The sequence below is a fragment of the Pseudomonas cavernae genome (assembly GCF_003595175.1).
In the GTDB taxonomy this organism is placed as follows: Bacteria; Pseudomonadota; Gammaproteobacteria; order Pseudomonadales; family Pseudomonadaceae; genus Aquipseudomonas; species Aquipseudomonas cavernae.
Map to the genome: position 1 here is coordinate 1,867,053 of NZ_CP032419.1, position 113,090 is coordinate 1,980,142.

At 65.0% G+C, this 113,090-nt stretch carries 103 protein-coding genes and 1 pseudogene (2 of these 104 cut by a window edge); 78 read left to right on the top strand and 26 right to left on the bottom strand.

Features of this window, described 5'->3' with window-relative positions; genetic code table 11:
* The 5 genes from D3880_RS08635 to pcaC all read left to right on the top strand — a co-directional run.
* Positions 1 to 527, top strand: partial view of a CoA-transferase subunit beta gene (locus tag D3880_RS08635; RefSeq protein ID WP_119893059.1) — the 3' portion only. 256 nt of this gene lie to the left of the window's left edge; 527 of the gene's 783 nt are visible here — the last part of the coding sequence; its start codon lies beyond the left edge, outside the window; its stop codon occupies positions 525 to 527.
* Positions 524 to 1,729 carry a 3-oxoadipyl-CoA thiolase gene (pcaF, locus tag D3880_RS08640; protein WP_119893060.1) on the top strand — a complete coding sequence of 402 codons (1,206 nt, stop codon included), beginning with the start codon at positions 524 to 526 and terminating at the stop codon, positions 1,727 to 1,729. The genes D3880_RS08635 and pcaF overlap by 4 nt, the downstream gene beginning before the upstream one ends.
* A 269-nt stretch (positions 1,730 to 1,998) precedes the next feature.
* Positions 1,999 to 3,309, top strand: a complete 1,311-nt coding sequence (locus D3880_RS08645) for a 3-carboxy-cis,cis-muconate cycloisomerase (protein WP_238474442.1) — start codon at positions 1,999 to 2,001, stop codon at positions 3,307 to 3,309.
* Between the two features lies 1 nt (position 3,310).
* Complete coding sequence (gene pcaD, locus D3880_RS08650; protein WP_119893062.1) at positions 3,311 to 4,099, top strand: 3-oxoadipate enol-lactonase; 789 nt, start codon at positions 3,311 to 3,313, stop codon at positions 4,097 to 4,099.
* 139 nt (positions 4,100 to 4,238) lie between these two features.
* Complete coding sequence (gene pcaC / locus D3880_RS08655) at positions 4,239 to 4,640, top strand: 4-carboxymuconolactone decarboxylase (protein ID WP_119893063.1); 402 nt, start codon at positions 4,239 to 4,241, stop codon at positions 4,638 to 4,640.
* 289 nt (positions 4,641 to 4,929) lie between these two features.
* On the opposite strand, the gene D3880_RS08660 is transcribed toward pcaC, so the two are convergent.
* Entirely contained in the window at positions 4,930 to 6,648 is a 1,719-nt protein-coding gene (locus D3880_RS08660) for an FAD-dependent oxidoreductase (RefSeq protein WP_119893064.1), read from the bottom strand.
* 258 nt (positions 6,649 to 6,906) lie between these two features.
* Positions 6,907 to 8,181 carry an OprD family porin gene (locus tag D3880_RS08665; protein WP_119893065.1) on the bottom strand — a complete coding sequence of 425 codons (1,275 nt, stop codon included), beginning with the start codon at positions 8,179 to 8,181 and terminating at the stop codon, positions 6,907 to 6,909.
* 546 nt (positions 8,182 to 8,727) lie between these two features.
* Between D3880_RS08665 and D3880_RS08670 the strand changes: the two genes are divergently transcribed.
* The 5 genes from D3880_RS08670 (at position 8,728) to D3880_RS08690 (ending at position 13,855) form a co-directional block, all read left to right on the top strand.
* Positions 8,728 to 9,504 (top strand): IclR family transcriptional regulator, encoded by a 777-nt coding sequence (locus D3880_RS08670; protein WP_119893066.1) that lies wholly within the window; start codon positions 8,728 to 8,730, stop codon positions 9,502 to 9,504.
* 315 nt (positions 9,505 to 9,819) lie between these two features.
* Positions 9,820 to 10,869: a Gfo/Idh/MocA family protein gene (locus D3880_RS08675; RefSeq protein WP_119893067.1), complete on the top strand. Its 1,050-nt coding sequence runs from the start codon at positions 9,820 to 9,822 to the stop codon at positions 10,867 to 10,869.
* Positions 10,870 to 11,108: 239 nt separating this feature from the next.
* Positions 11,109 to 11,924 carry a sugar phosphate isomerase/epimerase family protein gene (locus D3880_RS08680; protein ID WP_119895704.1) on the top strand — a complete coding sequence of 272 codons (816 nt, stop codon included), beginning with the start codon at positions 11,109 to 11,111 and terminating at the stop codon, positions 11,922 to 11,924.
* A gap of 354 nt (positions 11,925 to 12,278) precedes the next feature.
* On the top strand, positions 12,279 to 13,160 hold the full coding sequence (locus D3880_RS08685; protein WP_119893068.1) for a DMT family transporter: 882 nt from the start codon (positions 12,279 to 12,281) through the stop codon (positions 13,158 to 13,160).
* A gap of 353 nt (positions 13,161 to 13,513) precedes the next feature.
* Positions 13,514 to 13,855 carry an FKBP-type peptidyl-prolyl cis-trans isomerase gene (locus tag D3880_RS08690; protein WP_119893069.1) on the top strand — a complete coding sequence of 114 codons (342 nt, stop codon included), beginning with the start codon at positions 13,514 to 13,516 and terminating at the stop codon, positions 13,853 to 13,855.
* 155 nt (positions 13,856 to 14,010) lie between these two features.
* On the opposite strand, the gene D3880_RS08695 is transcribed toward D3880_RS08690, so the two are convergent.
* Positions 14,011 to 14,562, bottom strand: coding sequence for a hypothetical protein (locus D3880_RS08695; protein ID WP_119893070.1), 552 nt, complete (start codon positions 14,560 to 14,562; stop codon positions 14,011 to 14,013).
* Between the two features lie 500 nt (positions 14,563 to 15,062).
* Here D3880_RS08695 and D3880_RS08700 point away from each other — a divergent pair, with 500 nt between their 5' ends.
* The 6 genes from D3880_RS08700 to D3880_RS08725 all read left to right on the top strand — a co-directional run bounded on the left by D3880_RS08700 (position 15,063) and on the right by D3880_RS08725 (position 21,420).
* Positions 15,063 to 16,028 (top strand): class I SAM-dependent methyltransferase, encoded by a 966-nt coding sequence (locus tag D3880_RS08700; protein ID WP_119893071.1) that lies wholly within the window; start codon positions 15,063 to 15,065, stop codon positions 16,026 to 16,028.
* A 285-nt stretch (positions 16,029 to 16,313) separates the two neighbouring features.
* Positions 16,314 to 17,876: a DUF3300 domain-containing protein gene (locus tag D3880_RS08705; RefSeq protein ID WP_119893072.1), complete on the top strand. Its 1,563-nt coding sequence runs from the start codon at positions 16,314 to 16,316 to the stop codon at positions 17,874 to 17,876.
* 14 nt (positions 17,877 to 17,890) lie between these two features.
* A complete protein-coding gene (locus D3880_RS08710; protein WP_119893073.1) occupies positions 17,891 to 18,787 on the top strand; it encodes a DUF2950 domain-containing protein in 897 nt (298 codons plus the stop codon).
* A gap of 94 nt (positions 18,788 to 18,881) precedes the next feature.
* Positions 18,882 to 19,370: a GFA family protein gene (locus tag D3880_RS08715; RefSeq protein ID WP_119893074.1), complete on the top strand. Its 489-nt coding sequence runs from the start codon at positions 18,882 to 18,884 to the stop codon at positions 19,368 to 19,370.
* A gap of 311 nt (positions 19,371 to 19,681) precedes the next feature.
* Positions 19,682 to 20,515 carry a helix-turn-helix transcriptional regulator gene (locus D3880_RS08720; protein ID WP_119893075.1) on the top strand — a complete coding sequence of 278 codons (834 nt, stop codon included), beginning with the start codon at positions 19,682 to 19,684 and terminating at the stop codon, positions 20,513 to 20,515.
* Positions 20,516 to 20,748: 233 nt separating this feature from the next.
* Positions 20,749 to 21,420, top strand: a complete 672-nt coding sequence (locus D3880_RS08725; RefSeq protein ID WP_119893076.1) for a hypothetical protein — start codon at positions 20,749 to 20,751, stop codon at positions 21,418 to 21,420.
* Positions 21,421 to 22,043: 623 nt separating this feature from the next.
* Here the strand turns inward: D3880_RS08725 and D3880_RS08730 are convergent.
* From D3880_RS08730 to D3880_RS08745, 4 genes are all read right to left on the bottom strand, one after another.
* Positions 22,044 to 23,297: an alginate export family protein gene (locus D3880_RS08730; protein WP_119893077.1), complete on the bottom strand. Its 1,254-nt coding sequence runs from the start codon at positions 23,295 to 23,297 to the stop codon at positions 22,044 to 22,046.
* 632 nt (positions 23,298 to 23,929) lie between these two features.
* On the bottom strand, positions 23,930 to 24,721 hold the full coding sequence (locus tag D3880_RS08735; RefSeq protein WP_119893078.1) for an ABC transporter ATP-binding protein: 792 nt from the start codon (positions 24,719 to 24,721) through the stop codon (positions 23,930 to 23,932).
* A gap of 1 nt (position 24,722) precedes the next feature.
* Positions 24,723 to 25,586: a nitrate ABC transporter permease gene (ntrB, locus tag D3880_RS08740; protein WP_119893079.1), complete on the bottom strand. Its 864-nt coding sequence runs from the start codon at positions 25,584 to 25,586 to the stop codon at positions 24,723 to 24,725.
* Between the two features lie 15 nt (positions 25,587 to 25,601).
* Complete coding sequence (locus D3880_RS08745; protein ID WP_119893080.1) at positions 25,602 to 26,885, bottom strand: CmpA/NrtA family ABC transporter substrate-binding protein; 1,284 nt, start codon at positions 26,883 to 26,885, stop codon at positions 25,602 to 25,604.
* A gap of 557 nt (positions 26,886 to 27,442) precedes the next feature.
* Here D3880_RS08745 and D3880_RS08750 point away from each other — a divergent pair.
* Entirely contained in the window at positions 27,443 to 28,111 is a 669-nt protein-coding gene (locus D3880_RS08750) for a DUF2971 domain-containing protein (protein ID WP_162934965.1), read from the top strand.
* Positions 28,112 to 28,445: 334 nt separating this feature from the next.
* Here D3880_RS08750 and D3880_RS08755 read toward each other — a convergent pair whose 3' ends face one another.
* Positions 28,446 to 29,660, bottom strand: a complete 1,215-nt coding sequence (locus tag D3880_RS08755; protein WP_119893082.1) for a CmpA/NrtA family ABC transporter substrate-binding protein — start codon at positions 29,658 to 29,660, stop codon at positions 28,446 to 28,448.
* A 492-nt stretch (positions 29,661 to 30,152) separates the two neighbouring features.
* The gene (mdaB, locus tag D3880_RS08760; protein WP_119893083.1) at positions 30,153 to 30,743 is read right to left on the bottom strand and encodes an NADPH:quinone oxidoreductase MdaB; all 591 of its coding nucleotides are present in this window, start codon (positions 30,741 to 30,743) and stop codon (positions 30,153 to 30,155) included.
* Positions 30,744 to 30,909: 166 nt separating this feature from the next.
* On the opposite strand from mdaB, the gene D3880_RS08765 reads away from it, so the two are divergent.
* Positions 30,910 to 31,227, top strand: a complete 318-nt coding sequence (locus tag D3880_RS08765) for a putative quinol monooxygenase (protein WP_119893084.1) — start codon at positions 30,910 to 30,912, stop codon at positions 31,225 to 31,227.
* Between the two features lie 84 nt (positions 31,228 to 31,311).
* On the opposite strand, the gene merR is transcribed toward D3880_RS08765, so the two are convergent.
* Entirely contained in the window at positions 31,312 to 31,710 is a 399-nt protein-coding gene (merR, locus tag D3880_RS08770; protein ID WP_119893085.1) for an Hg(II)-responsive transcriptional regulator, read from the bottom strand.
* A 75-nt stretch (positions 31,711 to 31,785) separates the two neighbouring features.
* Between merR and D3880_RS08775 the strand changes: the two genes are divergently transcribed.
* From D3880_RS08775 to D3880_RS08785, 3 genes are read left to right on the top strand one after another with little or no spacing between them, the layout of a single operon-like run.
* On the top strand, positions 31,786 to 32,133 hold the full coding sequence (locus D3880_RS08775) for a mercuric transporter MerT family protein (RefSeq protein ID WP_119893086.1): 348 nt from the start codon (positions 31,786 to 31,788) through the stop codon (positions 32,131 to 32,133).
* A 12-nt stretch (positions 32,134 to 32,145) separates the two neighbouring features.
* Positions 32,146 to 32,421, top strand: a complete 276-nt coding sequence (gene merP, locus D3880_RS08780; RefSeq protein ID WP_119893087.1) for a mercury resistance system periplasmic binding protein MerP — start codon at positions 32,146 to 32,148, stop codon at positions 32,419 to 32,421.
* Between the two features lie 7 nt (positions 32,422 to 32,428).
* Positions 32,429 to 32,641 (top strand): GDCCVxC domain-containing (seleno)protein, encoded by a 213-nt coding sequence (locus tag D3880_RS08785; protein ID WP_119893088.1) that lies wholly within the window; start codon positions 32,429 to 32,431, stop codon positions 32,639 to 32,641.
* Between the two features lie 86 nt (positions 32,642 to 32,727).
* On the opposite strand, the gene D3880_RS08790 is transcribed toward D3880_RS08785, so the two are convergent.
* Positions 32,728 to 34,059: an MFS transporter gene (locus D3880_RS08790; protein WP_162934966.1), complete on the bottom strand. Its 1,332-nt coding sequence runs from the start codon at positions 34,057 to 34,059 to the stop codon at positions 32,728 to 32,730.
* Between the two features lie 715 nt (positions 34,060 to 34,774).
* Here D3880_RS08790 and quiC point away from each other — a divergent pair.
* From quiC to D3880_RS08805, 4 genes are all read left to right on the top strand, one after another.
* Complete coding sequence (gene quiC, locus D3880_RS08795; RefSeq protein WP_119893090.1) at positions 34,775 to 36,685, top strand: 3-dehydroshikimate dehydratase QuiC; 1,911 nt, start codon at positions 34,775 to 34,777, stop codon at positions 36,683 to 36,685.
* A 219-nt stretch (positions 36,686 to 36,904) separates the two neighbouring features.
* Positions 36,905 to 37,570, top strand: a complete 666-nt coding sequence (locus tag D3880_RS08800) for a TetR/AcrR family transcriptional regulator (protein WP_420800865.1) — start codon at positions 36,905 to 36,907, stop codon at positions 37,568 to 37,570.
* Between the two features lie 169 nt (positions 37,571 to 37,739).
* A complete protein-coding gene (locus D3880_RS23245; RefSeq protein ID WP_338014486.1) occupies positions 37,740 to 37,889 on the top strand; it encodes a PSPA7_2676 family Cys-rich small protein in 150 nt (49 codons plus the stop codon).
* Between the two features lie 178 nt (positions 37,890 to 38,067).
* Positions 38,068 to 38,580: an O-acetyl-ADP-ribose deacetylase gene (locus D3880_RS08805; protein WP_119893092.1), complete on the top strand. Its 513-nt coding sequence runs from the start codon at positions 38,068 to 38,070 to the stop codon at positions 38,578 to 38,580.
* On the opposite strand, the gene D3880_RS08810 is transcribed toward D3880_RS08805, so the two are convergent.
* The 4 genes and pseudogenes from D3880_RS08810 to D3880_RS08825 all read right to left on the bottom strand — a co-directional run bounded on the left by D3880_RS08810 (position 38,536) and on the right by D3880_RS08825 (position 43,323).
* On the bottom strand, positions 38,536 to 40,278 hold the full coding sequence (locus D3880_RS08810; protein ID WP_119893093.1) for an FAD-dependent oxidoreductase: 1,743 nt from the start codon (positions 40,276 to 40,278) through the stop codon (positions 38,536 to 38,538). The two genes, D3880_RS08805 and D3880_RS08810, sit on opposite strands and share 45 nt — an antisense overlap.
* Positions 40,279 to 40,467: 189 nt before the next feature.
* A complete protein-coding gene (locus D3880_RS08815; protein ID WP_119893094.1) occupies positions 40,468 to 40,788 on the bottom strand; it encodes an NIPSNAP family protein in 321 nt (106 codons plus the stop codon).
* A gap of 2 nt (positions 40,789 to 40,790) precedes the next feature.
* Positions 40,791 to 42,510 (bottom strand): annotated as a pseudogene (locus D3880_RS08820) (FAD-dependent oxidoreductase).
* A 3-nt stretch (positions 42,511 to 42,513) separates the two neighbouring features.
* On the bottom strand, positions 42,514 to 43,323 hold the full coding sequence (locus tag D3880_RS08825; protein ID WP_119893095.1) for a shikimate dehydrogenase family protein: 810 nt from the start codon (positions 43,321 to 43,323) through the stop codon (positions 42,514 to 42,516).
* A 215-nt stretch (positions 43,324 to 43,538) separates the two neighbouring features.
* On the opposite strand from D3880_RS08825, the gene D3880_RS08830 reads away from it, so the two are divergent.
* Together D3880_RS08830 and D3880_RS08835 are read left to right on the top strand one after the other, a co-directional pair.
* Entirely contained in the window at positions 43,539 to 44,246 is a 708-nt protein-coding gene (locus tag D3880_RS08830; RefSeq protein ID WP_420800866.1) for an IclR family transcriptional regulator domain-containing protein, read from the top strand.
* 168 nt (positions 44,247 to 44,414) lie between these two features.
* Positions 44,415 to 44,732 carry a TSUP family transporter gene (locus tag D3880_RS08835; RefSeq protein ID WP_420800850.1) on the top strand — a complete coding sequence of 106 codons (318 nt, stop codon included), beginning with the start codon at positions 44,415 to 44,417 and terminating at the stop codon, positions 44,730 to 44,732.
* Positions 44,733 to 44,936: 204 nt separating this feature from the next.
* Here D3880_RS08835 and D3880_RS08840 read toward each other — a convergent pair whose 3' ends face one another.
* Positions 44,937 to 45,791 carry a shikimate dehydrogenase gene (locus tag D3880_RS08840; protein ID WP_119893097.1) on the bottom strand — a complete coding sequence of 285 codons (855 nt, stop codon included), beginning with the start codon at positions 45,789 to 45,791 and terminating at the stop codon, positions 44,937 to 44,939.
* Positions 45,792 to 45,796: 5 nt separating this feature from the next.
* Complete coding sequence (aroQ, locus tag D3880_RS08845) at positions 45,797 to 46,237, bottom strand: type II 3-dehydroquinate dehydratase (protein ID WP_119893098.1); 441 nt, start codon at positions 46,235 to 46,237, stop codon at positions 45,797 to 45,799.
* A 701-nt stretch (positions 46,238 to 46,938) separates the two neighbouring features.
* On the opposite strand from aroQ, the gene D3880_RS08850 reads away from it, so the two are divergent.
* A complete protein-coding gene (locus tag D3880_RS08850) occupies positions 46,939 to 48,057 on the top strand; it encodes an AI-2E family transporter (RefSeq protein ID WP_119893099.1) in 1,119 nt (372 codons plus the stop codon).
* Positions 48,058 to 48,111: 54 nt separating this feature from the next.
* On the opposite strand, the gene D3880_RS08855 is transcribed toward D3880_RS08850, so the two are convergent.
* The 4 genes from D3880_RS08855 to D3880_RS08870 form a co-directional block, all read right to left on the bottom strand.
* Entirely contained in the window at positions 48,112 to 49,077 is a 966-nt protein-coding gene (locus tag D3880_RS08855; RefSeq protein WP_119893100.1) for a quinone oxidoreductase family protein, read from the bottom strand.
* Between the two features lie 54 nt (positions 49,078 to 49,131).
* Positions 49,132 to 49,539 (bottom strand): OsmC family protein, encoded by a 408-nt coding sequence (locus D3880_RS08860; protein WP_119893101.1) that lies wholly within the window; start codon positions 49,537 to 49,539, stop codon positions 49,132 to 49,134.
* Between the two features lie 168 nt (positions 49,540 to 49,707).
* The gene (gene gcvT / locus D3880_RS08865; protein ID WP_119893102.1) at positions 49,708 to 50,829 is read right to left on the bottom strand and encodes a glycine cleavage system aminomethyltransferase GcvT; all 1,122 of its coding nucleotides are present in this window, start codon (positions 50,827 to 50,829) and stop codon (positions 49,708 to 49,710) included.
* A gap of 282 nt (positions 50,830 to 51,111) precedes the next feature.
* The gene (locus D3880_RS08870) at positions 51,112 to 52,488 is read right to left on the bottom strand and encodes an L-serine ammonia-lyase (protein WP_119893103.1); all 1,377 of its coding nucleotides are present in this window, start codon (positions 52,486 to 52,488) and stop codon (positions 51,112 to 51,114) included.
* A 310-nt stretch (positions 52,489 to 52,798) separates the two neighbouring features.
* Between D3880_RS08870 and D3880_RS08875 the strand changes: the two genes are divergently transcribed.
* Positions 52,799 to 54,040 carry a glutamine synthetase family protein gene (locus D3880_RS08875; RefSeq protein ID WP_177412195.1) on the top strand — a complete coding sequence of 414 codons (1,242 nt, stop codon included), beginning with the start codon at positions 52,799 to 52,801 and terminating at the stop codon, positions 54,038 to 54,040.
* 309 nt (positions 54,041 to 54,349) lie between these two features.
* A complete protein-coding gene (locus tag D3880_RS08880) occupies positions 54,350 to 55,636 on the top strand; it encodes an MFS transporter (RefSeq protein ID WP_119893105.1) in 1,287 nt (428 codons plus the stop codon).
* A 162-nt stretch (positions 55,637 to 55,798) separates the two neighbouring features.
* On the opposite strand, the gene D3880_RS08885 is transcribed toward D3880_RS08880, so the two are convergent.
* From D3880_RS08885 to flgA, 4 genes are all read right to left on the bottom strand, one after another.
* On the bottom strand, positions 55,799 to 56,536 hold the full coding sequence (locus D3880_RS08885; RefSeq protein WP_119893106.1) for a flagellar brake protein: 738 nt from the start codon (positions 56,534 to 56,536) through the stop codon (positions 55,799 to 55,801).
* Positions 56,537 to 56,620: 84 nt separating this feature from the next.
* On the bottom strand, positions 56,621 to 57,091 hold the full coding sequence (locus D3880_RS08890) for a flagella synthesis protein FlgN (RefSeq protein ID WP_119893107.1): 471 nt from the start codon (positions 57,089 to 57,091) through the stop codon (positions 56,621 to 56,623).
* A 49-nt stretch (positions 57,092 to 57,140) separates the two neighbouring features.
* On the bottom strand, positions 57,141 to 57,479 hold the full coding sequence (gene flgM, locus D3880_RS08895) for a flagellar biosynthesis anti-sigma factor FlgM (protein WP_119893108.1): 339 nt from the start codon (positions 57,477 to 57,479) through the stop codon (positions 57,141 to 57,143).
* A 154-nt stretch (positions 57,480 to 57,633) separates the two neighbouring features.
* The gene (gene flgA / locus D3880_RS08900) at positions 57,634 to 58,395 is read right to left on the bottom strand and encodes a flagellar basal body P-ring formation chaperone FlgA (protein ID WP_119893109.1); all 762 of its coding nucleotides are present in this window, start codon (positions 58,393 to 58,395) and stop codon (positions 57,634 to 57,636) included.
* A 67-nt stretch (positions 58,396 to 58,462) separates the two neighbouring features.
* Here flgA and D3880_RS08905 point away from each other — a divergent pair, with 67 nt between their 5' ends.
* Both D3880_RS08905 and cheR read left to right on the top strand, forming a co-directional pair.
* Positions 58,463 to 59,395 carry a chemotaxis protein CheV gene (locus tag D3880_RS08905; protein ID WP_119893110.1) on the top strand — a complete coding sequence of 311 codons (933 nt, stop codon included), beginning with the start codon at positions 58,463 to 58,465 and terminating at the stop codon, positions 59,393 to 59,395.
* 23 nt (positions 59,396 to 59,418) lie between these two features.
* Complete coding sequence (cheR, locus tag D3880_RS08910; protein ID WP_420800851.1) at positions 59,419 to 60,267, top strand: protein-glutamate O-methyltransferase CheR; 849 nt, start codon at positions 59,419 to 59,421, stop codon at positions 60,265 to 60,267.
* 192 nt (positions 60,268 to 60,459) lie between these two features.
* On the opposite strand, the gene D3880_RS08915 is transcribed toward cheR, so the two are convergent.
* Positions 60,460 to 61,317 (bottom strand): helix-turn-helix domain-containing protein, encoded by an 858-nt coding sequence (locus D3880_RS08915; protein ID WP_119893111.1) that lies wholly within the window; start codon positions 61,315 to 61,317, stop codon positions 60,460 to 60,462.
* 149 nt (positions 61,318 to 61,466) lie between these two features.
* On the opposite strand from D3880_RS08915, the gene D3880_RS08920 reads away from it, so the two are divergent.
* From D3880_RS08920 to fliM, 46 genes are all read left to right on the top strand, one after another.
* Positions 61,467 to 62,876: an aminotransferase gene (locus D3880_RS08920; protein WP_119893112.1), complete on the top strand. Its 1,410-nt coding sequence runs from the start codon at positions 61,467 to 61,469 to the stop codon at positions 62,874 to 62,876.
* Positions 62,877 to 62,970: 94 nt separating this feature from the next.
* Complete coding sequence (locus tag D3880_RS08925; protein WP_119893113.1) at positions 62,971 to 64,368, top strand: APC family permease; 1,398 nt, start codon at positions 62,971 to 62,973, stop codon at positions 64,366 to 64,368.
* Positions 64,369 to 64,470: 102 nt separating this feature from the next.
* Entirely contained in the window at positions 64,471 to 65,118 is a 648-nt protein-coding gene (locus D3880_RS08930) for a TetR family transcriptional regulator C-terminal domain-containing protein (RefSeq protein WP_119893114.1), read from the top strand.
* Between the two features lie 111 nt (positions 65,119 to 65,229).
* Positions 65,230 to 65,946 (top strand): response regulator, encoded by a 717-nt coding sequence (locus D3880_RS08935; RefSeq protein ID WP_119893115.1) that lies wholly within the window; start codon positions 65,230 to 65,232, stop codon positions 65,944 to 65,946.
* 5 nt (positions 65,947 to 65,951) lie between these two features.
* Entirely contained in the window at positions 65,952 to 66,722 is a 771-nt protein-coding gene (locus tag D3880_RS08940; protein WP_119893116.1) for a substrate-binding periplasmic protein, read from the top strand.
* Positions 66,719 to 68,986, top strand: coding sequence for an ATP-binding protein (locus D3880_RS08945; RefSeq protein ID WP_119893117.1), 2,268 nt, complete (start codon positions 66,719 to 66,721; stop codon positions 68,984 to 68,986). Before D3880_RS08940 ends, D3880_RS08945 begins: the two co-directional genes overlap by 4 nt.
* Positions 68,987 to 69,203: 217 nt before the next feature.
* Positions 69,204 to 70,622: an amino acid permease gene (locus D3880_RS08950; protein ID WP_119893118.1), complete on the top strand. Its 1,419-nt coding sequence runs from the start codon at positions 69,204 to 69,206 to the stop codon at positions 70,620 to 70,622.
* A gap of 268 nt (positions 70,623 to 70,890) precedes the next feature.
* Entirely contained in the window at positions 70,891 to 71,682 is a 792-nt protein-coding gene (locus D3880_RS08955) for an enoyl-CoA hydratase/isomerase family protein (RefSeq protein ID WP_119893119.1), read from the top strand.
* 30 nt (positions 71,683 to 71,712) lie between these two features.
* Positions 71,713 to 72,873 carry an acyl-CoA dehydrogenase family protein gene (locus D3880_RS08960; protein WP_119893120.1) on the top strand — a complete coding sequence of 387 codons (1,161 nt, stop codon included), beginning with the start codon at positions 71,713 to 71,715 and terminating at the stop codon, positions 72,871 to 72,873.
* Positions 72,874 to 72,887: 14 nt separating this feature from the next.
* Positions 72,888 to 74,990 carry an acetate--CoA ligase family protein gene (locus tag D3880_RS08965; RefSeq protein WP_420800852.1) on the top strand — a complete coding sequence of 701 codons (2,103 nt, stop codon included), beginning with the start codon at positions 72,888 to 72,890 and terminating at the stop codon, positions 74,988 to 74,990.
* Between the two features lie 13 nt (positions 74,991 to 75,003).
* Complete coding sequence (locus D3880_RS08970) at positions 75,004 to 76,614, top strand: 5-guanidino-2-oxopentanoate decarboxylase (RefSeq protein ID WP_119893122.1); 1,611 nt, start codon at positions 75,004 to 75,006, stop codon at positions 76,612 to 76,614.
* Between the two features lie 21 nt (positions 76,615 to 76,635).
* Positions 76,636 to 77,826 (top strand): pyridoxal phosphate-dependent aminotransferase, encoded by a 1,191-nt coding sequence (locus tag D3880_RS08975; protein WP_119893123.1) that lies wholly within the window; start codon positions 76,636 to 76,638, stop codon positions 77,824 to 77,826.
* Positions 77,819 to 79,237, top strand: a complete 1,419-nt coding sequence (locus D3880_RS08980; protein ID WP_119893124.1) for an aldehyde dehydrogenase family protein — start codon at positions 77,819 to 77,821, stop codon at positions 79,235 to 79,237. The genes D3880_RS08975 and D3880_RS08980 overlap by 8 nt, the downstream gene beginning before the upstream one ends.
* Positions 79,238 to 79,272: 35 nt before the next feature.
* Entirely contained in the window at positions 79,273 to 79,983 is a 711-nt protein-coding gene (locus D3880_RS08985) for an NAD(P)H-dependent oxidoreductase (protein ID WP_119893125.1), read from the top strand.
* Positions 79,984 to 80,185: 202 nt separating this feature from the next.
* Entirely contained in the window at positions 80,186 to 80,593 is a 408-nt protein-coding gene (gene flgB, locus D3880_RS08990; protein WP_119893126.1) for a flagellar basal body rod protein FlgB, read from the top strand.
* Positions 80,594 to 80,607: 14 nt separating this feature from the next.
* A complete protein-coding gene (flgC, locus tag D3880_RS08995) occupies positions 80,608 to 81,057 on the top strand; it encodes a flagellar basal body rod protein FlgC (RefSeq protein ID WP_119893127.1) in 450 nt (149 codons plus the stop codon).
* An 18-nt stretch (positions 81,058 to 81,075) separates the two neighbouring features.
* Positions 81,076 to 81,753, top strand: coding sequence for a flagellar hook assembly protein FlgD (gene flgD / locus D3880_RS09000; RefSeq protein WP_119893128.1), 678 nt, complete (start codon positions 81,076 to 81,078; stop codon positions 81,751 to 81,753).
* 58 nt (positions 81,754 to 81,811) lie between these two features.
* Complete coding sequence (locus D3880_RS09005; RefSeq protein ID WP_119893129.1) at positions 81,812 to 83,221, top strand: flagellar hook protein FlgE; 1,410 nt, start codon at positions 81,812 to 81,814, stop codon at positions 83,219 to 83,221.
* Positions 83,222 to 83,574: 353 nt separating this feature from the next.
* Complete coding sequence (gene flgF, locus D3880_RS09010; protein WP_119893130.1) at positions 83,575 to 84,315, top strand: flagellar basal-body rod protein FlgF; 741 nt, start codon at positions 83,575 to 83,577, stop codon at positions 84,313 to 84,315.
* Between the two features lie 46 nt (positions 84,316 to 84,361).
* Entirely contained in the window at positions 84,362 to 85,147 is a 786-nt protein-coding gene (gene flgG, locus D3880_RS09015; RefSeq protein ID WP_119893131.1) for a flagellar basal-body rod protein FlgG, read from the top strand.
* Between the two features lie 110 nt (positions 85,148 to 85,257).
* Positions 85,258 to 85,950 (top strand): flagellar basal body L-ring protein FlgH, encoded by a 693-nt coding sequence (flgH, locus tag D3880_RS09020; RefSeq protein ID WP_119893132.1) that lies wholly within the window; start codon positions 85,258 to 85,260, stop codon positions 85,948 to 85,950.
* Positions 85,951 to 85,961: 11 nt separating this feature from the next.
* Positions 85,962 to 87,062 carry a flagellar basal body P-ring protein FlgI gene (locus D3880_RS09025; RefSeq protein WP_119893133.1) on the top strand — a complete coding sequence of 367 codons (1,101 nt, stop codon included), beginning with the start codon at positions 85,962 to 85,964 and terminating at the stop codon, positions 87,060 to 87,062.
* A 278-nt stretch (positions 87,063 to 87,340) separates the two neighbouring features.
* Entirely contained in the window at positions 87,341 to 88,507 is a 1,167-nt protein-coding gene (gene flgJ / locus D3880_RS09035) for a flagellar assembly peptidoglycan hydrolase FlgJ (RefSeq protein ID WP_119893134.1), read from the top strand.
* 12 nt (positions 88,508 to 88,519) lie between these two features.
* A complete protein-coding gene (gene flgK, locus D3880_RS09040) occupies positions 88,520 to 90,553 on the top strand; it encodes a flagellar hook-associated protein FlgK (RefSeq protein WP_119893135.1) in 2,034 nt (677 codons plus the stop codon).
* An 11-nt stretch (positions 90,554 to 90,564) separates the two neighbouring features.
* Entirely contained in the window at positions 90,565 to 91,863 is a 1,299-nt protein-coding gene (gene flgL, locus D3880_RS09045) for a flagellar hook-associated protein FlgL (protein ID WP_119893136.1), read from the top strand.
* A 363-nt stretch (positions 91,864 to 92,226) separates the two neighbouring features.
* Entirely contained in the window at positions 92,227 to 93,693 is a 1,467-nt protein-coding gene (locus tag D3880_RS09050) for a flagellin N-terminal helical domain-containing protein (RefSeq protein ID WP_119893137.1), read from the top strand.
* Between the two features lie 77 nt (positions 93,694 to 93,770).
* A complete protein-coding gene (locus D3880_RS09055; RefSeq protein ID WP_119893138.1) occupies positions 93,771 to 94,145 on the top strand; it encodes a flagellar protein FlaG in 375 nt (124 codons plus the stop codon).
* Between the two features lie 71 nt (positions 94,146 to 94,216).
* Complete coding sequence (gene fliD, locus D3880_RS09060; protein ID WP_119893139.1) at positions 94,217 to 95,638, top strand: flagellar filament capping protein FliD; 1,422 nt, start codon at positions 94,217 to 94,219, stop codon at positions 95,636 to 95,638.
* A gap of 6 nt (positions 95,639 to 95,644) precedes the next feature.
* Positions 95,645 to 96,040: a flagellar export chaperone FliS gene (gene fliS, locus D3880_RS09065; protein ID WP_119893140.1), complete on the top strand. Its 396-nt coding sequence runs from the start codon at positions 95,645 to 95,647 to the stop codon at positions 96,038 to 96,040.
* Between the two features lie 58 nt (positions 96,041 to 96,098).
* Positions 96,099 to 96,485 (top strand): flagellar export chaperone FliS, encoded by a 387-nt coding sequence (gene fliS, locus D3880_RS09070; RefSeq protein ID WP_119893141.1) that lies wholly within the window; start codon positions 96,099 to 96,101, stop codon positions 96,483 to 96,485.
* Positions 96,486 to 96,502: 17 nt separating this feature from the next.
* Positions 96,503 to 96,799 carry a flagellar protein FliT gene (locus D3880_RS09075; RefSeq protein ID WP_119893142.1) on the top strand — a complete coding sequence of 99 codons (297 nt, stop codon included), beginning with the start codon at positions 96,503 to 96,505 and terminating at the stop codon, positions 96,797 to 96,799.
* Positions 96,800 to 97,045: 246 nt separating this feature from the next.
* Positions 97,046 to 98,518 (top strand): sigma-54 dependent transcriptional regulator, encoded by a 1,473-nt coding sequence (locus tag D3880_RS09080; RefSeq protein WP_119893143.1) that lies wholly within the window; start codon positions 97,046 to 97,048, stop codon positions 98,516 to 98,518.
* Positions 98,519 to 98,719: 201 nt separating this feature from the next.
* Complete coding sequence (locus D3880_RS09085) at positions 98,720 to 99,928, top strand: sensor histidine kinase (RefSeq protein ID WP_119893144.1); 1,209 nt, start codon at positions 98,720 to 98,722, stop codon at positions 99,926 to 99,928.
* Positions 99,929 to 99,934: 6 nt separating this feature from the next.
* The gene (gene fleR / locus D3880_RS09090) at positions 99,935 to 101,341 is read left to right on the top strand and encodes a sigma-54-dependent response regulator transcription factor FleR (RefSeq protein ID WP_119895706.1); all 1,407 of its coding nucleotides are present in this window, start codon (positions 99,935 to 99,937) and stop codon (positions 101,339 to 101,341) included.
* Positions 101,342 to 101,551: 210 nt separating this feature from the next.
* Positions 101,552 to 101,881: a flagellar hook-basal body complex protein FliE gene (gene fliE, locus D3880_RS09095; RefSeq protein WP_119893145.1), complete on the top strand. Its 330-nt coding sequence runs from the start codon at positions 101,552 to 101,554 to the stop codon at positions 101,879 to 101,881.
* 14 nt (positions 101,882 to 101,895) lie between these two features.
* Entirely contained in the window at positions 101,896 to 103,692 is a 1,797-nt protein-coding gene (gene fliF / locus D3880_RS09100) for a flagellar basal-body MS-ring/collar protein FliF (protein ID WP_119893146.1), read from the top strand.
* Positions 103,685 to 104,701: a flagellar motor switch protein FliG gene (gene fliG, locus D3880_RS09105; protein WP_119893147.1), complete on the top strand. Its 1,017-nt coding sequence runs from the start codon at positions 103,685 to 103,687 to the stop codon at positions 104,699 to 104,701. Before fliF ends, fliG begins: the two co-directional genes overlap by 8 nt.
* A 175-nt stretch (positions 104,702 to 104,876) precedes the next feature.
* Positions 104,877 to 105,680 carry a flagellar assembly protein FliH gene (gene fliH, locus D3880_RS09110; protein ID WP_119893148.1) on the top strand — a complete coding sequence of 268 codons (804 nt, stop codon included), beginning with the start codon at positions 104,877 to 104,879 and terminating at the stop codon, positions 105,678 to 105,680.
* Positions 105,670 to 107,022 carry a flagellar protein export ATPase FliI gene (gene fliI / locus D3880_RS09115; RefSeq protein ID WP_119893149.1) on the top strand — a complete coding sequence of 451 codons (1,353 nt, stop codon included), beginning with the start codon at positions 105,670 to 105,672 and terminating at the stop codon, positions 107,020 to 107,022. The genes fliH and fliI overlap by 11 nt, the downstream gene beginning before the upstream one ends.
* 212 nt (positions 107,023 to 107,234) lie before the next feature.
* Complete coding sequence (fliJ, locus tag D3880_RS09120; protein WP_119893150.1) at positions 107,235 to 107,684, top strand: flagellar export protein FliJ; 450 nt, start codon at positions 107,235 to 107,237, stop codon at positions 107,682 to 107,684.
* 178 nt (positions 107,685 to 107,862) lie between these two features.
* The gene (locus D3880_RS09125) at positions 107,863 to 108,168 is read left to right on the top strand and encodes an STAS domain-containing protein (protein WP_119893151.1); all 306 of its coding nucleotides are present in this window, start codon (positions 107,863 to 107,865) and stop codon (positions 108,166 to 108,168) included.
* A gap of 4 nt (positions 108,169 to 108,172) precedes the next feature.
* On the top strand, positions 108,173 to 109,870 hold the full coding sequence (locus D3880_RS09130) for a fused response regulator/phosphatase (protein ID WP_119893152.1): 1,698 nt from the start codon (positions 108,173 to 108,175) through the stop codon (positions 109,868 to 109,870).
* Positions 109,871 to 109,900: 30 nt separating this feature from the next.
* Entirely contained in the window at positions 109,901 to 110,260 is a 360-nt protein-coding gene (locus D3880_RS09135; protein ID WP_119893153.1) for an Hpt domain-containing protein, read from the top strand.
* Between the two features lie 348 nt (positions 110,261 to 110,608).
* Positions 110,609 to 111,880: a flagellar hook-length control protein FliK gene (locus tag D3880_RS09140; protein ID WP_119893154.1), complete on the top strand. Its 1,272-nt coding sequence runs from the start codon at positions 110,609 to 110,611 to the stop codon at positions 111,878 to 111,880.
* A gap of 381 nt (positions 111,881 to 112,261) precedes the next feature.
* Entirely contained in the window at positions 112,262 to 112,786 is a 525-nt protein-coding gene (gene fliL / locus D3880_RS09145; RefSeq protein WP_119893155.1) for a flagellar basal body-associated protein FliL, read from the top strand.
* 16 nt (positions 112,787 to 112,802) lie between these two features.
* On the top strand, positions 112,803 to 113,090 hold the beginning of the coding sequence (gene fliM, locus D3880_RS09150; protein WP_119893156.1) for a flagellar motor switch protein FliM. It continues 687 nt past the right edge of the window; only the first 288 of its 975 coding nucleotides appear in the window; it begins with the start codon at positions 112,803 to 112,805; the stop codon falls past the right edge of the window.

Consider the following 113,090-nt stretch of genomic DNA (forward strand, 5'->3'; position numbering starts at 1 on the left):
GCTACTGGCTGCAGGGCGGGCGCATCGACGTTGGTTTCCTCGGCGCCGCGCAGGTCGACAAGTATGGCAACATCAACACCACCGTGATCGGCGACTACAACAAGCCGAAAGTGCGCCTGCCCGGCGCCGGCGGCGCCCCGGAGATCGCCGGTAGCGCCAAGCAGGTGCTGATCATCCTCAAGCAGTCGCACCGCACCTTCGTCGACAAGCTGGCCTTCATCACCTCGGTCGGCTTTGGGGAGGGCGGCGACCACCGCCAGCAGCTCGGCCTGCCGGGCGCCGGTCCGGTCGGCATCATCACCGACCTGTGCATCATGGAGCCGGAAGCCGGCACCCACGAATTCATCGTCACCGCGCTGCACCCGGGCGTGACCCGCGAGCAGGTGATCGAGAACACCGGCTGGGCGATACGTTTCGCCGAGCAAGTGGCGGTCACCGAAGCGCCGAACGAGACTGAGCTGACTGCGCTGCGCGCCCTGGAAGCACGTACTGCGGCCGCCCACGGCCAGCAAGGGGGTGAGGAATGAGCCGCGAGGTCTTTATCTGCGATGCGGTGCGCACGCCGATCGGTCGCCTCAACGGCGGCCTGGCCCCGGTGCGTGCCGACGACCTGGCGGCGATTCCGCTGCGCGCGTTGCTCGAGCGCAACCCGCAGGTCGACTGGAACGCGGTCGACGAAGTGTTCATGGGTTGCGCCAACCAGTCCGGTGAGGACAACCGCAACGTCGCGCGCATGGCGCTGCTGCTCGCCGGGCTGCCGGCCAGCGTGCCGGGCGTGACGCTGAATCGGCTCTGCGCTTCCGGCATGGAGGCGGTCGGCGCCGCCTTCCGCGCCATCACCAGCGGCGAGATGGAACTGGCCATCGCCGCCGGAGTGGAGTCGATGACCCGCGCGCCCTACGTGATGGGCAAGGCCGACAGCGCCTTCGGCCGCGCGCAGAAACTCGAAGACACCACCCTGGGCTGGCGCTTCATCAACCCGGCGATGAAGGAGCAGTACGGCGTCGACAGCATGCCGGTGACCGGCGACAACGTCGCCGAGGACTACGGCGTCAGCCGCGCCGACCAGGACGCCTTCGCCCTGCGCAGCCAGCAGCGTGCCGCCGCCGCCCAGGAGTCCGGTTACTTCGCCGAGGAAATCGTGCCGGTGCTGATCAAGACCAAGAAGGGCGAGACGCTGGTCGACACCGACGAGCACCCGCGCGCCGACACCACGGCCGAGGGCCTGGCCAGGCTCAAGCCGGTCAACGGCGAAGGCAAGACGGTCACCGCCGGCAACGCCTCGGGCCTCAACGACGGTGCCTCGGCGATGATCCTGGCGTCCGCCGAAGCGGTGCGCAAATACGGCCTCAAGCCGCGCGCCAAGGTGCTCGGCATGGCCAGCGGCGGCGTGCTGCCGCGGGTGATGGGCATCGGCCCGGTGCCGGCGGTGCGCAAGCTGCTGGCGCGGCTGAACCTGGCCATCGACGCCTTCGATGTGATCGAGTTGAACGAAGCCTTCGCCGCCCAGGGCCTGGCGGTGACCCGCGAGCTGGGCCTGGCGGACGACAGCGCCAAGGTCAACCCGAACGGCGGCGCCATCGCCCTCGGCCATCCGCTGGGCATGAGCGGCAATCGCCTGGTGCTGACCGCCGTGCACCAGCTGGAGAAGAGCGGTGGCCGCTACGGCCTGGCGACCATGTGCGTGGGCGTCGGCCAAGGTTTGGCATTGGCCATCGAGCGGGTCTAACCGACGCCTACGACGCTCCCTCGTAGGGTGGAAAACCGCGAAGCGTTTTCCACCGGATCGTAGGATGGGTTGAGCGCAGCGATACCCATCAATCCTTGGTGGGTTACGCCGCTTCGCGGCTAACCCACCCTACGGGACGTTCCGGGCTACGGTTCCTTGCTCGCCGGGCCAACGCGCCATACTGTCCCAACAACAGCCATCCGCTTTTGGAGCCCTGCTTGAACAGCCCGAGCAACCAACTCTTCGATGCCTACTTCACCCAGCCGGCCATGCGCGCGATCTTCTGCGACCGGGGCCGGGTGCAGGGCATGCTCGACTTCGAAGCCGCGCTGGCGCGTGCCGAGGCGCGGGTCGGGTTGATTCCGCAAGCCGCCGTGGCGCCCATCGCGGTCGCCTGCCAGGCCGAGCGCTACGACTTCGTCGCCCTGGCCCAGGCCATCGCCACGGCCGGCAACTCGGCGATTCCGCTGGTCAAGGCGCTGGGCCGGCAGGTGGCCGCACAGAGCGTCGAAGCCGAGCGCTACGTGCACCTCGGCGCCACCAGCCAGGACGCCATGGACAGCGGCCTGGTCCTGCAACTGCGCGCCGCCATCGCCTTGCTGGAACACGACCTCGCGCAACTCGCCGATGCCCTGGCCGTCCAGGCCGAGCGCCACGCCGACACCCCGCTGGCCGGACGCACCTGGCTGCAACACGCCACGCCGGTGACCCTGGGCATGAAGATCGCCGGCTGGCTCGGCGCCGTCACCCGTCACCGCCAGCGCCTGGCCGAACTCAAGCCGCGTCTGCTGTGCCTGCAATTCGGCGGCGCTTCCGGCAGCCTCGCCGCGCTCGGCGAACAGGCCTGGCCGGTGGCCGAGGCACTGGCCGCCGAACTGCAACTCAATCTGCCCGAGCAGCCCTGGCATACCCAGCGCGACCGCCTGGTGGAGTTTGCCGCGCTGCTGGGAATGCTCGCCGGCAGCCTCGGCAAGCTCGGCCGTGACCTCAGCCTGCTGATGCAGACCGAGGCCGGCGAGCTGTTCGAGCCGGCCGCGCCGGGCAAGGGCGGCTCCTCGACCATGCCGCACAAGCGCAACCCGGTCGGCGCCGCCGTGTTGATCGGCGCCGCCACCCGCGCGCCGGGGCTGGTGGCGACCATGCTCAGCGCCATGCCGCAGGAACACGAGCGCAGCCTCGGCCTCTGGCACGCCGAGTGGGAAACCCTGCCGGAGCTCTGCTGCCTGGTCTCCGGTGCACTGCAACAGACGCTGCTGCTGGTGCCGGGCCTGGAAGTGGATGCCGCGCGCATGCGCGCCAACCTCGACCTGACCCAGGGCCTGGTGCTGGCCGAGGCGGTGAGCATCGCCCTGGCCCAGCGCATCGGCCGCGACGCCGCGCACCACCTGGTCGAACACTGCTGCAAACAGGCGGTGCAGGAGGGCGCGCACCTGCGCCAGGTGCTCGGCGCGAATGCCGAAGTCAGCGCCGAACTGTCCGCCGTCGAACTGGATCGTCTGTTCGATCCGGCCCAATACCTGGGCCAGGCGCGCCGCTGGGTCGCGCGCGCCGTGGCCGAACACCATGCGTTAGGAGACTGAGATGCCTGCCGTAAAACTCGCCGATGGCGAACTGAACTATCAACTGGATGGCTCGGAGGCCGCGCCGGTACTGGTGCTGTCCAACTCCCTGGGCACCGACCTGCACATGTGGGACGCACAGATTGCCGCCTTCACCGAGCACTTCTGCGTGCTGCGCTACGACACCCGTGGCCACGGCCGCTCGCTGGTCAGCCCCGGCCCGTACAGCATCGACCAACTTGGTCGCGACGTGCTGGCCCTGCTCGACGCGCTGGACATCGAGCGGGCGCATTTCTGCGGCCTGTCCATGGGCGGCCTGATCGGCCAGTGGCTGGGCATCCATGCCGGCGCGCGCCTGGGCAAGCTGGTGCTGTGCAACACCGCGGCGAAGATCGCCGGCCCCGAGGTGTGGAACCCGCGCATCGACACCGTGCTGGCCGGCGGCGTGCAGGCCATGCACGACCTGCGCAACGCGTCGATCCTGCGCTGGTTCACTCCGGAATTCGCCGCGGCCGAGCCAACCCAGGTCGAGCCCATCGTCGAGATGCTCGCGCAGACCGCACCCGAAGGCTATGCGGCCAATTGCGCGGCGGTGCGCGATGCGGACTTCCGCGCGCAGCTGGGACTGATCGAGGCGCCGACCCTGGTGGTCTGCGGCAGCCAGGACCCGGTGACCACCCCGACCGATGGGCGCTTCCTGGCCGAGCACATTCGCGGCGCCGAATGGGTCGAGTTCCCCGCCGCGCACCTGTCCAACGTCGAGGCCGGCGAAGCGTTCAGCCGCCGCGTGCTGGACTTCCTGCGCGCCTGATCGCGAGGTAGGTTGGCGCTGAGCCTGCGAAGCCCAACATTTCCGGACGTTGGGCATCACTGCGTTCAGCGCCAACCTACGATCCTGCTTCCACATGTCTATTCCCGCGCCCGAAGGGCCGGCAGAGGAAACCCGAACGATGGACGAGAAAGACCGCTACGAAGCCGGCATGCAGGTACGCCGCGCGGTGCTCGGCGACGCCCATGTCGACCGCAGCCTGCAGAACCTCACGCCGTTCAACCAGGAATTCCAGGAAATGATCACCCGCCACGCCTGGGGTGACATCTGGACCCGTCCGGGCCTGCCGCGCCACACCCGCAGCCTGATCACCATCGCCATGCTGATCGGGATGAACCGCGAGGGCGAGCTGAAGCTGCACCTGCGCGCGGCGAAGAACAACGGCGTGAGCCGCGACGAGATCAAGGAAGTGCTGATGCAGAGCGCGATCTACTGCGGCATCCCGGCGGCCAACGCCAGCTTCCACCTGGCCGAAGAGGTGTGGAACGAGCTGGGCGTGGAGTCGCTGCAGCGGGAAGCCTGAGCAGGCACCGCGTAAAAAGAAACGCCGTCCGGAGCATGCCTCCGGGCGGCGTTTTGTTTTGGGATGATGGGTATCGCGTTGCGCGACCCATCCTGGAGCGGTTGGGATGGGGGCTCTTTGTAGGATGGGTGGAGCGCAGCGATACCCATGCAGGACGGTGATGGGTATCGCCGGCTCAACCCATCCTACGGACTTGTGGGAGAGGGCATTGGCAGCTCTCCCTCTCCCCAACCCTCTCCCGTAAACGGGAGAGGGGCCGGCCGGTGTAGCGGGAAAGGCCGAGAATTGCTCATTCGTAGTCCGTGGCCCCGGCGATATGGCGGGCGGCGACGTAGCCGAAGGTCAGTGCCGGGCCGAGGTTGATGCCGCCGGACGGGTAATGGCCGCCGAGCACGCTGGCCATGTCGGTGCCGGCCGCGTAGAGGCCGGTGATCGGCTGCTCGGCGGCGTCGAGCACGCGGGCGTGGCCATCGGTCTTCAGGCCGGCGAAGGTGCCGAAGCAGCCCGGCTGGACTTTGACGGCGTAGAACGGGCCGTGCTCGATAGGCGCGACGCAGGGATTCGGCCCCGGGTACAGCGGGTCGCCCTGCTTGCGGTTGAACGGCGTCGAACCGCGGCCGAACGCCGGGTCTTCGCCCTTGCGCGCATGTCGGTTGAACTCGGCCACGGTATTGGCCAGCGCCACCGGGTCTATGCCGCAGGCCAGCGCCAGCTGCTCGATGCTGGCGCCGCGCTTGAGGTAGCCGTTGCGCACGTGCGGCCCCACCGGCAGCGGCGCCGGGCGGGCGAAGCCGAGGCCGTAGCGGCGCTGGAAACGGTGGTCGCAGATCAGCCAGGAGCAGGCTTCCTGGTCTTCCGGCACCGCTTCGACCATGGCCGACACGTAGTCGTAGTAGCCGTGCGCCTCGTTGACGAAGCGCTTGCCGTTGGCCAGCACGCCGATGATCCCCGGCTTGCCGCGCTCGATGATGTGCGGGAAGTGGCCGAAGCTGCCATCGCGATGGGGCACCTTGGACACCGGCGCCCAGGCCACCGGCGATTTCAGCCCGGTGGCCACCTGGCCGCCGGCGGATTCGCCCAGGCGCAGGCCGTCGCCGGAGCAGGCCTGCGGCGGCAACGCCAGGTTGTCGCGGCCGGAGGCATCACGCGGGAACAGTTGCTGGCGCCGCACGGGGTCGTTGGGGAAGCCGCCGGCGGCGAGCACCACGGCCTTGGCGCGGATGCTCAGCTCGCCGTTGGGCGTGCCGACCAGCGCGCCGCGCACCTGGCCGTCCTCGATGAGCAGGCGCTTGGCCGGCGCCGATTCGAGCAATTGCACGCCGAGGTCGTCGGCCGACTTGGCCAGGCGGGCGACCAGCGCCACGCCGTTGACCAGGTGCATGGCCCGACCGTAGCGGGCCAGATGGTAGAGGTGGCTGAGGAAGCGCTTGCTGACATGCTTCAGCGCGCGCGGCGAGCGGGTCATGGCGAGGAACGCGGCGAGGTCGGCGCCGGCCATGATCGGCATGCCCATGAACGAGGTTTCGCGCATGGTCTTGCGCAGGCGCGGCAGCAGGGCGCCAACCTGGCGGGCGTCGTAGGGGGCGGCGATCACCTGATGGCCGCCGGTGGCTGCGCCGGGGGTGTCGCCGTGCATATCGGAAATGCCGTTGCCGTCGGCGAACTGCAGCGCGGTGTGCCTCTCGAAGAACGCTACCATGTGCGGGCAGGCTTCGAGGAAGGCGTCGACGCGTGCGGCATCGTAGTGCTCGCCCAGCTCGTTGCGCAGGTAAGTGCGCGGTTGCTCGATGTCCTCCTGGATGCCGGCGCGCTGCGCCAGCGGGTTGCGTGGTACCCAGGCCCAGCCGCCGGACCAGGCGGTGGCGCCGCCGATCACCGGCTCCTTTTCCACCACTATGACCTTCAGGCCATGCCAGGCGGCGGTTACGGCTGCAGAGAGGCCGGCCGCGCCCGAGCCGATCACCAGAACATCGCAATCGACCGTTTGTGTTGGTGCTTCCGCAGGCATTGGGCATCTCCCTAAAGGGTGTGGGTTGTCGCGCCTATGAGGGTTAAGTGGTGATTTGGAATATGGTTCCATATTCTAGGTTGGCGGGCGCAGCAGGCCAAGCTCTGGGTGATCCAAGCGGCTCAAATGGGGTAATAAGTGGTCGATAAACGGCCATCCAATCGTCAGCCTCCTGCCTAATGCGCAGACAAAAAAAGCCCGCCGGGGGAGGCGGGCAGAAGGGGCAACGAGTGCCTTGGAGAAATAAGGCAGGACGCTTCAGAGCAGCGAGAACGGGTAGCTGATGATCAGGCGGTTTTCGTCGAAGCTGTTGGTGCCACCCCAGTCGCGGCGCATGCTGGAGTTGCGCCACTTGAGGTTGAGGTTCTTCAGCGCGCCATTCTGGACGGTGTAGGCCAGTTCGCTCTCGCGGCCCCATTCCTCGCCGTCCTGGGTGCCGTTCTTGAACTGCGCATGGTCGCCGCTGATGTAGCGGTTCATCAGGGTCAGGCCGGGAATGCCGAGGCCGACGAAGTTGTAGTCGTGGCGCAATTGCCAGGAGCGCTCCTTGGCGTTGTCGTAGCTGGAGTTGTAACTGTCATTGGCCAGGGTGCCGCCGCTGGTGCCGTTGACGCGCATCCAGGCATCGTCGCCGCCGACCTTCTGCAGGCCGAGATAGAACACCTGATTGCCGGTCTTGGCCGAGAGCAGGGCGGACCAGGTCTGGTTGTCCAGCTCGCCGGCGCGTGCGCCGCCGTCATCCTTGCCGGTGAAGAAGCCGAGGTTGGCACCGAGGGTCCAGGCACCGAGCGGCTGGCTGTGGACCAGGTTGAGGAATTGCTGCTGGTAGACGTCTTCGAGCTGCGCGGTCCAGACCCCGACCAGGGTGCGCTTGTCGTTGAAGCTGTATTCGCCGCCGGCGAAGTTGAAGCGGTCGGAGGTGGCCGTCGGCACGCCGAACAGCGACATGTCGTCCATGCTCGCGTCGTTGCGCGGGCTATTGCCACGGAACTGGCCGCCGTAGAGGGTCAGGCCGGCGATCTCGTTGGCGGTGAGCTGGCCGCCGCGGAAGGTTTGCGGCAGCGAGCGGCCGTCGTCGGAGCGCAGGATCGGCAGCACCGGCATCCATTCGCCGACTTTCAGCTCGGTGGTGGAAAGCTTGGCCTTGGCCGCCACGCCGAGGCGGCCGAAGTCATCGGCCGGACGGCCATCGTCATGCACCGGCAGCAGCTGGGTGCCGGCGGTGCCGCGCCCGCCGTCGAGCTTGGCCGACCACAAGCCGAGCACATCGACGCCAAAGCCGACCGGGCCCTGGGTGAAGCCGGAACGGGCGTCGAGGATGAAGCTCTGGGTCCATTCCTCGGCTTTGCCCTGTTTGCTGGTGTCGACGAAGTTGCGGTTCAGATAGAAGTTGCGCGCCAGCACACTGGCCTTGGCGTCTTCGACAAAGCCGCTTGCCTGGGCTAGGGCGGGCAGGGCGCTGCTGGCCGCGGCGAGGGCCAGGGCGCTGGGCAGGAGGCGGGTGGCGTGGCAGACGGTGTTCGGGCGTTTCATGTCGATCTACCTTCGGTATTTGTTGTTGTAGAGGTAAACAGCGCCCCTCCGCGCAGCGACTGCGGATGCGGGCAAGGGCTTGCAAGTGGGTGGGGCGCCGGGGCTAGCCGGCGGCAGGGAACGGCTGGCCGCTGGCTGTTCGCCGGGCGAGCAGGCGCAGGCATTCGGGGGCGAAGGCGAGGGCCGCCGGACCGTCATGGGCAGCCGTGGCAGTCGCTGGGCCTGCATGAGCAGGCATGGGCATGGGGTCAGACATGGCAATGAACCTTCTTATAGTTATCGGCGTAGCGGCTCGCGTCTGCCGCTTGCGGCTGAGGGCAGCGCGTCGAACGTGCAGTCGATACTGCGAGCAAGGTGTGGGACGTTCAATCCGATAATCGATGTAATGTTCGTTAATCGAACGTTAATTAACCAGTTAGAACATTTGTCGTGCAGTGTTCGAGGCGAAAGCCGGGAGAGAGGATCGCGTCGCCTGCTGCGTTCCATATATCCCGCCTGCCTGGATGTCTTTTAGAATCCGTGCACATTCAACTTGGACCCCACGCCATGGCCGGTAGTCAGATCGAACGCGCCCTCAGTCTCCTCGAAAGCCTCACCGGCCACCCCGCTGGCCTGCCGATGCAGACCCTGGCCGATCAACTGGAGATTCCCAAAAGCGCGACCCACCGCATGCTCGCCGAGCTGATCCGCCTCGGTTACGTGCGCCAGAACCCGGAGAACAGCCGCTACCAACTGTCGACCAAGCTGGTGGCCATGGGTTTTCGCCACCTGGCCAGCAGCGGCGCGGATATCGTCCAGCCGATTCTCGATCGCCTGGCCCAGGACACCGGCGAGCTGGTGCGCCTGGGGGTGATCGACGGCGAGCGCCAGACCTGGATCGCCAAGGCCCAGGGCGCGCGTTCCGGGCTGCGCTACGACCCCGACATGGGCCGCGATGCGCCGCTGTTCTACACCGCCTCCGGGCATGCCTGGCTGGCCAGCCTCAGCGATGCCGAGGCGCTGGCGCTGGTGGAGCGCCAGGGCATCGCCGACCCGGCGCAGTTCGGCCCCAATGCGCCACGCTCCAACGCCGAGCTGCTCGAGCGCCTGCGCCTGGCCCGCGAGCACGGCTATGCCTGGGTGGTGGAAAGCTCGGCGGTCGGCACTTCGGCATTGGCGGCGGTGGTCCGGCATCCGCTGGATGGCCGCACCATCGGCGTACTCAGCGTGGCCGGACCCAGCGCCCGCCTGCCGGAAGCACGCATGCACGAACTGGCGCCACTGCTGCTGAGCGCCACCGCGGAGCTGTCGGCGGCCAGTCAGGCCTCCGAACTGTTCGTCTGACCTTGTAGGCGCGGGCCATGGGCCACGCCGCGCCGTAGGATGGGTTGAGGAGCGCAGCGACGATACCCATCGAGCCGATACTGAGGGGTATCGCTGCGCTCAACCCATCCTGCGGGCATGTGTTTCCTCCCTCATCAGGCCACCTCCTTCTGTCACCAGGCGCTGCCGTTTCCGAGCGGTAATCGCACGGAGTCGGCTCTTTCTCGCTTGATAAAAAATAGAACCAAGTTCTAAATTAACCGAATTGTTAATTTTGGAACTCGGTTCTGTTGTCTGGGTTCCCGTTGGCAGAACAACCACAAGAGGACCACCGCGTTGAATCAGCCTCTCCGTATCGCCCTCATCGGTGCCGGCGCCATGGGCCGCCAGCACTACCAGCACTTGCAGCAGCTGAGCGAGGCGCAACTCTGCGCCGTGGCCGATCCGGGCCCACAGACCGGTGCCTTCGCCGCCGAGTGCGGGGTGCCACATTTCGCCGATTACCGGCAGATGCTGGAGCAGGCCCGGCCGCAGGCGGCGATCATCGCCACGCCCAACAACCAGCACGTCAGCACCATCCTGGACTGCATCGCCGCCGGGGTGCCGGTACTGGTGGAAAAGCCGGTGGGCGTACACCTCGACGAAGTGCGCGAGCTGGTCGCCGCCGCTGAGACTCATCGGGTGCCGGTGCTGGTCGGCCATCACCGCCGGCACAATCCGCTGATCGTCAAGGCCCGCGAACTGGTGGTCAGCGGCGTACTCGGGCGGCTGACCAACGTCACCGCGCTGTGGCAGTTGCAGAAGCCGGACAGCTACTTCGACATCCCCTGGCGCCGCGAGCCGGGCGCAGGAATGCTGCTGACCAACCTGATCCACGACCTCGACCTGCTGCGCCACCTGTGCGGCGAGGTGCGCCAGGTACAGGCCTTCACCGATAACGGCGCGCGCGGTTTCGCCAACGAGGACAGCGCCGCCGTGCTGCTGCAGTTCGACAACGGCGCGCTGGGCAGCCTGACCGGTTCCGACGCGGTGGCCGCGCCCTGGAGCTGGGAGCTGAATTCCGGGGAGAACCCGATCTACCCGCGTCAGTCCGACCAGTCCTGCTACCTGCTGGCCGGCACCCGCGGGGCGCTGAGCGTGCCGCAACTCAAGCGCTGGCAGTACGCCGAGGCCGGCGCCGGCTGGCATCAGCCGCTGCTGGCGGTGGATGAGCCGTTCAGCGCCGACGAGGCGCTACGCCTGCAACTGCAGCATTTCGTCCGCGTCGCCCGCGGCGAGGCCGAGCCGCTGGTCAGTGTCGCCGATGCCGGGCGCACCCTGGCGCTGATCGAGGCCATCCGCCAGGCGGCGGAAAGCGGCCGTGCCTGCGCGCCGGAGACGATCTGAACAGCTGTACCTCCGTCGCGTATCGGTGGCGCCAATGAGTGCCGAAATTTGGTGTTTCCGTAGGGTGGGTTAGCCGCGTAGCGGCGTAACCCACCATCGGTGCCTTCCGGAATTGCCATTGCCGGCCTGACGGCCGGTCGGTGGGTTACGCCTTCGGCTAACCCACCCTACGTGAGGCCCTGCAACGCGTAATTGGGGCCGAACCAGAAGCAAATCCATCAATCCCTAAAGTGATGACCATGAGCGAACGTATCCTTTCCCTTGCCGCCCTGACCGTCCTCGAACTGTCGCCGCCGGAGATGGTGGAAGTGGCCGCGCGTACCGGCTACAGCCATGTCGGCCTGCGTCTGGTGCCGGCCACCGCCGAGGAGCGACACTTTCCGCTGCTGGCCGATGCCGGCCTGCGCCGGCAGACCCAGGTGCGCCTGCGCGACACCGGCATCCAAGTGCTGGATATCGAAATCCTGCGTCTCAAGCCGGAAACCCGCGTGGCCGACTTCGAGGCGATCCTCGCCGTCGGTGCCGAGTTCGGCGCCAGCGAACTGCTGATCGCCGGCAACGACCCCGACGAGGCGCGGCTGACCGCCAACTTCGCCGCGTTGTGCGACCTGGCCAGTGGCTATGGCATCTACCCGCACCTGGAGTTCATGCCCTGGACCGACGCCCGCGACCTGACTCAGGCCGTGCGCATCGTCGAGACGGCCGGACGCACCAACGGCGGCGTGCTGGTCGATGCCTTCCACTTCAACCGTTCCGGCTCGTCGCTGGACGACCTGGCCAAGCTGGCGCCGGCGCGCCTGCGCTATGCGCAGCTGTGCGACGTCGCCGGTCCGCGCCCGGACGACATGAATGAAATTCTCCGCCAGGCGCGTAACGAGCGGCGTTTCCCCGGCGATGGCGACTGCGATCTGCGCGGCCTGCTGCGTTGTCTGCCGGCGAATATCCCGCTGAGCCTGGAGATCCCGACCCGCCACTTGCTGGAGCAGGGCGTCAGCGCCCTGCAACGGGCGCAGATGGCGATGGATAAGACCGGCGCCCTGCTGCGCCAGTTGTAAAAATCAGCCCCTCATTCATGGCGAGGGCTTTTTCTTGGTTCTGTCTCAGTTGGGTGTTGCATGGTCTCGCGTAGGGTGGGTTTGCCGAAGGCGTAACCCACCGACCGGCCGTCAGACCGGCAATGACGATGCTTTGTGGCATCGGTGGTGGGTTACGCCGCTACGCGGCTAACCCACCCTACGGAAATTCCGGGCTTCGGCAGTCATCAGCGCCAACAACACGCAACTGGGACATAGCCTTTTGCTACTCGCTAGCCGTAGGTCGAATTGAGCGATGGAACCGGGTTCTATATTCTTTCGCGCCTGTTCACCATACACGGTCGCGGCCTTAGCCGGCCCGACCAGGGAAGCCCGATGAGTACCCCCCGCGTGCCGCTGTCCGGCACCAACCAGCCTTTCAAGGGCATCCTGCTGATCGTCCTGGCGACCTTGCTGTTCTCCAGCCACGACGCCCTGTCGAAATACCTGTCCGGTTTCTACCCGATCATCATGGTGGTGTGGGCGCGCTATCTGGTGCACACCCTGCTGATGGCCGGGATCTTCCTGCCGCAGTCCGGTCTGCGCGTGCTGCGCACCAAGCGACCGCTGCTGCAGGCGCTACGTGCCTTGTGCCTGCTCGGCACCAGCCTGCTGTTCACCTCCGGGCTGCTGTTCATCCCGCTGGCGGAGGCCACTGCGGTCAACTTCCTCGCCCCGGTGCTGGTCACCGCGCTGTCGGTGCCGCTGCTCGGCGAGCGGGTCAGCCTCGGCCAGTGGCTGGCGGTGTCGGCGGGCTTCGTCGGCGTGCTGATCATCGTCCACCCGGGTGGCGCGCTGTTCACCCCGGCGATCCTCCTGCCACTCGGCTCGGCGCTGTGCTTCTGCTTCTACCAGCTGCTCACGCGCAAGCTCAGCGAGATCGACAGCCCGACCACCAGCAACTTCTTTGCCGGCCTGTTCAACACCCTGCTGATGAGTGGGCTGGTGGTGTTCTTCTGGCAGCTGCCGAGCTTCGGCCACGCCTTGCTGATGCTGGCCCTGGGCGGCTGCGGGATGACCGCGCACCTGCTCCTGACCCAGGCCTTCCGGCATGCCGCCCCGGCCTTGCTGGCGCCGTTCGGATATTGCCAGATCGTGTTTGCCGGCCTGCTCGGCTTCCTGCTCTTCGCCCACACCCCGGATGCCACCGCCCTGGTCGGCATCGCGGTGATCTGCCTGAGCGGCCTCGCCGCTGCCTGGCAGCAGCGCGGCCGCTGAGAGCCTGTTTACGATCTCGCGAGCTAGAGTCAAACAAGGCGCAACGACCAACGGGTCGCGCTGAAGCGCGTTAGCCGCAAGCGGCTTGCCGAAGCCGTTTTCAACGCAGTTTGACCGACGCGCAGCAGATCGTAGACAGGTTCTGAGACGGTTTCTTCTACTTGGGCGCGAGTGACGCGCCTGGAGAGGGGCGGATTTATCCGAAAACGCCGAAACTCAAGCGGCGGATGGTCGCTACTCGTAATGCGAGTCCCAATCCGCGGGTGTCAGCGTCGCTTGTCTGGCAATGAAATTCCTGAGAAAAAGCTGCCCGGGCAGCCATCCGTGGGCCAGCACATGAACGAGAGTGAGTGATGAGCAACGAATTGCAGGTGGTAGACATTCAGCTGGGCGACGGCAAAGCAGTGGTCAAAGGCGCCTTGATCACTACCCAGTACAACGGTTTTCTGGAGGACGGCAGCAAGTTCGACTCCTCCTATGATCGCGGCAAGCCTTTTCAGTGCGTGATCGGCAGCGGACGCGTGATCAAGGGCTGGGATCAGGGACTCATGGGCATGAAAGTCGGCGGTAAGCGCAAACTCTTCGTGCCGGCCCACCTCGCCTATGGCGAAAGACAGATCGGCGCCCACATCAAGCCGAATTCCAACCTGATCTTCGAGATCGAGCTGCTGGAAGTGCTGACGCGGGACGATTGATGGCCGTCTGAATCCCCCCGTTTTAGCTCGACTTCGGTCATGCCCAAACGGCAGCAGCCGAGCCTTCCTTCTCCCCACCTTCCCGCCTCGGGGGGAAGGTGGCTTTGCGGAAGGGGCATACGGCAATTTTCAGGCGCTGGGATCACGCAACGCTGTCACTGCTCGTCATCGGCGTCGACATCGTCCTCGCTCTTGGGAATACCCGCGGCGAACCAGCTCGTGCTGGCCGCACTGCGGATCAGGAGCACAGGGTTGTTACAGGGAAAGGCGGGCGCCGGCGCAAGCAAATCGTCGATCGTGAAGTCGCCGTCGGCCTCGAGCGGGACGCCGGCAAGGTTCGAGCTGCTCTGGGTGAATGAGTTAGGCTCTTCGGCTGCACAAATCAGCGTGGCAAACACCGACTGTCCGCCCGTGAAGCCGATGTTGTTGCCGCCCCCTAACAGCAACCCCTTGCCCTCGACCAGGATCTGTCCGCTGATGCTCACCTCGGCTTCCAGTCTCCTGATCACCCAGATCTGACCAGCGGGTTGGACGCCGCGGACGATGTTGCGGTTGACGACCTCGGCGGTTGCCCCCGTCCCTACGCCGCTGGAGACGGGCAGGACGCCGATGCCACCCTTGAATCTAGCGAGGCTGTCATCGGCTACGACGGATGAGGCGAGGACTCCTGCAATGAGGAGTGCGGATGCAGCTAGCAGTTTCTTCATGACTGTTCCTCCTTTTCAGGTCGCGATCGCATCCCCAAGAACTTGGCGCTTCGGGGGCAGTCGCTTCGCAGTGAGAGGAGGGTGGTCCGTGATCCCTTATTGCAAGGGGAACGCTCGCCAAAAGCCTTTGGATGCGTCAGACATAGGGGAAAATCAAACGCTGTCTCGTCAATGGCCGCTGTTGCTTCAGCTCGGACAAATCCTCCTCTCCCTTCGCTGGAGTTGGGGCCTGACGTCGTATCACCGGCCGGCGAGCAACAAAACTGTTGTGCGCTCCGATTTCAGCCCCTCCGTCCGCCAGAGCTGGCACGGGCGCAAACGACTCATCGGCGTGGTGCTGGAACTCTGGAAGTACTCCACACCCGAGTATAGGCCCTCCACACCTGTCGCCCATTCCATACGTCCGACGGCAGGTGAGGGCGGTCTCACTAAAGAAGCCAAAGCGGATTCACCCCGCTATTGCGTTTAAAATCCGGCACAACCCCTAAGTGATATGAGCCATGAACTCAGAAGCCATCGGCACCCTGCATCAGCATTTAATCTCCGCCTTAAGTTCCGCACCTGATGAAGCGCGCCGCCTGTTTCACGGCAGAGGGCAGTGCTGGTCGGGGCTTGAGCATGTCACCGCAGACTGGTTACAAGGCGTGCTGCTGGTTTCCCTCTTCAGGGAGCCGAGTGAGCCAGAACTAGTCGCTTTAAAACACATGCTCATGGCCTTAACCGAATCACCGGCTTGGCGGCAAAGCCAAGCGCAAAAACTTCTCTTGCAACACCGTTACTTGCAGGACAGCCCAACTGAATTTCTGCTGGGTGATGCAGTGGATGAATGGCTAATCACCGAGAACGGCCTGCGCTATAAATTGGATTTAGGCAAAAAACAAAATAACGGTTTGTTCTTGGATATGCGCTATGGCCGCCGCTGGGTTCAAGCTCAGGCCCAAGGCAAGCGGGTGCTGAATCTGTTTGCCTACACCTGCGGCTTCTCGGTTGCCGCCATTGCCGGCGGCGCGGAGCATGTGGTGAATCTGGACATGGCCAAAGCGGCCTTGAGCCGTGGGCGAGATAATCATCGACTGAATCAGCATGATTTAAACAGGGTAAGTTTTTTAGGTCATGAGTTGTTTAAATCATGGGGCAAAGTAACGAAATATGGCCCCTATGACCTGATCATCATCGACCCGCCCTCTTTCCAGAAGGGCAGCTTTGCATTGACCAAGGATTATCAAAGAATACTGCGTCGCCTGCCTGATTTGCTTACCGCGCAGGGTACGGTACTGGCCTGTATCAATGACCCGGCCGTAGGCCCGGACTTTTTAATTGCAGGCATGACCAATGAGGCGCCAAGTCTGAGTTTCGAACAGCGGTTGGAAAACCCGCCAGAGTTTGCCGACATCAATCCCGATAGCGGGTTGAAGGCCTTGGTATTTACCCAAGCCGGCCGTATCGCCGCGAACCATTGCGCGTAGTGCCGGCCCTGCCTGGATAACTCTGGCGCCTAAGGTTTTAAACGTATTCGAGTGCCCCGCGCGTATCAGCAGGGGATTATTCACTGAAACTCCTCCTGGACCACGCAACTTGGGCCAGCAATACCCTCGACGCTAACGCAGCTAAAAGGGTGGTAGTGATTCATCTGAATAAATCACTACCACCCCTTAGCGCTCGGCCTATGCTTCCCAGGGCCGCGCCCTGTCGACTGCAGTCGCCACGGTCCCTGTGTTCCGAACCGCTTTTTCTTCCCGAGGAGGAGCGTCATGCGTGTTAGTTCTTGCTTCAGCGCAATACTGCTCGCCTTGCTGGCCCTGTCCGCCTGTTCAGACGAGGACAAGACGCCCGCCGCGCAGGCGCCGACCGCCACCGCGGCTACTTCCGCCCCGGCTGTCCCGGCCGCTACTCCCGCCCCGGCCGCGCCAGCGCCCGCTCCCGCCCCGGCGGCGCCAGCCGAGGTCGTGTTCACGCCGGAGCAGCTTGACCAGATGCTGGCGCCGCTGGCCCTGTATCCGGACTCGCTGCTGGCCCAGGTGCTGATGGCGGCGACCTATCCGGGCAATGTCGCCGATGCGGTGGCCTGGTCCAAGGCGCATCCGGATGCCAGCGGCGACGCCGCCGTCAAGCAGGTCGCCAACCAGCCCTGGGATCCCAGTGTGCAGTCACTGGTCGCCTTCCCGCAGGTGCTGGACACCCTCGGCCAGGACCCGGCCTGGGTACAGAAGGTCGGCGACGCCTTCCTCGCCCAGCCCGACGCCGTGATGGACTCGGTGCAACGTCTGCGCCGCAAGGCGCAAGCCGCCGGCCACCTGGAGTCCAACGAGCAGCAGCTCGTCACCGTGCAGCCCGCCGCCGCGGCGCCAGAGCCAGCCCCCGCGCCGGCCGACTCGACGGTGGCGGTGCAGCAGGCCGCCCCGGCGCAGACCATCGTCATCCAGCCGACCAATCCGCAGGTGGTCTACGTGCCCAGCTACAACCCCAGCGTGGTCTACGGCACCTGGCCCTATCCGTCCTCGCCGCCGGCCTATTACCCACCGTCGCCGGGCTACACCATCGGCACCGCGCTGGCCGCCGGCCTGGCCTTCGGCACCGGCGTGGCGATCGTCAATTCGCTGTGGGGCGACTGCGACTGGGATCATCATGACGTCGACATCGACGTCAACCGCTACAACAACCTCAACGTCAACCGCCAGCTCAACGTCAACCAGAACACCTGGCAGCACAACCCGATCAACCGCAATGGCGTGCCTTATCGCGACAGCGCCAGCCGCGAACAATACGGTCGGCGCCTGGCCGGCACCGAGCAACGCGACGCCTTTCGCGGCCACGATCCGGCGCGCGCCAGTGAACGCGAGCGTGCGCGCCAGAGCCTGAGCCAGCACGGCATAGCGGCCCCGGCGACCAGCAACCAACAGGCCCGCGAGCGCGCCCAGGCGGCGGGCCGCGATCTGCGCAACGAGCCGCAGTTGCGCGAACGGGCCCAGACCGCGGGTCGTGACTCGCAGGCGCGGCAGCGCGCCCAGGCTACCGTGCAGTCGCGCCAACACGCCCAGACTCAGGGCGGTGGTCAGCAGCTGCGCCAGCGCGCGCAGAGCAATCCGCAGGTCCGCCAGCAAGTGCGTCAGCAGCACGCCCGCACGCAGGCACCGCGCAACAATGCCTTCGTCGGTGCGCGCAACCCTTCGCAGACGCACGCCTACGCCAGCCGCGGCCAGGTCAGTCATGCCGCCGCCAGTCGGCCGCAGGCATCGCGTGCCGCCAGCCGCCCAGTCCAACGACCCGCGCACGCGCCGTCCCAGGGCGGCGGCGGTGGCTTCCATCGGCGCTGACAGGAGACTCGCCCATGCATCTTGCATTCCGTACGATCGCCGTAGCGCTACTGATGATGGGGCTGGCCCAGGGCGCGCAGGCGCAGCAGGCCTATCCCAGCCCGGACGCCGCGGCCGAGGCGCTGGTCGCCGCGCTCGGCACCGAGAAGTCCGATGCCGTCGCCCTGGCGACCCTGCTCGGCGCCGACTGGCACAGCTATATCCCGACCGAGGGCGTCGACCGCGAGGACGTCGACGCTTTCCTCGCCCACTACCGGGAGAAGCACCTGATCCAGACCGAGAAACCGGGGCGCGCGCACCTGGTGGTCGGCAGCACGCCCTGGACCCTGCCGCTGCCGATCGTGCAGGGCAAGCAGGGTTGGGCCTTCGATCCCAAGGCCGGTGGCGAAGAGATCCGCGTGCGCCGGATCGGCCGCGACGAGTTGGCCGCCATCCAGGCGGTGCGTGCCTACGACGACGCGCAGATGGACTACGCCGAGGTCGACCGCGATGGCGACGGCGTGCTCGAGTACGCGCAGAAGTTCATCAGCAGCGACGGCCAGTACGACGGCCTGTACTGGGCCGAGGAAGAAGGCATCGAGGAAAGCCCGCTCGGCCCGCTGTTCGGCGATGCCCAGCCGGGCGACGACTGGCACGGCTATCACTACCGCATCCTCACCGCCCAAGGCCCCTCGGCACCGGGCGGCGCCTACGACTACAAGATCGGCGACAGCATGAGCCGCGGCTTCGCGGTGATCGCCTGGCCGGCCAAGTACGGCGATAGCGGGGTGATGAGCTTCATGATCAGCCACGACGGCCAAGTGTTCGAGAAGGACCTGGGCCCGGACAGCGCGAAGCTGGCCAAGGCCATGCCGCGCTTCGATCCGGACAGCAGTTGGAGCGAGGTCAAGGAGGAGCAGCCGGCGCCTTGAGCGCGGGCGAACGCCGCCCCGGGGTGGGTGCAGTCCGTGCTTGAAGCTAACCGTCGCGCTTGAGAATCCTGCCCGATCGCCAGGAGGGTCCACCATGCAGCTCAAGGGTTCCTGCCACTGCGGTGCGGTGGCTTTCAGTCTGATCAGCGCCCATCCCTATCCCTACCAGCGCTGCTACTGCTCGATCTGCCGCAAGACCCAGGGCGGCGGCGGTTACGCGATCAACCTGGCGGGCGACGCGCAGAGTCTGAAAGTCACCGGGCGCAAGCAGATCGCCATCTACCACGCCAAGATCAAGGCGGAGGGCGCCCGCCGCGCCCATACCAGTACGGCCGAGCGGCATTTCTGCCGGCTCTGCGGCAGTGCCCTGTGGCTGTTCAGTCCGGAATGGCCGGAGCTCGTTCATCCCTTCGCCTCGGCCATCGACACGCCGCTGCCGGTGCCGCCGGAGCACACCCATCTGCTGCTCGACTCGAAGGCCTCCTGGGTCGAAGTCGATGCGCGGCCTGGCGATAAGCAATTCGCCGGCTACCCCGAAGAATCCATCGCCCAGTGGCACGAGCGGCTTGGCTTGAGTCGCTGACTGCTGGCGGACGAATCCGCTGCAACCTTGGAGGACGGGTGAAGCCCGGGCTGTGGGTATCTCTGCAATTACCGTGCGGGCTGCACCCGCCTTACAGCTGGATTATTGCCCCTAGGGCCAGCGCAAGCGCTGCTGCGCGATAAAGTTGCGGTCCCGCCTGCGCGGCTTCAACTTCAGCGGCTCCGGGGTGTGTTGCTCGGCGCTCCTGCGAGCAATTCTTCGGCAGGCATTCCTGCTGATGGGCGGTGTCGTCGCGCTGTTCAACTACACTGGTTGCCCTAGCAACAACAAGAACGACGGGAGGCGAAGTGATGAATTTGCCCTGTCTCGTCTGGACAGACCTCCGCACCAGCCGGGTAGAACCCAGCCCGGTGGGGGACTTAGACGCGTATTTTCGCATCCAGCACGTCGTTGAGATGGCTGCCATACCTCAGAGTATCGACCAGACATCGCCGCTGTTGTCATGCTTTGAGTATGACTACCCCAGCCTAGCGGCCCTGAAGGCGTTACGCTCGACCAAACAGGCCTACCCTTCCTTGCCTATCCTGATGCTCACGGTCTATCACTCGGAGGCGCTGGCTGTCTGGGCGTTTCGCACCCGAGTCTGGGACTATCTGGTAAATCCGCTATCAGCTGAAGAGCTCTGGAGTCGGATTGAGCCCCTTCTGTCGGTTTTGCCATTAGGTCGCGACGCTGGGCGGGAAATCGCGATGCCCGCGCCGCTCATCCCATTGGAGAGTCGCTTCGGCATCCCTGATCTTGCCCAGCGGGAGGCTCAATGCGCGGTGACCTATGTGGAGCTTCACTATGGAGAGCCGCTTCGGCTGCAAGATGTTGCCGGCTTCTGCAACATGGGCATCTATGAGTTCAGCCGGGCCTTCAAGCACGCCTATGGCCTAACCTTCGGCGAATATCTCTGCCGATACAGGCTTCAGCGTTCCATGGAGCTGTTGAGCAACCCGCATGCCATGATCTCCGAGGTAGCCTGCGCCGTTGGCTTCCCTAACGCCTCTCATTTCGCCCGGATGTTTCACCAACGTATCGGTGTCACACCATCCCAATATCGACTGAATCCCTCCAGTTGGCACCACTCCGAGAAAACGCATAGCGTTCTGCAAGATATGCACAGCAGGCAGCTGTTGTAGCCCATAGACTTACTCAGAGGTCCATCAGTCCGACAGTCGCGGGCACTAACTCCCACCAGCGGCGGTTAGGGCGTGTGAGAAGGCTTGGTGTTGACCATCGCCCGATCTGTGCATGTGAGCGTTCAAGCATTCCAAGGGGTGTTTGGCTCGCACAGGGCGAGGGCAGAGGCCATTGCACGGCGGGCAGAAAGGGATGAAGACGTTATTTCTCATTCTTGCGAAGGAGAAAAACCATGTCTCCTCAATGGCTAAAGATCTACACACTTCCATTTGCCATCAGCATGGCCGTCGCGGGGCTCTATACAGGCCCGGCAAGCGCTGGCGTATGTGAGTTGGCAGACGCCAATCGGGATACCGGCTGGTCGATAACGTTCGATGACGCCCAAGTGAGCAATTGTGTCTTTACCGGCAATCCCGGCGAGGGGCGCAACAAAGGCACGCTCAGTCTGACGCTGAAGATCGTCGACCGAACTCCCATCTCCGTTCAGTTTGTGGAGGAGGTTGCGGCAGCCGTGGACAGTTTTGGTCTGCGCATCACCTGGGACCTGACACTGGACAACCAATTTCAATTGCTGAGAGGAATCAGGGGCAGGGCACTCGACCCCAGTGAGGAGCTCGATGAAGACCAGAACGAGTTTGTGGCAGACGAGCACCCTGGATTCGCGCATTTTCACCAGGATGGAACTTTCAACCCGGGGCCGTTCGCGGGAGCCGCGGACTGTGACTGCGAATCCAGACACGATTTCAAGGTCAGGGCCGAGCAAGGCACGTTTGCCGCCGGTACGTCCGGCACAGTGACGGGCATTGGCGTCCATCAGATTGAGGAGCAGGCTCAGCAGAGAAACTTTACGGTCAGAATCGAGCCTTTGCGCGAAAAGGTACCAGAGGCAGAGGAAGCAATGTGAAGGGAGCTCGATCCTCCAGCGCCTATCCACCGGCTGAACTGCCAGGAAGGCGTGCCCAGGGCGATTCATCGCCTGAGCTCCTGCAGCCATTCGGCACAAGCAGCGGCGTCGTCAGTTGCCTAAGAGCTTGTTTACGATCTGCTGCGCGTCGGCCATACGGCGTTGAAATCGGGCTCAGCAAGCCGCTTGCGGCTAACGCGCTTCAGCGCGGCCCGGAGGGCGAGTGAAACGAGTACTGCTCATTTACAACTCGTAAACTGCGCGTCTTCGCCCGATTTACTCGCTGGCTCGCCCTGCGGGCCAGCCTGCGGCTGTTACTCCGCTTCGCTGCGTTGCGCCTTGTCTGGCCCTAGCTCGCGAGATCGTAAACAGGCTCTGAGTGATGTTGACGGCACCACTGCCCCATGGGGCTGGCTGTGAATCTGAGCTGGGGGCGGTTTAGCCGGGGAAAGATGCTCATGCCCCCGTGTGGGCGCGATTGTTCAGGGACAGATTCTTGGCTGAAGGAAGGGCAGGTCTTCGTTCATGCATATTCTCTTGTTCTGAATATTGGGCTGCCAGCAGCGGTGTGCGGAGCAGAGTCGCCGCACACCGCTGGCAAACCCCTGGCGGGCCAGGAAGGGTCAGTAGGTGTATTGCAGTTGCAGCCAGACCTTGTCGGTATCGACGGTACGGGCCACGTCATCCGAGTTGTAGCTGGCGTACTTGACCAGGCCGACCAGCCCCTTCACTCCGGGGATCGGGTGGGCATAGGAGAGGTCGATCTCGTCACCGTAGCTGTCGCTGGTCCGCTCGGTCTCGAAGTCGTGATACCAGGCCTGCAGGGTGCCACCGGCGAGCGGTGCGGTGAAACCTAGGTAGGCGTCCTCGATGCCGTCGGCGGGGGTGGTGAGGAACTGGTCGGCCCAGCCCTGGAAGACGTGCTTGGTCGCCAGCGGCGTCTGGAAGGCACGGTTGCCGGAGCTGTTGTCGCCGCCTAGCACCTCGTAGCCGGCCTTCAGTTGCACGCCTTTGAAGGTATAACCAAGCTCAGCGAGGCGGTACTCGCTGTCCAGGTCCACGGGGTTGTCGGCGTAGTCGTTCTGCTGCGCGTATTCCAGGGCGTAGCTGATGCCCGCGACGGCACCGGTGAGGCGCAGGCCGCTGGTCTTGCTGGACAGCGTGCCTAGCGGCGCGGTGGCTGCCACGGCGATGTTGTCCAGGCCGAGCAGGTAGCTGTAGGCGGTCACCGTGAGTTCCGGCATGAGCAGGTACTGGGCATTGATCAGGTGGCTGTGGCCTTCGATGTTGGCCGGGTTGGTGCGGTTGTCGAAACGGCCGTTGTCGGGGCCGAAGATGGTGTTGATGTTGTCGAGGTAGGCGTAGGTCAGGGTCAGGCCTTCGAGCGGCTTGAACTGGGCGAGCGCGCCGTCGTAGGTCTGCTCGTTCTGCCGCCAGGCCACCCCGCCGATGAAGCGCTGGTTGTCCAGGTTGATGCGCTGACGGCCGAGTACGGCGTTGCCGTAGCGGTGGTCGTAGCGCAGCAGGAGCTGGTTGATCTCGGTGCCGTCCGGGTCGACGACCATGGCGTATTCCTTCTGGCCGTTGCGGGTGTCGTTGTAGGCGGCATCGCCCAGACGGCTGACGTTGTCGACCTCGACCAGGCTCGACAGGCCGTACCACTTGCCGCTCTGGAAGCCGACGCGGGTGCGCAGGGTCTGGGCGTTGGCGTCGCGTAGGGCGTTGTTCTGGTCGACGTTCTCGAAGCGGTAGCGGGCATCGAGGATAGGTTTGCCCTGGGTGATCAGGTTGCTCGGGTCTTCCTCGGCGAGGGCGGCGTGACTGAGGGTCGCGCCGGCAACGGCCAGCGACAGCAGGGACAGTTTCATCATGCGCATGGTGGTCTTCCTGTAAGCCAGATAACGCAAAAAAAAAACGTCACGCTGCCCGCGCTCCAGAGGTGGAGAAGGGGGGCTACCGTGACGTCGTTGTCGGTTGAGTGGCAGACACGCCGTTGTGCTGACCGGGGAGGGTCTTAGCAGGCGGCATGCCAGCTTTTCCAAGTGGCTGATTTGTTGAGATTTATTAAATTTTTAAGAACATTTGGCGATTGATACCTGCACTGACCTCGGCCGTTGCGCATTGATTCAGTGCGGTTGCAAGGCCGTCTGCGGGGTGCTGCGAGATGTCTCCAGCCGGGCTATCTGTTCGTTCGCATCCCGGTGGCGGAACAAGGACAGGTGCCGCGAATCACCCTCGGTGTTTCGCCTTGGCTAGGTCATTGGGAGGTACGAAGTTTTACGCTCCGATCGGGATGCGCCGAGTAGGTTGGTGCTGAGCGAAGCGATGCCCAACAAGGCGGCGCTTGCGTCGCCCAGAATCACGCAGGGTGGCCCGTCGGGCCACATGTTGGGCTTCGCAGGCTCAGCACCAACCTACCTCGGAGCGATGCCTTCGCCGCTGAGCAGCTTTCTAGCCGCCCAAAGAAAAGCCCGGCGCGAGGCCGGGCTTGGAGGGGCGGGGCGGAAACTCAAGCCGCTGGGCGTTGCTGGCGCTGGTACAGGAACTCCAGCACGGCGCTGCGATAGGCGTGGTAGCGCGCATCGTTGGCCAGGACCAGGCGGTCGCGTGGGCGAGCCAGGTCGACCTGGACAATATCGCCGACCGTGGCGGCCGGGCCGTTGGTCATCATCACGATGCGGTCGGAGAGCAGCACCGCCTCGTCCACATCATGAGTGACCATCACCACGGTGCTCTGCGTTGCGCCGACGATGCGCAGCAGCTCGTCCTGCAGGTGCGCACGGGTGAGGGCATCGAGGGCGCCGAAGGGCTCGTCCATCAGCAGCACCTTCGGTTCCATGGCCAAGGCGCGGGCGATGCCGACGCGCTGCTTCATGCCGCCGGAGATCTCGTTGGGGTGCTTGTGCATGGCATGGTCCAGGCCGACCATCTGCAGCGCCGCCGCGGTACGCTCCCTAAGCTGGGCCTTGCCCTCCTGGCCGGCGAACACCCGCTCCACCGCCAGGTAGACGTTGCCGAAGCAGGTCATCCAGGGCAGCAGGCTGTGGTTCTGGAACACCACCGCGCGCTCCGGGCCGGGGCCGTCGATCTCGCGGCCGTTGCAGATCAGCCCGCCCGCATTGGCTTCCAGCAGCCCGGCGATGAGGTTGAGCACCGTGGACTTGCCGCAACCGGAATGGCCGATCAACGAAACGAACTCGCCACGGGCGATGCTCAGGTTGACGTCGCTAAGGGCCTGGAAGCGGCCTTTCTTGGTGTCGAAATGCTTGCTGACGCCGGTCAGCTCCACGAATTTGTCCATGTCAGGCTCCTTGGGCGTAGTCGAAGCGCTTGGCCAACAGAAGCAGGCTCTGTTCCAGCGCCAGGCCGACCAGGCCGACGATGATGATGGCGATGAGGATGTGCTCGACGTTGAGGTTGTTCCACTCATCCCACACCCAGAAGCCCAGGCCGGTGCCGCCGGTGAGCATTTCCGCGGCGACTATCACCAGCCAGGCGACGCCTATGGCCAGGCGGATGCCGGTCATCAGATGCGGCAGCACGGCGGGGAAGAGGATGCGGGTGAGGACCTTGAGCTCCGACAGCTTGAGCACGCGGGCCACGTTCAGGTAATCCTGCGGCACGCTGGCCACGCCGGCCGCGGTGTTGAGGATGATCGGCCAGATCGAGCTGATGAAGATCACCCAGATCGACGCGGGGCCGGCGGCCTCGAACACCAGCAGGCCGATCGGTAGCCAGGCCAGCGGTGAGACCGGGCGTAGCAGGCTGATGATCGGCGAGAGCATGTTGGCGAGGAAGGCGAAGCGGCCGATGGCGAAGCCCAGCGGAATGCCGATCAGCGCCGCCAGGCCGAAGCCCAGGCCGACACGGCCGAGGGAATGGAGGATGTTCCAGCCGATGCCCATGTCGTTCGGGCCGTTGTCGTAGAACGGATCGGCGAACAGTTCCAGCGCCGAGTACCAGGTCGACAGCGGTCCCGGCAGGCCTTCGCTGCGAGCCGCCACCAGCGCCCATACGCCGATGAACAACAGGATGCCGAGCAGCGGCGGAATCACTGCCTTGGCCAGCGCGGTGAAGGCCTCCGCGCCTGGCAAGGCCAGGCGCGGAGCCACGCTGCGCGCGGCCTTGTTGGCCACCGGCGGTGGCATTTTCACGGGAGCGTTCATCTGGAGTCTCCTGACTTAGGCTTTGACCGCAAAGGACTGGGCGTAAGCGGCCGGGTTGGAGCCGTCCCAGACCTTGCCGTCAATCAAGGTGCTGGTGCGCATCGCGCTGCCCGGCACGGTCATGCCGAGGGCGCCGGCGGCCTCAGCGAACAGCCGGGTCTGGTTGACCTGGGCGGCCACGGCGGCGTAGTCCGGGTCGGCCTTGATCAGCCCCCAACGCTTGAATTGGGTCATGAACCACATGCCGTCGGAGTGGTAGGGGAAGTTCACGTTGCAGCCCTTGCAGAAGGCCATGGCATGCGGGTCCTGCCAGCTGTTGCCGAGGCCGTCCTCGTAGTGGCCGAGGAAGCGCTGCTCGATGACTTCGGTGGGGGCGTTGACGTAGGCCTTGCCGGAGATGAGCTTGGCGGTGGCCTTCTTGTTTTCCTCACTGGCTTCGATGAAGCGGCTGGCATCGAGGATGGCCATGACCAGGGCGCGCGCGGTGTTGGGGTTCTGCTCGACGAATTTGCGCGAGCAGCCGAGCACTTTCTCCGGGTGGTCGGCCCAGATCTGCTGGGTGGTGACGGCGGTGAAGCCGATCTTGTCGAGAATCGCCCGTGCGCCCCAGGGCTCGCCGACACAGAAGCCATCCATGTTGCCGACGCGCATGTTGGCGACCATCTGCGGTGGCGGCACGGTGATGGTCTTGACGTCGCTCATGGGGTTGATGCCTAGGCTGGCCAGCCAGTAATACAACCACATGGCATGGGTGCCGGTGGGGAAGGTCTGGGCGAAGGTCAGCGGGGTGCCACCCTTCTTGATGTGCGCGGCGAGCTGCTCACCGGTGGTCACGCCGGCTTCCCTGAGCTGCTTGGAGAGGGTGATGGCCTGGCCGTTCTGGTTCAGGCCCATGAGCACGGCCATGTCCTTCTGCGGGCCGGCGACGCCGAGCTGGGAGCCGTACATCATGCCGTAGAGCACATGCGAGGCATCCAGCTCGCCGGTGTTCAGCTTGTCGCGCACGCCGGCCCAGGAGGCCTCCTTGCTCGGGGTGATGGTCAGCCCGTACTTGCTGGCAAAGCCCTGGGTGGCGGCGACCACCACCGGGGCGCAGTCGGTCAACGGAATGAAGCCAATCTTCAACGCCGCCTTTTCCGGCGCATCCGAGCCCGCGGCCCAGGCTGCGCTGCGCAGGAAGCCGGGGGCGGAGAGCCCCAGGGCGGCCACACCACCGACAGTGCCGGCGATGGCGATGGATTGCTTGAGGAAGTTGCGACGGCTGTTGTTCAGCGGGTCTTTGGAATCACGCTCACTCATGGAGTTGTCCTTTTTTCAGGGGCAAAACAAAAACGGCGTGCGCCAGGGTTCCCCTAAGGAAAGGGAACACTGACGGACGCCGTTGTCCGTGATCCGCGGCCCGCCGCCGTTGGCGTGCTACGCAGGAGTCTGAGCGAGTATCTGCAAAGGCCTTGCCAGCTTGCTCGGCAGGCCGCGGCCGGTAGTGCGTGCATGCTTCGGCAGGTTGGGAATGCCTTGGAAATCAGCAGCTTGCTTGTTAGATTCAGAAGAATGGCCGGCCGGCGGGGATTGGCCATATGCGTGCGAAGGGGAGCCGCTTGAACGGTTTTGGTTCGCGCGCCCCCCGGAGTGCCGTAGGGTGGATCGCGCTTTATCGATCCACCCTCGGAGGTGGGATTACCGCTTTCCGGCCTTCCAGGATGGCGCGGACCATGGGGCCGCTGAACAGGATGGGGCGCTCGCGGGGAGCGGTGCGATTTTCAGGCATGGCTAATCCTTCGCCGTAGTGGCGCTATGGCATGGAGTGGGGTAGGTTTTGGAGCCCGGCATGGGCCGGAAACTAGGAAATGGGAAGGATGAGTACGCGGCGTGTTTATCACTTCTGCAATGAAGAATTTGGGCTTCAGAATATTGAGAAGTCGAGGCTAAAAGTTGCGACGATATTGGACTTGAATGATCCATTTGAACTTTTAGCGTACTCATCGCCTGATCGTGATATCAGGGGGCATATCAAGAAATTCAAAGAGAGTGCCGCCAAACAGTTCGGTTTCATTTGCTTCAGCAAGTCCTTCCGCAGCCCTGTGCAGTGGGGGCACTATGCTAACAAGCACAGAGGAGTGTGTCTGGGATTTGATGTTCCAGCTAGCAAAGTCACGGATGTCGAATATAGATTCGGTAGAATAGATTTTGACATTCCTCGATACATCGATATGGCCAAGCAGCAACGCTTTGACACTATGCATAAACTGCTTCTTATCAAGCACTCCCAGTGGCGATACGAGAAAGAGGTTCGTCGAATATTGCTACTGAGCGAATCTGAGAAAGAAGGTGATCTGTATTTTAGGGATTTCTCAGATATAGGTGAGTTGAAGCAGGTTATTGTTGGGTGCAACTCAAAGATCACTCAACCCCAACTTTCCGAAAAACTAGGCCCTCGATCCAGCGGTGTTGAGTGTTTTAAAGTTAGGACTGCATTCAAGTCCTTTCAGATAGTCAGAAACAAGGACAAGAGTCTTTGGCCATAGCTGCTGACTACACCACCCTGCAATGCCACGACTGCGCATAGGCCACCCCGTCGATGATCTCCGTTCCGGACATCGTGCAAGGATGCTGGCCGGGTTTATGAAGTCTTTACGTGGTGCCTGATGCCAGCTTGTTACTCTTCGCCTAACACCCGCCGGCCGTGCATCGGGCAAGGATGGGGGTCGGGCAGGGTGGGTTAGGCTGCTGATTCCTTGGAGTCGTTGAAGATGTCGAGCTGGGCGGCGCTGTCGGCCCACGCGGATTCCAGGCGCACAACCTTCTTCGGGGTGTCGTTGATCAGGAGAATGCGGAGCATCTGGCGTTCTTCTCCAACCGTTACAGGGCGAAGGAGGCGGCGCTGCGGCTGCGCGCGTGAATGGCGAAGCTGCGGGCATAGGCGGCCGGATCGCTGCCGTCCCAGGTGCTGCCATCGTGCAGGGTGGAACTGCGCATGGGCTGTTCCGGCACGGCGATGCCCAGCGCTTCGGCCGCTTGCCGATAGAGGTCCAGCTGGTGAACCTGGCGGGCGATGCCGAGGAAGTCCGGGTCATCCTTGAGCAGGCCCCAGCGCCGGAACTGGGTCATGAACCAGATGCCGTCGGACAGCCAGGGCATGGTCACTTCGCCGCCGGCGAAGAAGCGCAGCGGATGGGCGTCCCGCCAGGCGTAGCCGAGGCCATCTTCGTAGTGACCGAGAAAGCGCGGCTGGATGGCCGAGAGCGGTGCGTCGACGTACTCGCTCGCGCAGATCAGCTGCGCGGTACTGCGTTTGTTCTCCTCGTTGGCATCGATGAAGCGGCTGGCTTCCAGTACGGCCATGGTCAGGGCGCGTGCGGTGTTGGGGTACTGCAGGGCGAACGCCCGGGTACAGCCCAGCACCTTTTCCGGGTGGTCGGCCCAGATTATCTGGCTGGTGGCCAGGGTGAAACCCTGCTGTTCTTCCACCGCCAGCGCACCCCAGGGGCCGCCGGCGCAGAAACCGTCGATACGCGCAGCCTGGAGGTGGGCGACCATCTGCGCGGGTGGCACGACCACGGTGTGCACATCTTCCAGCGGGTGGATGCCCTGACTCGCCAGCCAGTAATACAGCCACATGGCGTGGGTGCCAGTGGGGAAGGTCTGGGCGAAGGTGAGTTTTGCACCGGCCTGGCGTACGCGCGCGGCCAGCGCTTCGGCTGTGGTCACCCCGGCCTGCTTGAGCGGCTCGGACAGGTTGATCGCCTGGCCGTTCTGGCACAGCCCCATGAGGATGGCCATGTCGGCGGCCGTGCCGCCGAGACCCAGGTGGATACCGTAGACCTGGCCGTAGAGCGCCTGGGCGGCGTCCAGCTCGCCGGATAACAGCTTGTCGCGCAGGGTGGCCCAGGAGGCCTGGCGCCTCAGGTTGAGCGTCAGCCCGTAGGGCTGGGCGAAACCCTGGGTGGCCGCGACTATCAACGAGGCCGAGTCGCTGAGGGCCATGAAGCCCAGCTCCAGGGTGCTCTTTTCCGGGGCGTCGCTGCCTGCGACCCAGGCCAAGTTGTCGCTACGGATGCTGCTGTTTTCGCTCATGTGGTGTTGTTCCGCCGGTGAACAAAAAAGGCGCCGCCCCAGCCACCACGGGTTGGGTAGCCGGAAACGACGCCTTCGTCTATGAACTGCCTCCGCCGTTGGAGAGCGCTCTGCTGCGAATGCTCAGCAAGCCATATGCCAGAATCTCAACCGAGTGAAGCAAGCCCCCCACGGACGCGAAACTAGATCAGCCGTAACGAGCATCACGGAAGACGGAACGGACTACCTGTATGGGGGCGTTTTGAGCCGGTCGGGCGGCCTGCGGAAGTGCTCATCCACTTCGCCAATGCGTGGTTGCATCGAATGCAAATGCCTGTTCAGTGGCAATGCAAGCGGCGGTCAGGTGAGGCGCAATTGCGCAAGCGGACCCTATGCTCTGGCGCAAGCCGGTCATGTGCATGAGTCCTCTTCGAGCCGGCACAGGTGCTGTTCCGCGATGAAGCTGCGTGCGGAAGCTCGGCCCGGCCGCTTCTACCCAGGCTGAGGTGATCATCAGGCCGCGACGTTGAACACCCGCGCCAGATGCTGCTCATAACGGGCGATGTCCGCCTCGATGGCCGGCACCTTCATCACATCGACACAGAGGAAGGTCGGCAAGCCGCGCATGCCGAGGAACTCGTTGGCCTTGTGGAACGGCAAGTAGACGGCGTCCACGCCCTGGCCGGCAAAGAAATCCGCCGGGTCGTCGAAGGCTTGCTGCGGGGCATTCCAGGTCGCGGAAAGCATGTACTGCTTGCCCTGCAGCAGGCCGCCGCTGCCATATTTCTGCGAGGCATCCGCGCGGGTGCGGCCGTCATTGGCGTAGAGGCTGCCGTGGCCGGCGGTGAAGACTTCGTCCATGTACTTCTTGACGATCCAGGGCGCGCCCATCCACCAGCCCGGCATCTGGTAGATGATCACGTCGGCCCATCGGTACTTGGCGACCTCTGCGGCGATGTCGTAACCCTCGTCGATATGCGTGACTTGCAGGTCGAAGCCCGCACGATCGAAGAAACTTGCCGCGGCGTCATGCAGCGTCGCGTTGTAGCGGCCATCGGAGTGGGCGAATTTTTTACCGCCGTTGAGCAGCAGGACTTTTTTCATGGCGAGTGCCTCAGCAAGGTTCGGATGGCCGGCAGACTAGCGAGCCTGACTGCGCCTAAACACCCAGTCCGGGGCAAATGATATTTGCTGAAAAGGCATGAATGAGCGCTCAAGCCTTGCTGTAAGGTGATGAAACTTTCCAGCAACCCCCTGTGGAGCAAGAGCGATGAGCGACTTGTACGGATTCATCTTGCATGCCCATACCCAGCCGGAAAAAGCCGAGGAGTTCGCGGCGCTGTTCAGTGCCTATGTGGCGCCGAGCCGGGCCGAGGCCGGCTGCATCGAGTACCACATGCTGCGCGACCAGCAGGACCCGACGCTGTTCATCTTCTACGAGGTCTGGCAGTCCAGGGCGCATCTGGATGTCCATTCCGCGCTGCCGCACATGCGGGATTTCCACGAGCGGCGCATGGACTATCTGACACGCGACTTCGAGATCCGCTTGATCGAGATGCTCAGCCCGTCTGCCGCGCGGCAAGCCTGAACGGCAAAATGTCGGGCTGTTGCAGCAAGCGGACGCCGGTTGGCGGCTCTGGTCTGACACCCGCTGATGTAGCTCAAGCTGACATCAATCCCGAGCCAGCACGTCGATGATCGGGCAGTCAGCTCCGCCATCACCCGCATCGCACTGCTGCACCAGTCCGCTCAACACCTGACGCATGGCGGCAAGGTCGGCCATCTTCTGTTCGATCAGTGCCAGCTTGCGGGCCGCCAGCGCCCGCGTTTCCGTGCAGGCGCACGCCGCATCCAGCGTCAACAGCGCCCCCACTTCGTCCAGCGTGAAGCCCAGCGCCTGCGCTCGTCTGATAAAGCGCACGCGCTTGGCCTCATCCGCTGAATAGCGCCGATGGCCGCCCAGCGGCTTGACTGGCTCATCCAGCAGACCACGCCGCTGGTAGTAGCGGATCGTCTCGATGTTCACCCCGGCCGCTTTCGCCAGCTTGCCGATGCTCAGATCTGCCGCCATGAAACTCTCCTTGATTCCGTATCTAGGTACGGGAATTAGAGTAACACTAGGGCAAACAGGTTCAAGGAGACAGGCATGGCACAACTCACCGGAAAAGGCTCGCTGATCGCGGGCGCACTGGCGGCCATCGGCGCGTCGGTGTGCTGTGTCGGGCCGCTCGTTCTGCTGGCCATCGGCATCGGCGGTACGTGGGTCGGCAGTCTGGCAGCGATGGCGCCATACCGGCCCTTCTTCATCGGCCTGACGTGGCTGTTTCTCGGGCTGGCCTTCCGCAAGCTGTATCTGGTGCCGCAAGTCTGCGTGTCGGGCACGCCGTGCGCCGATCCACGCACGATCCGGCGGCAACGGCTCACGTTCTGGATCGTCGCCGTTCTGCTGCTCGGCTTGCTGGCCGTGCCGTGGCTCGCCCCGTTGTTCTACTGAAAGGAGCATTCCATGCGCAAAATGCTGATTGCCGCCCTCGTCGCCCTTCCTCTGGCGGCGTTGGCCGCTCCCCCGAAAACCGTCACGCTGGATGTGCAGAACATGACGTGCGGGCTATGCCCGATCACGGTCAAGAAGTCGTTGGAAAAGGTGGCCGGCGTGAGCGCGGTCAAGGTCGATTTCGACACGAAGACGGCCACCGTCACCTATGACCCCGACAAGGCCCGGCCGGAGGCGCTGACCGAGGCGACGACGAACGCGGGCTATCCGTCCACCGTGCAGAAGTGATGCCGCGATGATCGCCATCGTTCTGGAGTCCGTGCTGACCTGCCCACACTGCGGCTTTGCCAAGCAGGAAAGCATGCCGACGGACGCCTGCCAGTTCTACTACGAGTGCCAGCACTGCAAGGCGCTGCTGCGCCCGAAGCCGGGCGACTGTTGCGTGTTCTGCTCGTTTGGTTCGGTGAAGTGCCCGCCGATCCAGCAGCAGCGTGGGTGCTGCGGATAGGCTTAGCGTAGGACTTTTTCCGTTTTCCGAGACGCCCCCTGGGCAAGGGCAGTGGAGGCCTGGAGCCAGGCCTCCACTGGGGGATATCAGTCGGCGCTGCCCGGCAGCTTGCGCGGGGCCATGAAGTACAGCCAGACCAGGGCGATGAAGTACATGGCCGGGATCATGGTGAACAGCACCGCGTAGTTGTTGTGGGTGACGGTCAGCACGGTGCCGACGATCTGGGTCATGAACATGCCGCCGACGGCCGCGCACATGCCGCCGAAGCCGAACACCGTGCTCATCATGTATTTGGGCGTGTAGTCCATCACCAGGCTCCAGATGTTGGCGGTCCAGGCCTGGTGCGCGCCGACGGCCAGGGCGATGGCCAGCACCGCGACCCATAGGCCGCTGGCGTTGGCGGCGAACACCACGCTGACGATGGTGCAGGCGAACACCAGCATGGACAGCAGGCGCGCGGTGGTGGCGCGCATGCCGCGGCCTATCAGCCAGGATGACAAGACGCCGCCGCCGATGCTGCCGAAGTCGGCGGTCAGCCAGATCAGGATCAGCGGGATGCCCATCTGCGTCACGCTGATGCCGAGGTTGTACTGCTGGTTGAGGAACGGTGGCAGCCAGTACAGATAGAACCAGAACACCGGCGCGGTGATCGAGTAGGCCAGGGCGAAGGCCCAGGTGCCGCGCATGCGCAGGATCTGGCTGAAGGGCACCTTGACCGGCTGCGGCTCGACGTCCTGGTTGATGTAGTCCAGCTCGCTCTGCTGGACGCGCGGATGCTCTTCCGGGTTGTAGTACTTCAGCGCCCACAGCACGACCCACACCAGGCCCAGCATGGACATGGCGAGGAAGGCGGCCTGCCAGCCCCAGACGGAGAGGATCAGCGGCAGCAGCGCCGGGGTGATCATGGCGCCGACGTTGGTGCCGGCGTTGAAGATGCCGGTGGCCATGGCGCGCTCGCCGGCCGGGAACCACACGCGGGTGGTCTTCACGCAGGCCGGATAGTTGGCCGCCTCGGTCAGGCCGAGGATGAAACGGCAGACCATGAAGCCGACCGCCGAGGTCGCCAGGCCGTGAGCGCCGGTGGCGACGCTCCACAACAGCACCGCGAGGAAGAACGCACGTTTCACCCCGACCCGGTCGATGAAGCGGCCCTGCAGGACGAAGCCAATCGCGTAACCGACCTGGAACCAGAAGTTGATGTTGGCGTAATCCATCGCCGTCCAGCTCATTTCCTTGGCCAGGATCGGCTGCATCACCCCGAGCGCGGCGCGGTCGATGTAGTTCAGGGTGGTGGCGAAGAACACCAGCGCCAGCATGCCCCAGCGGGTCTTGCCGACGGCGAAGGCGCCGCGGATCTTGCTGCCGATGCTGCTGTGCATGACGGGCGCAGCCATGGGAGTGCTTTGGGATTGGAACATTTCGTGTGGCCATCCGTTCAGGGACTGGAGGTGGGGCTCACCCGCAGTCGGGACTTTTTGTTCGCTCAGCTCCGCTTGGCAAGAACTTCAGCGACCACGGGGGTGCTGTCATCCGCCAGGCCCTAGGGCTGAACCGAATCGCGCTGGCGTTTCAGTTGGGCCGAGGTTCTGGACTGCTGCTGGGGCGCTTGACTGAGGGCGCGCCGGAGCCGGTTAAGCGGCTGCGGCCCTGGGGGCTGCTGGCGCCGACATCCGGGTCTGGCTGGGCAGCGTGGGTGTCGCTGCGGATGGGGCGAGGGAACACACGAAGGGGTGTGGCTTGTGGGCCGGTCGAGCAGTAATTGCGTACATGGCATTTACCCGATTCTTGAAATTGTTATGTGTGTGGTGCGGTGGTGCGATTGCAGAACATCCGGCTGGAAAGGGCAGGTTGGGTTTCCAGGCGTTGGGGTCTATGGCTGCAATGTGTTGAAGATGGTGCGCACTGATCGAAAAATCGTCAATTCGATAACCGGCCTTTTGTTCGATAAACGAACACAAAACTAACCGGTTCGTACATTCTTAATTGCTGTGGGAAAATACCGCGCGAATAATCGATTCGCCAGAGTTGCGTCCGCTTGCAGGCCCCGAGCGGTGTTCAAACCGACGACTGACCTGGCTCATGCAATCCACGGTCGCGGCCCGCAGAGGCCGCTCCATCACCCAGGAGCTCAGCATGCAGCGCTCGATTGCCACCGTCTCCCTCAGCGGTACCCTGCCGGAAAAACTCGAAGCCATCGCCGCTGCCGGTTTCGATGGCGTGGAAATCTTCGAAAACGACCTGCTCTATTACGACGGTAGCCCGCGTGACGTGCGGCGCATGTGCCAGGACCTGGGCATCGCCATCACCCTGTTCCAGCCGTTCCGCGACTTCGAAGGCTGTCGCCGCGACCGCCTGCCGCGCAATCTCGACCGTGCCGAGCGCAAATTCGATTTGATGCAGGAACTGGGCACCGACCTGGTGCTGGTGTGCAGCAACGTCGCCGCCGATTCCCTCGGTGACGAGGACATTCTCATCGACGACCTGCGCCTGCTGGCCGAACGCGCCGGCGCGCGTGGCCTGCGCATCGGCTACGAGGCGCTGGCCTGGGGCCGCCACGTCAACACCTGGCAGCAGGTGTGGAACATCGTCAAGCGCGCCGACCATTCGGCGCTCGGCGTGCTGCTCGACAGCTTCCACACCCTGTCGATCAAGGGCGACCCGGCCGCCATCGCCGAGATTCCCGGCGACAAGATCTTCTTCGTGCAGATGGCCGACGCGCCGCTGCTGGCCATGGATGTGCTGGAGTGGAGCCGGCACTTCCGCTGCTTCCCCGGCCAGGGCGAGTTCGACCTGCCGGGCTTCCTCGCGCCGATCATCCGCAGCGGCTACAGCGGGCCACTGTCGCTGGAGATCTTCAACGACGGCTTCCGCGCCGCACCGCCGCGCGGCAACGCCGCCGACGGCCTGCGCTCGTTGCTGTATCTGGAGGAGAAGACCCGCAAGCGGCTGGAGCAGGACGTTACCCCGCCGGCCAATCTCGACATTCTCTTCGCCCCGCCAGCGGCTGGGCGCTACGACGGCGTGGAGTTCCTCGAGTTCGCCGTCGACGAGGCGCGCGGCGCCAAGCTGAGTGGCTGGCTGGAGCGCCTGGGCTTCGCCAAGGCCGGCCAGCACCGCTCCAAGGAGGTCAGCTTGCTGCGCCAGGGCGACATCAACATCGTCCTCAATGCCGAGCCGTACTCCTTCGCCCACAGTTTCTTCGAGGCCCACGGCCCGTCGCTGTGCGCCACCGCGCTGCGGGTCAAGAACGGCGCTAGCGCCCTGGAACGCGCGCGCGAGTTCAAGGGTCAGCCCTATCGCGGCCTGGTCGGCCCCAACGAACGCGAGATTCCCGCCGTGCGCGCGCCGGACGGCAGCCTGATCTACCTGGTGGAGCAGGGCGCCAGCGGGCAGACCATCTACGACAGCGACTTCAACCTCAGCCCCGCGGCCAGCCCGAGCGGCAGCCTGCAGCGCATCGACCACATGGCCATGGCCCTGCCGGCCGATGGCCTGGACAACTGGGTGCTGTTCTACAAGAGCCTGTTCGACTTCGAGGCCGACGACGAAGTGGTGCTGCCCGACCCCTACGGCCTGGTCAAGAGCCGCGCCCTGCGCAGCCGCTGCAGCTCCATCCGCCTGCCGTTGAACATCTCGGAGAACCGCAACACGGCGATCTCCCACGCCCTGTCCAGCTATCGCGGCTCCGGCGTGCACCACATCGCCTTCTCCTGCGCGGACATCTTCGCCGAGGTCAGCCGCGCCAAGGAGGCCGGCGTGCCGCTGTTGGACATCCCGCTCAACTACTACGACGACCTCGCCGCGCGCTTCGATTTCGACGACGAGTTCCTCAGCGAACTGGCCTACTACAACGTGCTGTACGACCGCGACGCCCAGGGCGGCGAGCTGTTCCACGTCTACACCGAGCCGTTCGAGGAGCGCTTCTTCTTCGAGATCATCCAGCGCAAGAACGGCTACGTCGGTTACGGCGCGGCCAATGTCGCGGTACGTCTGGCGGCGATGGCCAAGGCGCGTAGCAGCGTAGCCAAGCAGGCACGGTTGTAACCGCTTGGGTAGGGTGGATGTCGCTTGTTACATCCACCGGCTGTGGTGGAAAACGCTGCGCGGTTTTCCACCCTACGGAATTGGCTCGGCGGCCTCCCTCTCCCCCAACCCCTCTCCCACAAGTGGGAGAGGGGAGGGACGGCGGCCCCGTCGCCTTCCTTCGCCCCGCCGAGCGGCCCATAATTGGCCGATTCCACCGATGGCCATGAGTCCAGCATGATGAATTCCGCCGACACCCCTGCCGAGCCCGTAGAAGTGCCGCGCAAGAGCCGCAAGAACAATCCGGAGAAGACCCGCGAGGACATCCTCCAGGCTGCCGTGGCCGAGTTCGTCCAGCAGGGTTTGTCCGGCGCGCGGGTGGATGCCATCGCCGAGCGCACCCACACCTCCAAACGCATGATCTACTACTACTTCGGCAGCAAGGAGCAGCTCTACGTCGAGGTGTTGGAGAAGCTCTACGGCGATATCCGGCGCACCGAGAGCCAGCTGCATCTGGCCGAACTGGCGCCGCAGGAAGCGATCCGCCGGCTGGTGGAGTTCACCTTCGACCACCACGACCGCAACGTCGATTTCGTCCGCATCGTCAGCATCGAGAACATCCACCACGGCGAGTACGTGAAGCAGTCCAAGGCGATCCGCTCGCTGAGCAACACCATGCTCCACTCCCTCGACGACATCCTCCGGCGCGGCGAAGCCGAGGGCCTGTTCCGCAGCGGCCTCGACCCGCTCGACGTGCATCTGCTGATCAGTTCCTTCTGCTTGTACCGTGTCTCCAACCGCCACACCTTCGGCGAGATATTCCAGGTCGACCTGTCGGGCGAGCAGGTCAAGCAGCGCCACAAGCAGATGATCTGCGAGTCGGTGCTGCGTTATATCCAGCCCTGAAGGGGCGCCAGGCCCGCGCGCGACGCGCGGAGCCAGCCGGCAGATTAGGTTGTGCATTCTAGAGCGGCGGGACAACCCTCCACCGTCGTTACCAGACAAGTACAAGCACAGCGACTTCCGTAATCACTGCCTTCACGGGTGTTGGGGCACGACCCCGACGGGAGGAAATATGTACCTGCGATGCTTCTTTCTGGGATGCCAATGGGACGAAGGGATACTCACCGAGGTGGGCTCTGAGGTGATGCTCTGCCAGCGATGTTGTCGCTGCGGAGCGCATCAGTACCTGAAGGTAATGAGCAGCCCCGAAACGCCTGAGTAAATCGCCAGCCAATGGAGTGCGCCCGCTGTCTCGGCCGCCGTGGTGTGGCGGTGCGCTTCTGGCTGTGCCTTCTTGCTGTTCCGGCTGCGGGATGCTCGCCGTTATCCATCTGGGGGCGTCGGCTATGCAGGGGCGGATTAGAATAGGTGTTCCTATCGATTCGCCCGGGAGACCTGCCATGGCCACGCTCATGCAAGCGGTTCAGGGGGATATCACCCGCCTCGAGGTGCAGGCGATCGTCAACGCGGCGAACTCTTCCCTGCTCGGCGGAGGCGGCGTGGATGGCGCAATCCATCGTGCCGCCGGCCCGCAATTGCTCGAAGAGTGCCGCAAGCTCGGTGGCTGCCCGACCGGCGAGGCGCGCATCACTGCCGGCTATCGACTGCCGGCTCGGTATGTGATTCACACCGTCGGCCCGGTCTGGCGCGGCGGTGGGCATGGCGAGGCGCAGCTGTTGGCCTCCTGCTACCGCCGCTGTGTGGAAATCGCCAGCGAGCGCGGCATCGCCTCGCTGGCCTTTCCCTGCATCAGTACCGGTGTCTACGGTTATCCGCTGGAACAGGCGGCGCAGATCGCGGTGAGCACGGTGCGCAGTGCCGCGCAGGCCACGACTATCGAGTCGGTGCTGTTCTGCTGCTTTTCCGCCTCAGACCTGGCGCGCTACCAGCGGCTGCTCGGCGTCGACAGCTGAGCTGGCCTGCCCGGCCAGCGCCAGGCCGGCGAGATAGCCGAAGGTCATCCCCGGGCCGAGGGTAATGCCGCCGCTGGGGTAGTGGCCGGCCATCACGCTGGCCATGTCGTTGCCCACTGCGAACAGTCCCCCGATCGGCTCGTCCTGACCGTCCAACACCCGTGCCGCGGCGTCGGTGCGCAGGCCGGCGAAGGTGCCGAGGCTGCCCGGCAGCAATTTCACTGCATAGAACGGCCCGCGCTCGAGCGGCCGCAGCGAGGGGTTGGGGCCGTGCAGGACCTCGCCCTGGGCCCTGTTGTAGGCCGAGGCGCCGCGCTGGAAGTCCGGGTCCTCGCCCTGCGCGGCATGCTGGTTGAAGCGCTCGACCGTAGCCTGCAACTGCGCGACATCGATGCCGCAGCGTGCCGCCAGTTCACTCAGGTTGCGGCCCTTGAACAGATAGCCGCGGCGCTGGTAATAGGCGGTGGGGAAGGGGAACGGCTTGGCCCAGCCGATGCCGTAGCGGCGCTGCGCTTGGTGGTCGCAGAGCAGCCAGGCCTCGTGCGCCTCGCCCTTCGGCGTGGCCTTGAACAACGCGTTCATGAAGTCGTGGTAGCAGTCGGCCTCGTTGCAGAAGCGTCGCCCATTTCTGCGCACGGCGATAAAGCCGGGCTTGGCGCGGTCGAGCAGATGCGGAAAGTGGCCGAGACTGCCGTCGCGGCGTGGCACCAGGGAGACCGGCGCCCAGGCGCCGGCCTGGGCTAGATCGTCGGCTACCCGCGCGCCGAGCTGTTCGCCGAGGCGCAGGCCGTCGCCTGTGTTGCTCGGCGGTGCGGCGGAGCGGTGTTCGCTGCCGTTCGGTGCATGCGGCATCAGCTCGGCGAGGCGCTGGCGGTCGTGGGGAAAGCCGCCGCAGGCCAGCACCACGCCACGGCTGGCGCGTATTTCGGTGAGGCTGCCGAAGTGCTCGATCTGTGCGCCGCTGCCCCGGCCATCCTGGCTGAGCAGGCGCTTGGCCGGCGCCTCGGTGAGCAGCTTGACGTCGAGGTCCAGGGCGCTGCGCAACAGCCGGGCGACCAGTGCGTTGCCGTTGACCAGTTGCATGCCGCGGCGGTGCAGCACGAGATCGCGGCAGTGCCGCAGCAGGCGCTTGGCGACGTACAGCGCGGCGCGCGGCGAGCGGCTGGCGTTGAAGAAGTTGGCCATGTCCAGACCGCCGGCGATGCCCATGCCGGCCAGGCTGACGATGTCCAGCGGTGGGCGCAGTTTGGCGATCCAGGCGCCCAGCTCATGGCCGTCGAACGGCTGTGCACAGAGCGAGCGGCCACCGCGCCCGGCACCCTCGCCGTCGTGCATATCCGGCATCTTGCTACCCGAATAGAACTGCACGGCGGTATGCCGCTGGAAGAACTCGACCATCTCCGGACCGCGCTCGAGATAGCTGCGCTGGCGCTCGTCGAGGGCGTCGGCGTGCACTTGGGCGCGCAGGTAACGCTCCGGCGCGTCGTCGTGCTCGATATTGCCCTCGGCGACTGCCAGCGGGTTGCGCGGAATCCACAGCCAGCCGCCGGACCAGGCGCTGGTGCCGCCGAGCTGACTGGTCTTTTCCACGACTATCACCTTCAGCCCGTGGTGGGCGGCAGTCACCGCCGCCGCCAAGCCGGAGGCGCCGGAGCCGATGACCAGAACGTCACAGTGGAGAGTGTCGGGGCATTGCATGGCAGGGATTCCGTTGTGATTCTGGGATCTGTGCCCCTCTCTCATTCATGGGAGAGGGGCCCGGGGAGAGGGTAAACAGGCAACTCAGCCCGGAGGATGGGTTGAGCGCAGCGATACCTATCTGTTGCCCGACCTGCCGCTCGTTGGCTATCGCTGCGCTCAACGCCAACCTGCAGCCGGTCTTCTGGCTCACTTCAACGGCGAAAACCCGGTCGGGCGCATCAGCCGCGACTCCAGGCGCAGCACCGCGCCGAGCTCCTTGTTCTTGCGCGAGAACTCCGCCCAGCGCGGGTCGGCGGCCATGCTGCCGCGGCGGGCGATGCGCTCGTCGAGGCTCTCGTAGGCCCAGATATGCACCACCTGGTTGGCCTCGCCAAACTCGGTGGTGAAGAAGCCGACCAGCTTGCCCAGGTGCTCGGTCTGCACCGCCAGGGCGTCGCTCTGGTACAGCGCCAGCCAGTCGGCCAGCTTGGTCGGGGCGATGGTGTAAGTGCGCAGTTCGTAATACATGCTCAGTTCTCCACTGTGGTTTTCGAGGTGGCCGGCGTCGCGAGGCGCTCGGCGATATGGCTGGCGGCGATGTAGCCGAAGGTCAGGCCGGGGCCGATGGTGATGCCGGGGCCGGGGTAGGTGCCGTCCATCAGCGAGTTCATGTCGTTGCCGGCGGCGTACAGGCCGGGGATCGGCGCGCCGGACTTGTCGAGCACGTTGGCGTGAGCGTCGGTGACCAGGCCGCGGGCCGAACCGAGGTCGCCGGTGAACAGTTGCACGGCGTAGTAGGGCGCTTTGCTCAGTGGCGCGTTGCACGGGTTGGGCCGGTGCTCGGGGTCGCCCATGTAGCGGTTGTAGGCGTTGCCGCCCTTGGCGAACGCGCACGCGGGCGTCGGCGTTGTAGCGCTCCAGGGTCGCGCGCAGGCCCAGTGGGTCGATGCCGATGGCCTGGGCCAGTTGTTCCGGGCTGTCGGCGCGCTGCAGGTAGCCGGCTTCGATCAGCGCCGAGTTGTCCACCGGCTTCGGCCGTGCCAGGCCCAGGCCGTACTTGTTCATGGCCTCGGCATCGCAGATCAACCAGCACGGCGCATTGCCGGTGGCGAACATGGTCTGGACGAAATGGTGGTAGGAGTCGGATTCGTTGACGAAGCGCTGGCCGGCCCGGTTCACCGCGATCACCCCCGGCTTGGCGCGGTCGGTGACCAAGTGCGGGAAGCGTTCGCGCTCGCCATTCCTGTGCACCAGCTCGGAAACCGGCGCCCAGAAGAAGTTGGCCGTCAGGCCCTGGCCGCTGGCGGCATCCACCGCCTCGCCGAGGCGCAGGGCATCGCCGCTGTTGGTCGGCGGCGACATGCTCAGGTGCGGCGCGCAGCTGTCCGGGCGGTTGCTGGCGGCGATCGTGCCGGCGGCGAAGCCACCCATGGCGCAGACCACGCCGCCGTGCGCCCGTACCCGCTCCAGACGCCCTGCGCGCTTGACCTGTACGCCCACCACCACGCCATGCTCGACGATCAGCGACTCTGCCGCACTGTTCAGCCACAGCTCGGCGCCGTTGGCGAAGGCGCTGGTGGCCAGTCGCGCGATCAGCGCGTTGCCGGTGGTCAGGCGGGTGCCGCGGTGGTGACTGAGGCGGTCGACGCCGTAGCGCGCCATCAGCTTGAGGCAGTGCCAGAGCGATTTCGGCGAGCGCTTGAAACTGAGGAAATGCTGGATGTCGACGCGGTTGACCATCATCCCGCCGAACAGCAGCATGCCCGGCGGCGGCATTTTCAGGTCCTTGAAGCGCTCGCCCAGACGGCGGCCGTCGTACTCGACCATCTCCAGCGCGCGGCCGAATTCGCTGCCGCCGTCCTCGTCCGGGTAGTAGTCCGGCGACAGCGGACGCAGGCTGTAGTGCAGTTCGGTGTTGGCCTCTAGCCAGCGTAGCGCCTCGTGGCCGCGGGCGATAAAGGTGTCGACCAGTTCGGCGTTGTAGCCGGCGCCGATGATCTTCTTGAGATAAGTGCGCATCGCCTCGGGCGAATCCTCGGCGCCGGCGGTCTTGGCTTGGTCGGTGCCGTAGACCCAGGCGGCGCCGCCGGAAATCGCCGAGGTGCCGCCGAAACGCTCGGCCTTTTCGACGATCAGCACCTTGAGGCCGCGACAGGCGGCGCTGGCCGCGGCGGCGAAACCGGCGGCGCCGCTGCCGAGCACGACCACGTCGTAGTCGCGGGTGAAGGCGGGTTGACTGATGCTGGTCATGGCTCAGATCTCCAATGGGGTCACGCCCATGAAGGCGCCGAGGTTGCCGAGCTGGGCGAAGGCCATTTGCGCGCCGGTCTGGATGCGGCAGCCGCGTGAACGGGCGAAGGCCAGCAGCGGAGTTATCTCCGGCGAGGTGACCACGTCGGCGACCAGAGTTGCCGCTTGCAGGCTGTCCAGCAGCTCGGCCGGCAGCGGCAGCTCGCCGGTGCCGCCCATGCCCACCGGCGAGGCGTTGACCAGCAGATCGAAACCGTCCAGCGAGCGATATTCGGTGCCGATCTCCAGCGCCGGGAAGGCGCTGCGCAGCAGCTCGGCGAGGGTGCCGGCGCGTTCGCTGCTGACGTCGGCGATCACCAGGCGGCGCACCCCGGCCTGGCACAGCGAATAGGCGATGGCGCTGCCGACCCCGCCGGAACCGATCACCAGCGCGCTTTTGCCCTTGGCCTGGAAGTCGTGCTGGCGCGCGGCGTTGAGGAAGCCTTCGCCGTCGACGTTATCGCCGAGCAGGCGGCCGTCGCTCTCGCGGCGAATGACGTTGACCGAGCGCAGCGCGGCGGCACGTTCGCTGAGGCCGTCGAGGCGGTCGACCAGGGTCTGTTTGTACGGCACGGTGACCACGCAACCGCGCAGGTTCTGCCAGCCGCGCAGGCTGGCGAGGAAGGCGTCGAGCGCCGCTTCCTGCAGGTCGATGGCGATCATCGCCAGGTTCTGGCCATGGTTGGCGAACCAGGTGTTGAAGTTTTCCGGCGATTTCACTTGCGCAATGGGCGAACCGACGATCGCGACCAGTTCGGTCGAACCACGAATCATGCTGAACCTCCACGGCCTGTTGGCGTTGTTGTGGCGGGGAGGTTGCGCCCGCGAGCGGGAGACGCCAACGTGCTTGGCGGTTGTTCAGCTTGTTTATCGCATTGCCACTGCGATAATCGCACTATTACGTCGAATTGCTTGGAGCCCTGCACGTGGACAAAGCCATCATCCATCCCCGCGATCTGATCGCCGGCCTGCAGAAGGGCCTGGCACTGATGCAGCTGTTCAGCGCCGACCTGCCGCGCCTGAGCGTGCCGCAGGCGGCCAAGCTGTCCGGGCTGACGCCGAGCGCGGCGCGACGTTTCCTGCTGACGCTGGTACACGAGGAGTTCGCCGAGACCGACGGCCGCCTCTACTGGCTGACCCCCAAGGCGCTGCGTATCGGCCAGGCCTATGTCGATTCGGCGCAGCTGCCGCGCATGCTGCGGCCCATCGTCGAACAGGTGGCGCGCACCACCCAGGAGCACGTGTCGGTCGGTACCCGCGACGGCGACGAGATCGTTCATGTGGTGCGCAGTCGCTACAGCCACATCGCCTCGCTGTCGATTCGCCCCGGCTCGCGGGTGCCGATGTATTGCACGGCCAGCGGGCGGATCTGGCTGGCGGCGCTGGACGAGACGGAGCTGGACGGCTATTTCCAACGCAATCCGCCGCGCCAGCTGACGCCCTACACCCTGACCGATGTGGCGGCATTGAAGGCCGAGTTGCGTCAGGTTGCCAGCCAGGGCTTCTCGGTGGTCGATCAGGAATTTGAGATCGGCATGCGTGTGCTCGGCGTGCCGCTGACCGACCGCCGCGGCCGGCTCAAGGCGACCCTGGCGATCACCACCCATGCCTCGCGGCTGACCGTGGAGGAAATGCGTTTTCGCTACCTGGCGCCGTTGTACGAGGCGCAGGCGCTGCTCAAGCCGGTGCTGGATTGATGGGTGTTCATCGATGGGGCGGGTGGCGACCAGGTGGCGGCTGCAATTGGCGGGTTCCCCTTACGAAATACGTGCGCTTACCGCCCCGTTTGCTCTTGTGCTGGTGGGGCGCGCAGCTAATCACCCGATAATGCCTGGTGCTGTCCAACACGAGTTCCGTCATGTCCGTTGAATTTCTCCGCCTGGCGCTTGCCTGCGGTGCTCTTCACCGGTGTTTCCAAGGGCGGTTTCGGCGGCGCCCTGGGTGGTATCGCCGTGCCGCTGATGGCCTTGGCAATGCCGCCGACCCAGGCGGCCGCCATCGTACTGCCAATCCTGTGCATGGCCGACGTGACTGGGCTGAGGCGCTTCTACGGCCAGTGGGACACACGCAACCTGAAGATCATGCTGCTCGGTGCGCTGCTTGGCCTGAGCTTCGGTCTGCTCAGCGAGCGTTTCATTGGCCTGCTGGTCACCGGTATCCAACTGCTGGTGCAGAACTGGTGAGCGCTGTGCACCCCTCTCCCATTTGCGGGAGAGGGGGCGGGGGAGAGGGCGACTGAATCGCTTAGAACCTGTTTACGATCTGCTGCGCGTCGGCCATACGGCGTTGAAATCGGACTCAGGCTGCTCATTTACAACTCGTAAACTGCGCGCCTTCGCCCGATTTCGCCTTGTCTGGCTCTAGCTCGCGAGATCGTAAACAGGTTCTTAGCTGTTCATGCTCTGGAAATGCGCCTGCATGCGCTCGGCATTGGCCGGCGTGCCGGTGAACAACTCGAACGCCTTGACCGCCTGGAACACCGCCATGGTGCCGCCGTCCAAGGTGCGGCAGCCGAGGGCGCGGGCGTGCCTGAGCAGCTCGGTCTGCAGCGGGAAGTAGATGATCTCGGCGACCCACAGTTCGGCGCGCAGCAACTCCACCGGCAGCGGCGTGCCGGGCAGCTTGGCCATGCCCACCGGGGTGGTGTTGACCAGGCCGTCGGCGGCGGCCACGGCGGCGGCCAGGTCCAGGCCGACCACCGCGCGACCGGCGCCGAAGTGGGCATTGAGGCTGTCCACCAGACCCTGGGCGCGGCTCGGGTCGACCTCGAACAGGGTCAGTTCTTCGACGCCTTCGCTGAGCAGTGCGTGGGCCACCGCCGCGCCGGCGCCACCGGCGCCCATCTGCACCACGCGCCGCCGGGAGACATCCGGCAGGCCACGGCGCAAGCCTTCGGCGAAGCCCAGGCAGTCGGTGTTGTGGCCGACGCGCTTGCCGTTCTGGAACACCACGGTGTTGACGGCACCGATCCCGCGCGCCTCGGCGGACAGCTCGTCGAGCAGTGGGATCACCGCCTGCTTGCAGGGGAAGGTGATGTTCAGGCCGGTGAAGCCCATGCGCTCGGCGGCGCTCAGCAGCTCGGGGAGGGCGCTGCTGTCTAGCTTGAGCTGGTCGGGATCGAGCAGCCGGTACAGGTAGCGGATGCCCTGGGCATCGCCCTCGTGTTCGTGCAGCGCCGGGGTGCGCGAGGCCTGGATGCCGGCGCCGATCAGGCCGGCGAGTACGGATGTGTTCTGGGTCATGGCAGTCAGGCTTTCAGCAGGTGGGCGAAATGTTCGATGGCCAGGCGATAGCCATGGGCGCCGAAACCGGCCAGCACGCCGACGGCGATGGCGGAGACAAACGAGTGGTGACGGAACTCCTCACGCTTGTGCACGTTGGACAGGTGCACCTCGATCACCGGCAGTTCCACCGCGGCCAGGGCGTCGCGGATCGCCACCGAGGTGTGGGTCCAGGCCGCCGGGTTGATGACGATGCCGGCATGCCGGCCGCGCGCCTGGTGAATCCAGTCGAGCAGTTCGCCTTCGTGGTTGGTCTGGCGAAACTCCAGAGCCAGACCGTGTTCGGCGGCGCTGCGCTGGCACAGCGCTTCGATGTCGGCGAGGGTTTCGTGGCCGTAGGTAGCCGGTTCGCGGGTGCCCAGCAGATTCAGATTTGGGCCGTTGAGCACCAGGAGCGTACGGGTCATGCGCAGTTTCTCCGCTGTTGTTCTTGTCGCCCGAGAGGGGCAGGGATCATGTGTGAGTAAAATGTACTAACTGGTTAATTAGGTCAATTTGCTTGAAGCTCGGCCATGGCCGCAAGATGACGTTCGTGGGCCGGGTTGGCCGCTCGAAGGCATCTGCAAAAGAGGCTGAAAGCCTTGGATTCAGGCGGTTGCCGAGAGATGGGCGGGAGCTCCCGCAGCGCTTGGGCGGGGCTCAGAGGCAGGCGATAAAGCGTTCGATAATCGGACGGCAGGAGGCGGTCGCGCCGTCGTCTGCCAGGGTGCGGCGGAACGCATTCTTGTTCAGGCGCTGGGCTTGGCGTGATCGGCCAGGTAGGCTGCTATCAGGTTCTGCACGAAAACTACCTGCGCTCGGTGATGCTGCGTTAAAAACAGGCTCGGACAGTGGCTTGCCACTGAACGCCCACAGGGCGGCCCGTTAGGGCGAGTGAAGCGAGTACTGCTCATTTACAACTCGTAAACTCCGCGTCCTCACCTGTTTTATTCGCTGGCGCTCACCCTTCGGGCCAGCCTTTGGCTGTTACTCCCGTTGGTCGTTGCGCCTTGCCTGACCTTCGCTCGGTGACTTTTCGTGCAGAACCTAGGCAGGTCAATGGCCTGGTCAGCAGCGGCAAGGCAAGTGGCCTCATCGCATCAAGGACTATCGAGTTAAGGAACTATCGATGCTGGATAAGCGCTCAATGGAAAAACTGACGTCGCGTGAGCTGTTGGATGTACTGATTCGTGCCGGCCTGATCACTGTGCTGGTGATCTCCTGCTACGCGATCTTCCACCCCTTCATGAGTTTGATGCTGTGGGCGCTGATTCTGGCGGTCACCCTCTACCCGCTGAACAGCCTGCTGGCCGCCCGCCTGAATCAGCGCCAGGGCCGCGCGGCATTGATCATCGTGTTGGTCGGGCTGATCCTGCTGATGCTGCCGCTGGCCCTGCTCGGTGGCTCGATCGTCGACTCGGTGCAACAGGGCAAACAGCTGCTGGAAAGCGGCGGGCTGAAGATTCCGCCGCCAGCGCCCGCGGTGGCCAGTTGGCCGCTGATCGGCGAGCCGCTGTTCAACTTCTGGCAGCATGCCTCGAGTGACATGAGCTGGTTGCTGCATCAGGTGCTGCCGCATGTCCAGGGGGTGGCCAAAGCTGTGCTGGGCAAGCTGGCCGGGGCGGGCATGGGGCTGATGATATTCATCTTCGCGCTGATCATCGCCGGGGTGATCATGGCCCATGGCGAGGCCGGCACCACCACCGTGCACGCCATCGCCAACCGTGTATCCGGACCGGAGCGCGGGCCGCAACTGGCCGAACTGTGCACGGCGACCATTCGCGCGGTGGCGCAGGGCGTGGTCGGCATCGCCTTTATCCAGATGCTGCTGGTCGGCGTCGGCCTGGTGCTGATGGGCATTCCCGGCGCCGGCTTGCTGGCCCTGGCGGTGCTGCTGCTGGGCATCATGCAGCTGCCGGTGGCATTGATCACCCTACCGGTGATCGCCTATGCCTTCGCCGTTTATGGCGTGTCGGTGGCGACCATCATTTTCGCCATCTGGACCTTCATCGCCGGCTTGGCGGACAACGTGCTCAAGCCGCTGCTGCTCGGCCGCGGCGTTTCGGTGCCGATGCCGGTGGTGCTGATCGGCGCCCTCGGCGGCATGGTCGCCAACGGCATCATCGGCCTGTTTCTCGGCCCGGTGGTGCTGGCGGTGGGCTACCAGCTGTTCATGTCCTGGGTGCACCAGGGCGCGCCGGCGGAGTCGCCGGTCGAGGCGGATACTTCGCCGGCGGGCGAGGGCTAGCCAGCGGAGCGAAGGTGGGGCGGCCAGTTGGTCACCCCGCCTTGATATACAACCTCAGTCGGCACCGGGCAGCAGCACCACCTTCTCCGAGCTGCCTTCATAGCAGCGCTGATAGGCCACCAGCGCCTGATCCAGCGCTACTTCGCGGAAGCCCTGCGGTAGCGGCAGTTCACCCCGATCGAAGTAGCGGCCGATGCGGTCGAGCAGCGCCACGCTTTCCTGCACCGTGTAGAGCAGCGAGTTGACCCCGACTATCACCCCGCCGCGGCGGTAGAGGCTGAGCACCGGCAGGTCGACGTGGCCGTCCACCGGCGCGGCGATCACGGCGATGCGGCCGAAGCGGGCGAGGGCGTTGACCGAGGCCGGCAGCCAGAAGCCGGTGGTGTCGAAGATCACTTCGGCGGCCTGGCCGAAGGCCTGTTCGACCTGGGTCGGCAGGTTTTCCGCGCTGCTCAGCAGGATCGCCTCGATGCCCGCGGCGCGCAGTTGCTCGCGCACTTCGGCGCGGCGCACCCCGGCCACTACCTGGGCGCCACGGGCGCGGGCCAGGGCCAGGGCGGCGTTGCCGACCGCGCCCGAGCCGATCACCAGCAAGCGCGTGCCGGCGCCGACCTGGCTGCGTTCGAGGGCATCCAGCGCAGTGATGTAGGGCACCCCGCAGGTCGCGGCCTGGGCGAAGCTGAGCGCCGCCGGTTTGCGCGCCACGGCATCGGCCGGCAGGCTGAGGTACTGCGCGTGGCTGCCCTCGCGGGTGAAGCCGAGTTCCTTGCCACTGCCCCAGACTTCCACGCCCTGCAGGTGCGCGGGGCCGGCGACGATCACGCCGGCATAGTCGCGCCCCGGAGTGCGCGGCAGGGTGGTGTAGGGGAAGCGGCCGAGGACGTTCTTCACGTCGCTGGGGTTGAGGCCGGCGGCCTTGATCTCGATAAGCACCTCGTCGGCCGCCGGGGTCGGGGTCGGCAGCTCGAGCAGATCGAGGGCGGCGAGGTCGCCGGTGCGGGAGAATTGCAGGGCTTTCATACAGGGTTGTCCTTCTGCCCGCCCAGTCTTGCCGGGCGGGCCGGGTGGCAGGGCTCAGCCTTGCAGCTGGGTGTCGATGCGGATCTCGCCGCTGAGCAGCTTGTGCAGTGGGCAGGCATTGGCGATGTCCAGCAGGCGCGCGCGCTGCGCTTCATCCAGCGCGCCATGCAAATCGATGCGACGCTCGATCTGCGTCAGCGCCGGCGGCGTCAGCTGTTCGGCGCTGATGAACAGCTCGACATCGATCCCCTCCAGGGCCAGGCCCTTGCGCTGGGCATACATGCTGACGGTGATGGCCGTGCAGGCACCGAGCGCCGACAGCAGCAGTTGATGCGGTGACGGCCCGCTGGCGCCGCCGCCGAGATTCTGCGGCGCATCGCCGAACCACTGGTGGGCGCCCTCCGACAGGGTGACCCGGTACGGGGTGCTGCCAATCGTGGCGGAGACGATTTCTGTGCTCATCCTGTTGCTCCTGTGCGGGTTCGGTTCTAGCCGCTTGTTCGCTCGCCGGTGGGCGGGAAGCTGGGCGATACGATAGAGAAACGGTCTGCCGGCGGGTAGTCGCGGCGATTCGCTCGCAGCGTTCCACGGGCGGAACGCTGCTGGGCGTGGCCCGCCGGGTGCGCCGCTTCAGCCGCGGTAATAGCGTTGCGGCACGAACGGCGTTTTGGCGACGTGCATGGCCACCCGCTTGCCACGCACCAGGGCCCAGACCTCGTTGCCCAGGGTTGCCTGGTCGCTCGAGAGATAACCCATGGCCAGCGGCGCGCCGAGGCTCGGGCCGAAGCCGCCACTGCACACCTGGCCGATCGCATGGCCGTCGGCATTGATGATTTGTGCACCCTCGCGCACCGGCGTGCGCTCCTGCGGCAGCAGGCCGACGCGTTTGCGCGCCACGCCATCGCGTTGCTGGGCGAAGATCCGCTCGGCGCCGGGGAAGCCGCCGGCGCGTGTGCCATCGCTGCGGCGCGCCTTGGACAGGGCCCAGCCGAGGCTGGCTTCGATGGGCGTGGTCGCCGTGCTCATGTCATGGCCGTAGAGGCACAGACCGGCCTCCAGACGCAGCGAGTCACGGGCGCCGAGGCCGATCGCTTCGACCTCCGGTTCGGCCAGCAGCCGGCGCGCCAGGGCTTCGGCCTGAGCCGTCGGCACGGAAATCTCGAAACCGTCCTCGCCGGTGTAGCCGGAGCGGCTGACATAGCAGTCGACACCCAACAGCTGAAGCTGGGCGAACTGCATGAAGGTCATGCTGCGCACCTGCGGCGCCAGGCGGGCCAGCACCTCGACCGCCTGTGGGCCTTGCAGGGCGAGCAGGGCGCGGGTCTTGAACAGGCTTTCGACCTCGCAATGTTCGCCGATGTGCTGGCGCAGGTGGGCCAGGTCCTGCTCCTTGCAGGCGGCGTTGACCACCAGGACCAGCTGGTCGCCGGCATTGGCCACCATCAGGTCGTCGAGGATGCCGCCGTGCCCGTCGGTGAACAGGGCATAGCGCTGCAGCCCGGCCGGCAGCTCGAGGATGTCCACTGGCACCAGGCTTTCCAGGGCCTGGGCCGCCCCCTGCCCGCGCAGGATGATCTGGCCCATGTGCGAGACATCGAACAGCCCGGCTTGGGCGCGGGTGTGCTGATGCTCCTTGAGCACGCCCAGCGGGTATTGCACCGGCATGTCGTAACCGGCGAAGGGCACCATGCGCGCGCCGAGTTCGAGGTGCAGGGCATGCAGCGGGGTGCGGGCGAGGGTTTCGGTGGTCATCTAATGCTCCAGTAAAGGTGTAAGAGCCTGTCTACGATCTGCTGTGCGTCGGCCAAACTGCGTTGAAAACGGCTTCGGAATGCTCATTTACAACGAGTAAACTCCGCTTCCTCAGCCGTTTTCGCCTTGTTTGACTCTAGCTCGCAAGATCGTAAACAGGCTCTAACGAGTGGCCGTTTTCCCTCTCCCCAACCCTCTCCCGTAAACGGGAGAGGGGGCTGTCCGCGGGCCGCCACTCCCCTCGCCCATTCATGGGAGAGGGGGCGGGGGAGAGGGTGCTGTTCAACATTCGATGATGTTCACCGCCAAGCCACCGCGGGCGGTTTCCTTGTATTTGCTTTTCATGTCGGCACCGGTCTGGCGCATGGTGCGGATCACTTTGTCGAGCGACACGTAATGCTTGCCGTCGCCGCGCAGGGCCATGCGCGCGGCGTTGATCGCCTTCACCGAGCCCATGGCGTTGCGCTCGATGCACGGCACCTGGACCAGTCCGCCGATGGGATCGCAGGTCAGGCCGAGGTTGTGCTCCATGCCGATCTCGGCGGCGTTCTCCACCTGCGGTGGGGTGCCGCCGAGCACTTCGCACAGCGCGCCGGCGGCCATCGAGCAGGCCACACCGACCTCGCCCTGACAGCCGACCTCGGCGCCGGAGATCGAGGCGTTTTCCTTGTAGAGGATGCCGATGGCGGCGGCGGTGAGCAGGAAGCGCTCGACGCCGTCGAGATTCGCCCCGGGGATGAAGCGCGTGTAGTAGTGCAGCAGGGCCGGGACTATGCCGGCGGCGCCGTTGGTCGGTGCGGTGACCACCCGGCCGCCGTTGGCGTTTTCCTCGTTGACCGCCAGGGCGTAGAGGTTGACCCAGTCGAGCACCACCAGGTTGTCGCGCAGGTTGGCCTCCGGGTGCTCGCTGAGCTGGCGGTACAGCGCGGCGGCGCGCCGTTTGACCTTCAACCCGCCGGGCAGGATGCCCTCGTTGCGGCAGCCGCTGGCCACGCACTCCTGCATCACTTGCCAGATCCGCTGCAGGCCGGCCGAGGTCTCGGCATCCGGGCGCCAGACCTTCTCGTTCTCGCGCATCAGCTGACTGATCGACAGGTCGTGGCTGGCGCACAGCTCCAGCAACTGCTTGCCGGAGGTGAAGGGGTAGGGCAGTTCGGTGCGGTCCTCGACGATGCGATTGAGGCCGGCGGCATTCTCGTCGACGACGAAACCGCCGCCCACCGAGTAGTACTCGCGGCCGCGCAACTGTAGGCCGGCGCGGTCGAAGGCGCGGAAGATCAGGCCGTTGGGATGGAAGGGCAGCGCCTTGCGGATGAACGCCAAGTGCTCCTTCTCGTTGAACGGGATCGGCTTGATGCCCAGCAGCTTGAGCTGGCCGCTGCTGCGCAACTCTTCCAGGCGCGTGGGGATGCTCTGGGTGTCGACCAGATCCGGCTGTTCGCCTTGCAGGCCGAGCAGCACCGCCTTGTCGCTGCCATGGCCCTTGCCGGTGGCGCCGAGCGAGCCGTACAGCTCGACCTTGATGCAGGTGGTGGCGGCGAGCAGGCCGTCGTCCTGCAAGCCTTGGGCGAAACGGGCGGCCGCGCGCATCGGTCCCACGGTGTGCGAGCTGGATGGGCCGATGCCGATTTTGAACAGGTCGAAGACGCTGAGTGCCATAACCTTGGAGCTTCTGCTGAGCGAGTGACTCTTATCTGTCAGCGTAGACCGGGATGCTGCCGCACCGCGCGACACCTGACCGCCAGCAGCTTCAGGCTGCGCTGCGCGATATCTTTGCGGGCGCTGCTTGATATTTTGAACGGGCGATGCGTATTTTGTACGCGTCGCTCATGTGGAGCGGTATCTGTATCTACAAGGATAAGAAGTCATGACTACCGACGGCCGCAGTTCGCTCGCCGAACGCTTGTCCGGCATCGATGAAATCGAGTGTGTAACCCCTGACCTGAATGGTGTGCCGCGCGGCAAGGTGATGACCGCCGAAGGCTTCCTCGAGGGGCGGCGCCTGCAATTGGCCCGTGGCGTGCTACTGCAATGCATCATGGGCGGTTATCCGCCGGCCAGCTTCTACGGCAGCGATGACGGCGATCTGGCGCTGAATGCCGACCCCGCGCAGATCCACCGCCTGCCCTGGAGCGACAGCCCGCGCGCCCTGGCCATCTGCGATGCCGATGAACTGGATGGCCGCAGTTCCGGGCTGTCGACCCGTGCCCTGCTCAAGCGGGTGATCGCCAACTATGCCGCACGCGGCTTGGCGCCGGTGGTGGCGACCGAGCTGGAGTTCTTCGTCTTCGCCCCCAACAGCGACCCGCAGCAACCCTTCCAGCCGCCGCTGGGCCTCGACGGGCGCCGCGAGGCCGGTTATTCGGCGTTCAGCGTCGCTTCCAACAGCGGACTGCGACCGTTCTTCGAGGAGGTCTACCGCTGCATGGCGGCGCTCGGTCTGCCGCGCGACACCTTCATGCACGAGATGGGCGTCAGCCAGTTCGAGATCAACCTGCTGCACGGCGACCCGCTGCTGCTGGCAGACCAGACCTTCCTGTTCAAGCACCTGCTCAAGGAAGTGGCGCTCAAACACGGCCTGATCGTGGTGTGCATGGCCAAGCCGCTGGCCAAGACGCCGGGAAGCTCCATGCACATCCATCAGAGCGTGGTGGAACAGGACAGCGGGCGGAATATCTTCAGCGACGCGGCAGGCGAGGCGACGCCGGCGTTCTATCACTTCATCGGCGGTCAGCAGGCGGCGCTGGCCGACTTCACGCTGCTGTTCGCGCCGAACGTGAATTCCTACCAGCGCCTCTGCCACCCCTACGCTTCGCCGAACAATGCCTGCTGGTCGCACGACAACCGCGCCGCCGGCCTGCGCATTCCGGCCAGCTCGCCGGTGGCGCGGCGGGTGGAGAACCGCCTGCCGGGCGCCGACGCCAATCCCTATCTGGCCTTGGCCGCCAGCCTGGCCGCCGGTCTGTACGGGATCGAGCAGGAGTTGCAGCCGAGTAAGCCGATCCAGGGCGTGTTCGAGGTGCCGGATGAGCTGAGCCTGCCGTGCACCATGCACGCGGCGATCGAGCGGTTGAAGCGCAGCCAGTTGGCGCGGGAACTGTTCGGCAGCGAGTTCATCGAAGGCTACATCGCGACCAAGACGCTGGAGCTGACCAGCTTCTTCGATGAAATCACCCCCTGGGAACGGCGTGTCCTCGCCGCCCAGGCCTAAGAACCTGTCTACGATCTGCTGCGCGTCGGTCAAACTGCGTTGAAAACGGCCTCGGAATGCTCATTTACAACGCGTAAACTCCGCTTCCTCAGCCGTTTTCGCCTTGTTTGACTCTAGCTCGCGAGATCGTAAACAGGCTCTAACAGGCTGTCGTGCTAGTGGTCTGTACGGCTAGTTGCTGAACTCAAGTTCTGATGACTGGGGTTCTGAGAGCCTGTTTACGATCTCGCGACTGCAGACGCCAAAATTGGCTAATTTGAACTAGCCACACAGGCCACTAACATTCGGCACGGAGGCGCCCAGCAGTCCATGCGAGTCATCTGGAAATCCTTCAGAGCGCTGTATTTCGCTACCCTGCTGATGCTGATCGGTTCCGGTCTGCTCAGCACTTACCTGGCGCTGCGCCTGGCCGGGCGGGTCGATGGCCTGTGGGTCGGCGCGCTGATGGCGGCCAACTACTTCGGCCTGGTGCTCGGCGGCAAGCTTGGCCACCGGCTGATCGCCCGGGTCGGGCATATCCGCGCCTATGTCGCCTGCGCCGGCGTGGTTACCGCCGCGGTGCTCGGCCATGGTCTGCTCGACTGGCTGCCGGCCTGGCTGGTGCTGCGCGCGCTGGTCGGTCTGGGCATGATGTGCCAGTACATGGTGATCGAGAGCTGGCTCAACGAGCAGGCCGAGGCGAGCCAGCGTGGCCAGGTGTTCTCCGGCTACATGATCGCTTCCTACCTCGGGCTGGTGCTGGGGCAACTGGCGCTGGTGCTGCATCCGGGGCTCGGCCCGGAGCTGTTGATGCTGGTGGCGCTGTGCTTCGCCCTGTGCCTGGTACCGGTGGCGCTGACCCGCAAGCTGCACCCGGCGCCGCTGCATCCGGCCCCGCTAGAGCCGCGTTTCTTCCTCGAGCGGGTGCCGCAGTCGCTGACCACTGTGCTGGTGTCAGGGCTGGTCATCGGCGCCTTCTACGGCTTGGCGCCGCTCTATGCCACGCAACAGGGGCTGGGCACCGAGCAGGTCGGCCTGTTCATGGGTAGCTGCATCCTCGCCGGGCTGCTGGTGCAGTGGCCGCTGGGCTGGTTGTCCGACCGCCGCGAGCGTGCCGGCCTGATCCGTGGCTGCGCGATCCTGCTAGCCCTGGCCGCGCTGCCGCTGGCGCTAATGCCGCAGGTTCCGCTGCCGTTGCTGTTTGCGGTCGGCTTCCTGGTCTGCCTGCTGCAGTTCTGTCTCTATCCGCTGGCCGTGGCCTTCTCCAACGACCATGTCGAGGCCGAGCGGCGGGTTTCCCTGACGGCCATGCTGCTGGTCACCTTCGGCGTCGGCGCCTGCATCGGGCCACTGCTGGGCGGGGGGCTGATGCGTCTGCTGGGGGCCAACATGCTGTATGCGTTCATCTGCCTGTGCGCCTTGCTGCTGGCCTTGCGGGTGCGGCCGGATGCGGTGACCCATCTGCACCAGGTCGAGGATGCGCCTCTGCACCATGTGGCCATGCCGGACAACCTGACCAGCTCACCGCTGGTGGCAGCGCTCGATCCGCGGGTCGACGAGCAAACGGTGCAGGAGCAGATGAAGGGGGAGCCGCAGTCGGCCGAGGCAAAGACCTGAGCGTCTGTTCAGGCTCTTTCTGCTCTTGTTGGATTTAGGCGCGCGGCGACGAAGCCCAGCTCATGGCGTTTGTCGTGCCACTGCGATCCTGGCCAGGCATCGCTGTTGGGCTTCGCGGAGCTCAGCCCAACCTACAAACTTGGTTCACTGCAGCGCCGGTGTTCAGAGCTCGTCGCGGCGTGCTTCGCGCTGCAGTTGATAGACGAAACGCTCGATCTGTCGCTGCTCCAGGCCGCTCATGCGGTGGAAGCGCATGCCGGCAAAGCTCAGGTCGAGTTTTTCCTCGTATTGCACATGGCGCAGCTCCACCGAGGTGGTCATCGCGCCGAAGGGCAGGTGGGCGGTGAATTGCTCGTAGACCTGGCCCGCTTGCAGTTGCTTGCTGACGTCACCGGGGAAGCGCAATTTGCAACCGGTGGCGGAGATGTCCAGCAGTTGCCCCTTGATCGCCGGTTTCAGTTTTTCCCCGGCCAGTTCGATATTGATCAGCTGCGTCTGCTTCAGCGGGGCGCGGAAAGCATTGCGGCGCTGATGGTAGTGGACCTCGACGGGCAGGGCGCTCCAGTAGCAGCGATGGCCGTCGAACTCGCCGGCCTGCACCGGCTGCAGGCATTCCCAGGCGATCCGCACGCCATCATGGAAGCCTTCGACTTTGAAGCTCTCGCCGTTAGTGAGAAAACGCTCTCCATCGTTCGGCATCAGTTCGTCGAAGGCCAGGTAGCCGCGCTCGCGGTCGACCTCGATCAGGTAGCTCTGAAAGCGCTGACTGCGCTCATGGAAGGTGATCACCAGCGGATCGTGATGCTGTTGCAACTGACGCAGGTTGGCGAAGATTTCCAGGGGCGCCTTGAGAATCTTCGGCGGCTGCGGGCCATTATCCGCGTTGAAGGGGTTGGACACGGTCCACAAATCTCCGAACTGACTCCGGCATCAGCATACTGGCGTTGTGCCGGTATGTCCCCTGTGCCTTGCTTATGAGTGGATTCAGGCCTGGCTGAGCGGGCGCTGCGTGGCGATTCTAGCGGTGCTGCCACGGCTGTCATAGAGCCCCGGCGTGTCGCTACCGCCGCGCAGAATGCCCAGCACGCTGCTGACCGAGGTCTGATTGGCGCGGATGATCCGGCCGTTGCGCAGGTTGGCGGTCTGGCAGCTTTCCAGCAGCTCACCGAGTTCGTCACTGCGCGCCAGCAGTTCGGCGCCTTGACTGGAGCGGCTGGCCAGGGCCTCAAGGCCGGCGCGATCGGCGCTCAGCTGCAGGCTGGCGAGCAGTTGGCTGCGCTCGCTGCCATGTTGGGCGAGCTGGGCGAGCAGCGGTTGTTTCTCGCCTAGCAAGCTTTCCAGGCGCGGCAAGTCGCGTTCGCCGAGCGCCGCGAATTCGGCATCGATCAGCTCAAGTAAGCGCTGGGCCGCGTCGATATCCTGGGTGAACAGTTGCAGCAGGGTAGTGTCGTGCATCGCGGGCTCTGGGCGTCAGGCGGCGAGAGTCCCCAGCGCAGCCCGGAGACTAGCGCTGGGATTCAAAATCGAGCAGTTTGCTGGCGACACGCTGGCTGTCGACTTGGTAGCTGCCGTCGGCAATCGCCTGCTTCAGGCGTTCTACGCGCTCCTTGTCGACGACTGGCTGCGCGCTCAGTTTTTCGGTGACTTGCTGCAACTGCTGTGCCTCCTGGCTGAGTTGCACAGACTCGCCGACTTTCGGGGTCTGAGCCTGTTCGGCAGACACCTGGGCCGGAGCGGTTTGGCTGGTGCCGACGGCCTCGTTGCGGGCGCCAGCCTGGGTGCCGCTGGTGCGCCCAGTGCTACTGGGGGCGGCGGTGTTGGGCCGGTTGAAGTCGATGACCATGATGCTAAACCTCGGACGGTGTTTGGACGCTTGCCTAGCTTGTCGGCCGTCCTTGAAAAAACTTTAGGGCAAAAAAATGAGCATTACGTCGCGAAAATCGGGCTATTGCTGCAGTTTAGGAAATCGCCAGCGCGTTGCGCCAGCAAAACCCTGACTACATCGCCACTTCGACCTGCCCCGGGCCGATCACCAGGGCCTTGATCACCCGCTGCGAGGTCTGGTTACGCACCCGGATCTGTGCGCCAGGCGCCCCATCGGACAATGCCTCGCCGGCCATGCGCACCTTGATACTGCCGCTGCGGGCGCTGATCACTACCTGGTCGCCCTTGCGTACGGCTTCGGCCATTTGCAGATGCACCGGTGCCAGCACCTGGTCCGGCAGCAGCGGCCGCGTCAGTTTCTTGCCGAGCGCCTGCCCCTGATCGGTCAGATAACCCTGGTTGAGCAGGCCGACATCGCGCTCGACCAGCGCCAGGTCGGCCTCGCTGACGATGCCGTTGCGCTTGAGCGGGCGGGTGACGATCAGTACATCCCGGTACAACCGCACCTGCGCCGGCACGAATAGGGTCCAGGGCGAACTGCCGTCGCAGCGCACGCGGACTGTGACTCGGCCGATGGGCTGGGCTGGGCTTTCCAGCGAGGCTGTCAAATCCTTGTCGCACAACGGTAGGCGCAGGCGCGGATCGAGACGGTTGACCTGGATCTCATGGCGGCCCGAGATTGCGCTGCGCTGCAAATAGTCTTCGACGGCCACCTCAAGAAAACCCTGGGTGACGCCGATAAGTTGCTCAGGCAGGGTGGTGTCGGCGTGGCTCGCGGCGCTGTAGCCGAACCCTAGCAGTGCAGGTAAAACAGTCAGGCAGAATCTGTGGCTTTTTGCCATCAGCTGTCGAAAAAATGTCGTTGTCACGTTCATAACGGCTTCAAAGCAAGGCCCGTGCCGTCTGGCAGGTTGAGGGCGCACTAAAAAGAGGAAGCAGGGCATGGCCGGCGTAATGGACTCGGTTAACCAGCGCACGCAACTGGTCGGGCAGAACCGGCTGGAGTTGCTGCTGTTCCGTCTGGATGGCAGACAGCTGTATGGCATCAACGTGTTCAAGGTGAAGGAGGTGCTGCAGTGTCCGAGACTCACCGTCATGCCGAAATCCAACCCGGTGGTGCGCGGCGTGGCGAATATCCGTGGCGGCACCATTCCGATTCTCGATCTGGCGCTGGCCACCGGCCGGACCGGGCTGGATGACCTGGCCAACAGCTTCGTCATCATCACCGAATACAACACCAAGGTGCAGGGCTTCCTGGTGCGCTCGGTAGAGCGCATCGTCAACATGAACTGGGAAGAGATCCTGCCGCCGCCCAAGGGCACCGGCCGCGAGCATTACCTGACCGCGGTCACTCGCCTGGATCAGCAGTTGGTGGAGATCATCGACGTGGAGAAGGTCCTCGCCGAAGTGGCACCGACTTCCGAGGTGATCTCCGCTGGCGTCATCGATCAGGAAACCCAGAGCAAGGCCACCAGCAAGCGTGTGTTGATCGTCGACGACTCCTCCGTGGCGCGTAAGCAGGTGATGCGCTGCCTGCAGACGGTCGGGGTCGAGGTGGTGGCGCTGAACGACGGCCGCGAAGCCCTCGACTACCTGCGCCAACTGGTCGACGCAGGCAAGCGGCCGGAGGAGGAGCTGCTGATGCTGATTTCCGACATCGAGATGCCGGAGATGGATGGCTATACCCTGACCGCGGAAATTCGTCACGATCCGCGCATGCAGAAGTTGCATATCCTCCTGCATACTTCGCTTTCCGGTGTGTTCAACCAGGCGATGGTGAAGAAGGTGGGGGCGGATGACTTCCTCGCCAAGTTCCGTCCGGATGACCTGGCTTCGCGAGTGGTCGAACGCATCAAGACAGTGGATGCAGGCTGATCGCCTGGCTCTTGGCAATCTAAATGTTGGGTGAGGCGGCCTTAGTGTCTTCAGGTGATGTGGATTTCGAGCAGTTCCGGATTTTCCTGGAAAAAGCCTGCGGCATCCTGCTGGGCAGCAATAAGCAGTATCTGGTTTCCAGTCGGCTGAACAAGTTGATGGAGCAAAACGGCATCAAGACCCTTGGCGAGCTGGTGCAGCGCATGCAGGGGCTGCCACGCAGTGGCTTGCGCGAGCAGGTGGTGGATGCCATGACCACCAACGAAACCCTGTGGTTTCGCGACACCTATCCGTTCGAGGTGTTGAAGGGCCGGGTGCTGCCGGAGCTGGTCAAGGCCAACCCCAGCCAGCGCCTGCGCATCTGGTCGGCGGCCGCCTCGTCGGGGCAGGAGCCCTATTCGCTGTCGATGGCGATCGACGAATTCGAGCGCAGCAACCTCGGGCAGTTGCGCGGTGGCGCGCAGATTCTCGGCACCGATCTGTCCAGCTCCATGCTGCAGGCCTGCAAGGCCGGCGAATACGACAGCCTGGCGATCGGTCGGGGGCTGTCGCAGGAGCGCTTGCAGCGCTATTTCGACAGCACTGCGCCGGGGCGCTGGGCGGTCAAACCGGCCATCCGCAGCCGCGTGGAATTCCGCGCGCTCAACCTGCTGGACAGCTACGCGGCGCTGGGCAAGTTCGACATCGTGTTCTGCCGCAACGTGCTGATCTACTTCTCCGCGGAAATGAAGAAGGACATCCTGCAGCGCATTCACGCCACCCTGAAACCCGGCGGCTATCTGTTCCTCGGCGCCTCCGAGGCGCTCAATGGCCTGCCCGATCACTATCAGATGGTGCAATGCAGCCCGGGAATCATCTACAAGGTGAAGTAAGCACGATCTTGCTGACAGGAAGGGGAGGCCATGGGCCTCCCTTTTTCATGTCTTGCCGGGTGTGGCGGGCTAAACCAGCGTCAGCTTCACATCGATATTGCCCCGCATGGCGCTGGCTATGAGGCTGCGCCGGATCGGCCGAGGAGTAATCCTAGCTGACTGGCTGACACAGACTGACGGTGCATGTGCGCTTCAGAAGCGGGGGCTTTCGGGGACGCGTGCAGTTGCTGCGGTTTGGCAGAGGGTCAGCCAGTCGATGAATTGGGCGAACAGTTCGGCCTGCGAGCTTATTTCCAGCTTGGTGTAGAGGTTCTTGCGGTGCATGCGCACGGTTTCCGGCGAGATCTCCAGCACCCGGGCGCTGGACTTGGCCGAGTGGCCGCGCAGCAGCAGGCGGCAGACCTCCTGTTCGCGCTCGGTCAGCACCTGCTGGCCGAAGCTCAGGAAGGCGCTGGGGAGTTGTTGGTTGAATGTGCCGGGCGCGGCGGCTTCCACGGCCATGCTGGGGCCGAAGCTGTTGCCCCAGTACTGGTGGGCCAGTTCGCGGACGATTGGGTCGAGGGCACGCAGGACGGCCAGTTGTTCCGCGCTGAAGCGGGTGGTGCTGAGACCGTTGTAGAGGCAGATGGAGATCTTCGCCTGCTCACCCACATCGAGGATGAAGTAGCAGTCCTCCACCGAACCGGCCCCCAGGTAATAGGCCTTGTAGTACTCACTGCTGAAGAAGTCGTCGGGGGCGATGTCCGCCAGGGAATAGAAACCTTCGGCCAGCCCCTCTTCCACCGCTAGGCAGAAGGGGTCGAGCAGGTAGCCGCGGGAGAAGTAGCGGCGGATCACCTGTTGGCGGTTCTCGGCGGGAATGCCGCGCTCGTAGAGCAAGGTAGGGGCGCGCCCCTTGCGCTCCAGGCTGATCATCACCGACTCGACCTTTACCAGGCTGTCGATCGCATCGATCAGCGCGGCCGGCAATTCGGGACCATGGCTGGCTGCCAGGGCTCTGGCCAGTACACTGTGCCAGCGCCCCAGGGAGTCCAGGGAGATGCTTTGCATGGGCGGTGACCTCGTTGTTCTTGTCTGGTCTGCGACTGCAGGATAACAGCAAGCGCGGCTGGCGATTGCTTACCCCCAAATGAGGTATGGCTGGGGAGCGCGCGCACTCCTTAGGCTGCAAGGCAGGTTCCAGAGAGGAAAGCAACGCCATGCAAGCATTCGACCCCACCCTTTTCGCCAGCTTCGACGACGCCGCGCTGGTGGCCGCCGACAAGGCCCACTACATGCACGGCTACCATGTGTTCGATGAGCACCGGGCCAATGGCTCGTTGAACATCGCCGCGGGCGAGGGCGCCTATATCTACGACACCGCCGGCAATCGCTACCTGGATGCCGTGGGTGGCATGTGGTGCACCAACGTCGGCCTGGGCCGCGAGGAGATGGTCCAGGCCATCGCCGAGCAGACGCGCCAACTGGCCTATTCCAATCCGTTCTGCGACATGGCCAACCCGCGCGCCATCGAGCTGAGCAAGAAGCTCGCCGAACTGGCTCCGGGCGACCTCGATCACGTGTTCCTCACCACCGGCGGCTCGACCGCGGTGGATACCGCGATCCGTCTGGTGCACTACTACCAGAACTGTCGCGGCAAACGGGACAAGAAGCAGATCCTGACCCGTTTCAATGCCTATCACGGCTCGACCTACCTGGGCATGTCCCTGGGCGGCAAGCAGGCCGACCGGCCGGCGGAGTTCGATTTCCTCCAGGACGGCATCCATCACCTCAGCTGCCCCTACTACTACCGGGCGCCGGCGGGGCTCAGCGAGGCCGACTTCCTCGACGCCCTGGTCCGCGAGTTCGAGCAGAAGATTCTCGAGTTGGGCGCCGACAAGGTGGGGGCCTTCATCTCCGAGCCGGTATTCGGCTCCGGCGGGGTGATAGTGCCGCCGGAGGGCTACCACCGCCGCATGTGGGAAATCTGCCAGCGTCATGACGTGCTCTACATCGCCGACGAGGTGGTCACCTCGTTCGGCCGGCTCGGCCATTTCTTCGCCTCCGAGGCGGTGTTCGGCGTGCAACCGGACATCATCACCACCGCCAAGGGGCTGACCTCGGGCTACCAGCCGCTGGGCGCCTGCATCTTCTCCGAGCGGATCTGGGCGGTGATCGCCGAACCCGAGCAGGGCCGTTGCTTCACCCACGGCTTCACCTATTCGGGGCACCCGGTGGCCTGCGCCGCGGCGCTGAAGAACATCGAGATCATCGAGCGCGAGGGCCTCCTGGCGCATGCCGACGAGGTCGGTCGCTATTTAGAGGAGCGCCTGCAGAGCTTGCGCGATCTGCCCATAGTCGGCGACGTGCGGGGGCGCCGTTTCATGGCCTGCGTCGAGTTCGTCGCCGACCAGACCAGCAAGGCGCTGTTCCCCGAGGCGCTCAACATCGGCGAGTGGGTGCATCTGCGGGCGCAGAAGCGCGGCTTGCTGGTGCGGCCGATGGTGCACCTGAACGTGATGTCGCCGCCGCTGATCCTGACCCGCGAGCAGGTCGATTTCATGGTCGAGGTGCTGCGCGAGAGCATCCTGGAAACCCTGGAGGACCTGAAGCTGGCCGGGCACTGGTAAGCCCTTCGCAGACCACTGGCAACCGGCGCCGGTGCTGGCTGCCGATCCGGCGCGAACCCCAGGTTCGCGCGCCCTGACATGAGGAATTTCCACTGTGGACGAGAATAAAAACAAGGTCCTGCGGTTCCGCGATGTAACCCTGTACACGGTCTCCGCAATGCTGTTCATGGACCAGATTGCGCTGGCCGCTTCGCTCGGCTCCACCAGCCTGTTCTGGTGGGCCTATGTGCTGATCCTGCTGTTCGTGCCCATGGCCATGATGACGTCGGAACTGGGCACCACCTTCCCCAACAACGGCGGCGTCTACCATTGGGTACGCACCGCCTTCGGCTTCAAGTGGGGCGCGCGGGTGTCCTGGATGTACTGGGTCAACAACGCGCTGTGGATGCCCTCTGTTTATATCCTCTTCGCCGGCATGCTCAGTGCGTTCTATTTTCCCGAGCTCGGCCTGTGGGCGAAGATTTCCATCGGCATCAGCCTGGCCCTGCTCACGGCGGCCTTCAACGCGGTGGCGCTGCGCATCGGCAAATGGCTGCCGAACATAGGCGCGATCCTCAAGCTGATCGCCGTGCTCGCCCTGGGCATAGGCGGGATCGGCTACGGCCTGCGCGAGGGCTTCGCCAACCCCTTCACCCTGGAGGCCATCCTGCCGTCGTCCGGGCACGAGATCGCCGCCCTGGGGATCATGGTCTACGGCATCATGGGCACCGAACTGGCCTGCTGCAGCGCGGGGGAAATGCTCAACCCGAAGCGCGACATTCCCCGCGCCGTGCTGGTCTCGGGGGTGATCATCGCCGTCTTCAACGTCTTCGGAACCCTCGGCGTGCTGGCCGCAGTGCCGCAGGACAAGACCGACGTCACCCAGATCTTCGCCGGCTCGCTGTTCAACATGTACGGCCATGATGGCCTGGGCGGGTTGTTCGCCAACCTGATCGGCTGCTTCGTGCTGTTCACCCTGTTCACCAACATGGTCACCTGGAGCATGGGCACCAACCGCGCCGCTGTCGAAGCGGCCAAGGGCGGCGAGTTTCCGGCACTGTTCGGCGTGGTCCACCCGAAATACCAGACGCCGATCGGCTCGGCGCTGCTGGCCTCGCTGGTGAGCGTGGCGCTGCTGGTGGTCTACGGTCTGGTGGCGGACAGCGCCGATGAGCTGTTCTGGACCCTGCTGTCGATCTTCGCGATGATTTTCATGATGCCTTACGTGCTGATGTGCCTGGCCTTCATCAAGCTGCGCCTGACCGATGACCGGCCGCGGCCGTTCCGCCTACCGCTGGGCAATCGCGCGGCCTGCCTGTGGGCGGCGATAGTCGGCCTGCATGTGCTGGCGGGCATAGTGCTGTTCGTGGTCACCCCGGGCGAGCCGATGGACTGGGGCTATGCCGGCAAGATCCTGATCGGCGTGGCCCTGGCCCTGCTGGTCGGCGAAGGGGTGATTCGCGTCGGCAAACAACGCAAGCAACGCATGCAGGTGGCCGCGGGTCTGGTTTGAGGAACAGACGCGGACCTCAATCCTCCTGTACAGTCGTTCAGGGACTCGCCCAGGCTCGGTGCCCGGGCGCGCCACACGACAGGCCAGAGGAGATGCGCCAGGATGACTCAGGAAGCCCGTTTTTCCCGTCTGGAGCCAGGGCTGCGCAAGGCGCACCTGATCGACGCCACCCTCGCCTGCCTGAAGCGCCATGGTTTTCAGGGCGCCTCGATCCGCAAGATCTGCGCGGAGGCGGGCGTTTCGGTTGGGCTGATCAGCCACCATTACTCGGGCAAGGACGAGCTGGTCGCCGAGGCTTACCTGGCGATCACCGGGCGGGTGATGAACCTGTTGCGCGAAGCCATTGCCCAGGCGGCTCCCAGCGCGCGGGCGCGGCTGTCGGCGTTTTTTCGCGCATCCTTTTCCGCCGAACTGCTCGATCCACAACTGCTGGATGCCTGGCTGGCGTTCTGGGGCGCGGTGAAAACCGCGGAGGCGATCAACCAGGCGCACGAGCATTCCTATGGTGAATACCGCGCCGTGCTCGCTCAGGCGCTCGGCGGACTGGCCGGCGAGGAGGGCTGGAGCGACTTCGATGCCGACCTCGCGGCGATCAGCCTGAGCGCGCTGCTCGATGGGCTGTGGCTGGAGTCAGGGTTGAATCCCAGCACCTTCACCCCGGAGCAGGGGGTGCAGATCTGCGAGGCCTGGGTCGATGGTCTGCAGGCAGGCGGCAGGCAGCGCTTTCGACGGGCGACCGGCAGCTGTTGATCGCTTGTTCAGCAGCGGATACTCTGCTGCGGCTAGACACTGCCTAGCGCACCACGACTAATAAGAAACACGCCCCGAACCAGGTTCGGTGGCAAACCCAGGGCGAAGGCGATGGCTCCACGTGTATTGATCGTCGACGACGATCCGCTGATTCGCGAACTCCTTCAGGCCTACCTCGCGCGGGAAGGCTACGAGGTGCAGTGCGCCGCCACCGCCGAGCAGGCCGAAGCCTGCCTGGCGGCCAGCCCGGTCGATCTGGTCATGTTGGACATCCGCCTGCCGGGCAAGGATGGCCTGACCCTCACCCGCGAACTGCGGGTCCGCTCGGAAGTCGGCATCATCCTGATCACCGGCCGCAACGATGAGGTCGACCGTATCGTCGGCCTCGAGTGCGGGGCGGACGACTACGTGATCAAGCCGCTGAATCCCCGCGAGCTGGTGTCGCGGGCTAAGAATTTGGTGCGCCGGGTGCGCCATGCCCAAGCCCAGAGCGCCCCCGCGGCGAAACAGCAGCTGAGGCAGTTCGCCGGCTGGACCCTGGACACAGATCGCCGCCGCCTGATCGACCGCGCTGGCGGCGAAACCCTGCTGACCCACGGTGAATACCAGCTGCTCTGTGTGTTCCTGCGTAACGCCGGGCACACCCTCAGTCGCGACCAGTTGATGGACCAGATCCGCAACCGCGAATGGCTGCCCAACGACCGTTCCATCGATGTGCTGGTCGGCCGGCTGCGGCGCAAGCTGCATGACGATCCGGCCGAGCCGCAGTTGATCATCACCATCCATGGGGCCGGCTACCTGTTCACCGCCAGTGCCGGCGACGGCTGATTGCCATGCTGCGCGCCTGCACCCTGTTGCTCCTGCTCATGACCACGGCTGTGCCGGCGGCTGAACGCATCCGCTATTGCGATTACCCGGTCTATCCGCCGATCTCCTGGAGCGATGGCCAGCAGGTGCGCGGCCTGGCGCCGCAGGTGGTCAAGACGCTGCTCGGCAAGCTGGGCTACGAGGTCGAGGTGGTGGTGCTCGGCAACTGGAAGCGCTGCCTGCTGGACGCCGCCGAGGGGCGTGTGGATGTGGTGCTGGCCTACAGCACCCCGCAGCGCGAACAGGACCTGCTGTTCTCCCACGTGCCGGTGCTGCGCGAAGAGGTGGCGATCTTCATCAATCGCCGGCATCCGCTGCGGGTCGAGCGCCTCGAAGACCTGGCGAACTACCGCGGCGGCCTGCTGTTCGGCGAGAGCTATGGCGCGGACTTCGACCGCTTCGTCAGCCGGCACGGCAACATCGAGTGGGTGTCCGATAATCGACAGAACTTCGGCAAGCTGATTCGCGGGCGCATCGACTTCATCGCCCACGAGCGGCGCACCGGACAGCTGTTCGTCGAGCACCTGCCGGGGGCCGCGGACATCCAGGCCTTGCCGATGTCCCTGACCGTGGACTACCTGCGCCTGGCGGTATCGCGCCGTTCGGCCCTGGCGGCGCGCCTGCCGGAGATCGACATGGAGCTGCAACGGCTGGTGGAGTCCGGCGCGATCGAGCGCTGGCTGAGCGAGAGCGAGGCCGCCTACCGCGCCCTCGGCCGCCCGGAGTCCGCACGATGAGCGGCGTAGCGGTTTCGAGCGGGCTGCTGCGGCGCCTGTTGCTGTTCATCCTGCTGTTCAGCCTGTGCTTCACCCTGCTGGCCGGCGCGGTGCAGCTGTATTTCGAATACCGGCGGGAGATGCGCGACATCGAGACGCGCCTGGAACTGATAAGGACCGGCTACCTGGCCAGCTTCGAGCGCAGCCTGTGGGATCTCAACCAGGAACAGTTGAACGTGCAACTGCGCGGTCTGGTGGATTTTCCCGACATCGCCCGCGCGCGCCTGCGCAGCGCCGATTTCGACCTGGTCCAGGGCGCCGAGCAGCCACCGGGGCCCTTGCGGCTGGAGCGTTTCCCGCTGAGTTATCAGCCGCCGCAGGGGGAGGCGCGGCATCTCGGCGAGCTGGAAATCGGCATCGACCTCGGCGCGGTCTATCGGCGTCTGTACTCCACCGGGCTGACCAGTCTGTTGTGGATGGGCGTATTCCTCTGCGGTCTGGCGGTCGCCCTGTCCTGGCTGTTCCACCGCCTGGTCACCCGTCATCTGCGGGTCATGGCCGATTTCGCCCGGCGCATCGCCGTGGGCGACTGGCACGAGGCCCTGCGCCTGGACAAGCAGGCCGGAACCCGAGCGGACGAAATCGACACGGTGGCGCACGCGCTGGATGACATGCGCCGGGCCATCCTCAGCGATATCCAGCGCCGCGAGGCGGATCGCCTGGCCCTGCAGGACAAACGCGACGAATTGCAGAAGAGGGTCGAGCGCCGCACCGCCAGCCTGCGGCGCGCCAAGGAGGAAGCCGAGGCTGCCAACCTGGCCAAGTCGCGTTTCCTCGCCACCATGAGCCACGAGCTCCGCACCCCGCTCAATGGCATCCTCGGCATGGCCGAGTTGTTGCGCGGCGCCGCCCTCGACGAGCGCGAGCGGGCACGCCTGGAGGCCCTGTACAAGGCGGGCGAGGGGTTGCTGGCGATCCTCGATGAGGTGCTCTATTTCGCCCGGCTCGAGGAAGGCGAAAGCCGCCCGGAGCTGGTCGACTTTTCCCTCCCCCAGCTGGTCGATCAGGTGCTCACCCTGCTGGAGCCGCGGGCCCAGGCCAACCGCACCGAATTGCAGTGCCGCTTCGACCCGCAAGTGCAGGAGCGCTGCCGGGGCGCCGAGCAGTTCCTGCGCCAGGTGCTGAGCAACCTGCTGGCCAACGCAATCAAGTTCACCGAGGCCGGGGAGGTCAGTGTCGCGGTCCGCTTGCTGGCGCAAGAGCCCGGTGGTCAGCGTCTGCGCATCAGCGTGACGGACAACGGCATCGGCATTCCCCTGGCCCTGCAGGGCAAGATCTTCGAGCGTTTCACCCAGGCCAGCGACGAGGTGGCGCGGCGTTACGGCGGCACCGGGCTGGGGCTGGCGATCAGCAAGCGGTTGGTGGAACTGCTGGGCGGGCGGATCGGGGTGGAGAGCCGGGAAGGCGAGGGCAGTTGTTTCTGGTTCGAGCTCAGCCTGGCGCGGGCCCAGCGCAGCGCAGCCGTGGTCGCCGCGGCGCCGCCGGGGCGGGCACTGGACATCCTGGTGGTGGAGGATGTCGCGCTCAACCGCGAGGTGGTGTCCGGCCTGCTGGAGCGCGAGGGCCATAGGGTTAGCCTGGCCGAGGATGCCGAGCCGGCCCTGGCGCTGTGTCGGGCGCAGCGCTTCGACCTGATCCTGCTCGATGTGCATCTGCCCGGGCTGAGCGGGGTCGAGCTGTGCCGGCTGATCCGTGGCGGCGCCGCCGGGGTCAATACTGACACCCGCATTCTCGCCCTCACCGCCAGCGTGCAGCCGGCGCTGGTGCGCGGCTATCTGGATGCCGGCATGCAGGGCGTGCTGGCCAAGCCGCTGAAACTGGAAAACCTGCGCCGTGCCCTGGCCGGGTTGGACAGCGCGCAACCCCCGGCGGCCGCCGTCGAGCTGGTCGACTGGCAACTGCTGCAGACCCACCGCACCTTGCTCGGCGAGCAGAAGCTCATGGGCTTGCTGGAATTGTTGCGCGACATGCTCGCACAGCATCGAGCGGCGTTGCTGGAGGCCTTGGGGGCGGGCGACTGTGCGGAAGTGGCACAGCTGGCCCATCGCCTGGCCGGCAGCAGCGATTCGCTGGGCTTCCGTGCCCTGGCCGCCAGCCTGCGGCAGCTGGAGGAGACGGCCCTGGCCGGCAACGCACAGGCCCTGCACGAGCTCCAGCCCGAGCTGCAGGGTGTGCTGCAGCGCTCGCAGGACGCTCTGCTCGGGTTGTTGCAGGCATCCGCCTGAGCGCGAACAAATTCCTTACGACTTTTTACATCTTCGATCCTGGCGTTCAACGCGACCTTACATCGTCTTCCAATAATCGGCCTGACCCCGCGCGCAAGACGCGGCTCTCGAAGCTTATTGGAGACAACAACAATGAACTGCCGTAAAGCTTACCCCGCCGTCCGCAACGAGCAGCGCTCGTCCCGCCTTCGCGCCTGCCGCACCCAGGAGGTGCGCCATGGCTGAAGCCCAAGAACGACAAGGCATTCAACTGACCCGCGCGCTGAAGAGCCGGCACATCTTCATGCTGTCCCTCGGCGGGGTGATAGGTACCGGGCTGTTCATGGGCTCCGGCGTCACCATCAACCAGGGTGGGCCGCTGGGCGCGGTGCTGGCCTATCTGGTGGCCGGTCTGTTGATGTACCTGGTGATGGTCTGCCTCGGCGAACTGTCGGTGCAGATGCCGGTGTCCGGCTCCTTCCAGGCCCACGCCACGCGCTATATCGGGCCGGCCACCGGCTTCATGATCGGCTGGGTGTACTGGATGAGCTGGGCCACCACCGTGGGTCTGGAGTTCACCGCGGCGGGCATGCTGATGACCCGCTGGTTCCCCGACATCCCGATCTGGTACTGGTCGGCCTTCTTCGTCGCCGTGCTGTTCGGCCTGAACGCCCTGGCCACCCGCGCCTTCGGCGAGGCCGAGTACTGGTTCTCGGGGATCAAGGTCGCGGCGATCCTGATCTTCATCGTGGTCGGCGCCCTGGTGATTTTCGGTGGCCTGCCCCTGCAGAACGGTGACCCGGCACCGCTGCTGTCCAACCTGATCGGCGATTCGTTATTCCCCAACGGCATCTCGGCGGTGTTCGCGGTGATGATGACGGTGGTCTACGCCTTCCAGGGCTGCGAGATCATGGGCGTTGCCGCCGGCGAGACCGATCAGCCGGAGAAGAGCATTCCCCAGGCCGTGCGCAACGTGGTGTTCCGCGTACTGATCTTCTACGTGCTGGCGATCCTGGTGTTGTCCGCCATCGTGCCCTGGCAGCAGGCCGGGCTGATGGAGAGCCCGTTCGTCCAGGTGTTCGACATGGTCGGGATTCCCTACGCCGCCGACCTGATGAACTTCGTCATCCTCACGGCGATTCTCTCGGTGGGTAACTCGGGGCTCTACGCGTCCACGCGGATTCTCTGGGCGATGTCGAAGACCGGCATGGCGCCGAAAAGCCTGTCGACCTTGAGTTCGCGCGGTGTGCCCTTGCGTGCTCTGAGCATCACCCTGTGCTTCGCGCTGATCTCGCTGCTGACCAGCTTCATCGCCGCCGACACGCTGTTCATGGTGTTGATGGCGGTCAGCGGCATGTCCGGCACCGTGACCTGGATAGTCATCGCGCTGGCGCAATACCGCTTCCGCCGTGCGCACCTGAAGGCCGGCGGCACGCTTGCCGAGCTGAAGTACTCCGCACCGCTGTATCCCTTCATACCGCTGGCGTGCATCGCCCTGTGCAGCTCGCTGTTCGTGTTCCTGGCCATCGACCCGACGCAGCGGCCTTCGCTGTACTGGGGCTTCGGCTTCATCGCGATCTGCTATGCGGCTTACTTCCTGATCAACCGCAAGCGCCAAGGTCTGGCGCAGACGCCGGTGCTCGACCCGTCGGCCTGATCTGTCTGACTGAAAAGGCGCGGCAGAGCGATCTGCCGCGCTTTTTCATTTCCGTAATGGGCAGATTTCGAGTTGTTCAAAGATGTAACAGCGCTTCGCCCGGCTAGCCCGTGGCTCGCATTTTTATTCAGTAAAAACAAATGGTTAGTTGATTTGTTTGAGCGTTACACAGGCTTTCGGGCTGGATTGCGGCCTTACTGAACACTTGTTTAGTATCTCCCCGTGCAATTCCCTAGCTCATGGCCAACACAACAAGACGAGGACACCCATGACCACTCAAGCGACCCTGCTCAGCCAGGTGGAAGCCGGCATCGCCTGGATCACCCTGAATCGTCCGCAGCAGCGCAACGCGCTGGACATCCCGACGTTGAAAGCCCTGCACGCCTTGCTGGATAAGCTGAATGCCGACCCGGCCGTGCGCGTGCTGGTGCTCACCGGCAACGGCAAGAGCTTCTGCGCCGGCGCCGACCTCGCCGAATGGGCCGAGGCCGAAGCGCGCGGCGCCCTGGAAAGCTACGGCTGGACGGAAGCCGCCCACGCCCTGATGAGCCGCCTGCACAGCTTCGACAAGCCGACCATCGCCGCCATCAACGGCACCGCCGTCGGCGCCGGGATGGATCTGGCCCTGTGCTGCGACTTCCGCCTGGCTACCCAGTCGGCGCGCTTCAAGGCCGGCTACACCGGCATGGCCTACTCGCCGGACGCCGGCGCCAGCTGGCACCTGCCACGCCTGATCGGTAGCGAACAGGCCAAGCGTCTGCTGTTCCTCGACGAACTCTGGAGTGCCGAGCGCGCCCTGGCCATCGGCCTGGTCGGCGAAGTCTGCGCCGACCAGCAACTGTTGGAGGTGACCGGCGAGCTGGCCGCGCGCCTGGCCAGCGGCCCGACTTTCGCCTTCGCCCAGACCAAGCAACTGATGCGTGAAGGTGCGCAGCGCAGCTTGCCCGAGCAGCTGAGTGCGGAACTCGCCGCCGGCCTGCTCTGCGGCCGCAGCGAGGACGGCGCCGAGGCGCTGCGCGCCGCGGTGGAAAAACGCACCCCCCATTTCATTGGCCGCTGATTCGTCAGCCCCCAGCCAGAGGACCCGGATATGAACTTCCAACTGAGCCAAGAACAAGAAATGCTGGTCGACGCGGTGAAGAGCTTCGTCGACAAGGAACTGCTGCCCCATGAAGAGGCCGTCGACCGCGCCGACGCGGTGTCGCCGGAGCTGGCCGCGCAGATTCGCGGCAAGGCCATAGCCGCCGGTTTCTATGCGTTCAACATGCCGGAGGAAGTCGGCGGCGGTGGCCTCGACTACCTGTCGCAGGCCCTGATCGAGCGTGAGCTGGCCAAGTGTTCCTGGGCGCTGCACGTGTTCGTCGCGCGGCCGTCGAAGATCCTCATGGCCTGCAAGGGCGACCAGATTCGCGACTACCTGCTGCCGTGCGTCCAGGGCGAGAAGATCGACTGCTTCGCGCTCACCGAACCGGGCGCCGGCTCCGACGCCAACGCGATCAAGACCCGCGCCGTGCGCGACGGCGACGATTTCGTGCTGAACGGCAGCAAGCACTTCATCAGCCACGCCGGGCACGCCGATTTCGCCATCGTCTTCGCCGTCACCGACACCTTTGAGAAGAATGGCAAGAAGCGCAACGCGGTGACCTCCTTCCTGGTGGACAAGGGCACCCTGGGCATGACCGTGCGTCGTGGGCCCAAGTGCGTCAGCAACAAGGGCTACCACACCTACGAGATCTTCTTCGACGACTGCCGCGTGCCGGCCTCGAAAGTGCTCGGCGAAGTGGACAGGGGCTGGGAAGTCGCCAACGCCTGGCTCACCGCCGGGCGGGTGATGGTTGCCGCCAACTGCGTCGGCCAGGCCCAGCGCGCACTCGACCTGTCGCTGCAATGGGCGGCGGATCGCAAGCAATTCGGCCAGCCCATCGGCAGCTACCAGGGGGTGTCGTTCAAGCTGGCCGACATGGCCACGGAAATCCGTGCCGCCGAGCTGCTGACCCTGCACACCGCCTGGAAGATGGACCAGGGCACTATGACCGATGGCGAGGCCGGCATGGCCAAGCTGTTCGCCAGCGAAGTGCTCGGCCGGGTGGTCGACGAGACGGTGCAGATCTACGGCGGCATGGGCCTGATGGACGAAGGTCCGGTGGAACGCATCTGGCGCAACGCGCGGATAGAGCGGATCTGGGAAGGCACCTCGGAAATCCAGCGCCACATCATTTCCCGCGAGCTGCTGCGGCCGTTGCTGCGTTGATCGGGGGGATGACCATGAGCAAACGCGAAAACCTCAAGCGCCTGCTGGCGCCCCGCCATCTGGCCTTCATCGGCGGGCGCAGCATGGCGCGTGCCCTCAAGCGCTGCGCCGAAGGTGGCTATCAAGGTCAGCTATGGCTGGTCAACCCGCAGCACGCCCAGCTCGAAGGCGTGCCTTGCGTGGCCAGCGTGGCGGATTTGCCCTGTGGGCCGGATGCGGTGTTCATCGCCACCAACCGCGAGCTGACCCTGAGCACCGTTGCCGAGCTCGCCGCCAAGGGCGCGGGCGGGGCGATCTGCTACGCCTCCGGCTTCGCCGAGACCGGCGCCGAAGGCCAGGCCCTGCAAAACCAATTGCTCGACGCGGCCGGCGACATGGCGCTGCTCGGGCCCAACTGCTACGGCCTGCTCGACTATCTGCACGGCGCCGCCCTGTGGCCGGTGGCCCACGGCGGCAAGCCGGTGGACAAGGGCGTGGCGGTGCTGACCCAGAGCGGCAACTTCGCCTACAACCTGTCGATGAGCGACCGCTCGCTGCCAGTGGCCTACATGGCCTCGGTGGGCAACCAGGCGCAACTCGGCGTGGCCGAACTGATGGACGTGCTGCTCGACGAGCCGCGCGTCACCGCCATCGGCCTGCACCTGGAAGGCCTGAAAAATGTCCCGGGCTTCGCCCGTGCGGCGCACAAGGCGCTGGAGAAAGGCATCCCGATCATCGCCCTGAAGACCGGCGTGTCGCAGATCGGCGCCGAACTGGCGCTCAGCCACACCAGCTCGCTGGCCGGCTCCGATGCGCTGTATGACAGCCTGTTCGAGCGCCTCGGGGTGATCCGCGTCAGCGGCCCGGTGAGCTTCGTCGAAACCCTCAAGGCCGCCGCTTGCGGCAATCTTCCCGCTGGCGGCGACCTGATCGCCCTGGCCTGCTCCGGCGGCGATGCCGGACTGATCGCCGACTACGCCGAACGCAATGGCTTGCAGCTGCCGAAGCTGGGCGACCGCCAGCGCGGCGAACTGGCCGAAGTTCTCCCGGGCTATGCCAACATCGCCAACCCGCTGGACTTCACCACGGCCATCTGGGGCGACCGCGAAGCGCTCGACCGGATGCTCGACAGCGCCCTGCGCAGCGCGGCGGATGCGGCCTTGCTGGTGCTCGATTACCCCGGCGAAGCTACCGGCGAGCGCCCGCAGTGCGACCTGCTGCTGGAGCTGTACTGCGCGGCCCTGGCACGCCACGGCAAGACCGGCTTCGTCGCCTCGGCCTTCCCCGAACTGCTGCCGGCCAGCGCCCGCGAGCGCCTGCACGCCCAGGGCGTCGCCGCCCTGCAAGGGGTCGAGGACGGTCTCGCCGCCTGGGGCCGCATCGCCCTGTACCGGCAGCGTCGCCAGGCCCTGCTGGCCCGCGGCGAGTCGAAGCGGGTGCCGCTCGGTCCGCAAGAGCTGGGCGGTGCCGGCGAGTGGCTCGATGAGTGGCAGTCGAAACAGGCCCTGCGCGCCTTCGGCCTGCCGGTGCCGCAGGGCGTGCTGAGCACCCCGCAACGGGCGCTGCAGGACGCCGAGACCCTGGGCTATCCGCTGGTGCTGAAGGCGGTCAGCGCGCAGCTGCCGCATAAGACCGAGGCCGGCGCGGTGGCGCTCAACCTGCGCGATGCGCCGGCCTTGCAGAACGCGCTGGAGCAGATGCGCCAGCGTATCGCCGAATACGCGCCGAGGGTGGCCTTCGACCAGGTGCTGCTGGAGCGCATGGCCAGCCCGCCGCTGGCCGAGCTGATCGTCGGCGTCAAGCGCGAGGCCGGCTTCGGCCTGGCCCTGGTGCTGGGCGCCGGCGGCATTCTCGTCGAGCTGCTCAAGGACAGCCGCAGCCTGCTGCTGCCGACCAACGACGCGGCGATTCGCGACGCCTTGCTGAGCCTGCGCAGCGCGCCCCTGCTCAACGGCTTCCGCGGCCGCCCGGCGGCCGACCTGGAGGCGCTGGTGACGGCCATCCGTGCGGTGGCCGACTACGCCTGCGAGAACGCCGAGCGCCTGCTGGAACTGGATGTGAACCCGCTGCTGGTGAGCGCCGACGGCGCCGTCGCGGTGGATGCGCTGATCCGCCTGGGCCAGCCCGGCAGACATTGAAGAGGACAGGGCAATGCAAGAAATGAAAACTTTGACCGGTGGCCAGGCGCTGGTGCGCCTGCTCGCCAACTACGGCGTCGATACCGTGTTCGGCATTCCCGGCGTGCATACCCTGGAGCTCTATCGCGGCCTGCCGGGCAGCGGCATCCGCCATGTGCTGACCCGCCATGAACAGGGCGCCGGCTTCATGGCCGACGGCTACGCCAGGGTGAGCGGCAAGCCGGGGGTGTGTTTCCTGATCACCGGCCCCGGCGTGACCAACGCCGCGACGGCAATCGGCCAGGCCTACGCCGACTCGATTCCCATGCTGGTGATTTCCAGCGTCAACCACACGGCGAGCCTCGGCAAGGGCTGGGGTTGCCTGCACGAGACCCAGGACCAGCGCGCCATGACGGCGCCCATCACCGCCTTCTCCGCCGTGGCCCTGACTGCGGAAGACCTGCCCGAACTGGTGGCCCGCGCCTTCGCCGTGTTCGACAGCGAGCGGCCGCGGCCGGTGCACATCTCGGTGCCGCTGGACGTGCTGGCCGCGCCGGTGGCGCGTGACTGGAGCAATGAAGTAGTGCGCCGCCCGGGACGCGGCCTAGCGAACGCCGCAGCGCTGCAGCAGGCGGTAGCGAAACTGCAAGGCGCGCGCCGGCCGATGCTGATCGCCGGCGGCGGTGCCCTGCAGGCCGGTGCAGCCCTGCAGGCGCTCAGCGAGCGGCTGGCCGCGCCGCTTTTCACCAGCGTCGCCGGCAAGGGCCTGCTGCCGCCGGAGGCGCCGCTGAATGCGGGTTCGACGCTCTGCGTCGAGCCGGGCTGGCAGCTGATCGCGCAGGCCGATGTGGTACTCGCGGTCGGCACCGAAATGGCCGATACCGATTACTGGCGCGAGCGTCTGCCGCTCTCCGGCGAGCTGATCCGCATCGATATCGACCCGCGCAAGTTCAATGACTTCTATCCCTGCGCGGTGGCGCTGCACGGCGATGCCTGCGAGACCCTCGACGCCTTGCTGGCGCGCCTGCCGGCGCAGCAGCGTGATGCGACGGCCGCCGTGCAGGCGGTCGCCGCCCTGCGCGCGGCGATCAGGCAAGGCCATGCGCCGCTGCAAGCCATCCATCAGGCGATCCTCGAGCGCATCGCCGCCGTGCTGCCGGCGGACGCTTTCATCAGCACCGACATGACTCAACTGGCCTACACCGGCAATTACGCCTTCGCCAGCCGGGCCCCGCGCAGCTGGTTGCACCCGACCGGCTACGGCACCCTCGGCTACGGCCTGCCGGCCGGCATCGGCGCCAAGTTCGGCGCGCCCGCGCGGCCCGGCTTGGTGCTGGTGGGCGACGGCGGCTTCCTCTACACCGCACAGGAGCTGGCCACCGCGGTGGAGGAGCTGGACAGCCCGCTGGTGGTGCTGCTGTGGAACAACGATGCCCTGGGGCAGATCCGCGACGACATGCTCGGCCTGGATATCGAGCCGGTCGGCGTGCTGCCGCGCAACCCGGATTTCGCCGGCCTCGGCCGTGCCTTCGGCTGCACGGTGAAACAGCCGCAGAGCCTCGATGAACTGGAGGGCGATCTGCGTGCCGGCTTCGGCCATCCCGGCGTGACCCTAATCGAACTGAAACACGCCTGTGCCCGCTGACGGCGGGCCAAGGAGCTTCCCATGCGCTTTTCCGACCTGACCCAACGCATCGCCGGCGACGGCGCGGCGGCCTGGAACATCCACTACCGCGCCCTGGCTCGCCGGGAGCGGGGCGAAGACATCCTGCTGCTGTCGGTCGGCGACCCGGATTTCGACACCCCGGTGCCGATCGTCCAGGCCGCCATCGACAGCCTGCTGTCCGGCAACACCCATTACGCCGAGGTACGCGGCAAGCGCTCCTTGCGCGAGAGCATCGCCAAACGGCATCGGCAACGCAGCGGCCAGCGGGTCGACGCCGAGCAGGTGGTGGTGCTGGCCGGCGCCCAGTGCGCGCTGTTCAGCGTCGCGCAATGCGTGCTCAGCCCCGGCGATGAAGTGATAGTCGCCGAGCCGATGTACGTCACCTACGAGGCGGTGTTCGGCGCCTGCGGCGCCACTGTGATTCCGGTGCCGGTGCGCTCGGAAAACGGCTTCCGCGTGCAGCCCGAGGATGTCGTCGCGCGCATCACCCCGCGCACCCGCGCCCTGGCTTTGAACAGCCCGCACAACCCATCCGGCGCCAGCCTGCCGCGTGAAACCTGGGAGGCGCTGGCCGAACTGTGCATTCGCCACGACCTCTGGCTGATTTCCGACGAGGTCTACAGCGAACTGCTGTTCGACGGCGAGCACATCAGCCCGGCCAGCCTGCCGGGCATGGCCGAGCGCACCGCGACCCTCAACAGCCTGTCGAAGTCCCACGCCATGACCGGCTGGCGGGTCGGCTGGGTGGTGGCGCCGCCGGCGCTGGCCGAGCATCTGGGCAACCTCGCGCTGTGCATGCTCTATGGTTCGCCGGACTTCATCCAGGATGCCGCCTGCGTGGCGCTGGAGGCGCAATTGCCGGAACTGGAGGCGATGCGCGAGGCCTATCGCCAGCGTCGCGACCTGGTCTGCGCCAGCCTCGCCGACTGCCCCGGCCTGCGTGCGCTGAAGCCCGATGGCGGGATGTTCGTGATGGTCGATATCCGCCCCACCGGGCTTTCCGCCCAGGACTTCGCCGACCGCCTGCTGGATCTTTACGGGGTTTCCGTGCTCGCCGGCGAGGCCTTCGGCCCCAGTGCCGCCGGGCATATCCGCCTGGGCCTGGTGCTTGGCAGCGCGCCGCTGCAGGAAGCCTGCCGGCGCATCGCCCGCTGTGCCGCGGAGCTGGTGCAGGAGAAGCGCTATGCGTAAACACCGGACACTCTTCATCGACGGTGCCTGGGTCGCTCCCTCCGGCCAGGGCTTGGCCGAGGTGCTCAACCCGGCCACGGAACAGGTCATCGGCCAGGTGCCGCTGGGCGACGAGCGCGATGTCGAGCGCGCGGTCGCCGCCGCGCGGCGGGCCTTCCCCGCCTGGGCGCGTACCCCGGCGAGCGTGCGCGCCGGCTATATCCGCGCCTTGGCCGAACAGCTGAAGGCGCGGGCGGAGGAGATGGCCGGCGTGATCACCGCCGAGCTGGGCATGCCGGTGCAATGGTGCCGGGCGGTCCAGGTCGAGGGGCCGCTCGAGGGGCTGGAGAGCTACGTCGAGATCGCCGCGCTGATGGACCAGGTGCGCGAGGTCGGCAACTCGCTGGTCATCCGCGAGCCGGTCGGCGTCTGTGCCTTCATCAATCCGTGGAATTACCCGCTGCATCAGTTGCTCGGCAAGCTGGCGCCGGCCCTGGCCGCCGGTTGCACTGTGGTGGTCAAGCCGAGCCAGGAGACCCCGCTGCATGCCTTCCTGCTGGCCGAGATGATCGCGGCCAGCGGCCTGCCGGCGGGGGTGTTCAATCTGGTCAGCGGGCCGGGTTCGAAGGTCGGCGAGGCGCTGGCCAAGCACCCGGACGTGGACATGGTTTCGTTCACCGGCTCCACCGGCGCCGGCGTGCGCGTGGCGCAGGCGGCGGCGCCATCGGTGAAGCGCGTGTGCCTGGAGCTGGGCGGCAAGTCGCCGCTGCTGATTGGTGAAGACGCCGACCTGGCGGCCGCGGTGCGCCACGGCGTGCAGGACGTGATGATCAACTCCGGGCAGACCTGCACGGCGCTGACCCGCATGCTGCTGCCGGCCAGCCGCTACGCCGAGGCGCTGGAGCTGGCCCGCGCGGAAACTGAAAGCCTGCGCATCGGCGATCCGCTCGACCCGCAGAGCTTCCTCGGCCCCATGTGCTCGGCCGCCCAGCGCCGCACGGTGCGCGACTACATCCGGCTCGGCCAGGAGGAGGGCGCACGCCTGCTCTGCGGCGGTGCCGAGGCGCCAAGCGAATTCGAGCGCGGTTACTACGTGAAGCCGACGCTGTTCGCCGACGTCGACAACCGCATGCGCATCGCCCAGGAGGAAATCTTCGGCCCGGTGCTCTGCCTGATCCCCTACGCCGACGAGGAGGAGGCCGTGCGCCTGGCCAACGACTCGCCGTTCGGCCTGTCCAGCGCGGTCTGGGCCGGCACTCCCGAGCGCGCCCTGACGCTGGCGCGGCAACTGCGCGCCGGGCAGTGCTTCGTCAACGGTGGCGCCTTCAACTACCGCGCGCCGTTCGGCGGCTACAAGCAGTCGGGCAACGGCCGCGAGTGGGGCGAGGAGGGGCTCGGCGAGTTCGTCGAGTACAAGGCCATCCAGCTTTAGCCAGCAGAACACCCTGAACATTCCAAGGAACATCCATGAACGTATTGATAGTGCATGCCCACCCGGAACCCCAGTCGTTCACCGCGGCCCTGCGCGACCTGGCCGTCGAGACGCTGCGGGGCCAGGGGCATCAGGTGCAGGTCTCCGACCTGTACGCGATGAACTGGAATCCGGTGGCCAGCGCCGACGACTTCGCCGCCCGCGAGAACCCGGACTACCTGGTCTACGCCCTGGAGCAGCGCGAAGGGGCGAAGAACCAGAGCATCGCCGCGGATATCCAGCAGGAGCTGGACAAGCTGCTCTGGGCCGATCTGCTGATCCTGAATTTCCCGATCTACTGGTTCTCCGCGCCGGCCATCCTCAAGGGCTGGATCGATCGGGTGCTGGTCTCCGGCATCTGCTACGGCGGCAAGCGTTTCTATGACCAGGGTGGTTTGCGCGGCAAGCAGGCGCTGGTCTCGCTGACCCTCGGCGGGCGCGAGCACATGTTCGGCGAGGGGGCCATTCACGGGCCGCTGGAAGACATGCTGCGGCCCATCCTGCGCGGCACCCTGGCCTATGTCGGCATGGAGGTGCTGCCACCCTTCGTCGCCTGGCATGTGCCCTATATCAGCGCCGAGGCGCGCGAGGACTTCCTGCGTGCCTATCAAGCGCGGCTGGAAACTCTCGGCCAGGACCAGCCGCTGCAGTTCCCGCGCCTGGAGCAGTTCGACGACAGGCTCTATCCGCTGAACCGCAACGCCTGATCCGCTCGTGAGGGCGGCGGCAACCTTCCTAGGCTTTGCCGCCCGCCTTGCCAGGGGGCGGAAAAACCTTGCCGCTTGCGCTGGTCCTGTCGCCATTCACGATTACAAGCTATTGAATATAAAGTAAAAAATAATATGGCACGGCCTTTGCTGAAGATCTGGTAAGCAAACCAGTAACGCCACTGGCAAAGGTTCCGCGACCATGAGCATCAGTTTCGACAAAGCCCTCGGCATCCATGAAAAGGCACTCGGCTTCCGCGCCCAGCGCGCCGAGGTGCTGGCCAACAACATCGCCAATGCCGACACGCCGAACTACAAGGCGCGTGATCTGGATTTCGCCTCGGTCCTCGCCGAGCAGAGCGAAAAGGCTCAGCGCGGCACCTTTCAAATGAATCGCACCGACAGCCGCCACATCGTCGCGCAAGGCCTCGGCATGGCTGACGCCGCGCTGCAGTACCGCACCCCGATGCAGGCGTCGATCGACCAGAACACCGTCGACCCGCAGCTGGAGCAATCCAACTACGCGGAGAACTCGGTGCAGTTCCAGGCCAGCTTCACCCTGCTCAACAGCAAGTTCAAAGGGCTGATCGGCGCCCTGCGCGGCGAATAACGGAGACTTCTGCCATGTCACTAGCCAGTGTGTTCAACATCGCCGGAACCGGCATGAGTGCTCAGACCACCCGCCTGAACACCATCTCCAGCAACATCGCCAACGCCGAGAGCGTGTCTTCCAGCGTCGATCAGACCTACCGCGCCCGCCATCCGGTGTTCGCCACCATGCTGCAGAGCTCTCTGAGCGCCAGCGGCGACCGTGGTTCGCTGTTCGCCGACGAGGATCAGTCCGGCGCCGGCGTGCAGGTGCTTGGCGTGGTCGAGGATCAGAGCAGCTTGACGCCGCGCTACGAGCCGAACCATCCGGCCGCCGACGAGAACGGCTATGTCTACTACCCGAACGTCAACGTCATGGAGGAAATGGCCGACATGATCTCCGCCAGCCGCGCCTTCCAGACCAACACCGAAATGATGAACACCGCCAAGCAGATGATGCAGAAGGTTCTGACCCTGGGTCAGTAAGGCGCACGAGGGATAAGCATGAGCACGAATAGCGTAGGCGGTGTCGGCACTTCGGCGCTGGACCAGTACCAGATCAAGTCGGAAACCAAGAGCAAGGAACTCGGCAAGAACGAGTTCCTCAACCTGCTGGTGGCCCAACTGAACAACCAGAACCCGCTGGAGCCGCAGGGCAATGGCGAGTTCATCGCCCAGCTGGCGCAGTTCAGCCAGGTCGAAGGGGTCGAGAAGCTCAACGACAGCATGAGTTCGCTGCTCTCCGGCTATCAGTCGTCGCAGGCGCTGCAGGCCTCTTCGCTGGTGGGGCGCAAGGTGATAGTGCCGAGCGAGACGGCGGTGGTGGATACCAGCGAAACCTTCAAGGCCAGCGCGGTTCTGCCGACCAGCAGCAGCAACGTCTACGTCAACATCTATGACAGCGCCGGCAGCGTGGTGAACCGCGTCAACCTCGGTGAGCAGGCGGCCGGCAATGTCAGCTTCATGTGGGACGGCAAGGATTCGAGCGGCAATCTGTTGCCGCCCGGCACTTACAAATTCGAGGCGCAGGCGGTCTACGGCGCGGAAACCAAGGGTCTGTACACCATGCTGCCGGCCAACGTCGACAGCGTCACCCTCGGCCAGAACGGCGGCGAGCTGATGCTCAACCTGGCCGGTATCGGCAGCGTCGGCCTGTCCCAGGTTCAGGTCATCGGTCAGTAACTCACAGATCAGCGTTTTGCAGCTGCAGTCGCCGGAGCAACCGGCCAAGGAGTCTTGAATGGCGTTCAATATCGGTCTTAGCGGTTTGCGGGCAGCCACCAGTGACCTCAACGTCACCGGCAACAACATCGCCAACGCCGGCACGGCGGGCTTCAAACAGTCGCGCGCGGAATTCGCCGACGTCTATGCCGCCTCGGTGCTCGGCACCGGCTCCAATCCGCAGGGCAGTGGGGTGCTGCTGGCCAACGTGTCGCAGCTGTTCAATCAGGGCAACATCAACTACACCCAGAACGCCCTGGATCTGGCGATCAACGGCAATGGCTTCTTCGTCACCAGCAACAACGGCGATGTCGGCTACACCCGGGCCGGTTACTTCGGCACCGACCGCGACGGTTATGTGGTCAACAATTTCGGCTATCGCCTGCAGGGCAACACCGTGGACGCCAATGGCAATATCCAGAGCGGGGTGGTCGGCGATCTGCAGATCGAAACCGCCAGTCAGGCGCCCAAGGCCAGCTCCAAGCTGGAGCAGAATTTCAACCTGAACTCGGCGCTGACTACGCCGACCACCTGGCAGGCGGCCTATGATGCCGCCTACAACACTGCCATCGCCGGTGGCGCCACTCCTGCTGCCGCCACTACTGCTGGTCAGGTTGCCGGCAGCGCGACCTTCAACCCCACCGACCCGACGACTTACAACTCCTCGACCTCGGTGAATATCTACGATTCCCAGGGCAACGCCCATGTGTTCACCCAGTACTTCGTCAAGACCGGGGCGAACTCCTGGCAGATGAATACCTTGGTCGACGGGCGTAATCCGAACAACCCGAGCCTGACCACCCCGGCGACGGCGACCCTCAGCTTCAATGCTGCGGGGCAGCTGGATACCACCGCGCTGGCGGCCTCGACGCCGAGCGGTTTCAGCGTCAGCCCGGATGGCATCCTCAATCTGAACGGCTGGGTGCCGGCCATGTCGGACGGCGGCACGCCACCGCTGTGGTCGGCCAATGGCGCCACCGCCAACGCGACCGGCATCGACATCGACCTGCGCAGCTCCAGTCAGTTCGCCAGCGCCTTCGCGGTCAACAGCGTGAGCCAGGACGGCTACACCACCGGCCAGCTGTCGGGTCTGGAAATCGATGACACCGGGGTGATCTTCGCGCGCTACACCAACGGCCAGTCCAAAATGCAAGGGCAGATCGTGCTGGCCAACTTCGCCAACGTGCAGGGACTGACGCCGGTGGGCAAGACCGGCTGGGTGCAGTCGTTCCAGTCCGGCGAGCCGGTGATCGGCACGCCGCGCACCGGCACCATGGGCGCGCTGCAGGCCGGCGCCTTGGAAGACTCCAACGTCGAGCTGTCGGACCAGTTGGTCAACCTGATCGTCGCCCAGCGCAACTACCAGGCCAACGCCAAGACCATCGAGACCGAGAGCGCGATTACCCAGACCATCATCAATCTGAGGTAACGGACAGGGACAGCCGAGGCTAGGCCGATAGTCACCCCTCTACCGTTTACGGGAGAGGGGCCGGGGGAGAGGGTGTTTCGCTGATCGGGTTTTCCCTCTCCCCAACCCTCTCCCATAAATGGGCGAGGGGGCGGTCCGCGCCAGGCTGAGCGCTCGCGTCGCTGCTCGATCTGCCATTGCCGCAAGCGGCAAACTCCCGCCGCCGGTTTCTCAGCAAGGCCCCGTAAGGGGCCTTTTGTTTTTTAAAAATCCTTTTATATCAATTGCTTGAAAATAATCTCCGAGGCTGGCACAGGCCTTGCTGTATCCCTGCCAACAGAGCAGCGGGCGGCAAGCCCACCTCGGAGACAACCATGGACAAGATGCTTTACGTCGCCATGAGCGGAGCCAGCCAGAACACCCTGGCCCAGCGCGCGCATGCCAACAACCTGGCGAACATCTCCACCAATGGCTTTCGCCGCGACTTCGAGCAGGCGCGTTCGATGCAGGTGTTTGGCGACAGCTTTCCGGCGCGGGTCTACGCCATGAGCGAGCGTCCCGGCACCGACTTCACCCAAGGCACCCTGCAGGAAACCGGCAACGGCATGGATGTCGCCATCGATGGTGACGGCTGGCTGGCGGTGCAGGCGCCGGATGGCGGTGAAGCCTATGTGCGCACCGCCAGCCTGAAGATTGACGCCCTAGGCCAGCTGCGCACCGGCAATGGCATGCAGGTCATGGGCAATGGCGGGCCGATCGCCGTGCCGCCGGAGCAGAAGGTCGAGATCGGTAAGGACGGCACCATCACCATCCGCGCCCTCGGCGAAGCCCCCAACGTGATCGCCGAAGTCGACCGCCTCAAGCTGGTCAATCCGGACCTCAAGCAGATGGAGAAGGGCGCCGACGGCCTGATCCGCTTCAAGGGCCAGGGCACCGTAGCCGCCGACAACACCGTGCAGGTGACCTCCGGTTTTCTGGAGACCAGCAACGTCAATGCCGTCGAGGAGATGACCGCGATCCTCTCCCTGTCCCGCCAATTCGAGCTGCAAGTGAAGATGATGCGTACCGCCGAGGACGATGCCTCGGCCATGGCGCGGGTCTTGCAGCTTAGCTAATCACCAGCAGGTGGCGCCATGAAACCGGCGCCCGAGGAGAACCAACATGCTTCCGGCTCTGTGGGTCAGTAAAACCGGTCTGTCCGCCCAGGACATGAACCTGACCACCATTTCCAACAACCTGGCGAACGTTTCGACCACCGGGTTCAAGCGCGATCGCGCCGAGTTCGAAGACCTGCTGTACCAGATCCGTCGCCAGCCCGGCGGCCAGACCAGCCAGGACAGCCAGCTGCCGTCCGGTCTGCAACTGGGCACCGGGGTGCGCATCGTCGGCACCCAGAAGGTGTTCACCGCCGGCAGCCTGCAGACCACCGAGCAGCCTCTGGACATGGCCATCAACGGCCGCGGTTTCTTCCAGATCCTGCAGCCCGACGGCAGCGTCGCCTACACCCGCGACGGCAGCTTCCACCTGAACTCCGACGGCCAGTTGGTGACCGCCAACGGCTATCCGCTGGAGCCGGCCATCACCCTGCCCAACGAGGTGAAATCCTTCACCGTCGGCGAAGACGGCACCGTCTCGGTGACCACCAACGGCGATCCGCAGCCGCAGATCCTCGGCAATATCCAGACCGCCGACTTCATCAACCCGGCCGGCCTGGAAGCCATCGGCGGCAACCTGTTCATGGAAACCGCCGCCAGCGGCGCGCCGCAGGTCGGCACGCCGGGCCTGACCGGGCTGGGCACCGTGCAGCAGAACACCCTGGAGAATTCCAACGTCAGCGTGGTCGAGGAACTGGTGAACATGATCACCACCCAGCGCGCCTACGAGATGAACTCCAAGGTGATCTCCACCGCCGACCAGATGCTCGGCTTCGTTGCGCAGAATCTTTGATCGCAACCCGTAGGGTGGGTTAGCCGCGTAGCGGCGTAATCCGCCTGTGACGGTGGATTACGCTTCGCTAATCCACCCTACGTAACGAGAAACACCGAGAGGTAGTAGTGATGAATCGTGTTGCCCTTCTCCCGCTGCTTGGCGTCGTGCTCCTCGCCGGCTGCGTGGCGCCGCCGCCGAAGGCCAACGATCCCTACTACGCGCCGGTGTTGCCGCGCACCCCGTTGCCCGCCGCGCAGAACAACGGCGCCATCTATCAGGCCGGGTTCGACAACAACCTGTACGGCGACCGCAAGGCCTACCGGGTCGGTGACATCATCACCATCACCCTCAACGAGAGGACCCAGGCCAGCAAGAACGCCAACTCGCAACTGCAGAAGGACAGCAACGCCAACATCGGCCTGACCTCGCTGTTCGGCGTCACGCCATCGACCAACAACCCGCTCGGCGGCGGCTCGCTGGATCTCAGCGCCGAGTACAGCGCCGAGCGCGACACCAAGGGCGACGCCAAGGCCGGGCAGAGCAACAGCCTGTCCGGCTCGATCACCGTCACCGTCTCGGAAGTGCTGCCCAACGGCATCCTCGCCGTGCGCGGCGAGAAGTGGATGACCCTGAACACCGGCGACGAGCTGGTGCGCATCGCCGGCCTGGTGCGCGCCGACGACATCGCCACCGACAACAGCGTGCCCTCGACCCGCGTGGCCGACGCGCGCATCACCTATTCCGGCACCGGTGCCTTCGCCGACGCCAGCCAGCCGGGCTGGTTCGACCGCTTCTTCATGAGCCCGCTGTTCCCGTTCTGATGAGACCGACCATGAAGCGACTGATTTCCGCCCTCTGCCTGCTGCTCGTCGCCGGCACCGTCCAGGCCGAGCGCCTCAAAGACCTGGCCAGCATCCAGGGCGTGCGCAGCAACCAGCTGATCGGCTACGGCCTGGTGGTCGGCCTCAACGGCAGCGGCGACCAGACCACGCAGACGCCGTTCACCCTGCAGACCTTCAACAACATGCTGGCGCAGTTCGGCATCAAGGTGCCGGCCAGCGTCGGCAACGTGCAGCTGAAGAACGTCGCGGCGGTATCCATCCATGCCGACCTGCCGCCGTTCGCCAAACCGGGGCAGACCATCGACATCACCGTGTCGTCGATCGGCAACGCCAAGAGCCTGCGCGGCGGCAGCCTGCTGATGGCGCCGCTGAAGGGCATCGACGGCAACGTCTACGCCGTGGCCCAGGGCAATCTGGTGGTCGGCGGTTTCGACGCCGAGGGCAGCGACGGTTCGAAGATCACCGTCAACGTGCCGTCGAGCGGGCGCATTCCCGCCGGCGCCACGGTCGAGCGCCCGGTGCCGAGCGGTTTCGATCAGGGCAACAGCCTGACCCTCAACCTCAACCGCCCGGACTTCACCACCGCGAAGAACATCGTCGACCACATCAACCAGCTGCTCGGCCCTGGCGTGGCCCAGGCCATCGACGGCGGCTCGGTGCGGATTAGTGCGCCGCTCGACCCGAACCAGCGCGTCGACTACCTGTCGGTGCTGGAGAACCTGGAAATCGAAGCCGGCCAGGCGGTGGCCAAGGTCATCATCAATTCGCGCACCGGCACCATCGTCATCGGCCAGAACGTCCGTGTGCAGCCGGCCGCCGTGACCCACGGCAGCCTCACCGTGAGCATCACCGAAGACCCGATCGTCAGCCAGCCGAATGCCTTCTCCGGCGGCCAGACCGCCGTGGTGCCGCGCTCCAAGGTCGATGCCGCGCAGGAAACCAAGCCGATGTTCAAGTTCGGGCCGGGCACCACGCTCGACGAGATCGTGCGCGCGGTGAATCAGGTCGGCGCTTCGCCTTCCGACCTGATGGCCATCCTCGAGGCGCTCAAGCAGGCCGGCGCGTTGCAGGCCGAGCTGATCGTGATTTAAGGAGGTAGGGGCGTGCCTTCTGTTATTTCCCCGATTGCGTTGCTGCCTGAAAGCGGGCCAGGCAAGGCGCCGGTCGCAGGCAATGGTTGTTCCATTGCCAAGGGCGGCAACGCCGCATGGCCCGCTTTCAAGCGCAACCCGAAGGGCCGGGCCTGCTTTTGCGCAGTGCTGCGTTATTCGTCGTTCGTTTGGAATGACCAAACTTCTCTCCTCATGCCTTGCCCTGCGCAAAAGCAGGCTCCGGCGCAACGGGGAAATAACAGAAGGCACGCCCCATAATGGACACCACTCGACTCGGTGGCATCGGCGCGCAGCCCGACAGCGGCGCCTACACCGACCTCAATCGCCTCAACCAATTCAAGGTCGGTGGCGACAGCGAAGGCAACATCCGCAAGGTGGCGCAGGAATTCGAATCGCTGTTCCTCAACCAGATGTTGAAGGCCATGCGTTCGGCGAACGAGGTGTTCGCCGAAGGCAACTTCATGAACAGCAACGAAAGCAAGATGTACCAGGACATGTACGACCAACAGCTGGCCGTCAGCATGTCCAAGGACAAGGGCGTAGGTCTGGCCGACGTGCTGGTGCGCCAGCTGTCGCAGATCAAGAAGGGCAGCTCGCGGCCAAACCCGTTCGCGCAGACTGGTGCCGCCGATGCGGTGGCCGCGACCGCTAAGAGCGGCAAGAGCTTGCCGGCGGTCGACAGCGCGCGCGACGACTCCAAGCTGATCAACCAGCGGCGCCTGGCCTTGCCGGGCAAGCTCACCGACCGCCTGTTGGCCGGCATCGTGCCGTCCGCCACGCCGGCCGATGGCCAGCCGCTGGCGCAACACGACTGGATTCCGGCACAGGTCTACCCGGCGCCGGAATCCAAGGTCGGCGAGACCCAGGCGGTCGACACCTTCAAAGGCCGCCGTCTGGCCCAGCCGCCGCTGGCGCCGGGCAAGGCGGCGTTCAGTTCGCCGGCAGAGTTCGTTGCCACCATGTTGCCGATGGCCCAGGCAGCGGCCGACAAGATCGGCCTCGATCCGCGCTATTTAGTAGCCCAGGCCGCGCTGGAAACCGGCTGGGGCAAGTCGATCATCCGCCAGCAAGACGGCTCCAGCAGTCACAACCTGTTCGGCATCAAGGCGCATGGCTGGGATGGCGAGTCGGCGCGGGTGCTGACCACCGAATACAAGGGCGGCAAGGCGGTGAAAGAGTCGGCCGAGTTCCGCGCCTACGGTTCCTTCCAGCAGAGCTTCCACGACTACGTGAACTTTCTGCAGAACAACGGCCGCTACGACGAGGCGCTGGACGCCACCGCCAACCCGCTGCAGTTCGTCAAGGAGCTGCAGCAAGCCGGCTACGCCAGCGATCCGCAATACGCCCGCAAGGTCGCGCAGATCGCCCGGCAGATGCAGACCTACCAGACCATCGCCGCCGCCGGCGCCGTGCCGAATAGCTGATGAGAGTCGCCCATGGCTGATCTACTGAACATCGGATTGTCGGGCCTGTCGGTCAGCAAGACCCAGCTGAGCGTCACCGGCCACAACATCACCAACGTCAACACCCCCGGCTACACCCGCCAGGATGCCGCCCAGGCCACCCGCGTGCCGCAGTTCAGCGGCGCCGGCTACATCGGCTCGGGCACCACGCTGACGGAAATCCGCCGCAGCTACAGCGAGTTCCTCACCACCCAGTTGCGCAGCAGCACCGCGCTGAGCAGCGACGTGGCCGCCTACAAGAGCCAGATCGATCAGCTCGACTCGCTGCTGGCCGGCGCCACCACGGGCATCACGCCGGCGATGCAGAAGTTCTTCTCGGCGCTGCAGACCGCCGCCGAGGACCCGGCGAACATTCCCGCGCGGCAGCTGGTGCTGTCCGAGGCGGAAGGCTTGGCGCGCCGCTTCAATACCGTCTACGACCGTCTCAACGAGCAGAACAGCTTCAGCAACAAGCAGATGAGCGTGGTCGGCGAGCAGGTCAACCGCCTGGCCGGCTCGATCGCCAGCCTGAACAACGCCATCGCCATCGCCGGCTCCAACGGCAAGGAACCCAACGACCTGCTGGATGCCCGCGACGAGGCGATCCGCCAGCTGTCGACCTATATCGGCGTGACAGTAACGCCTCAGGACGACGGTTCGCAGAACGTCTTCATCGGCTCCGGCCAGCCGCTGGTGGTCGGCGGCAGCGCCAACCGCCTGGAAGTGGTGCCGGGGGAGGGCGATCCGAACCGCTTCGAGGTGCAGTTCGTCAGCGGCGGCTCGCGGCAGACCATCACCAGCCAGATCAGCGGCGGGGAGCTGGGCGGCATCATCCGCTATCGCGGCGAAGTGCTCGACAGCACCATGAACTCGCTTGGACGCCTGGCGCTGGCGGTCAGCGATCAGGTCAATAGTCAACTGGGCCAGGGGCTCGACCTCAAGGGTCAGGTCGGCACCGCACTGTTCGGTGATTACAACGATGCGGGGTTGGCGCAGCTGCGCGTGCAAAGCTTTGCCGGCAACACCGGCACGGCGGTGCCGCAGTTGAACATCAGCGACACCAGCAAGCTGACCGCCAGCGATTACCGCCTGGAGTACGACGGTAGCCAGTACATCGCCCGCCGGCTGAGCGACAACGCGACCATGCAAGTGAGCGGGACCGGCACCGCGGCGGACCCGCTGCGCCTGAGCGACGGCTCCGGCCTCGACCAAGGCTTCGAGCTGGTGCTGAACGGCGCGCCGGCGAGCGGCGACAAATTCCTCCTGCAACCGACCCGACGCGGCGCCAGCACTATCTCGGCGGTGCTGGACCAGCCGGACCAATTGGCCTTCGCCGCGCCGGTGCGCTCGGAGGCCAATCTGCAGAATCGCGGCACCGGTAGCATCGGGCAGCCGGACCTACAGGCCAACGGCAGCGCGCTGAGTCTCACCGCGCTCAAGGGTGCTCTGAATCCGCCCGTGGTGCTGACCTATGACGCCGCCGCTGGCGATTTCACGGCCCCGGCCGGGACCACGCTGACGCGCATCAATCCGGCCGATGGCTTGCCGGCCACGCCGACGGCGTTCCAGGCCGGTCAAGAGAACACCTATGAGCTGCAACTGGCGGATGGCAGCGTGCTGCGCATGACGCTCAGTGGCCGTCCGCAAAACGGCGACACCTTCAGCGTGGCCTTCAACGACAAGGGTGTGTCGGACAACCGCAACGCGCTGAAACTGGCGGATCTGCAATCCAAGGCCACCATCGGCGTCGACCCGAACGCGCCAGGCACCACCGGGGTGACCTTCTCCGACGGCTATGGCGATCTGGTCGAGCGCGTCGGCACCCTGACCGCCCAGGCCCGCCAGGACAGCGACGCCACTACGGCGATCCTCAAGCAGGCCACCGACAACCGCGATTCGCTGTCGGGCGTCAATCTGGATGAAGAAGCGGCCAACCTGATCAAGTTCGAGCAGTACTACAACGCCTCGGCCCAGATCGTTCAAGTTGCCCGCTCCTTGTTCGATACCCTGATCAACACGTTCCGCTAATAGGCCCCGTCATGCGCATCTCTACCCTTCAAGCGTTCAACAACGGCGTATCGGGCCTGCAGCGCAACTATGCCAACGCGACCCGCACCCAGGAGCAAATCAGCACCGGCAACCGCATCCTCACGCCGGCGGACGACCCGGTTGCCTCCGTGCGCCTCTTGCAACTGGAGCAGCAGCAGAGCGTGCTCGGCCAATACAACGCCAACCTGACGGCGGCGAAGAACAGCCTGAGCCAGGAAGAAGTCACGCTCAATTCGGTCAACACCGTGCTGCAGCGCGTGCGCGAGTTGACCGTGCAGGCCGGCAACGGCGCCTTGAGCCAGGCAGACCGGCAATCCATCGCCGCCGAACTGGGCGAGCGCGAGGATGAGCTGCTGGGCCTGATGAATACCCGCAATGCGCGCGGCGAATACCTGTTCTCTGGCTTCCAGGGCAAGACCCAGCCGTTCGTCCGCAACCCCGACGGTAGCTACCAGTACATGGGTGATGATGGCCAACGCAAATTGCAGGTCGCCAGCTCGCTGCAACTACCGATCAGCGATAACGGCCGTGCGGTGTTCGAGAATGCCCAGAATTCTGGGCGCTTGAGCGTAGGCGGTACCCCGGCGGGGACCATCAGCGGGGCGCTGGTCGACGACGAGGTGTCGTTTGCCAATTTTCCGCAGTACGGTGTGCAAATCGATATCGACGCGGCCGATCCGAGAGGCTACACGATTAGCAAGATCATCACGCCAGCCGATCCTACCGCCACACCACCGACGCCAGCGGTGTTGGATGCAGGCAGCGCGGTCACTGGTCAGTTGAGCCAGGACAAGGACACTCTGCTGCACTACAACGGCACGGCCTTCTATGTGAACGGCGTTCCGCCTGCCGGTTCGAGCTTTACCATTCTTGGGCCGGACGGTGACCCGGCTACGCCCGTGCCGCCATTGACGGCGCCGGACAACAAGGTCGGCATCCTCAATACCATTGCCACCTTGCGCAAGGCGCTCGAGGATGGCGAGGACTCCCCGCAGGGTAACCGTGATGTGCGCGATGCCGTGGCGCTGGGGCTGACCAATCTCGATAACGGCATGGGCGCGGTCGACCAGGCCCGCGGCCAGATCGGCTCGCGCCTGAACGTGGTGGACTCGACCTTGGCCGATAACGAAGACGTGACCCTGGTGAACAAGTCGGTGCAGGCCGACCTGCGCGAACTGGACTACGCCGAGGCGCTGTCGCGACTGTCCTTCCAGCAGATCATCCTGCAGGCGGCGCAACAAAGTTACGTGAAGATCAGCGGCCTGAATCTTTTCAATCAGTTGCGCTAAGCCTGTGAGTCGTCCGTAGGGGCGGCAAGAGCCCCATGCGGGGCTTGGTGGGTTACGCCGATGTAGGAGCGAATTTATTCGCGATGGCAATGACACGGTATTGCCCAGGTTCGCGGATAAATCCGCTCCTACAGAAGCAAAGCCGCGCCGAAAACTCGACCAATCATGGCTTTATGCTGCCTTTTATTCACAACTTTCTGTTTTATAACAATAAAAAAAATAACAGGAGAATCTGAAAAAAACCTAAAGCTCCCCCCGCAAGCGCCGATATAAATCACGAATGCGAACTTTAAGGGTGCCTGGGCACTGCCCGCCCAAGGTCGCAAGCTCAGGCAAATACGCTAGTCCTCGGAGGACACCATCATGGCCTTGACCGTCAATACCAACGTCGCTTCCCTCAACGCCCAGCGCAACCTCAACGGCTCGTCCAAGGCGCTGGATACTTCCCTGCAGCGCCTGTCCACCGGTTCGCGCATCAACAGCGCCAAGGACGACGCCGCCGGCCTGCAGATCTCCAACCGTATGACCAGCCAGGTCAACGGCCTGGGCGTGGCGGTGCGTAACGCCAACGACGGCATCTCCATGGCGCAGACCGCGGAAGGCGCCCTGCAGCAGTCCACCAACATCCTGCAGCGCATGCGCGATCTGGCGCTGCAATCCGCCAACGGTTCCAACGGTTCATCCGAGCGTAACGCGCTGCAATCCGAAGTGACTCAGCTGCAGTCCGAACTGACCCGTATCGGCGATACCACCCGCTTCGGCAGCCAAAAACTGCTGGATGGCAGCTTCGGCACCAAGTCCTTCCAGGTCGGCGCCCAGGCCAACGAAACCATCAATGTCGCTGTGGCCGATGCTCGTAGCTCGGCGTTGGGCAGCAACGTGCTGACAGCGGATGGCACAGTGACCGGTAATGTGCTCGTCAGCGCCACTGCTTACAGCACAGGTAACGGAGTTGCCGTTGAAGCCGATCTTGCGATCACTACAAGTGCGGGGACTGCATCGAACATTAACTATGCTGCGAACGCTGGAGCTGACACTATTGCTTCCGCCATTAACACCGCTGCCGGTGGCATTGGCGTTACCGCTACCGCCACTAACAGCACGACACTGAGCGGTCTGTCGGCGGCCGGTACCGTGTCTTTCAATTTGAATGGTTCGGCCATCAGTGCCAGTGTTACTAACGCTTCGGACCTCACTGCGCTGCAATCGGCCATCAACGGTGTATCCGGTAGTACCGGGATTACCGCCAGCTTTACCACTACCGGCGCTAAAGACTCCCTGACCCTATCGACCACTGATGGTCGCAATATCCGACTGGGTACCTTCGACAACACTGCTGGTGCCGCTGGCGATACGGTTTTGTTTGGTGGCAGTATGCTGACTGATGGCGCCGCAGCCACTGCCAACGCCGTAAAAACCGGCACCGTCGAACTGAGCAGCTCCAAGGGGCAGATCTCCACCGCAACTGCTAATGCCGATGTGTTTGCTGCTGCAGGCACCAACAACAGCTCCTTCAGCTCGATATCCAACGTCAACATCGCCACCCAGGGCGGCGCCCAAAGCGCCATCTCGGTGATCGATGCGGCCATCGGCCAGGTCGACAGCCAGCGTGCCGACCTGGGTGCGATCCAGAACCGCTTCGAGAACACCATCTCCAACCTGCAGAACATCTCGGAGAACGTCTCTGCTGCCCGTGGCCGTATCCAGGACACCGACTTCGCCGCCGAAACCGCCAACATGACCAAGAACCAGGTGCTGCAGCAGGCCGGTACCGCGATCCTGGCCCAGGCCAACCAGCTGCCGCAGGCGGTGCTCAGCCTCCTGCGTTAAGCCAAGGCGGCTCTGCGTAACCACTGCGGGGGGAAGTGCTTGGCGCTTCCCCCCGTCTTGCCATGTGAGGTGAGGTGATGGACGTTAATGCTTTGAATGCCCTGTCCCAGACAGGGGCGGTAGTCCGTCAGCCGAGGGGCGTGGATGCTGATCGGTCGGCCTCGAGCCAACCCGTCACCGCGACTCAGGTCGAGGCATATCAAACGGGTAGGGCGGAACCGAAACAGGATGCGCAGCCGGTCGAGTCGGCCTTGTCGAGCATCCAGGACTTCGTGCAGAACATTCAGCGCAACCTGAATTTCACCCTGGACGATTCCACCGGTCGGGTGGTGGTCAAGGTGACGGACACCGCCTCCGGTGAGGTCATTCGGCAGATTCCTTCCGAAGAGGTGCTGAAGCTGGCCGAGAGCCTTTCCGAGGCGCGCAGCCTATTGTTTCAGGCGCAAGCCTGAAAGCTGGCATGGGATTTGTTTGTTTAGAGGGATTCAGTGCGCAAGCGCCAAACCCTTGACGAGGTGGTGAGATGGCAGGAATTTCAGGACTGGGCTCGGGTATCGATATCAACAGTATCGTCTCGGCCCTGGTGAATGCCGACCGGGCTCCCAAGGACGCCCAGCTGGCCCGTCTGGAAAAGGCCACCACGACCAAGTTCTCCGCCTTGGGGCAGCTCAAGGGCAGTCTCAGTGATTTCCAGACCGCGCTGAAGGATCTCAACAAGACTTCATTGTTCGAGAATCGCTCGGCCACGTCTTCCGACACCAGTCTGCTCACGGCTACGGCGAGCACGGCTGCGTTGGCCGGCAGCTACAGCCTCAAGGTCAGCCAGCTGGCAGGCGGCAGCAAGGTGGCCAGCGCCGCCCTGGCCAGCGACTTCACCGTACCCCCTAACGCCGATGCCGATGGCATTGCTGGAACCCTGACGGTCAAGGTCGGCGCCGCCGATCCCGGCACCCAGGTCGAGATCGCCGAAGGCGCCACCCTGGCCCAGGTGCGCGATGCGCTCAACACCAAGCTCAAGGATCAGGGGGTGACCGCCAACTTGGTGACCAACCCGAGCGACGGCAAGACGCGTCTGGTGCTGAGCTCCAGCAAGAGCGGTGCCGGCAACGACGTGCAGCTCACTAGCGCCGATCCCGATCTGGCGGCGCTGACTATCGGCAGCGGTACCCTGGACAGCGCCAATGCCGCCAGCAGCGGGGTGATCGAGGCTGCGCGCAACGCCAAATTCAGCATCGACGGCCTGGCTCTGGAAAGCGCGAGCAACAGCGTGACGGGTGCCATTCCCGAGGTCACCCTCGAACTCAAGGCCGCCAATGCCGACAAGGCCCTGACCCTCACCGTCGATCAAGACAAGAGTGGGGTCAAGGCCAACATCAAGAAGTTCGTCGATGCCTACAACAAGCTGGTCAGTACCACCAACCAGCTGACTACCGTGGTCGCCGTGGGCGACGGCAAGGCGCCGGTGGTGGGTGGCTTGGTTGGCGACGCGACGGTGCGTACCCTGCTCGGCGGGATTCGCAACGAGCTGGTCGCACCGGCCGACCAAGCCGGTGTGCGCGTCCTTGCCGACCTGGGAATCTCTACCCAGAAGGACGGCACCCTGAAGATCGATGACACCAAGCTGGACAAGGCGTTGAAGGAGAATTTCGACGCAGTTGCCGGCTTCTTCACCGGCGACCAAGGGTTGATGAATCGCCTGAATAACAGGGTCGATGGCTATATCCAGACCGGCGGCATCCTGCAGCAGCGCATGGACGGGCTACAGAGCACCCTTAAATCGGTGGACAAGCAGAAAGAGGCCCTGGAATTGCGCGTGGCGCAGGTGCAGCAGCGTTTGTTCAAGCAATTCAATGCAATGGATTCACTGGTGGGTAGTCTCAATCAAACTGCTGACCGCCTGACTCAGGCACTCAGCAGCTTGCCCGGCGTCGTGCCGCAGGATTAAGTAGCCGTGGCCAACCCCATCGATACCTACAAGCAGGTCACCTCCAGCCAGGAGGTAAGCCCTTACCATGCCGTGCAACTGCTGTTGCTGGGCGCATTGGAGCGGTTGTCCCTGGCCCGCCTGGCCATGCAGGACGGCAAACCAGAAGTGCGTGGTGTGGCGGTCGGCTCCACCCTCAGCATCCTCGGCGCGCTGCAGGAGAGCCTGGATCCGGAGCTGGGCGGCGAGATCGCCGAAAACCTCGACGCGCTCTACGACTACATGACCCGCCGTCTGGCCGGTGTGGCGCTGGACGATACGCCGCGCCGCCTGGATGAGGTCGAGGCCTTGCTGCTGCAGATCAAGCAAGCCTGGGATGGCATCGGCCCGGAAACCGCCAAGATAGAGGCGAAATCCCGCTAAAGCTTTGATTCGCTGAGCCGATACTTTGAGTATCAAGTCAGCGAACAAGGCAAACGACATGAACGCGATGGCAGCTCTGCGTCAGTACCAGACCGTCAATACCCAGGCCCAGGCCGTGGATGCCAGCCCGCATCGGTTGATCCAGATGCTGATGGAGGGTGGTTTGACCCGCATGGCCCAGGCGCGTGGCGCTCTCGAGCGTGGTCAGGTGGCGCTGAAAGGCGAGCTGATCGGCAAGGCGATCGCCATTGTCGGTGGGCTGCGCGAAGGGCTAAACCTGGAAGCGGGTGGCGAATTGGCGCTGAACCTCGATCGTCTGTACGACTATATGACCACCCGGCTGCTTGAGGCCAATAGGGAAAATGACCCGGCCAAACTCGACGAGGTTGCGGGTTTGCTGCGTAACATCAAATCAGGCTGGGACGAGATTGCGCCGCAGGTGTAATCCCGAGGAGAGGATTCATGAGTTCATCTGTGCAATTTCTTGAAGAGACGGGGAGCGCTTTGCGCAGTGCCCTGGCCAGCCAGGATTGGACCGCGATCGGCGCGCTGGACCTGCAATGCCGCCAGGCAGTGGAGGAGGCCATGGTCGAGCCTGCGCGTGACGAAACGCTGCTGCGCGCGCGGATGCAGGAGTTGCTCGATCTTTATCGTCAGTTAGTGACAGTCTGCCAGCACGAGCAGCAGCGTCTGGCGGGTGAATTGATCCAGCTTAACCAGTCGCAGCAGGGCGCCAAGGTCTATCAGTTGTTTGGTTGAGGCCCCTGCCGCACTTCGGCAATGCCTTCACCGATCCTCTCAGGCTAGCCATTCCCTTCGGCTATGCCTAACCCCGCGAACTAATTCACAGTTCTGAAATTGCGCATCGGGGAAATCAAAAAAATCACGCCATAAAATTGACTATTGCCGTTTTTTTGACTTTAATAGTGGCTAAATGCCGGCGAGTTCGCGATATTTTTATGGCGCCTGCTCTTCCTTCCAGCCCACCAGACAGATCAAAAAAAGATGTGGCGTGAAACCAAAATTCTGCTGATCGATGACAACAGTGAGCGCCGCCGGGATTTGGCGGTCATCCTGAATTTCCTTGGGGAAGAACACATTGCTTGTGCTAGCGGAACTTGGCGGGGGGCTGTCGAGCCGCTGTCCAGCACCCGCGATGTCCTCTGTGTGTTGCTGGGCGATGTCGAGAGCAAGGGTGGGGCGCTGGAGCTGCTCAAGCAGTTGACCGGCTGGGATGAGCTGGTGCCCTTGTTGTTGATCGGTGAGCCGGTGCCCGCCGATTGGTCGGAAGATCTGCGCCGCCGCGTGCTGGCCAGTCTGGAAATGCCGCCCAGCTACAACAAACTGCTCGATTCGCTGCATCGCGCCCAGGTCTATCGGGAAATCTACGATCAGGCCCGTGATCGCGGCCGCCAGCGCGAGCCCAATCTGTTCCGCAGCCTGGTGGGCACCAGTCGTGCCATCCAGCAAGTGCGGCAGATGATGCAGCAGGTCGCCGATACCGAAGCCAGCGTGCTGATTCTCGGGGAGTCGGGCACTGGCAAGGAAGTGGTGGCGCGCAACCTGCACTATCACTCCAGGCGCCGCGAGGCGCCGTTCGTGCCGGTCAACTGTGGCGCCATTCCGGCCGAGTTGCTGGAGAGCGAGCTGTTCGGCCATGAGAAGGGTGCCTTCACCGGGGCCATCACCAGCCGCGCGGGGCGTTTCGAGCTGGCCAACGGCGGTACGCTGTTCCTCGACGAGATCGGCGACATGCCGCTACCGATGCAGGTCAAGCTGCTGCGAGTCCTGCAGGAGCGCACCTTCGAGCGCGTCGGCAGCAACAAGACGCAATCTGCCGATGTACGCATCATCGCCGCCACCCACAAGAACCTCGAGCAGATGATCGAGGCGGCCACCTTCCGCGAGGACCTGTATTACCGCCTCAATGTGTTCCCCATCGAGATGGCGCCGCTGCGCGAGCGGGTGGAGGACATTCCGCTGTTGCTCAATGAGCTGATCTCGCGCATGGAAGTGGAGAAGCGTGGCTCGATCCGCTTCAACTCCGCGGCAATCATGTCGCTCTGCCGGCATGATTGGGCGGGCAACGTCCGCGAGCTGGCCAACCTGGTGGAGCGCATGGCGATCATGCACCCCTACGGGGTGATCGGCGTGAGCGAGCTGCCGAAGAAGTTCCGCCATGTCGACGAAGAAGATGAGCAACTCGCCAACACCCTGCGCGATGAGTTGGAGGAGCGCGCGGCGATCGTCTCCGGTCTGCCTGGGATGAGTGTGTCGACGTTGTTGCCGGTGGAAGGGCTCGACCTCAAGGACTACCTCGGCAACCTCGAGCAAGGCTTGATCCAGCAGGCGCTGGATGACGCCAGTGGCGTGGTGGCGCGCGCCGCCGAGCGTTTGCGGATCCGCCGCACCACCCTGGTGGAGAAGATGCGCAAGTACGGCATGAATCGCCGCGACGAGGAAGTCGAGCAGGATTGATCCTCTACCTGGCTCCCGTTCGCGGGAGCCAGGCGGCTGACGGTTGTCGGCCAGTCCCCCGCAGAACCCCGCCAAGATAAGCCGAATATTTGACGCTTATTTGCTAAGTAACTGATAAATAACTAAATAATTTTAGGCACGGCGATTGCTATACCTCTGTCGACTGACCGTTTACCGACGGTTCGAGACAGAGAGACGTGCATGAGCCAACCCGCTGCAGTATTCCGCCCCGACGCCGACAGCCCCGCTGCCGCGGAGCTGGCCAGCCGTGCCGGCCTTGAGCAGGCGTTCGCGCTGTTCAATCAGATGTCCAACCAGCTCAGCGATTCCTACAACCTGCTGGAGGCGCGTGTCGTCGAGCTGAAAGGGCAACTGGCCCTGGTTAGCGCCCAGCGTATGCAGGAGTTGGCAGAGAAGGAGCGTCTGGCGCATCGCCTGCAGAGCCTGCTCGATCTGCTGCCCGGCGGAGTGATCGTCATCGATGGCCAGGGCGTGGTGCGCGAGGCCAACCCGGTGGCTCGCAATCTGCTCGGCCAGCCGCTGGCCGGCATGCTCTGGCGCCAGGTGATCGCCCGCTGTTTCGCCCCGCGCGAGGACGATGGCCACGAAATTTCCCTGAAGGATGGTCGGCGCTTGTCGATCGCTACCCGTTCGCTGTCGGGCGAGCCCGGGCAGTTAGTGCTGCTGACCGATCTGACCGATACCCGCCGTCTGCAGGAGCAGCTGGCGCGCCACGAGCGTCTGTCCTCGTTGGGGCGCATGGTCGCCTCGCTGGCGCATCAGATCCGCACGCCGCTGTCGGCCGCCTTGCTGTATGCCAGCCATTTGACCGAGCAGGTGCTGGAGGTCGAGCAGCAGCAGCGTTTCGCCGGGCGCCTGAAGGAGCGCCTGCATGAGCTGGAGCATCAGGTGCGCGACATGCTGGTGTTCGCCCGTGGCGACCTGCCGCTGCCGGATCGCCTGGCGCCCAAGGCGCTGTTCGAGGCCTTGCGCGGGGCGGCCGAGGCGCATGTTGCCGGCATGGAAGTGCGCTGGCAGTGCGATAGCCATACGGGCGAGTTGCTGTGCAACCGCGACACCTTGGTCGGAACCGTGCTCAATCTGATCGATAACGCCATTCAGGCCGCCGGCCGCGAGGCACGCCTGAAGATTCATCTGTCCACGCGCGGCAACCGCTTGCGCCTGTGCGTCAGCGACAACGGTCCGGGCATCGACGCCGCGACGCTGGCGCGTCTCGGCGAGCCCTTCTTCACCACCAAGACCACCGGTACCGGCCTCGGCCTGGCGGTGGTCAAGGCCGTCGCGCGTGCGCACCAGGGCGAGCTGCAATTGCGCTCGCGACCGGGGCGCGGCACCTGCGCCATCTTGCTGTTGCCGCTGATTCCCACGGCGCAATCGATTCAGGAGTAGATGTCGATGACTGCCAAAATCCTATTGGTCGAAGATGACCGCGCGCTGCGCGAGGCCCTGGCCGATACCCTGCTGATCGGCGGGCATGAGTACCTGGCGGTGGATTGCGCCGAAACCGCGCTCGAGGCGCTCGGCCGCGAGGTGTTCAGCCTGGTGATCAGTGACGTCAACATGCCGGGCATGGATGGCCATCAGTTGCTCGGGCGTATCCGCGCGCAATACCCACAGTTACCGGTGTTGCTGATGACGGCCTTCGGCGCGGTCGAGCGGGCGGTGGATGCCATGCGCCAGGGCGCGGCCGACTATCTGGTCAAGCCCTTCGAACCGCAGGTGCTGCTGGAGTTGGTGGCGCGCCATGCCCTTGGCCGTCTCGGTCGTGGCGACAGCGACGGTCCCGTGGCGATGGAACCGGCCAGCCGACAGCTGCTGGAATTGGCCGCCCGGGTGGCGCGCAGCGACTCGACCGTGCTGATCACCGGCGAGTCCGGTACCGGCAAGGAGGTTCTGGCGCGCTACATTCACCAGCAGTCGCCGCGTGCGACCAAGCCCTTCATCGCCATCAACTGTGCGGCGATTCCCGACAACATGCTCGAGGCCACCTTGTTCGGTCACGAAAAGGGCGCCTTCACCGGCGCCATTGCCGCGCAGCCGGGCAAGTTCGAGTTGGCCGACGGCGGCACCATTCTGCTCGACGAGATTTCCGAGATGCCGCTAGGCCTGCAGGCCAAGCTGTTGCGCGTGTTGCAGGAGCGTGAGGTGGAGCGGGTCGGTGCGCGCAAGCCGATTGTTCTGGACATCCGCGTGCTGGCCACCAGCAACCGCGATCTGGCCGGGGAAGTGGCGGCCGGGCGTTTCCGTGAGGATCTGTACTACCGGCTTTCGGTATTCCCGCTGGCGTGGCGCCCGCTGCGTGAACGCACCGCCGATATTCTGCCGCTGGCCGAGCGCCTGCTCGGCAAGCACGCCAAAAAAATGAATCAGGCCAATGTGCGCCTGTCGCCGGAGGCGCAGCGTTGCCTGGTTGTCCATGCCTGGCCGGGCAATGTGCGCGAGCTGGACAACGCCATCCAGCGCGCGTTGATTCTCCAGCAGGGCGGGCTGATCCAGCCGCACGACCTGTGCCTGACCGCGCCGATCGGCCTGGCACCGGCGCCGCTCATGCCGCCGCCGGTGCTGTCGGTGGCGAGCCCGGTCAGCCTGGTCGAAGCGCCGCTGGCCGAGCCCGCGAGCGCCTTGGGCGAAGACATGCGTCGCCACGAGTATCAGATGATCATCGACACCTTGCGTTCCGAGCGCGGCCGCCGCAAGGAGGCCGCCGAGCGCCTGGGCATCAGCCCACGCACCCTGCGTTACAAGCTGGCGCAGATGCGTGATGCGGGAATGGATGTCGAGGCTTATCTGTTCGCCAGCTGAAGCCTGCACCGTAGGATGGGTTGAGCGCAGCGATACCCATGAAACTCTGTCGATGGGTATCGCGCTGCTCAACCCATCCTACGAAAAGCAAAGCCCGGTCCTGTATCGGGCTTTGCTTTTCCTGCCGTTGCTTGCATTTGGCACCCTTGTTGCACTTACCCCTGCAAAGCGCCAAGCGGTGTCAAAAAACCGCGGCCAGCGGAGGAAGTTATGAGCCAGGGTGTCGAATTCAATCGTCTGATGTTGGAAATGCGCTCCATGCAAATGGAGGCGATGGCGCGCAGCAAGCCGGCGGTCAGCGTGCCTGAGCCAGGGGCGCCGAGCTTTTCCGACATGCTTGGGCAGGCGGTGAACAAGGTCAACGAGACCCAGCAGACGTCCACCCAGATGGCCGAAGCCTTCGAGATCGGCAAGAGCGGCATCGACCTCACCGATGTGATGATCGCTTCGCAGAAAGCCAGCGTGTCGTTCCAGGCCATGACCCAGGTGCGCAACAAGCTGGTCCAGGCCTATCAAGACATCATGCAAATGCCGGTGTAAGGCGGAACTAATTCATGGCTGAAGCAGTGATCAGTAACGTTCCCGCCAAGGCGGATGCGCAGGAGCCGAAGAAGCCGTTGTTCGGCCTGGCGTTCCTGGAAAACCTTTCCGAGATGAGCATGCTGCGCCAGGTCGGCCTGCTGGTCGGCCTGGCCGCCAGCGTGGCGATCGGCTTTGCCGTGGTGCTGTGGTCGCAACAGCCGGATTACCGGCCGCTGTACGGCAGCCTGGCGGGGATGGATGCCAACCAGGTCACCGAGACCCTGGCCGCCGCCGACATCAAGTACAGCATTGAGCCCAGCACCGGTGCCTTGCTGGTCAAGGCCGACGATCTGGCCCGCGCGCGGATGAAGCTGGCCGGCGCCGGCATCGCTCCGCAGGACAGCAGCGTCGGCTTCGAGATTCTCGACAAGGACCAGGGCCTCGGCACCAGCCAGTTCATGGAAGCCACCCGCTACCGGCGCGGCCTGGAAGGCGAGCTGGCGCGCACGGTGTCGAGCCTCAACAACGTCAAGGGCGCGCGCGTGCACCTGGCGATTCCGAAAAGCTCGGTGTTCGTCCGCGACGAGCGCAAGCCCAGCGCCTCGGTGCTGGTCGAGCTGTATCCGGGGCGCTCGCTGGAGCCGAGCCAGGTGATGGCGATCATCAACCTGATCTCCACCAGCGTGCCGGAACTGGACAAGTCGCAAGTCACAGTGGTCGACCAGAAGGGCAACCTGTTGTCCGATCAGCAGGAGCAGTCCGAGCTGAGCATGGCCGGCAAGCAGTTCGATTTCACCCGGCGCATGGAAGGCAGCCTGACCCAGCGGGTCGACAACATCCTGCGTCCGGTGCTGGGCGGCGACCGCTTCAAAGCGGAAGTCTCCGCCGACGTCGACTTCAGCGCGGTGGAATCCACCGCCGAGATGTTCAACCCCGACCAGCCGGCGTTGCGCAGCGAGCAGAAGGTCAACGAGGAGCGCCACAGCAGCCTGCCGCCGCAAGGCGTGCCGGGCGCGCTGTCCAACCAGCCGCCGGCGCCGGGCACGGCGCCGCAGCAAGCCAACGCCCCGGCCGCGCAGGCGCCGGCGGGGCCGGTGGCGGCCGGTCGGCCGCTGCTGGACGCCAATGGTCAGCAGGTCATCGACCCGGCCAGCGGCCTGCCGAAGCTGGCGCCGTACCCGGCCGACAAGCGCGAGCAGGCGACCCGCAACTACGAGCTGGACCGTTCGATCAGTCACACCAAGCAGCAGCAGGGCCGTCTGCGCCGGCTTTCCGTCGCGGTGGTGGTGGACGACCAGTTCAAGGTCGATGCCAAGAGCGGTGAAGTCACCCGCACGCCCTGGAGCGCCGCCGATATCGCCCGCTTCACCCGTCTGGTGCAGGACGCGGTCGGCTTCGACGCCAGCCGTGGCGACAGCGTCAGCGTGATCAACACGCCGTTCACCGCCAGCCAGGGTGAAGAGATCATCGACATCCCGTTCTACACCCAGCCCTGGTTCTGGGACATCGTCAAGCAAGTGCTCGGCGTGCTGTTCATCCTCGTCCTGGTGTTCGGCGTGTTGCGCCCGGTGCTCAACAACATCACCGGCGGCAAGGGCAAGGAGCTGATGGCCAGCGGCCCCGGTGGCGATATTGATCTGGGCGACATGGGCGGTCTGGATGGCGCGCTGTCGGCCGATCGCGTGAGCCTCGGCGGGCCTGGGCAGATCCTGCTGCCGAGCCCGAGCGAGGGTTATGATGCGCAACTGAATGCGATCAAGGGCCTGGTAGCCGAAGACCCGGGTCGTGTGGCTCAAGTCGTCAAAGAGTGGATCAACGCCGATGAGTGATACCCGCGTCGCCACCAAACTGAGCAAGGTCGACAAGGCCGCGATTCTCCTGCTCTCGCTCGGCGAAACTGATGCCGCGCAGGTGCTGCGCCACCTCGGGCCGAAGGAAGTGCAGAAGGTCGGGGTGGCCATGGCTCACATGCGCAACGTCCAGCGCGAGCAGGTCGTGCAGGTGATGGGCGAGTTCGTCGAGACCGTCGGCGATCAGACCAGCCTCGGCGTCGGCGCCGACAGCTACATCCGTCGCATGCTCACCCAGGCCCTCGGCGAGGACAAGGCCGGCAACCTGATCGACCGCATCCTCCTCGGCGGCAGCACCAGCGGTCTGGACAGCCTGAAGTGGATGGAGCCGCGCGCGGTCGCCGACGTGATCCGCTACGAGCACCCGCAGATCCAGGCCATCGTGGTCGCCTACCTCGACCCCGATCAGGCCGGCGAAGTGCTCGGCCATTTCGATCACAAGGTGCGCCTGGACATCGTCCTGCGCGTGTCGTCGCTGAACACCGTGCAACCGGCGGCGCTCAAGGAGCTCAACCTGATCCTCGAGAAGCAGTTCTCCGGCAGCGCCAACAGCTCGCGGGCGACCATGGGCGGCGTCAAGCGCGCGGCAGACATCATGAACTTCCTCGACAGCTCGATCGAAGGCCAGCTGATGGACTCGATCCGCGAAGTCGACTCGGATCTGTCGACCCAGATCGAGGACCTGATGTTCGTCTTCGACAACCTCGCCGATGTCGACGACCGCGGCATCCAGGCGTTGCTGCGCGAGGTTTCCTCGGATGTGCTGGTGCTGGCGCTCAAGGGCGCCGACGAGGGGGTCAGGGAAAAGGTCTTCAAGAACATGTCCAAGCGCGCCGCCGAACTGCTGCGCGACGATCTGGAAGCCCGCGGCCCGGTGCGAGTCAGCGACGTCGAAGCGGCGCAGAAGGAAATCCTCACCATCGCCCGGCGCATGGCCGAGGCCGGGGAAATCGTCCTCGGCGGCAAGGGCGGCGAGGAGATGTTGTAGGTGCGATGGGGCACCGATCGTAGGTTGGCGTTGAGCGCAGCGATACCCAACAAGCGTCAGGTCGGGCCACGCAGCGTTTCGTGTGGAAAGTAGATCAGCAAAACGCCGGCAAGATGGGTATCGCTTCGCTCCACCCATCCTACGGACTAAGCCCTTTACCGGATAATCCCAAACCATGTCGACCAAGGAAAACCCCAGCGAGCTGATCCGCGCCAAGGACGTCAGCGTCTTCGATCGCTGGGCCCTGCCGAGCTTCGATCCGGCCGGTGAGGCGCCCGTAGTCGAGGCGCTCGAGGCCGAGGCTGTCAGCCTGCCGGTCGAAGCCAGCGAACCCTCCGCCCAGGGCGAAGAGGTGCCGGTCGAGACCGTCAAGCCGCTGACGCTCGACGAGCTGGAGGCGATTCGTCAGGACGCCTACAACGAAGGCTTCGCCACCGGCGAGAAAGACGGCTTCCGCGCCGGTCAGCTGAAAGCCAAGCAGGAAGCCGAACTGGCGCTCAACGCCAAGCTGGCCAGCCTGGAAGCCCTGATGCAGCATTTGTTCGAGCCGATTGCCGAGCAGGATCAGCAGCTCGAGCATTCGCTGGTCACCTTGGTCAACCATGTCACCCGCCAAGTGATCCAGCGTGAGCTGGCCCTCGACTCCAGCCAGATCCGCCATGTCCTGCGCGAGGCGCTCAAGCTGTTGCCGATGGGCGTCGAGAATGTGCGTATCCACATCAACCCGCAGGATTTCGCCGTGGTCAAAGCCCTGCGCGAGCGCCACGAAGAGAGCTGGCGCCTGCTCGAGGACGAGGCGCTGCTGCCCGGCGGCTGCCGGGTCGAAACCGAGCACAGCCGCATCGATGCCAGTGTCGAAACGCGCCTGAGCCAGGCCATCAAGCAATTGTTCGAGCAGCAGCGCGAGCAGGCGGTGCATCCACTGGCGGCCGACATCACCCTGGGCCTCGATGCGGCCGAGCCTGCCCATGCGTCTTGAGCGCACCAGTTTCGCCAAGCGCATGGCCGGCTATGCCGGCGCCGTGCAGCTGCCGGAACAGCCGGTGGTCGAGGGCCGTCTGCTGCGCATGGTCGGCCTGACCCTGGAGGCCGAAGGGCTGCGCGCGGCGGTCGGCAGCCGCTGCCTGGTGATCAACGACGGCGACTACCACCCGGTGCAGGTCGAGGCCGAGGTGATGGGTTTTTCCGGCAGCAAGATCTTCCTCATGCCGGTCGGCAGCCTCGCCGGCATCGCCCCCGGCGCCCGCGTGGTGCCGCTGCCGGATACCGGCCGCCTGCCGATGGGCATGAGCATGCTCGGCCGGGTGCTCGACGGGGTCGGCAACGCCCTCGACGGCAAGGGCCGGATGCGTGCCGAGGACTGGGTGCCGATGGACGGGCCGACCATCAACCCGCTCAACCGGCATCCGATCAGCGAGCCGCTGGATGTCGGCATCCGCTGCATCAACGGCCTGTTGACGGTCGGCCGCGGCCAGCGTCTTGGCCTGTTCGCCGGTACCGGCGTGGGTAAATCGGTGTTGCTCGGCATGATGACCCGCTTCACCGAGGCGGAGATCATCGTCGTCGGGCTGATCGGCGAGCGGGGCCGTGAGGTCAAGGAGTTCATCGAGCACATCCTCGGCGAAGAAGGCCTCAAGCGCTCGGTGGTGGTCGCCTCGCCGGCCGACGATGCGCCGCTGATGCGCCTGCGCGCGGCGATGTACTGCACGCGCATCGCCGAATACTTCCGCGACAAGGGCAAAAATGTCCTGCTGCTGATGGATTCGTTGACCCGCTACGCCCAGGCCCAGCGCGAGATCGCCCTGGCCATCGGCGAGCCGCCGGCGACCAAGGGCTATCCGCCGTCGGTGTTCGCCAAGCTGCCGAAGCTGGTCGAGCGTGCCGGCAACGCGGAGAAGGGCGGCGGCTCGATCACCGCGTTCTACACCGTGCTGTCCGAGGGCGACGACCAGCAGGACCCGATCGCCGACTCGGCGCGCGGCGTCCTCGACGGCCACTTCGTGCTGTCGCGGCGGCTGGCCGAGGAGGGGCATTACCCGGCCATCGACATCGAGGCCTCGATCAGCCGGGTCATGCCGCAGGTGGTCAGCGAGGAGCACATGCGCCAGGCGCAGCGCTTCAAACAGCTGTGGTCGCGCTACCAGCAGAGCCGCGACCTGATCAGCGTCGGCGCCTATGTGGCCGGCGGCGATCCGGACACCGACCTGGCCATCGCCCGCCTGCCGGCCATGCAGCAGTATCTGCGTCAGGGCCTGCGCGAGAGCGAGGGGCTGGCGCAGAGCGGCGCCCAGCTGACCGGGGTATTCGGGCGGCCGACTTAAGGCGCATCGAGTGGCCGTCGTAGGTTGGCGTTGAGCGCAGCGATACCCAACGAGCGGCAGATCGGGCAGCGAAGAATCTTGTATTAGGAATTAAACGCCGGATGGCATCGGAATGATGGGTATCGCGTTGCTCAACCCATCCTACGAGTTGGTCGGCATAAGGGCTTGTGCATGAACACGGGATCTACATTTCCAGCTGTTGGCCTGGCGCCATGACCCTCAGTCGCGCCAAGCGTCTGCAGCCAGTCATCGAAATGGCCGAGCGCGACGAGCGCGAGGCCGCGCGTCAACTTGGCCATCAGCAGGGGTTGGTCAAGCAGGCGGAGGCCAAGCTCGGCGAGCTCGAGCGTTACCGTGGCGATTATCAGCAGCAATGGCTGAGCGAAGGCCAGCGTGGGGTTTCCGGGCAATGGCTGATGAACTACCAGCGCTTCCTGTCGCAGCTGGAGACCGCCATCGGCCAGCAGCGCCAGAGCACCAACTGGCATCGCGACAACCTGAATAAGGCGCGTGAGCTCTGGCAGCAGCGCTATGCGCGGCTGGAAGGCCTGCGCAAGCTGGTGCAACGCTATCAGGACGAAGCGCGGCTGGCCGCCGACAAACGCGAGCAACGCCTGCTCGACGAGCTGTCGCAGCGCCTGCATAAGGCTGGGCAGGAGTGAATGGCGCGCAGACGGGTGCCGCCCGAGTGTCAGGAGCAAGCCGCTTTCCCAGGGCTGCATCACCGGCAACGGCGGTTTTTGCATAGCCTGGTGAATGGTGGTTGCCGCCGACCGTTGCGGGTGCTAAATCTTCCACCTTCGTAGTTGTCCGATCTTTTCGTTGCATAAGGAGTTCTGCATGGCGATCACCTCGCACCCCTCGGCCGATGGACAGGAACTGACCATCTCGATCCAGGGGCGTTTTGATTTCGGTGCGCATCAGGAATTTCGCGATGCCTACGAGCGCGTGAACCTCTCTCCGAAACGCTACGTCGTCGATCTCGAGGGCACCACTTACCTCGACAGTTCGGCGCTCGGCATGCTGCTGTTGCTGCGCGATCATGCCGGCGGCGACCATGCGCAGATCAGTCTGGTCAACTGCAACCCGAACGTGCGCAAGATCCTCGCCATTTCCAACTTCGAGCAGCTGTTCAAGATCGCCTGACACCATGCCTACGCGTCTGTCCATTCTGATCGCCGAGGACAACGCAGCCGATCGCATGCTGCTGTCGACCATCGTCAATCGCCAGGGTCACCGGGTGCTGACCGCCAGCAACGGCCTGGAGGCGGTGGCGCTGTTCGAGCAGGAACGCCCGCAGCTGGTGTTGATGGACGCCCTGATGCCGGTGATGGACGGTTTCGAGGCGGCGCGGCGGATCAAGCAATCGGCCGGCGAGGCGCTGGTGCCGATCATCTTCCTCACCTCGTTGACCGAGGGCGAAGCGCTGGTGCGCTGCCTGGAGGCCGGCGGCGACGACTTCCTCGCCAAGCCCTACAACCGGGTGATCCTCGAGGCCAAGATCAAGGCCATGGATCGCCTGCGCCGCCTGCAGGCCACTGTGTTGGAACAGCGCGACCTGATCGCCCGGCACAACGAGCACCTGTTGTCTGAGCAGCGGGTGGCCAAGGCGGTGTTCGACAAGGTGGCGCACTCCGGTTGTCTCGACGCGCCGAACATCCGCTACCTGCAATCGCCCTATGCGCTGTTCAATGGCGATCTGCTGTTGGCCGCCTACAAGCCCTCCGGCGGCATGCACGTGTTGCTCGGCGATTTCACCGGCCATGGCTTGCCGGCGGCGATCGGTGCCATGCCGCTGGCCGAGGTGTTCTATGGGATGACCGCCAAGGGCCATTCCATGACCGAAATCCTTCGCGAGATGAATGCCAAGCTCAAGCGCATCCTGCCGCTGGGGGTATTCTGCTGCGCGACCCTGGTCAACATCAGCCTCCAGCGTCGTACCCTGAAGGTCTGGAACGGCGGCCTGCCGGATGGCCACCTGTTGCGCGCCGGCAATGGCGAACGGCTGCCGCTGGTGTCGCGCCATTTGCCGCTGGGGGTGCTGGAGCCGGAGGCCTTCAACGACGACTGCGAGATCTACCCGCTAGAGCCCGGCGACCGCGTGTTCCTGTTCTCCGATGGCGTGCTGGAGGCGCAGGACAGTGAGGAGCGCTTGTTTGGCGAAGAGCGCTTGCAGGCGCTATTCGAGGCCAATCGTCAGCTCGAGCGGCTGTTCGAGGAGATCCAGCAGGCGCTGAGCCATTTTCGCGGCAAGGCGCAGGACGACATCAGCATGGTCGAGGTGCAGCTGGTCGAGGAGGGCGCCTTGCCGCGGCCACCGCTGGCCTTCGTCGACAGCGGCCAGAGCAGTCCGCTGGATTGGGCGGCCAGCTTCGAGTTCCGCGCCCAGACCTTGCGCCGCTTCAACCCGCTACCGTTCCTGCTGCAACTGCTCCTCGAAGTGCGGGGCCTGCGCGCCCAGGGCGGGGCGCTGTACAGCGTGCTCGCCGAGCTGTACTCGAATGCCCTCGAACACGGCGTCATGGGCCTGGATTCGACGCGCAAGCGCGATGCCGTCGGTTTCACCGAGTACTACCGCGAGCGTGGCGAGCGGCTCGCCAGCCTCGACCAGGGCTACGTGCGCTTCCACCTGCAACTGCTGCCCGAGGCGGACGGCGGGCGCTTGGTCATCCGGGTCGAGGACAGCGGCGCCGGCTTCGATGTCGAGCGGGTGCTGGCCCAGCAGCAGGCTCTGGACTGCTTCAGCGGTCGTGGCTTGCGCCTGGTGCGCGAGCTGACGCAGAACTGTTCCTGGGAGAACGATGGGCGGGTGGTCTGCGTGGAGTTTCACTGGTCGGCTCAGGCATAATTCCGTCACCTACGATCAAGGAGTGACCGGGTGGCCGATTTGCATCTCGACAATGCCGTGCTGCTGGCTCTGCAGGACGTGATGGAAGACGAATATCCGCTGTTGTTGGATACCTTCCTGGCCGACTCCGAAGAGCGTGTGCGCTCGCTCAACGCGGCCCTGCAGGGCCGCGACGCGCAGGCGCTGCGGCTGGCGGTACACAGCTTCAAGGGCAGCTGCAGCAATATGGGTGCGCCGCTGTTGGCCGCCCTGTGCAAACAGCTGGAAGAGATCGGCCGCCGCGAGCAACTGGCGGAAGCGCCAGCCGTGCTCGAGCAGATTGAGCGTGAGTTCGCCATCGTCCGCATCCTGTTCAAATCCGAGCGCCAGCGCTACCAATCGCGCACCTGAGCGCCGGACTGTCCCGGTCCAAACAGCCTGTTAAGCACCCTTCGCACAAAAGCTGGCCCAAGCCTTGCTACAAGCCCTGGCACGACCCATCCACATTCGTAGGGTGGGTTAGCCGCAGGCGTAACCCGCCAACCCTGCTGGACGTCGGTGTCCATGGCAACACCGCTGGTGGGTTACGCCGCTGCGCGGCTAACCCAGCCTACAGAAGCCGTGCTCAATATCTAACCGGTACATAGCCATTTTTAACGCCGCGTGGCCGACGCGCAGCAGATCGTAAACACTCCGCACAAAAGCTGGCCCAAGCCTTGCTATATCCCTGGCACGACCCATCCAGCACGGAGAGTGCCCATGTCCGTTGCCCCCGACCTGCTCCTCACGTCGAAACCCGAGGTGAAGCCCAAGGCGCCTGTGGCGAAAGCCCCGGCGCATACGGCCGAACCGCGTAAAGACGAGGCTTCCAGCTTCGCCCAGGTGTACGCCAAGGAGCGTCAGGCAAAGGCCGCCGAAGGTAATGATGAGGCGGCCAAAGCGAAGTACGACAAGTCCAAGGAGCCCGAGCGCGCCGACGATACGACGGCCGTGGTTGCCGCCGGCGAGCCACCGCTTGCCGATAGCGGCAAACCCTTGCCGACCGAGCCGGCGCAGCCCGATCCAGCCATGCTGCTGGCCATGGCCGGACAGATGCCGGGCGAGGACGGTGTGCTGCTCGATGTCGAGGCCGAAGGCGAGGAGGCTGCCGCGCTACCGCTGTCGGCCGGCACCAACCTCATGGGTTCCGGGCCGGCGAGCCTGACCGAGGCCAGTCACGACCCGCAGTTGGATGCGCTGAACGAGGTGGCCGGCGTCAACCTGGCGCTCGGTCTTGGCGCCAAGAACCCAGCTGTCGCTCAGCAGTCTGCGGCATCCGCCGGCGCGCCACCGGCGCTCAACAGCGTGCAGGGCTTCGCCGCCGCCATGGCGGCCTTGAGCGACCCGGCCAAGCTGCAGGGTGAAGCCAAGTTGGAGGCGGAATTGCCACTGGACGAGCTGAGCGGCGAGGGCCTGGAAGGCCTCAAGGACAGTCCAAGCGACCTGCGCACGGAGAGTTTCGCCAACCGTCTGAGTGCCCTCAGCCAGGCTATCGCCCAGCAGAGTGCGCCGAGCCAGCGGACCGCGCTGGTGCCAGGGCAGCCGATTCCGATGCAGCAGGGCGGCTGGAGCGAGGCGGTGGTCGACCGGGTCATGTGGCTGTCCAGCCAGAACCTCAAGTCCGCCGAGATCCAGCTCGACCCGACTGAGCTCGGGCGCCTGGAAGTGCGCATCCACATGGCCCAGGACCAGACCCAGGTGACTTTCGCCAGTCCCAACGCCGGTGTGCGCGATGCCCTGGAGGGGCAGATGCACCGCCTGCGCGACATGTTCGCCCAGCAGGGCATGAACCTGCCCGATGTGAATGTCTCCGACCAGTCGCTCAATCGCGGCTGGCAGGGACAGGGGCAGGGTGAAAGCGGTCGCGGTGCCTCTCAGTTCCGTGGCGGCGGCGAGCACTTCGGCGCTGACGAGGAGGTGAGCCTGAGTGTCAGCGAGATCCGCTCCTCCGCCGGCGGTGGCGGGCGCAGCCTGGTGGACTATTACGCCTGACGCGGATGGCCGTAGGTTGTGAGGCGCGCAGCGACGAAGCCCAACAGCGAGCTTTCTGCACCCTGGGCGTGGGGCTTCGCCGCGCTCAGCTTTTGTAGAGTGGGTTAGCCGCGTAGCGGCGTAACCCACCAGCGGTGCCGCCCCAGGCTCCGCTGTTCGGCAGGGTTGGTGGGTTACGCCTTCGGCTAACCCACCCTTGAATCTGCGTTCTTGTTCCAGGCCTCCCCCGGAGTTCCGTGAAGAACCTTTCATTCAGGGTGACAGCCTCCGGCCATCCTGATATATCCGCTGGCCTCCGACGGCGAGGCAGGGAAGCTGGCATAACACTTGCTGAATCCCCCGCAACGCGCTTGCAACACCCAACAGTGACGGATTATTGGCATGGCTAAGAAAGAACCGGCACCGCCGCTGCCCGGCAGCGACGCGAAACCGGCAGGCAAACTCAAGCTCATCATCGTGATCGCCGTGGCCTTGCTGCTGGCGGTTGGCCTGTCCATCGGCGGTACTTGGCTGGTGCTGCACAAGAACTCGGCGGCCGACGAGGCCAAGAGCGAGGAGGCGGCCGAGGGTGCCGCTCCCGGCAAGCAACCGGCCATTTACGAACAACTGGCCCCGGCCTTCGTGGTCAACTTCAAACAGGATGGCCGGCAACGATACATGCAGGTCAGCATTGCCCTGATGGCGCGTGACGAGGCCCAGTTGAAAGCCCTGAAAGTCCACTTGCCGATGTTGCGCAACCGTCTGGTGATGTTGTTTTCCGGTCAGGACTTCAACGCCCTGACCACCCCGGTGGGCAAGGAAATGCTGCGTCAGCAGGCCACCGCCAGCGTGCAGGAACTGGCGCAGAAGGAGATCGGGCAGACGGTCGTCGAGCAAGTGCTGTTCACCAATTTCGTTTTGCAATAAGCACAAGGGGCCCCGCATGGCCGTACAAGATCTGCTCTCCCAGGACGAGATCGACGCCCTGTTGCATGGCGTCGACGACGGCCTGGTCGAGGCCGAGGACGCCGCCGAGCCGGGCAGCATCAAGAACTACGATCTGTCCAGCCAGGACCGCATCGTCCGCGGACGCATGCCGACCCTGGAGATGATTAACGAGCGTTTCGCCCGTTACACCCGCATCAGCATGTTCAACCTGTTGCGCCGCTCGGCGGACGTGGCGGTCGGCGGCGTGCAGGTGATGAAGTTCGGTGAGTACGTGCATTCGCTG

Excerpts from the sequence above, each read along its gene's own strand:
- D3880_RS09130 (WP_119893152.1), top strand. The coding sequence starts at position 108,173 with ATGCCTACGCGTCTGTCCATTCTGATCGCCGAGGACAACGCAGCCGAT.
- D3880_RS08905 (WP_119893110.1), top strand. The coding sequence starts at position 58,463 with ATGGCCGGCGTAATGGACTCGGTTAACCAGCGCACGCAACTGGTCGGG.
- pcaC (WP_119893063.1), top strand. The coding sequence starts at position 4,239 with ATGGACGAGAAAGACCGCTACGAAGCCGGCATGCAGGTACGCCGCGCG.
- D3880_RS08790 (WP_162934966.1), bottom strand. The coding sequence starts at position 34,059 with ATGTTCCAATCCCAAAGCACTCCCATGGCTGCGCCCGTCATGCACAGC.
- merR (WP_119893085.1), bottom strand. The coding sequence starts at position 31,710 with ATGGCGGCAGATCTGAGCATCGGCAAGCTGGCGAAAGCGGCCGGGGTG.
- gcvT (WP_119893102.1), bottom strand. The coding sequence starts at position 50,829 with ATGACCACCGAAACCCTCGCCCGCACCCCGCTGCATGCCCTGCACCTC.
- flgF (WP_119893130.1), top strand. The coding sequence starts at position 83,575 with ATGGACAAGATGCTTTACGTCGCCATGAGCGGAGCCAGCCAGAACACC.
- D3880_RS08810 (WP_119893093.1), bottom strand. The coding sequence starts at position 40,278 with ATGCAATGCCCCGACACTCTCCACTGTGACGTTCTGGTCATCGGCTCC.
- pcaF (WP_119893060.1), top strand. The coding sequence starts at position 524 with ATGAGCCGCGAGGTCTTTATCTGCGATGCGGTGCGCACGCCGATCGGT.
- flgL (WP_119893136.1), top strand. The coding sequence starts at position 90,565 with ATGCGCATCTCTACCCTTCAAGCGTTCAACAACGGCGTATCGGGCCTG.
- D3880_RS08695 (WP_119893070.1), bottom strand. The coding sequence starts at position 14,562 with ATGAAGAAACTGCTAGCTGCATCCGCACTCCTCATTGCAGGAGTCCTC.
- D3880_RS08645 (WP_238474442.1), top strand. The coding sequence starts at position 1,999 with ATGCGCGCGATCTTCTGCGACCGGGGCCGGGTGCAGGGCATGCTCGAC.
- D3880_RS08915 (WP_119893111.1), bottom strand. The coding sequence starts at position 61,317 with ATGCAAAGCATCTCCCTGGACTCCCTGGGGCGCTGGCACAGTGTACTG.
- D3880_RS08985 (WP_119893125.1), top strand. The coding sequence starts at position 79,273 with ATGAACGTATTGATAGTGCATGCCCACCCGGAACCCCAGTCGTTCACC.
- D3880_RS08700 (WP_119893071.1), top strand. The coding sequence starts at position 15,063 with ATGAACTCAGAAGCCATCGGCACCCTGCATCAGCATTTAATCTCCGCC.
- D3880_RS08805 (WP_119893092.1), top strand. The coding sequence starts at position 38,068 with ATGGCCACGCTCATGCAAGCGGTTCAGGGGGATATCACCCGCCTCGAG.
- fliH (WP_119893148.1), top strand. The coding sequence starts at position 104,877 with ATGTCGACCAAGGAAAACCCCAGCGAGCTGATCCGCGCCAAGGACGTC.
- D3880_RS08965 (WP_420800852.1), top strand. The coding sequence starts at position 72,888 with ATGAGCAAACGCGAAAACCTCAAGCGCCTGCTGGCGCCCCGCCATCTG.
- D3880_RS08690 (WP_119893069.1), top strand. The coding sequence starts at position 13,514 with ATGAGCAACGAATTGCAGGTGGTAGACATTCAGCTGGGCGACGGCAAA.
- D3880_RS08955 (WP_119893119.1), top strand. The coding sequence starts at position 70,891 with ATGACCACTCAAGCGACCCTGCTCAGCCAGGTGGAAGCCGGCATCGCC.
- D3880_RS09125 (WP_119893151.1), top strand. The coding sequence starts at position 107,863 with ATGGCGATCACCTCGCACCCCTCGGCCGATGGACAGGAACTGACCATC.
- merP (WP_119893087.1), top strand. The coding sequence starts at position 32,146 with ATGCGCAAAATGCTGATTGCCGCCCTCGTCGCCCTTCCTCTGGCGGCG.
- D3880_RS08855 (WP_119893100.1), bottom strand. The coding sequence starts at position 49,077 with ATGAAAGCCCTGCAATTCTCCCGCACCGGCGACCTCGCCGCCCTCGAT.
- aroQ (WP_119893098.1), bottom strand. The coding sequence starts at position 46,237 with ATGACCCGTACGCTCCTGGTGCTCAACGGCCCAAATCTGAATCTGCTG.
- flgD (WP_119893128.1), top strand. The coding sequence starts at position 81,076 with ATGAGCACGAATAGCGTAGGCGGTGTCGGCACTTCGGCGCTGGACCAG.
- D3880_RS08945 (WP_119893117.1), top strand. The coding sequence starts at position 66,719 with ATGAGCGGCGTAGCGGTTTCGAGCGGGCTGCTGCGGCGCCTGTTGCTG.
- D3880_RS08880 (WP_119893105.1), top strand. The coding sequence starts at position 54,350 with ATGCGAGTCATCTGGAAATCCTTCAGAGCGCTGTATTTCGCTACCCTG.
- D3880_RS09140 (WP_119893154.1), top strand. The coding sequence starts at position 110,609 with ATGTCCGTTGCCCCCGACCTGCTCCTCACGTCGAAACCCGAGGTGAAG.
- D3880_RS08745 (WP_119893080.1), bottom strand. The coding sequence starts at position 26,885 with ATGAGTGAGCGTGATTCCAAAGACCCGCTGAACAACAGCCGTCGCAAC.
- flgC (WP_119893127.1), top strand. The coding sequence starts at position 80,608 with ATGTCACTAGCCAGTGTGTTCAACATCGCCGGAACCGGCATGAGTGCT.
- D3880_RS08660 (WP_119893064.1), bottom strand. The coding sequence starts at position 6,648 with ATGCCTGCGGAAGCACCAACACAAACGGTCGATTGCGATGTTCTGGTG.
- D3880_RS08975 (WP_119893123.1), top strand. The coding sequence starts at position 76,636 with ATGCGCTTTTCCGACCTGACCCAACGCATCGCCGGCGACGGCGCGGCG.
- D3880_RS08785 (WP_119893088.1), top strand. The coding sequence starts at position 32,429 with ATGATCGCCATCGTTCTGGAGTCCGTGCTGACCTGCCCACACTGCGGC.
- fliD (WP_119893139.1), top strand. The coding sequence starts at position 94,217 with ATGGCAGGAATTTCAGGACTGGGCTCGGGTATCGATATCAACAGTATC.
- D3880_RS08875 (WP_177412195.1), top strand. The coding sequence starts at position 52,799 with ATGACCGCCGAAGGCTTCCTCGAGGGGCGGCGCCTGCAATTGGCCCGT.
- mdaB (WP_119893083.1), bottom strand. The coding sequence starts at position 30,743 with ATGAAAAAAGTCCTGCTGCTCAACGGCGGTAAAAAATTCGCCCACTCC.
- ntrB (WP_119893079.1), bottom strand. The coding sequence starts at position 25,586 with ATGAACGCTCCCGTGAAAATGCCACCGCCGGTGGCCAACAAGGCCGCG.
- D3880_RS08935 (WP_119893115.1), top strand. The coding sequence starts at position 65,230 with ATGGCTCCACGTGTATTGATCGTCGACGACGATCCGCTGATTCGCGAA.
- D3880_RS08720 (WP_119893075.1), top strand. The coding sequence starts at position 19,682 with ATGAATTTGCCCTGTCTCGTCTGGACAGACCTCCGCACCAGCCGGGTA.
- pcaD (WP_119893062.1), top strand. The coding sequence starts at position 3,311 with ATGCCTGCCGTAAAACTCGCCGATGGCGAACTGAACTATCAACTGGAT.
- cheR (WP_420800851.1), top strand. The coding sequence starts at position 59,419 with ATGTTGGGTGAGGCGGCCTTAGTGTCTTCAGGTGATGTGGATTTCGAG.
- quiC (WP_119893090.1), top strand. The coding sequence starts at position 34,775 with ATGCAGCGCTCGATTGCCACCGTCTCCCTCAGCGGTACCCTGCCGGAA.
- fliL (WP_119893155.1), top strand. The coding sequence starts at position 112,262 with ATGGCTAAGAAAGAACCGGCACCGCCGCTGCCCGGCAGCGACGCGAAA.
- fliG (WP_119893147.1), top strand. The coding sequence starts at position 103,685 with ATGAGTGATACCCGCGTCGCCACCAAACTGAGCAAGGTCGACAAGGCC.
- D3880_RS08930 (WP_119893114.1), top strand. The coding sequence starts at position 64,471 with ATGACTCAGGAAGCCCGTTTTTCCCGTCTGGAGCCAGGGCTGCGCAAG.
- D3880_RS09025 (WP_119893133.1), top strand. The coding sequence starts at position 85,962 with ATGAAGCGACTGATTTCCGCCCTCTGCCTGCTGCTCGTCGCCGGCACC.
- fliE (WP_119893145.1), top strand. The coding sequence starts at position 101,552 with ATGAGCCAGGGTGTCGAATTCAATCGTCTGATGTTGGAAATGCGCTCC.
- D3880_RS08920 (WP_119893112.1), top strand. The coding sequence starts at position 61,467 with ATGCAAGCATTCGACCCCACCCTTTTCGCCAGCTTCGACGACGCCGCG.
- D3880_RS08680 (WP_119895704.1), top strand. The coding sequence starts at position 11,109 with ATGAGCGAACGTATCCTTTCCCTTGCCGCCCTGACCGTCCTCGAACTG.
- D3880_RS08725 (WP_119893076.1), top strand. The coding sequence starts at position 20,749 with ATGTCTCCTCAATGGCTAAAGATCTACACACTTCCATTTGCCATCAGC.
- fliS (WP_119893141.1), top strand. The coding sequence starts at position 96,099 with ATGAACGCGATGGCAGCTCTGCGTCAGTACCAGACCGTCAATACCCAG.
- D3880_RS08840 (WP_119893097.1), bottom strand. The coding sequence starts at position 45,791 with ATGACCCAGAACACATCCGTACTCGCCGGCCTGATCGGCGCCGGCATC.
- D3880_RS09050 (WP_119893137.1), top strand. The coding sequence starts at position 92,227 with ATGGCCTTGACCGTCAATACCAACGTCGCTTCCCTCAACGCCCAGCGC.
- D3880_RS08735 (WP_119893078.1), bottom strand. The coding sequence starts at position 24,721 with ATGGACAAATTCGTGGAGCTGACCGGCGTCAGCAAGCATTTCGACACC.
- D3880_RS09075 (WP_119893142.1), top strand. The coding sequence starts at position 96,503 with ATGAGTTCATCTGTGCAATTTCTTGAAGAGACGGGGAGCGCTTTGCGC.
- fleR (WP_119895706.1), top strand. The coding sequence starts at position 99,935 with ATGACTGCCAAAATCCTATTGGTCGAAGATGACCGCGCGCTGCGCGAG.
- flgK (WP_119893135.1), top strand. The coding sequence starts at position 88,520 with ATGGCTGATCTACTGAACATCGGATTGTCGGGCCTGTCGGTCAGCAAG.
- flgA (WP_119893109.1), bottom strand. The coding sequence starts at position 58,395 with ATGAACGTGACAACGACATTTTTTCGACAGCTGATGGCAAAAAGCCAC.
- D3880_RS08685 (WP_119893068.1), top strand. The coding sequence starts at position 12,279 with ATGAGTACCCCCCGCGTGCCGCTGTCCGGCACCAACCAGCCTTTCAAG.
- D3880_RS09080 (WP_119893143.1), top strand. The coding sequence starts at position 97,046 with ATGTGGCGTGAAACCAAAATTCTGCTGATCGATGACAACAGTGAGCGC.
- D3880_RS08715 (WP_119893074.1), top strand. The coding sequence starts at position 18,882 with ATGCAGCTCAAGGGTTCCTGCCACTGCGGTGCGGTGGCTTTCAGTCTG.
- flgJ (WP_119893134.1), top strand. The coding sequence starts at position 87,341 with ATGGACACCACTCGACTCGGTGGCATCGGCGCGCAGCCCGACAGCGGC.
- D3880_RS23245 (WP_338014486.1), top strand. The coding sequence starts at position 37,740 with ATGTACCTGCGATGCTTCTTTCTGGGATGCCAATGGGACGAAGGGATA.
- D3880_RS08970 (WP_119893122.1), top strand. The coding sequence starts at position 75,004 with ATGCAAGAAATGAAAACTTTGACCGGTGGCCAGGCGCTGGTGCGCCTG.
- D3880_RS09005 (WP_119893129.1), top strand. The coding sequence starts at position 81,812 with ATGGCGTTCAATATCGGTCTTAGCGGTTTGCGGGCAGCCACCAGTGAC.
- fliJ (WP_119893150.1), top strand. The coding sequence starts at position 107,235 with ATGACCCTCAGTCGCGCCAAGCGTCTGCAGCCAGTCATCGAAATGGCC.
- D3880_RS08950 (WP_119893118.1), top strand. The coding sequence starts at position 69,204 with ATGGCTGAAGCCCAAGAACGACAAGGCATTCAACTGACCCGCGCGCTG.
- D3880_RS08750 (WP_162934965.1), top strand. The coding sequence starts at position 27,443 with ATGAGTACGCGGCGTGTTTATCACTTCTGCAATGAAGAATTTGGGCTT.
- flgB (WP_119893126.1), top strand. The coding sequence starts at position 80,186 with ATGAGCATCAGTTTCGACAAAGCCCTCGGCATCCATGAAAAGGCACTC.
- D3880_RS08730 (WP_119893077.1), bottom strand. The coding sequence starts at position 23,297 with ATGCGCATGATGAAACTGTCCCTGCTGTCGCTGGCCGTTGCCGGCGCG.
- D3880_RS08670 (WP_119893066.1), top strand. The coding sequence starts at position 8,728 with ATGGCCGGTAGTCAGATCGAACGCGCCCTCAGTCTCCTCGAAAGCCTC.
- D3880_RS08860 (WP_119893101.1), bottom strand. The coding sequence starts at position 49,539 with ATGAGCACAGAAATCGTCTCCGCCACGATTGGCAGCACCCCGTACCGG.
- D3880_RS08960 (WP_119893120.1), top strand. The coding sequence starts at position 71,713 with ATGAACTTCCAACTGAGCCAAGAACAAGAAATGCTGGTCGACGCGGTG.
- D3880_RS08765 (WP_119893084.1), top strand. The coding sequence starts at position 30,910 with ATGAGCGACTTGTACGGATTCATCTTGCATGCCCATACCCAGCCGGAA.
- D3880_RS08815 (WP_119893094.1), bottom strand. The coding sequence starts at position 40,788 with ATGTATTACGAACTGCGCACTTACACCATCGCCCCGACCAAGCTGGCC.
- D3880_RS08850 (WP_119893099.1), top strand. The coding sequence starts at position 46,939 with ATGCTGGATAAGCGCTCAATGGAAAAACTGACGTCGCGTGAGCTGTTG.
- D3880_RS08665 (WP_119893065.1), bottom strand. The coding sequence starts at position 8,181 with ATGAAACGCCCGAACACCGTCTGCCACGCCACCCGCCTCCTGCCCAGC.
- flgM (WP_119893108.1), bottom strand. The coding sequence starts at position 57,479 with ATGGTCATCGACTTCAACCGGCCCAACACCGCCGCCCCCAGTAGCACT.
- D3880_RS08710 (WP_119893073.1), top strand. The coding sequence starts at position 17,891 with ATGCATCTTGCATTCCGTACGATCGCCGTAGCGCTACTGATGATGGGG.
- D3880_RS08825 (WP_119893095.1), bottom strand. The coding sequence starts at position 43,323 with ATGATTCGTGGTTCGACCGAACTGGTCGCGATCGTCGGTTCGCCCATT.
- D3880_RS08800 (WP_420800865.1), top strand. The coding sequence starts at position 36,905 with ATGAATTCCGCCGACACCCCTGCCGAGCCCGTAGAAGTGCCGCGCAAG.
- fliI (WP_119893149.1), top strand. The coding sequence starts at position 105,670 with ATGCGTCTTGAGCGCACCAGTTTCGCCAAGCGCATGGCCGGCTATGCC.
- D3880_RS08980 (WP_119893124.1), top strand. The coding sequence starts at position 77,819 with ATGCGTAAACACCGGACACTCTTCATCGACGGTGCCTGGGTCGCTCCC.
- D3880_RS09085 (WP_119893144.1), top strand. The coding sequence starts at position 98,720 with ATGAGCCAACCCGCTGCAGTATTCCGCCCCGACGCCGACAGCCCCGCT.
- D3880_RS08755 (WP_119893082.1), bottom strand. The coding sequence starts at position 29,660 with ATGAGCGAAAACAGCAGCATCCGTAGCGACAACTTGGCCTGGGTCGCA.
- D3880_RS08940 (WP_119893116.1), top strand. The coding sequence starts at position 65,952 with ATGCTGCGCGCCTGCACCCTGTTGCTCCTGCTCATGACCACGGCTGTG.
- D3880_RS09055 (WP_119893138.1), top strand. The coding sequence starts at position 93,771 with ATGGACGTTAATGCTTTGAATGCCCTGTCCCAGACAGGGGCGGTAGTC.
- D3880_RS08705 (WP_119893072.1), top strand. The coding sequence starts at position 16,314 with ATGCGTGTTAGTTCTTGCTTCAGCGCAATACTGCTCGCCTTGCTGGCC.
- flgG (WP_119893131.1), top strand. The coding sequence starts at position 84,362 with ATGCTTCCGGCTCTGTGGGTCAGTAAAACCGGTCTGTCCGCCCAGGAC.
- D3880_RS08890 (WP_119893107.1), bottom strand. The coding sequence starts at position 57,091 with ATGCACGACACTACCCTGCTGCAACTGTTCACCCAGGATATCGACGCG.
- D3880_RS08830 (WP_420800866.1), top strand. The coding sequence starts at position 43,539 with ATGCAGCTGTTCAGCGCCGACCTGCCGCGCCTGAGCGTGCCGCAGGCG.
- D3880_RS08775 (WP_119893086.1), top strand. The coding sequence starts at position 31,786 with ATGGCACAACTCACCGGAAAAGGCTCGCTGATCGCGGGCGCACTGGCG.
- fliF (WP_119893146.1), top strand. The coding sequence starts at position 101,896 with ATGGCTGAAGCAGTGATCAGTAACGTTCCCGCCAAGGCGGATGCGCAG.
- flgH (WP_119893132.1), top strand. The coding sequence starts at position 85,258 with ATGAATCGTGTTGCCCTTCTCCCGCTGCTTGGCGTCGTGCTCCTCGCC.
- D3880_RS08870 (WP_119893103.1), bottom strand. The coding sequence starts at position 52,488 with ATGGCACTCAGCGTCTTCGACCTGTTCAAAATCGGCATCGGCCCATCC.